The sequence below is a fragment of the Microbacterium psychrotolerans genome, assembly GCF_031085295.1.
In the GTDB taxonomy this organism is placed as follows: Bacteria; Actinomycetota; Actinomycetes; order Actinomycetales; family Microbacteriaceae; genus Microbacterium; species Microbacterium psychrotolerans.
In genome coordinates, this window is sequence record NZ_JAVFWO010000001.1 from 454071 (window position 1) to 568061 (window position 113991).

The window sequence follows — 113991 nt, forward strand, 5'->3', positions numbered from 1 at the left end:
ACCTCGTCGACCTCGAACTCGAAGGCGGTGACGACGCCGACATTCGCGCCGGCGCCCCGGATTGCCCAGAACAGGTCGGGGTGGGTCGAGGCGTCGGTCCGCACGATCGATCCGTCGGCGAGCACCACCTCGACTGCGCGCAGGTGGTCGATGGTGAGACCGTGCTCGCGTGCGAGCAGGCCGATGCCGCCCGCGGTGGCCAGGCCGCCGACGCCCACGCCGCCGTAGTCGCCGGAGGTCAGCGCCCAGCCGTGCTCGCCCAGGACGGCGGCGACCTGCGCCCATCGCGCGCCGGGTCCGATGCGCACCAGACGCCGCTCGGCGTCGAGCACCTCGATCTCGTCGAGCCGCCGCAGGTCGATGACGATGCCGCCGTCGTTGGTGCTGCGGCCGCTGATGCCGTGGCCGCCGCTGCGCACCGAGAGTGGCAGCTCGGGATGCCGCCGTGCGAACGCGATCGCCTGCCCGACCTGCTGCGCCGAGTCCGGCTGCAGCACGAGGCCCGGCGCGCCGCCGCGCATGTAGGTCGCGCGCACGTCGCCGTAGTCGAAGTCGCCGGGCTCGATCGCTCGCAGGCCCGCCGGAACCTCGTCGTACGCGATGCCGTCGCGGCGGGCGGCGAGCGCCGCCGTCGACCTCATCGGCGCCGCCGCGACACCGCGGGTGCCGCGTTCGGCCGCGACGAGCGCGCGGACCGCGGGGGCCACGTCCTCTCCGAAGCGCTGCAGCAGGTTCGGGTCGTCGCCGGCGAGGATGAAGGTGCCGACGCCGTCCTCGATCGCGAGGCGCGCAAGGCGCTCGGCGAACTCCCGGGGGTCGGCGGCGAGCTGGCCGACGTTCAGCAGCCGCCGGATCTCGCGCGGATCGCGGCCGACGGACTCCGCCGCTTCGTCGATGGCAGCGTTGCCCTTCGCCAGGTCGCCGGGCTGCATGTAGCCGAGCGACGGCAGCCAGCCGTCGCCCTTGCGGCCGGTGAGCGACAGCATGCGCGGCTTGTACGCCCCGATGTGGATCGGGATGTCGTGCGCGGGTCGCGGGCCGCGCTTCGCGCCGTGCACCCGGTGGTACCGGCCGTCGGTGAAGACGCCGCCTCTCTCGTCGGTGCGCCAGAGCGCCCGGATGACGTCGATCGCCTCTTCGAGGGCCGTCACGGCCTGGCCGGGGGTGAGGCGCGTGCCGCCCATGGCCTCGATGGCGTCCCAGAACCCGCCGGCACCGAGCGCCAGGTCGAAGCGCCCGCCGGAGAGGAGATCGATGCTCGCCGCCGACCGGGCGACGACCGCCGGCGGGCGCAGCGGCACGTTGAGCACGTTCGGCGCGATCCGGATGGAGTCGGTGCGCGCCGCCACGAACGACATGAGCGTCCACGTGTCGAGGAACGCCGGCTGGTACGGGTGATCCTGGAAGGTGACGAGGTCGAGCCCGGATGCCTCGGCCACCTGCGACAGCAGCACCGGAGCCTCGGGGGTCGCAGCCGCGGGCGTGATGAACGCGCCGAATTCGAGCGAGTGTCCGTAGTCCATGGGGTCCTTTCAGCCGATGGCCGCGCTGCGGCGCATCGGCGCGGGCGTTGTCGCGGCCGGTGAGTCGGGGGTTCCCGGGCGCATACCCGAGACCAGGATGTCGAGCAGCAGGTCGCGATCGGCAGGAGCGCCCAGACGCACGGCGTGCTCGACCCCGCAGATCAGGCGCTGCAGCTGGGCGACCGAGAGGTCGTCGCGCACCACACCGTCCCGCTGCGCGCGGGAGAGCACCGCGTCGTAACCGGCGAAGACCTTTCCTCGTGCGACGGAGCACTCGTCGTGCAGGTCGGGATCGGTGAGGGCGAGGTCCGTGAGCACGGTCTCGAGGCCACCGTCCTGGAGTTGCAGGACGACCGCGTCTTCGAGGAATCCCCGGAACGCGGCGTGCGCATCGGGCTCGGCGATCGCGCGGTCGGCGGCGGCGCCCAGCCGCACGAGGGTTTCGACGCTGAGGGCCTCGATCAGCGCCCGGACTGTCGGGAAGTGGCGGTAGACGGTGCCGATGCCGACGCCGGCATCGCGGGCGATGTCGTTGAGGCGCAGGGAGCGCGCGTCGTGGCGGCGCGCGACCTCGATGATGCGCTCACGGCTGCGAACGGCATCGGCTCGGGGGCTCATGCCTCCAGCGTACACCCGAAACGGATAGAGTATCCGCTTCTAGGTCAACACCCGCCAGCAGCCATGGACGTGGTCGTCGACCATGCCCGCCGACTGCATCAGCGCGTACATCGTCGTCGGGCCGACGAAGCGGAATCCGCGCTTGCGCAGGGCCTTGCTCAGAGCGTCCGACGCGGGGGTGGTGGCGGGCACCTCGGCGAACGTCGCCGGGCGACGGTGGGATGCCGGCGCGAACGACCACATGAACGCGTCGAGCTCACCCGGTTCGAGGTCGAGCACGAGCCGTGCGTTGGAGATCGTCGCCTCGATCTTGGCGCGATTGCGGATGATGCCGGCATCCGTCATCAGTCGCGCGACGTCGTCGTCGCCGAACGCCGCCACGACCTCGGGTTCGAAGCCGGCGAACACCTCGCGGAACCGCGGACGCTTGCGCAGGATCGTGATCCACGAGAGGCCGGCCTGGAAGCCCTCGAGGCTCATCTTCTCGAACAGCGCCCGGTCGCCGTGCAGCGGCACGCCCCACTCCTCGTCGTGGTAGCGGGCGTACTCGAGGTCGTCACCGACCCACGCGCAGCGCGCGCGGCCGTCGGCTCCGAGGCGGACGTCGATGCTCACCCGGTCAGACTATGCGCGGGCACCGACGCTCGGCCGGCGGCGGTGCGGGCGCGCGACGGCATCCCTCAACCTTCATGTGGAGGTCGCACCTTCGGTCGCCGGATGCCTCCCCCGTCGCTTACCGTGGAATGTCGGGCCTCTGGCGGCCCGCGCTGGGAGGAAAACGCCATGAAGATCGTCGCTTCGTCGGACTGGCGGGACGCCATCCCCTTCGACACTCTGGTGCTGGTCGCCGACATCGTCCCCGGTGAGCCGACGCGCTGCTTCACGTGCGGTGCGGACTCCGAGCCGCGGGAGCGCACCGAGCTCTGGGCATACAAGCACCGGCACCCGAAGAACCACGACGGCTACGTGCGGTTCTACTGCGCCGAGCACCGCCCGGCGATCCAGCGGCCGCCAGCTGCGGCATCGGTCGCCCCGGCGCGAGGCACCGGGCGGCCCGCGTCGCGCCCTGCGGCCGAGCGCCGCGTCTCGAAGCCGACGATCCCCGACCGCGTGCGTGCGATGTGCCCGAACTGCTTCGTCGAGGTGTCGGCGACCGGCGAGTGCGGCATGTGCGGCTGGGCCGCCTGACCCGGCGACCGCACCGCCCGCACAGACGCACCGACTTCACGCCGGCGACCCCTCGGCGAAAAGAAGGAGGGGACCGCGTACCCGATTCGCGGTCCCCTGTGAAAACGTTCCTCCGCCGCGCGCGAAGCCCGATGCGCGGACGACTCGGAAGCTGCCTTCACAAGGGATATGTCCGGAGCCCCCCGATTCCGGACACCCTTCCGAGCATCGTTACCGTTCCGTGACCTTCGGGCACGGCGATACTTCCGTCACTTCTTCTTGAGCGACTTCTCCGACACCGGCGCGTTGCCCGACGCCGCGAGCGCGCGGTAGTACTCGCGAGCCTCGTCCTGACGCTCGCGCTCGGCACCGGACGCGATGGGCGCCCGCACGTGCTCGGGCGCGAAGCCGTAGGCGTCGACCAGATCCTGCGCGTGGGGACGGAGCCGGGCGCAGAGGCGGTCGATGTACCGGGAGACGGATGCCGCACGCTGCGCGGACAGCCGCCCGCTGACGAGGTACCACGCCAGGTGCTTCTCGATCAGGTGCATCCCGAACAGATCGCGCAGCCAGGTCAGCACGTGCGTGGTGCCTTCGTCGGAGACGCGGTTGATCCCGTCGGTGAACGCCTCCCACTGCAGCAGCTCGGCGTGGGCGCGAGCCGCCTCGATGAGCTCGGCCTGATGGCTGTTGAACAGCGCCGCGGCCTCTGGCGGCGACAGCTTGGACGCCGGGCGCAATGCCGCAGCGACATCTGCGACCATCCGCTGCACGCGACCGGCGAGCAGCTCGTGCTGCTGGTCCTCGCGCAGGCCCAGCTCCACCGAACGCGCCGTGGAGCCCAAGTCGGCGACAGCCTGGCCGAGCTGGCGCAGGCCCGCGCCGTGGAACAGCTTGCCGGCGGTCTGACCGACGGCGAAGCGGGCCAGCTTCGCGGCATCCGCCCCCTTGAACTGCTTGGCGTAGTCCGACAGGAGGCGCTTGCCGACCAACTGGAGCAGGACGTTGTTGTCACCCTCGAAGGTGACGTAGACGTCGAGGTCCTGATGCAGGCCGACCAGGCGGTTCTCGGCCAGGAATCCGGAGCCGCCGCACGCCTCGCGGGCCTCCTGGATCGTGCTGAGCGCGTTCCAGGTGCTGAGCGGCTTCAGCGCCGCAGCGAGCGTCTCGAGATCCTCGCGCTCCTCCGAGGTGTCGGTGCGCCCCGAGAAGACGCCGTCGAACTTCTTCAGCAGCTCGTCGTGGCTGAAGAACTGCGCGTAGTTCTGCGCGAGGAGCGGAAGCAGGCGCCGCTGGTGCTTGCCGTAGTCGAGCAGCACGACCTCTTCGGTGCCGGCGCCCGAGTCGAACTGGCGGCGCTGGTTCGCGTACGTCAGCGCGATGTGCAGGGCGAGGGCGGTGCCGGTGGTCGCGGCGCCGTCGAGCGACACGCGACCCTGCACCAGCGCACCGAGCATCGTGAAGAAGCGGCGACCGGGGCTCGGGATGTCGGACGTGTACGAGCCGTCCGCGGCGACCTGCCCGTAGCGGTCGAGCAGGTTGAAGCGCGGCACTCGCACCTGATCGAACGCGAGCCGGCCGTTGTCGATGCCGTTGAGGCCCCCCTTGACGCCGTCGTCCTCGCTGATGATGCCGGGGAGCATGTCGCCCTCGTCATCGCGGATCGGCACGAAGAAGCAGTGCACGCCGTAGTTCACGCCGCCGGTGATGAGCTGTGCGAACACGGTCGCGGCCTTGCCGTGCAGCGCGGCGTTGCCGAGGTAGTCCTTGTAGGCGCCGCGGAACGGCGTGTGGATCACGAACTCCTCGGTGTCGGCGTCGTAGGTCGCGGTCGTGCCGATGGCCGCGACATCCGATCCGTGCCCGGTCTCGGTCATCGCGAACGCGCCCGGCAGGCTCACGTCGATGACGCCCGGCAGCCACGCCTCGTGGTGCTTCTGGGTGCCGAGCTGGAAGATCGCGGATCCGAAGAGCCCCCACTGCACGCCCGATTTGATCTGCAGGCTGGGGTCGGCGAGCACGAGCTCCTGGAAGCCCGCGAGGTTCGCGCCGTTGTCGTTCAGGCCGCCGTACTGCTCGGGGAAGGCGCGGCGCGACCCGCCGTGCTCGACCAGCAGGTGCAGCTGCGTCAGGACGCGCTCGCGGTGCTCGGGCATCGGCTGCCCGTCGATGCGCCAGAAGGCGGGGTCCTTGATCATCTCGCGGGCCTCGCGACGGGTGTCACTCCATGTGCCGAGCAGGAGGTCGGTGACCGCGGCGATATCGATGCGGGGCTCGGATGCCTCGGCCGCCGTGTGCGGCGCGGTCGGGGCGCCACCGGCGGGGGTGCGCTTGCTGGTGGCGGGCTTCTTGGTGCGGACGGCGGCGTCGGCCATGTGCATCACCTCTCGGTGCGATGGACAGAAGGAAGGTCACCTCGACGGTAGGACTCCCACAAGGCAGGCTCAAAGCGGCTGGCGAATGTCTACAACGTGGATGCGAGACGGGTCGTCCGGGCGTTGTGCGAGACGCACAGGTGGGCGCGATCGCTCTGCTGTGCCAGTCGGTGGACCGCCGTAGGCTCATCGCCATGACGCCTCCGCCGACTGCCATCACGACCGCGTTCATCCCCGTCCGCGACGCGCGCGCCGGGGCGCACTGGTATGCGGACGCTTTCGGCCTCGGCATCGCCGAGGAGACCGACTTCTCGAGCGTGCTCGCCGGGTCCCACGGCCAGGTGACGCTGATGGGCCCGAAGAGCGGCATCCGCGTCGAGCCCGGCCTGCCCTGGGCGACGTGCAACTTCCGTGTCGACGATCTCGCGTCGGTGCACGAGCGGCTCGCCCGGCTCGGCGCGCACCCCGGCGACATGCTGGGCGACCCCGACCGCTGCCTGTTCTTCACCGCGACGGATCCCGACGGCAACACACTCCTCGTGACCGACCGCTGAGCCGAGGATGCCGGCCGACCGGTGCCGCGGACACGCACGGGTGGTGCGGTGTCGGGGAGACGGCGCACAATGGGCGCGATGAACGCAGCCGTGACGCTCGCACCGTGGGGTCCCGCCGACCTGCCGCTGCTGGAGCGCGCCAACACGCCCGAGATGACGGCCCATCTGGGCGGCCCCGAGACGCCTGCGCAGCTCGACGAGCGACAGGAGCGCTACCTGCGTCTCGGCGCCGCGGGCGAAGCCGCGATGTACCGGATCGAGGTGGGCGGCACGCCCGTCGGCGGCATCGGGTACTGGCAGGTCGAGCACGAGGGCACGCCGGCGTGGGAGACCGGATGGAACGTCTTCCCTGAGTGGCAGGGGCGCGGCATCGCCCGTGAGGCGCTGCGGCTCGTCATCCGGCTGGTCGTCGCCCGGGGCGAGCGCGATCTGCTGGTCGCCTACCCGGGCGTCGACAACCCCTCGTCGAACGCGCTGTGCCGCACCGCCGGATTCGCGCATCGCGGATCGGGGAGCATGCCGTGGCGCGGCGGCGAGCTCTCCTTCAACACCTGGGTGCTCGACATGGCGCCGCTCGATCTCGACAGGCGCGAACCGGACCTCGACGAGCGGTTCGACGAAGGCGTGCTCGATGAGAAGGTGTGGTGGCCGTACTACCTCGCGCACTGGTCGACGCGCGAGCGCGCGGCGGCGAGGTACTCGGTCGCTCCGGACGGGCTCGAACTGCGCATCGACGCCGACACTCCCGCGTGGTCACCGGAGTTCGACGGCGGCAACCGCGTGTCGCACCTGCAGACCGGTCAGTTCTCGGGGCCGCTGGGCGGTTCGATCGGGCAGCATCGCTTCCGCGACGGACTCGTCGTGCGCGAGGCGCAGCCCGAGCGCCGCCTGCATCTCCCGCGCCACGGCGTGATCGAGGTGCGGCTGGCCGCCGTGCGTCATCCCGACGCGATGGTGGCCTTCTGGCCGATCGGCTTCGAGGAGCGGCCCGACGACTGCGGCGAGATCTGCATCGCCGAGATCTTCGGATCCGAGATCGATGACGACGGTGGCTGGGTCGGCGTCGGCGTGAAGTCTCAGAACGACCCGCGTCTGCGCACGGACTTCGAGAAGATCCGCGTCGACGGCGACCTCACCGGCTTCCACGACTACGCGGTGGAGTGGACGCCGGACGGGCTGCGCTTCTTCATCGACCACCGGTGGGTGAAGACCGTGAACCAGGCGATCGACTACCCGATGCAGCTCATGCTCGACATCTACGAGTTCCCTCGCGCGGACGGCACGCGTGACCTCGCCGCACTCCCCCACGTACTGCGGGTCGACCGCGTGCGGACGTTCCCGCCGGCGTGACACCCACCGCGGGGCCGTACGGGCGCTCGGCGTCGGCGTCAGAAGAGCCCGACGACGCGCCCGTCGTCGTCGACGTCGATCGTGTTCGCGGCCGGAACCGCGGGCAGGCCGGGCATCGTCATGATGTCGCCGCAGACCATCACCACGAAGCGCGCGCCGGCGGCGAGGCGCACCTCGCGGATGTCGACGGCATGCCCCGTCGGTGCACCGCGCAGCTTCGGGTCGGTCGAGAAGGAGTACTGGGTCTTCGCGACGCACACCGGGTAGCGGCCGTAGCCCTCGTCCTGCAGGCGCTTGATCTGCGCGCGTACCGCCGTCGAGGCCGTCACCTCCGAGGCGCCGTAGATGCGCGTCGCGATCGCGCTCATCTTGTGCCACAGCGTCGCGTCGTCGGGGTAGGTGAACCGGAGTCCGCCGGGCTCCTGGCCGGCATCGGGGGCGTGGGCCGCATCCTCGCGCCGAGCCGCATCCGCGCCCCGAGTCGCATCCGTTCCCTGAGCGGCACCCGCGCCGCGCGCCGCAACCGGCGCCTCGCAGAGGCGCACGACCTCTCTCGCGAGGCTCTCCGCGCCTGCGCCGCCCTCGGCGAAGTGCTTCGCGACCACGGCCGTGACCCCGACCGCCTCCGACGCGGCGACGAGCGCCGCGATCTCGGCATCCGTGTCTTCTGCGCGATGGTTGATCGCGACGACCGCCGGTATCCCCCACGTCTCGCGGATCGTCGTCAGGTGACGCACCAGGTTGGCCGTGCCGTGCTCGAGCGCCGGGACGTTCTCGTGCGTCAGGTCGGCGACCTCCACACCGCCGTGGTACTTCATCGCGCGCACGGTCGCGACGACGACGGCCACGTCGGGCCGGAGCCCTGTCGTACGGCACAGGATGTCGACGAACTTCTCCGCGCCGAGGTCGGCGCCGAACCCGGCCTCGGTGACGACGTAGTCGGCCATGCGCAGCGCCGAGTCGGTCGCGAGGTACGAGTTGCAGCCGTGTGCGATGTTCGCGAACGGACCCCCGTGCACGAAGGCCGGCGTGTGCTCGAGGGTCTGCACGAGGTTCGGGGCGAGCGCGTCGCGCAGCACCGCCGCCATCGCGCCGTGGGCGTGCAGGTCGCGGGCGCGCACCGGGCTCCGATCGCGCGTGTACGCGACGACGATCTCGCCGAGACGCTCTTTGAGGTCGGCGAGGTCGGTGGCGAGGCAGAAGATGGCCATCACCTCGCTGGCCACGACGATGTCGAAGCCGCCCTCGCGCGGGTACCCGTTTCCGGGCCCGCCGAGGCCGATGACGGTGTCGCGCAGCGCGCGGTCGTTGACGTCGAGTACGCGCCGCCACGTCACGCGCCGCACATCGATGCCGAGCGCGTTGCCATGATGCACGTGGTTGTCGATCAGCGCGGCGAGCAGATTCGTGGCGATCGCGATCGCCGAGAAGTCCCCGGTGAAGTGGAGGTTGATGTCTTCCATGGGCACGACCTGCGCGTACCCGCCGCCGGCGGCGCCGCCCTTCATGCCGAACACAGGTCCGAGCGCGGGCTCGCGCAGGCAGATCATGGCCCGTTCGCCGATGCGCCGGAGCGCGTCGCCGAGCCCGACGGTCGTGGTGGTCTTGCCCTCGCCCGCGGGCGTGGGCGAGACCGCCGTCATCAGCACGAGCCGCCCGCGCGGCCTGTCGCGAAGAGTCCGCAGGTGCCGCAACGACACCTTCGCCTTGTAGCGGCCGTACGGCTCCAGCTCGTCATCGGGGATGCCGAGATCCTTGGCGATCCGCCCGATCGGCCAGAGGTCGGCCTGCTGTGCGATCTCGATGTTGCTCGTGGCCACGCGGCACTCCCTCGACGCACCGTCCCGGCACCGCCACCGGGCACCGTCGCGGGCGCCGTCGCCCGCACGCGCCAGCCTATGTGCGGGCGCCCCGGATCCCCGGGCGCTCGCGGGGCCCGTCACCATCCCGTGTTCTCACCGGATGCCCCTGACGTCCCGGGGATCGATGTGGGCGTTCGGTCTGAGCACGAGCTCTGAACGGGTGCGGGGCGGTGAGCATGCGGCGGAAGGCTGGCGCGCCTGCGGGCCGCTCCCTACCGTGGAGCAATGGCGACGGCGGAGGTGCGCAGGGCAACCGTGGACGACGCCGAGCGCGTGGCCCGGCTGCTGCATGACTTCAACACGGAGTTCGACACCGACTCGCCGGGGCCGGTCGTGCTGGCCGAGCGCCTGCGCCGCCTGCTCGCCGGCACGCAGACGTTCGCGCTGCTCGGCGGCGAGCCCGCGGTCGGCATCGCGCTCGTGACGCTGCGTCCCAACATCTGGTACCCGGGCCCCGTGGCTCTGCTCGACGAGATGTACGTCGCACCGCGGGCGCGCGGAGCCGGCATCGGCGGAGCGATCGTGGAGCGCCTCGTCACGGACTGCCGCCGCGACGGGGTGTCGGCCATCGAGATCAACGTCGACGAGGGTGACGTGGATGCTCAGCGCTTCTACGAACGCCACGGCTTCCATGGATCCGATCCTGAGACCGACGAGCGGGCGTACTACTTCTTCCAAGAGCTGTGAGCCCCGGCGAACCCCGTCCACGCAATGTGCTCTCGCCGAACGCACACGATGTCGACACGCGTGACGTGGGACTCGGCGAGAGCACCCTAAGCGCACAGCAGGAGGGACGGATGCCGCGCCGCGGGTCGCGGCGCGGCATCCGTCTCAGCGGCTCAGAGCGCGTCTCGGCGGCTCAGAGCGACAGCCCGTGCCCGAAGCGGAACAGCGGCTCGGCGGTGTCGAACGGCACGTCGGGGCGCGAGGCCTCGACCGCCGCCATCGACGAGGGGATGTCGAACGGCAGCCTGCCCTGTGCGGGTGCAGCACCGCTCAGAACGTCGAGCAGCGCCGTGGCGCCGGCACCCCAGTTGCCGACGACCGCGTGCGCGGCCTCCACGACGGGGCCGAGGATCGCGGGGCGATCGAGGAACACGTCGACCACGGTCGGCACCGCCGCGGCGACCTCCGTGATGTGCGCGAGCACGTCGGCGGGGAACTCGAGCGAGCCGGCGTGGAAGAAGTTCTCGAACATCGTCTCGCGCTGCTCGAACGGCGCCTGCAGGCGGAGGATGGCGACGTCCGCCTCCGCCGGTGACGCGACGACCTCGCCGTACGCCACCGCGATCTCGGGAGCGATGCCCTCGACGTACAGCTTCGCCCCCGGTGCGAACGGCAGCGTCGCGTCGCGGTTGGCCAGCACGGTGATCGATGCGCGCTGCGCGGCGTCGCCCTCGGCACGGAACGGCGCCGAGCCCACGATCGCGTCGGCGGCTTCGGCGTCGACATACGGGTTCTCGAACAGGCCGAGGAGGAACTTCTCGCGCAGCAGGCGGCGCGCCGACACGTCGAGGCGGTCCTCGGCGAGGCGGCCCTCGCCCACGAGCTCGACCACGAGCTCGGGGCACGCCTCGCCGCCGAACTGGTCGGCGCCGGCATCCAGGATCTTGAGCACCCGCTCGGCCGGCGTCAGGTGCTCGACGCCCCACGCGCGAGCCGGGAACGGCTGGCCGAAGATCGCGGCGTCGTTGACGAGACCCCAGTCGGTGCACACGATTCCGTCGAAGCCGTAGCGGTCGCGCAGCAGGCCGGTGAGCACCGACTTGTTGAAGCCGAAGCCGACCTCCTCGTACTCGGTGCCGACCGGCATGCCGTAGTAGGGCATGACCTGGCGGACGCCCGCTTCAAAGGCCGCCTCGAACGGCTTCAGGTGCAGCTCGAACTGCCCGCCCGGGTACACCTGCTCCCGCCCGTACGCGAAGTGCGGGTCTTCGCCGTCCTTCTGCGGGCCACCGCCGGGAAAGTGCTTGACCATCGCCGAGACCGCGCCGGGGCCGAACGACTCACCGTTCTGGAACCCGCGGATATACGCGGCGCCCAGCTCGCCCGAGAGCTTCGCGTCCTCACCGAAGGTCTGGAGCGCGCGCGCCCAGCGGGGCTCGGTCGCGAGGTCGACCTGCGGGTGCAGTGCGACGCGGATGCCGACCGCCGTGTACTCCTGACGCGCGATGTCACCGAACCGCTCGACGAGCGCCGCGTCGCGCGTCGCGGCGAGGCCCAGCGCGTCGGGCCACTGCGAGAAGGGGCCCGCGAGCATCGCCGTACCGGGGTTCTCGGTGAACGAGTGGCGCGGATCGGTCGAGATCGTCACGGGGATGCCGAGTCGAGTGGATGCCGCGAGCTCCTGCAGCCTGTTGTGCCAGCGGGCGATCGCGCCCGCGGTGGGGGCGACGCCGAGCAGGTTGAAATGCGTCATGCCCTTCTCGAGCACGTATTCGCGGTTCGACGGCAGCCCGAACACCGGGTCGGCCTCGGCGAGCTCGCCGTCCTCACCCATCGTGATCATGGTCTGGAAGAGGAGGCCCGCCTTCTCCTCCAGCGTCATCTCGGCCAGCAGCAGCTCGACGCGCTCCGCGACCGGCAGGCTCGCGTCGAGCCAGGGACGCTCCTCGGCGGCTGCGGCTCCCGCCGGGCTGTTCGTCGACGTGGTGTCGGTCATCACTTCACTCCCTCGATGCGGTAGACGAGCACGGCGCCGGCAAGGGCGACGAGCGCGCCGAAGAGGCAATACGTGGTGTAGCCGCGATCGGATTCCTTCCTCGGGTGCGGCGCGTGTCGGCTCCGACGCGCGTCACTGCACGACGATACATGAATCCCGATCGATTGGTAACTGAAAGTAGACCGATTGGTAAGACCACGGCGATATGATGGAGCGATAGCGGGGAGCCGCGGAGAAGGGGGTGCCAGGACGTGACCACTGCGGCGCCGGGCTCCATCCGCACCGCGCGCACCGAGCGGACGCGAGCCGCCATCGTCGCCGCGGCGCACGATGCGTTCGTGACGCGGGGCTACCGCGCCACTTCGCTCCGCGACGTGGCCGCTGCCGCCGGCATCAGCCACCCAGGACTCCTCCGCCATTTCGCGACCAAGGACGAGGTGCTCGCGGCGGTCGTGGATCTCTTCGAGCGCGACACCGAGCTGGAGCTGCTCGAGCGGATGGCCGCCCAGGATCCGGGGACCCTCGCGTACAGCGACGTCGCGCGGCGCAACGAGACCGTGCCCGGCTACCTCGCGCTGTTCGCGGCGCTCACAGGGGAGGGATCCACTCCCCGCCATCCCGCGCACCAGATCATGCGCGACCGCTACGCGCGCCTGCGCGACCAGTCGACCGACGTGATCGGTGAAGCCATCGCGCAGGACACGGTCGCCGCCGACCGCGACCCCGCGGGCGAGGCGGTGCGCGTCGCGGCCGCCTGGGACGGCCTCCAGCTGCTGGCGCAGTACCTGCCCGATCGCGTCGACATCGTCGAGGCGCTGGAGACCCACGAGGCATCGCTGGCCCTGCCCGTCGGCTGGCGCGAGCACGACGAACCTGAGCCGACCGCCACCCCGGCGCCGGTGCCGTCGATGCCGTCGTTCATGCCGGCCGACACGGAATCGCCGCTGGGCTACCGGGTCGGCCGCGAGCGCCGCGCGCACATCCTCGACGGCGCGACCGTACTCTTCGCCGAAGAGGGGTACGGAGACACCAGCCTCCGCGACATCGCGGAGCGGGTCGGCGTCTCGAAGTCGACGCTGCTGCACTATTACGGCTCGAAGGAGGAGCTGCTCAGCGCCGTGCTCACCCACCGCGATCGCCTTATCGAGTCGCGCGACTCGTACTCGCCCGCCGACCGCGCGGCCGAGGAACTGCGAGCCCTCTCTCGCGGAGCGACCGAGAACGCTGCGAAGGCACCCGGGCTCATCGAGGTGTACGCCGTACTCTCGTGCGAGGCCGTGCCCGCCGACCACCCGGCGCATGCGTACTTCCAGGAGCGCTTCCGCGGGGTCGTCGACCACTTCGCAGCGCTCTTCCGTGCGGCTCAGGAGGACGGCGATCTGCCCGCACACCGCGATCCCGAGTTCGAGGCGGTCTGGCTCACCGCGCTGTGGGACGGGCTGCAGTACCAGTGGCTCTACGACCGCGACGCGGTGGATGTCGCCGCCCACCTCGACGCCCACCTCGACGACGTGCTGCCGCGCCGCTGAGACGCCTCAGTCCGTCGCCGCAGGCTGCGGCGGCGAGAACCCACCGCTTCTCGCCGCCGGGGCCTACTCGGACGGAATCCCTTGCGGGTACACGACGGCCTTGAGCGAGTCGGGCACGCGGGACGCGAGCGTGAGGGCGTCCTGGGTCTGCTCGAGCGGGAAGCGGTGCGTCACGAGCGCCGACACGTCGACGCGCCCCGAGGAGACGAGCGAGATCGCCGTCGGCCACGTGTGCGCGTACCGGTTGACGAGCGCGATCGAGATCTCCTTCACGTTCAGCCGCGACAGCGGGAGCGACACGTCCTGCTTCGGCATCCCGACCATCGCCGCCCGTCCGCCGTTGCGCAGCCGCCACAGGCCCTGCGCCAGCACGCCCGGCGCACCCGAGCACTCGAGGAGGACGTCGGCGTCCTCGTGCCCGGGGCCTTCGCCGATCGCTCCGCTGTGCTCCACCTCGAAGCCCAGCTCCCGTGCCTTGTCGAGGCGGAACTCGGCGACGTCGCTGATCACGACCGACGATGCCCCGAGTGCGCGGGCGACCTGCGCCGCGAGGATGCCGACCGGCCCCGCTCCCGACACCCGCACGCGCTCGCCGGCGCGCAGGTCGGCGCGGCGACAGGCCCAGATGCCGACGGAGAGCGGCTCGCAGAGAGCGGCCTCTTCGTAGGACATGCCGTCCGGCACCACGAAGAGATTGCGCTCGTCGAGCGCGACACGCTGCACCAGCGCGCCGTCGTACGGCGGTGTCGCCAGGAACTTCAGCCGCGGGCAGAGGTGGTAGCGCCCCGCGAGACAGTCCTCGCAGTCGCGGCACGGCGTGCCCGGCTCGATGGCGACGCGGTCGCCCACGGCGACCTGCGTCACGCCCTCGCCGATCGCCACCACCCGGCCCGATACCTCGTGGCCGAGGATGAGCGGCCCATCGACCACCCAGTCGCCGATCCGGCCGTAGGTGAAGTACGCGGTGTCGGACCCGCAGACTCCGACCGCCTCGATCGCGACGATCGCGTCGCGCGGCCCGGGCTGCGGCTCGGGGAGGTCGCGGATCTCGATGCGGCCCAGTTCCGGCATGACGGCTGCGAGATTGCTCATCGCGTTCCTTCCTGCGGGACGAGCGTCCCGCTCACGATCTTCTCGTCCACCGGCGCGATGCGCACCGGGCAAGACAGTCCGAGCGCGATCTTTCCGGATATGACCGCGGTTGTCACCGCTTCGGCCGGGACCGTCCGAGCCGGCGGCTCGGCGATGAGCGCGTGTGGGAACGTGTCAGCGCGCGAGCGCCGCGATGACCGCGGCGGCGACGGCTTCAGACTGGTCTCCACTCACGAGCAGACGGTTCGGCCCGACGACAGCCAGGGTCTGGACGCTTCGACCCCCGCCCGAGTACTCCTCAACGAAGCGGTATGCCGCATCTGCGCCCGGGATGGCCGTCGGCTCGGCGTGCGCGACCCTCAGCTGTTCATCGGACGGAGCGCCCACCCCCGACTGCAGGTGGAGCACCGTGATGAGGCTGGAGCGATCCACGTTCTCGTACCACGGGCACCACCGCACGACCCCTGACGGCTCGAGAACCTCCCACGTCGGTCCCTCAGGGACGTTGTCTCCGGGAAAGCCCGGCTCGAGAGCCGTCATCCCTGCCGCTTCTGAGGCAGCACTCTGGAGCGTCTCGCACGGCGGCAGGCTCCACCAGTCTTCGGTGGGGGTGGTCGGGAAGCCCGCGAAGTCGGCTTGAGGCTGGGCGAAGACGGAGCTGATCGATCGATCCACCGCGGACTTCAGGAGGCGCATCTCTGCTTCCGATGGCGCCTCATCCGTCTGCTGAAATTGCGGCGTTTCTGCCAGCACCCACATCCCCGATCTCACTTCACCTCGACCGCAGATGCTCCAGCCATAGCAGCCGAAGGAGGTGCGGGCGGCAAGGACGTCGGCCGGCACGGCTTCCACCGGTACGACGGCGATCCCGAGATACCGGATCTGCGATGCCTCCGATACCCAATTGCAGGCCAACCCACCGAGTTGAGCGATTGAGCCCGACACATCGGGCATCACGCCACGCAGGTAGTTCCTCGCGCTGATCGTCGGGCTCTCGCCGTCGAAGATGTCGGCGACGACATCGGCGGAAAGCACGGTCGAACAGTCACCGCCGAACGGCACCTTGGGCGACGCCTCAGGCGTGAGCGTGGGTGTTGCAGTGGGGGTCGGTGTGCGAGTCGCGATCGTCTCAGCAGGAGCCGGCGTTGCAGCACATCCAGCGAGGAGGAACGACACCGCGATCATTGCGATGGCGAGGGGACGGTGCGTCATGTGGCCAACGTACTCAACCGCGGGAGACGACTCGGTCCCATCGCATAACGGATCGAGAACAGATGCATGCCCCGGAAGGAATAGGCCGACCGGATCGTCGGCGATGCACCTGTCAGAGGTGGTCGCAACTGGTCACTCGATGCGACCAATGCAATCGCTCCGGCGGCGACGACCCGGCGATCCGTCGCTACGCGGCGCGGCCGATGACCTCGAGCACCGCCTCGCCGTAGGCCTCGCGCTTCTTCGCACCGATGCCCGAGACGCCGTCGAGGTCGGCGAGGCTGCCGGGGCGGCGCTCGGCGAGCGCGCGCAGCGTGGCGTCGCCGAAGACGATGTAGGCGGGCACGCCGAGCTCTTTCGCGACACCCGCGCGCCAGGCGCGCAGCGCCTCGAACACGCCGAGGTTCGCCGGGTCGAGGCTGTCGGGCGCCGCGGTCTTGCGCACGCGGGCGACACCGCCGGAGCGACCCATGACGTCGCGGCGCAGCGGCACCGGCGTCTCACCGCGCAGCACCCCGGCGGCCGGCTCACCCAGGGCGAGCGTGCCGTACTCGCCGCGGGCGACCAGGATGCCGCGGGCGAGCAGTTGGCGGATGACACTGCGCCAGTCCTGCTCGCTGAGGTCGGCACCGAGGCCGTACGTCGAGAGCTTGTCGTGACCCTGCTGGCGGACGCGGTCGGTGGATCCACCGCGCAGGATGTCGATGAGGTGGCCGGCTCCGAACGCCTGGCCGCGCTCGCGCTGCAGCCGCACGATCGTCGACAGCAGCTTCTGAGCGGGAACGAGCCCGTCCCACGTCTCAGGCGCTTCGAGGCAGGTGTCGCAGTTGCCGCAGGGCGCGGAGGCCTCGCCGAAGTAGTCGAGCAGGTTCTGGCGGCGGCATCCGATCGTCTCGCAGAGAGCCAGCATCGCGTCGAGGTGCTGCCCGAGACGGGTCTTGAAGGCGCGGTCTCCGGGCGACTGATCGATCATGCGTCGCTGCTGCACCACGTCGCCGAGTCCGTAGGCCATCCACACGACGGACGGCTCCCCGTCGCGGCCGGCCCGGCCGGTCTCCTGGTAGTAGCCCTCGACGGACTTCGGGAGGTCGATGTGCGCGACGAACCGGACGTCGGGCTTGTCGATGCCCATGCCGAAGGCGATCGTCGCGACCATGACGACGCCGTCCTCACGAAGGAACCGGGACTGGTTGGCGGCGCGCGTCTCGGCGGGCAGCCCCGCGTGATAGGGCAGCGCGTCGACGCCCTGCGCGGACAGGAACTCGGCGGTCTGCTCGACCGACTTGCGGCTCAACGCGTACACGATGCCGGCCGATCCGCCGCCCTGGGAACGGATGAAGGCGACGAGCTGACGCCGTGGGTCGGACTTCGCCTCGATGCGGTACTGGATGTTCGGCCGGTCGAAGCTCGACACGAAGTGCCGCGCCCGCGGCAGCTGAAGCCGCTCCGTCATCTCGCGGTGCGTGGCAGGCGTCGCCGTCGCGGTCAGCGCGAGGCGCGGCACGCCGGGGAATCGCTCGGCCAGGGCCCCCAGCGCCAGGTAGTCCGGCCGGAAGTCGTGGCCCCACTGCGACACGCAGTGCGCCTCGTCGATCGCGATGACACTGAGCTTTCCGCGGCCGAGGAACCGCAGGGTGGTCTCGGTGTTGAGCCGCTCGGGAGCGACGTACAGCAGGTCGAGCTCGCCGGCCAGGTACGCGCGCTCGACGGCGGCGCGCTCGGGCGGCGCCTGCGTCGAGTTGAGGTAGGCCGCGCGCACGCCGTTGGCGACGAGCGCGTCGACCTGGTCGTGCATGAGGGCGATGAGCGGACTCACCACGAGCCCGGTGCCCGGACGCACCAGCGCCGGCACCTGGTAGCAGACGCTCTTACCGCCGCCGGTGGGCATGAGCACGACGGCGTCGCCGCCCGAGACCACCTGGTCGACGATCGCGGCCTGCTCGCCCCGGAACGCGTCGTACCCGTAGACCTCGCGCAGCACGGTGCGCGGGTCGGCCCCCGTGAAGTCGCGCCGCGGACCCGCGCCGGCGAACGGGTCGAGGTCGGCTGAGCCGCCGGCTGCGTAGTCGGGCGGCGGCTGCCAGCCGTCCTCCGGGGGCGCCCACGCGGCGTCCGGCGGGGGCGCATCGCCGAACTCGGGAGGCAGGAGGTCGGGCTCCCACGCGAGGTCGGCGTACGGGTCGCCCTGCGGGATGGTCACCCGTCCCAGCGTAGCCGCGGCATCCGACGCGGTCCCCCTGCAAGCGAGCCGGCGGAGAACGCCGGCGGCATCCGCCGGAGGGCCCGGGTTGGGGAGGAGAGGCGCACCGCTGCGCTCCTCAGCACCGCCTCGCGCTCAGCACCACTTGGCGGCGATGGCGGTGATGACGTTGACGTTGCGGTTGGTCGCCACGCCGAGCAGCTTCGCCGCACCGAGCGGATCGACCGTGCCCGCCTGGTATCCGGGCCCGAGCAGCGCGTGCGCGACGCGGCCTCGCACGACCATGCCGCCGGCATCCGTTGCGAGCTCTTCCACTCGTGCCACGACGCCGGGTGGCAGCTCCTCCTTGAGCAGATAGACGTAGTGCCGCTCCAGTCCGGGGCGCTCGGCACTGAGAGCCGCCGCCTCGCCCGCGATGTCGGCGACCTCCGCCGTGGTGAACACCATCGTCGGGACGTCGAACCCGCGGTCGGCGGCGAAGGCATCCTCGAGCGCCTTCTCGATCTTCGCCCTCGAGCGCATCGGAGTGGTGAACCGCACGTTGCCGGTGTTGATGTGCGTCTCGACATCGGTGAATCCGATGCTCTCGACGACCCGTCGGATGTCGTCCTTCGCGAACTTCCGGTTGGCTCCGAGGTTGATCGCGCGAAGGAACGCCACGTAGGTCGGCATACCGCCATCATCCCGGACGCGTCCGGCCCCTGCCTCAACCCGCGCCGCCCGCGTGCAGGCGGCACGGGCATCCGTTATCGTCGTGGCCATGCAATGCCTGTGACCCCGCCCCCGTCACCCACTCGCATGCAGCGACCCGCGCGTCGCTGATTCCGGGCCGTCTCGCGACTCTCGTCGCTCCCATCGGGCGCTCAACCGGGTGGACCTCGCCGACCCGGACGTCCTCGAAAGGCATCGCATGTTCTCCTCCACGTCCCTGCCGCTGCGCGGCAAGACCGCCCTCGTCACCGGCGTCTCGCGCCGGCGCGGCATCGGCTACGCCGTCGCGACCCAGTTCGCGCGGCTCGGCGCCGACGTCTTCCTCCACCACTACCGCCCGCACGACACGCGCCTGCCGTGGGGTGGCGACGACCTCGACGCCGTGCGCGACAGCCTGCGAACCGAGCTCACCACAGGCGCGCAGCTCGGCGACGTGAGCGCCGACCTGCGGGACGCGGCATCCGTCCCGCTCGTCATCGACGCGGCGCGGGCGCTCACCGGGCGACTCGACATCCTGGTGTGCAACCACGCACAGTCGGGCGACGACGGATCGATCCTCGACATGACGGCCGACCGGCTCGACGCGTTCTGGCAGACCAACGCCCGCTCGACGATCCTGCTCACCCGCGAGTTCGCCGCGCTGCACGCCGGCGACGGCATCGCCGCACGGCCGGGCGAGCGCGTCGAACGTCGCCGCCCCTTCGCCGAGCCGGTCGGGCGGGTGTTCTGGATGACGTCGGGGCAGATCCACGGTCCGATGCGCGGCGAGGTCGCGTACGCCGCCAGCAAGGCGGCGCTCGCCGGCGTCACGAAGACCGTGGCGGCGGAGCTGCTCGATCTCGGGATCATCCTCAACACGATCGACCCCGGCCCCGTCAACACCGGCTACCTCGACCCCGAGACGACCGACCGGCCGCTGGAGCAGATCGAAGAGTGGATGCGGTCGACCCCGTTCGGCCGCTACGGCGAGCCCGCCGATCCCGCGCGGCTCATCGGCTGGCTCGCGACACCCGAGGGCGCCTGGGTGGTCGGCCAGGTGCTCTCCACCGACGGCGGCGTCGGCCTCGGCTGACCGCCGCGCCCACCATTCCGGCGACCGCGCGGCTCAGAGCCGGACGACCTCGGTCACGCGCACCACGGCCGCGCCGGTCTCTTCGGATGCCGCCAGCTCGACGACGCCGCGGATGCGCCAGTCGTGATCGCCGGCCGGGTCGTCGATCGTCTGCTCGACACGCCAGACACCGGATGCCGCGGCATCCGTCTCGTCCACCGTCACGAGTCGCGGCGACCGTGCGGGCCCGCCGGTGAGGATCTCGTCGTGCTCGTCGAAGTACGCGTCCAGCGCGGCCGGCCAGTCGACGTCGGGGTCGAGCTCGGTGAGCTCGTCGTCGCGCTGCAGGGCGGCCAGCTGCACGCGGCGGAACAGCTCGTTGCGCACCAGCACGCCGAACGCACGACGGTTGGTGAGCACCGACGGCGGGGCCGGAGGCACGACCGGTGCCGTGGGGTCTTCGACGGGATTGACGAGCGCCTCCCACTCGTCGACGAGGCTCGAGTCGACCTGCCGCACCACCTCGCCCAACCAGGCGACGATGTCGTGGAGCTCGTCTGTCTGCGCCTCGGTCGGCACGGTCTGCCGGATCGCGCGGTACGCGTCCGACAGGTACCGCAGCACCAGCCCCTCGCTGCGCGACAGCTGGTACAGCGAGATGAGCTCCGAGAACGACAGCGCCCGCTCGAACATGTCGCGGACCACCGACTTCGGCGACAGCTCGAAGTCGCGGATCCACGGCTGGCTCGACGCGAACACCTCGAAGGCCTGGCTCAGCAGCTCCTCGAGCGGCTTCGGATACGTGACCTCCTCGAGCGCCGCCATGCGCTCGTCGTAGTCGAGCCCGTCCTGCTTCATCGCCGCGACGGCCTCGCCGCGCGCCCGGTACTCCTGCTGCGAGAGGATCTGACGCGGATCGTCGAGCGTCGCCTCGATGACGCTCACCACGTCGAGCGCGTAGTGGCCGGTCCCTGCCGCGCCCGGCGCGTCCTCGGGGTCCAGCAGGCCGATCGCGGCGAGCGCGAACGGCGACAGCGGCTGGTTGAGGGCGAAGTTCGGCTGCAGGTCGACGGTGAGGCGGATCCGATTCCGGATGCTCCCCACGCCCCCTCCAGACGCCGCTGGCGCGTCGCCCGCAGCATCCGCGCCGCCGCGGTCGATCTCGACCACGCCGGCCGTGAGCAGCGTGCGGAAGATCGCGATCGCCCGGCGCGCGAGCTCATAGCGCCTGGCGCGCGGTTCGTGGTTGTCGAAGACGAGCGACCGGACGTTCTCGAACACGTCGCCGCCGCGGGCGATGACGTTGATCAGCATCGCGGCGGTCAGCGAGAGCTGCGGCACGAGCGGCTCGGGTTCGGCCTCCACAAGGCGCTCGAAGGATCCGAGCCCCCAGTTGACGACGCCGGTCGGCGCCTTCTTGCGCACGATCTTCTTGCGCTTCGCGGCGTCGTCGCCCGCCTTGCGCAGCGCGGCCTCGTTCTCGATCTCCCACTCGGGCGCCATCACGACGACGGTGCCCGAGGTGTCGTAGCCGGCCCGGCCGGCGCGGCCCGAGATCTGGTGGAACTCGCGGGCCGACAGCTGGCGCATCTTCGTGCCGTCGTACTTCGACAGCGCCGTGATCATCACCGTGCGGATGGGCACGTTGATGCCCACGCCGAGCGTGTCGGTGCCGCAGATCACCCGCAGAAGGCCCCGCTGCGCGAGCGTCTCGACGAGCCGGCGGTACCGCGGCAGCATTCCGGCGTGGTGCACCCCGATGCCGGCCCGCACGTACCGCGATAGGATCCGGCCGAACGCCGTCGTGAAACGGAAACCGCCGATGGCCTCGGCGATGGCGTCCCGCTGCTCGCGGGAGACGATCCGGATGCTGGACAGTGCCTGCGCCCGCTCCATCGCGGCGGCCTGCGAGAAGTGCACGATGTACACCGGCGCCTCACCGGTCTGTAGCAGCTCCTCGACGGTCTCGTGCACGGGGGTGCGGGCGTAGGAGAAGTGAAGCGGTACGGGGCGGTCGACGCCGGTGATCCGCGAGACGACGCGGTCGGTCCGGCGCTCCAGGTCCTCCGCGATCGCGGCGACGTCGCCCAGGGTCGCCGACATCAGCACGAACTGGGCTCGCGGCAGCAGTAACAGCGGCACCTGCCAGGCCCAGCCGCGGTCGGGGTCGCCGTAGTAGTGGAACTCGTCCATCACGACCTGGTCCACGGCGGCATCCGCACCCTGGCGGAGGGCGAGGTTCGCGAGGATCTCGGCCGTGCAGCAGACGATCGGGGCGTCGGGGTTCACCGACGAATCCCCCGTGACCATGCCCACATTCGCGGCGCCGAAGATGTCGACGAGCGTGAAGAACTTCTCGCTCACGAGCGCCTTGATCGGCGCCGTGTAGTACGTGCGGCCGCCGCGAGCCAGGCACGCGGCGTGTGCCGCCACGGCCACCAGCGACTTGCCCGTGCCCGTCGGCGTCGACAGGATCACGTGCGAGCCCGACACGATCTCGATGACCGCTTCGTCCTGTGCCGGGTACAGTGCGAAGCCCTCGTCGGCCGCCCACTCGACGAACGCGTCGTAGAGCGCGTCGGCGTCGGGCCCACCTGCGCGCGCGCCGGACGCCTCCGCTGCGGTCGCGATGGTCTCGAGAAGCGTCACCGTCCGAGTCTGCCAGGTCGCAGCATCCGCGCCCGTGTCACGGAGCGCGCCGATGGCAGGCCGGCTCGGCAACGCCGAGACGGGGACGCCGCCACCGAGGAAGCGGTGGCGGCGCCCGACGACTCAGACGAACCGGATGCTGCGGGGGTCGTTCAGCGCCCCACCTGCGCGAGGATGACGTCGGTGTAGGCGGCGTACCCCTCGTACGTCGGGTGGAGGTACCCCGCCGGATCGCCCACCGGGTCGACTCCGAACCACGGATCGCTGGGCACACCCGGCACGAGCTGCACTCCGTGCCCCGCGAAGGCGTCGACCACGTCCGCATAACGGACGTCGACACCACCCGCGGCAGCGGTGGCGACGGCGGCCTGGATGGCGGCGTTGAGCGCGTCGGTCGCACCGTTCACGGCGGCGACGAGCGCGGCGAGCTGCGCGAACTGCGGAAGATCCGGCGGCGACTCGAGCAGATACGGGTACCCGGTGACGACGATCGTCGCATCCGGCGCGCGCTCGGCGATCGCGCCGATCAGCGACGTGAGGGGAGCGACGATCCCCGGTGCCGAGCTGACGGCGCCCTGGATCGCGGCGAGGCAGGGTGCGGCGTCCCCGCCGGCGGCGGCGATCGAGCAGGCCGCGTAGACCTGATCCAGACCGAGGTCGTTCGCGCCGACAGTGAGCGTCACAACGGTCGTCCCGCGGTTCAGCTGCGACAGCTGTGACAGGGTGTCCGCGATCGTGGCGCCGCTGCACGCCGCATTGCGCAGCAGGTTGAACTTCGGCTCCTCATCGAGCTGCGCCGCGTAACCACCGTCGGTCCGGGCGCAGGCGTCCAGCGGGGCGCCACCCCCTTGGCCTGCGGCGATCGAGTCGCCGAGAGCGACGTGCTTGGCGACCATCAGCGGTGAGGCCGTGGCGGGCGCGGCCGCGCCGGCGACGAGCATGCCGGCTCCGAGCGCGACGGCCGCGAGCGCGGCCAGTAGACGTCGTTTCATGATTCCCCTTCGAATCCCTGACAGGATCGATTCCCCCGAATCGAACCGCGCACACCGCGGATGATGCCGACCATAGACCTGCGGCACCCGTCCCGCCAGGGGGGCGCGTGCGTCTCCCCGCTGGCGGAATCACGCGGCGGAGACGTACGTTGAGAAGCACGACGGAAGGATTCCTGTGACCGACACCGATGCGCAGACCATCGTGACCCGCAACGACGAAGACCGCCGATACGAGGTGCACGTCGACGGCGTGCTCGCGGGGTTCACCGTGTTCCGCGCCGACGCCCGCGGACGCCTGCACTTCCCGCACACCGAGGTCGACCCCGCCCTCCGCGGGCGCGGCCTCGCGCAGACGGTCGTACGCGAGGCGATGGCTGATGCCGCGCGCCGCGGCGAGACCGTCGTGCCGCATTGCCCCGTGGTGGCGAAGTACCTGCGCGAGCACGAGGTGCCCGGGCTCACCGTCGAGTGGCCCGACCAGCCGCACCCCGAGTGACCGGTGGCCTCGACGTGACCCGGTTGGACGCCGACGCGGCCATCGCCACCGAATCCGCGGTGGAATGCGCCGGCCCGCGCACACTGCTGCTCGAGACGCGCGAGGTGCCCCTCGGCGGCGTGCGCGCCATGTCGGTGCACCGCTCCCTTCCACAGCGCGACCTGCCGCTCGTCGGAGCCTGGTGCTTCCTGGACCGCTTCGGCCCGCAGCAGACGCGCATGCGCGTCGAACCGCACCCGCACATCGGCCTGCAGACCGTGACCTGGCCGTACCTCGGCGAGGTGCGGCATCGCGACTCCGTGGGCAGCGACGTCGTGGTGCGTCGCGGCGCGCTCAACCTCATGACGAGCGGCGCGGGGATCTCGCACTCCGAGTACTCCGTGGGAACGGATGCCGCACCACTGGACGCCCTGCAGCTCTGGGTCGCGCTGCCCGAGGCACGGCGGCACGGGGCTCCCGCCTTCGAGCAGCACGCGGTGCTTCCCGAGCTGGAGCTGACCGCCACGGCAGGGACGCCGGGGACCGCGACCGTGGTGCTCGGCGAACTCGGCGGTGTGGCCTCCCCTGCGACCGTCTACACGCCGATCGTCGGCGCCGAGCTGCGGATTCCCGCCGGCTCGGCGGTCCGCGTGCCGTTGAACCGCGACTGGGAGCACGCCCTCGTCGTCGTGTCCGGCGACGCCCAGGTGGCCGGTGAGGAAGGCGCCGAGGACACGGTCGCCGTCGACACGGCCCACCTGCTGTACCTCGGCATCCACCGCGACGAGGTCGTGATCTCGAGCCCTGCCGGAGCGATCCTGTTCCTGCTCGGCGGCGAGCCGTTCGAGGACGACGTCGTCATGTGGTGGAACTTCGTCGGTCGCACGCACGAAGAGATCGTCGAGGCGCGCGAGGCGTGGGAGTCGGGAACGGAGCGCTTCGGCCACGTGATCGACCACGGCGATGAACGGATCCCCGCCCCGCCGATGCCCGCCGTCCGGCTCACCCGCCGCCGCCGCCGGCTCTAGGAGCTGTCACCGATACGAAGAGGCGCCCGGGCCGAAGCCCGGGCGCCTCTCGTGTGCGGGAACGGTTACGGGACGTCGACCGAGACGACGGTGCGCACCTGCGAGTCGCCGTAGCGCACGACGCCCAGGTAGCTGCCCGCCTCGAGGCCCGACCACGACAGGTTGTACGTCGTGGGCGTGGCCTGCTGCGCGTCGATCACCGCGGGCTCCGCAGTGAACGACCCGACGCCGTCGGCGCCGACGAGGGCGCTCGTCGCGGTCCACGTGAACGGCGCGGTGAACGCGTACACGTCCGCAGTGATCAGGTACCAGCCGGCGGTCGGCTGCGCGATCTGGACGGCCTCGTCGGCCGAGCCGGTCGCGGACTGCCACGCCTGGTAGTACCGGTGATCCGTCTCGCTGACCACGCGGTAGACCGCGAGGTCGAGGTCGCTGCCCGTGTCGTCCGACGAGTCGAGCTCGAACCGCGCGAGCTCGGTGCCGGCGGCCACTTGCACGAGCACCTCGGTCGTGCCGTCCGTGGCAGCGCCGGTGGTCTCGTCACCGTCGATGAGCACGTTCTCCTTCGCGAGGCCGAACAGGTTCAGCGGCAGCTCTCCGGTGTAGCCCGGCGTGATCGTGACGTCGACGTCGCCGTCGGCACCCTCACCCGAGATCGCGGTCGGCGCGTCCGCCGTCACGGGGAACACCGCGATCGGCGAGCGCACCTCCGTGTCGGCGCCGGTCCACGTGAGGAAGCCGGTCGCCCACTCCTCGACGGGGGCCGTCGCGTTCGTGAACTCGATCGTGAACGTCTGCGTCTTTCCCGCCTCGATCGTGAACGAGGAGGGCGTGACGACCGCGTCGACACCGGGCACATCGACCGATGCGGTGTACGTGCCGGCCGCGGCAGCCGTCACCGTGCGGGTGATCGTCTGGTTTCCGGCCAGCGCGCCCACGCCGATCGAGGCGATGTTGAGGTCGCTCGGGTCGGTCGGGTCGACATCCTCCCAGTAGTCGGCGCCGAGGGCGCCCTCGATGTACGACTGCCAGTCCGCCGCACCGTTGAGGTACAGCAGGCCGGGGTTGAAGTACTTGGTCGGGTCGACGTGGCCCGCGCCCTGGACGAACGGGTCGGTGACCGGCTCGTTCTCGGCGTCGACGAGGTCGTACGCGGTCGTCATGAGCGCGGACTTGACCTCGGCCGGCGTCGCCTTCGGGTACTTCCCGAGGTACAGCGCACCGAGACCGGCGACGTGGGGCGACGACATCGACGTGCCCGACATGAAGCCGAACGTCGGCGCCGAGCCCTTGGCGTTGTTCGTCGCGGCGAGGATCGCCACACCCGGGGCCGAGACGTCGGGCTTGATGACGTCGCTGCCGTCGGCGAGCATCGGTCCGCGGCTCGAGAAGCCCGCGATCTGCGGCGTCGGCGTCGCGACGCCGGTGACGTTGTCGCCGACGAGGGTCACGGTCGCCGCCGGGTTGCCCTTGACGTACGCCAGCAGGGCGTCGCGGTACTGCGCGTCGATGTGAACGGTGGGCACCGAGTGGAAGTCGTTGTCGAGCGAGCCCGGCGTGACGTTCACCAGCACCATGCCGATGCCACCCGCCTCGCCCACGGCCTGCGACTTCTCGACACGGGCGTTGGTACCGCGATCGCAGACGACGATCTTTCCGGCGACCTTGGCCGGGTCGAGCGTGCCCAGGAAGCAGAGCGCGGCCTCGTTCGGAGCCGCGCCCGCGAGCGCGGCCTCACCCGCGTAGACGACGTTGCCCGAGACCTTGCCCTCGGGCTGCGAGAACACCGTGACGGAGGCGCCGACGGCCTGCTGGCCGTTCCACTGCACCGTTCCCTCGTAGGTGGGGATGGTGGATGCGGCGACCGTCGTGTACCACGGCGATGCGTGGTCGGCCGTGGCGGCGTCGGGGCCGTCGTTTCCGGCGCTCACCGAGACGAACACGCCCGCGGCGGCGGCGTTGAGGAACGCGATGTCGTCGGCCTGCAGCACGCTCGTGGCGGAGCCGCCACCGATCGAGTAGTTGATGACGTCGACGCCGTCGGCGACGGCGGCGTTGATCGCGGCGAGGAGGTCGCTGCCGGCGCAGATGTCGTCGTCGGTCGAGAGCGGGTCGGGTCCGCCATAGCAGGCCTTGTACGCGGCGACCTTGGCGGCCGGAGCGACACCCGAGATCTTGCCGAAGTCGATGCCCTCGACGGAGGCCGAGACGCCGAAGTTGCCGGCGGCGGTGCTCGCGGTGTGCGAGCCGTGGCCCTCGAGGTCACGCGGCGACGCGTAATCGGTCTTGAACGAGAAGCCTGCGGCGGCCGCACCGGTGTTGAAGTAGCGCGCGCCGATCAGCTTGGTGCTGTAGTCCTGCTTGCTCCACTGCTCGCCGGCCACACGCTGCGAGACGAATGTGCCCCCGTCGGACTTCTTGTAGACGATGTTCTCGCCGACCAGGTAGGGCTCGCTGCCCGCCTTGGTGCTGAGCTTGCTGCCCGCGAAGGCCGGGTTCTCGGGCGAGATGCCGGTGTCGACGACGCCGACGACGATGCCCTTGCCGGCACCCGCCGTGCCGCCGAGGCTGTCCCAGACCCCGCCGGTGCCGTCGGCGACGGAGCCCAGGCCGAGGAACTCGGTCGAGGGGACCGCGGCGGTCGGGTGGTAGATCTCATCGGGGAAGACCCCGAGCACGTTCTTGTCGCCCTGCAGCTTGCCGACCTGGTCGGCGCTGAGGTCGGCGCTGAAGCCGTTCAGCACCACCTGGTACGTGGTGGCCGGCGTCACGCCGTTCTCAGCGGCGAAGTCGGCCTGCTCCTTCTTGAGGTGCGCGACGTACTTCTGCGAGTTCGCCGAGCTGGCGTCGAGCTGGTTGCCCTTGCCCGGCTTGGTGGGGGCGATGCCGCTGACACCGCCGTCGTACGTGGCGAGAGGCGCATCCTTCAGGAGGACGATGTAGTGGCCGCCGGCTGCTTCCACCGGAACGGGTGCTGTCACCTCCCCGGGTACGGCGCCGAAACTTGCTGTGGCAGTGCCCGTGAACAGTGCGGCGAGTGTGACGACCGCGGCTGCTCTCACGGAGGATCGACCCATGTGTGGCCTCCAGTTTGTTGTGGGGAGTGCTGCGCCACATCGTCGGGGCGCAGCGATCTCCAACGTAACTGTCAGGAGAATCCCAGTAAATGAGAGGTCAGTGAGAAACGCGACGCCGCGTCCCAGTACCCTGGGCAGGTGGCTGACCGGACCCGGATTTCAACGAGCGTTCTGCTCACCTGCGCCGCCATCGGCGTCGCGACCGGTGTTCTGCAGGCGGGTGCGGGCGCGATCAGCGGCTTCGTCTCGGCGGGTGCTCCGATCCTCTACGGACTGGTGCTCGGTGTGCACGTCCTGCCCGGCGTCGTCGCGCAGGAGCTGCTGAGGCGCCCGTGGGTCGCTCTCATCACGCATCTCGTGGCGGCGCTCGTGGCCAGCGCCGTGGTGCCGTTGTGGATCGGCCGCTACATCGGCACCGCCCTCCTGATCGGCGGACTGCAGGAGATCATCGCGGCGACCTCCCGCTACAAGCGGTGGGAACCCTGGCGCTTCTTCCTGTCGGCGGTGATCGTCGGCGCCGTCATCGCCGTGGCCATCTGGTTCGCCGCCGATGTGGCTCGCTTTCCGCTGTGGGGTCAGATCGTCTACGTCGCGCTGTTCATCGTCGGTCCGGTGGCGTGGACGGCCGTGGGTCTCGCGATCGGCAATGCGCTCCGCCGCGCAGGTGTCGCCCGTCGCAGCCGCGGCTGAGGCATCCGTCTCGCTCCCCGCGGTTGTTTCGCGGAAGAGTAAGGCACGGGTAAGTTAGGGAAGGCTAAGTTTCCCTCGACGATCGGATGCCCGTGTCCTCTGCCGTGCCGCTGCTGCGGGTGCGCGAGCTCGGCATCACCCATGAGGGAGAGACCACACCGGCTCCGTCATCCGTCTCCTTCGACATCGCCCCCGGCGAGGTGGTGCTGCTGCTCGGCCCGAGCGGATCCGGCAAGTCGACCCTGACGCTCGCGCTCAACGGCCTGCTGCCGCAGGCGGTGCCCGCCGACGTCACCGGTTCGATCGAGGTCGACGGCCTCGATACCCGGAGCACGCCCGTCGCCGAGCTCAGCACGCGGGTCGGGATGGTCTTCCAGGATCCCGACGCGCAGCTGGTGACCGGCACCGTCTTCGACGAGGTGGCCTTCGGCCCCGAGAATCTGCGGATGCCGGTCGCCGAGGTGCTCGCCCGCGCGGAGGACGCGCTGCGGCGCGTCGGACTCTGGGAACGGCGTTCGGAGAACCCCGACCGCCTGTCGGGCGGCGGGCGCCAGCGCCTCGCGATCGCCTGCGCCCTCGCGATGGGATCGCCGCTCCTCGTCTTGGACGAGCCCACGGCGAACCTCGACCCGGCGGGGATCGAGGAGGTCTACGCGGCACTGGCTGAGCTGGTCTCGGCGGGCGACCGCGCCATCCTGCTGGTGGAGCACAACCTCGACGCGGCGATCGGCTTCGTCGATCGCGTCGTCGTGCTCGACCACGACGGTCGCCTGGCCGCCGACGGCACGGTCGACGAGGTGCTGCGGGGGCGCGCAGAGGACCTGCACGACATGGGCGTGTGGCTGCCGGTGTCGACGCTCGCCGCGCTGCGGCTGCGCCGCGCGGGCTTCGCCCTCGACCCGCTCCCACTGACCCCCGACGAGCTCCGGTCGGCCCTCGACGCCGAGGACGCGCCGGTCAGCGACGCGACGCGTCCACAAGCCAGGCTGAATGCCCCTGCGCCGGCCCGGCACGCCCTCACGCCCGGTGTCGCGGCGGAATCGCGAACGGTGCCGACGGCGGATGCCGCCCCGGCGGCCGCTCCGCTCATCACGGTTCGGGGCCTCAGGCTCCGCCGCGGCCGCAGCGAGGTGCTGCACGACATCGACCTCGATGTGCCACGCGGCGCGTTCGTCGCGGTGGTGGGGGCCAACGGCGCGGGCAAGACGAGCCTCATCCAGGCACTCGCCGGCGTCATCTCCCCACCGAAGAGCACGGTGGACGTCGACGGACTCGACATCGGCCGCGCAGACGCGCGCACGCTGAGCACGCGCATCGGTTTCGTGTTCCAGAACCCCGAGCACCAGTTCATCGCGCACACGGTGTTCGACGAGATCGCCCATGGCCTCCGCCGTCAGCACCTTCCGGACGACGAGGTGCGCCGGCGCACTCTCGAGCTGCTCGAGCGGTTCGGGCTCTCCGCCAAGGCCGACAGCCACCCGTTCCTGCTGTCGGGCGGGCAGAAGCGACGACTGTCGGTCGGCACCGCGCTGGTGGCGGGCGCGCCGGTCCTCGTGCTCGACGAGCCGACGTTCGGCCAGGACCGCGCCCGCGCCGACGAGCTGCTGTCGCTGCTGTCGGAGCTCAACGCCGAGGGCACCACGGTCGTCGTGGTGACCCACGACATGCAGCTCGTGACGGACTACGCCGACCGCACCGTCGTGCTGGCCGACGGCCGAGTGCTGGCGCACGGGGCGACCGCCGAGATCTTCGCGAACGACGCCCTCGTCGCGCGGGCGGGGCTTCGCCCGCCGCCGCTTCGCCGTGCGCTGCGGGGTCTGCAGCGGCATCCTGAACTGTCCCGGCTCAGCCGCCTCGCAGACCTTCCCGGCGCGGACCTCGCCCCCACCGCCGTCCCCGGTGCACCCCTGGCGGCGACCTGGCCGGCCGGCGCATCCGACGCGCCGAGCGCGCCCCTCGACGCCGCGCCGGCGACGCCACCGGCGCCCGCACCCGCCGGGACCGCCCCGCGCGCCTCGGGAGGTGCGGCATGACCGACACCGGCCCGCTCACGGCCGCGACGGCCACGCACTCCTCTGTGGACGCGTACGCGCCGCGCGTCCAGGCATCAGCCGTCCGCTTCCTGTACGGGCTCAACCCGCTGGCGAAGCTGGCCGCGCCGCTTCCGGCCATGGCGCTGCTGGTGTTCGTCCGCGATGCCGCCACCCCCGCCGCCTTCCTTCTGCTGGCGTATGCGGTGCTGCTGATCGGCGTCGCCTTCACGAGGCGGCTCGCCGCGGTGCTCTTCGTGCTGCTGCCCGTCAGCGCTCTCGTGATCGGCTTCGGGTTCGCGCTGTGGACCGACCCCTCGCGCGTGGACCAGTCCGTGGTGGTCTGGCAGCTCGGCGGCTGGACGATGTACGGCGGTGCGTTCGCGGTGGGCGCCGCCACCGGGTTGCGCCTGTCTGCCATCGTCGCGCTGACCCTCATCGCCGGGCTGTCGACGACGGGTCCCGACCTCGTGCGGGCGACGGTGCAGCAGCTGCGCGTTCCCTACCGCATCGGGTACACGGCGCTGGCTGCGTTCCGCTTCGTGCCCAGATTCGGCCACGAGCTGGACGTCATCCGCCAGGCGCACCGCGTGCGCGGCGCCCACGGCGGCCGTGGCCCCTTCGCGGCTGCCGCGCGGTGGTTCGGGTACGTCGTCCCGCTCATGGCCGGCGCCATCCGTCATGCCGAACGCGTCGCCCTCGCGATGGACGCCCGCGCGTTCGGCGCGCACCCCGACCGCACCGAGCGACACATCGTGCCGTGGCGCGGGCGCGACACCGTCTTCGTCATCGCCTTCTGGGCGGTGTCGGCCATGCTCTTCGTCGCCTTCTTCCCCTGGGGCCTGTCGTGACGCCCGCCGTCCTCGACACCCCTGCCGTCCTCGACACCCCTGCCGTCCTCGACACCCCTGCCGTCCTCACCAAGGAGCACTGACATGGCACCGGTCCCCCGACTCGTCAAGCCCGACACCCAGGGCCTCGTGCACCTGCAGGTGCTGCGCACCGAGCGCCTCGCGCCGCACTGGCTGCGCGTCACGCTCGGCGGAGCAGAGATCGACAGGTTCCGCCCGATGGGCTACGACCAGTGGTTCCGGCTCTTCCTGCCCCTCGGCGGCGACGAGGGGCTGGAGCGCCTCCCCGCGAAGGCGAACAAGATGTTCGGGTACCTCAAGTACCTCCGCATCCCCGACGGCGTGCGACCGGTCATGCGCAACTACACGGTGCGGGCATACCGCCCCGCGACGGCCGACACGGGCGCCGAGATCGATGTCGACTTCGTGCTCCACGGCTCCGCCGCCGAGGGCACGGCCGGGCCGGCGTCGCGCTGGGCGGAGTCCTGCCATGCGGGCGAGAGCGTCGTGATCATCGACGAGGGCCTCACCTTCAACCCCGATCGCGGCACCGACAGGGTCGTGCTCGTCGCCGATGAGACCGGACTGCCCGCCGTCGCCGGCATCTGCGCCTCACTGCCCGCGCACGCGACGGGGCTCGCGATCGTCGAGGTGCCCTCGGCCGAGGACGCGCTGGAGTTTCCCCACCCCGTCGGGATCACGGTGCGCTGGATCGTGCGCGATCGCGATGCCACGCCGGGCACGCTCGCGTTGCAGGTGCTCCGCGACGCCGCCCTTCCGGACGCCGCCTTCCACGCGTACGTCGTGGGCGAGCAGGCCCTCGCGACCGAGGGCCGCCGTCACCTCGTCGGCGAGCGCGGCGTCTCGAAGGATCACGTGAGCTTCTGCGGCTACTGGCGCGTCGGCGTCGCATCACCCGCTCCGAAGTCTCAGCGCGTCACGGCGGAGGCCCACTCGTGAGCGGCACGGGCGGAACGACCGACGCCCGCACGACGCCCGCAGCTACGCCGACCCGGTCGAATCGGGGTCGCGTGACGACCGCCTACCTGCTGACCTGTGCGGCGATCGGCGTCGCCGGCGGCGTCATGCTCTGGGGCGCCGGCTGGATCTCGACGGTGCTGTTCGCCACCGTCCCGTTCATCTCGGTCGCGATCGCGGGGCTGTGGCTGCTGCCGGCGACCGTCGCACTGCGCCTGCTCGAACGTCCTTTGGCCGGCATCCTCGTCGGCGTCATCTCGGGGCTCGTGGTCTTCCCGTTCCTCGGTGCGGCCGTCTGGTGGGCGTTCTTCGCCGAGCTCGCGTTCCTCGTCGGCCTCTACCGCTCCTGGCGGACGTGGCAGTACTACGCCGGCGCCGTCTTCGTCGGCGTGGTCTATCCGATCTTCGCCGCGGCGTCGTTCAATCTGGCGGCCATGCACCCGTGGGCGCTGGTGACGTTCTTCGCGCTCACGATCGCCAGCTGCGTGGCGGGCGTCGCGCTGGGCATCCTCGTCGCCGACCGCCTGCGCAACGCCGGCGTCGCGAAGCTGGCGCGCCGCCGCCCGACGCTCGTCTGAGAAACCCGCCGCGACGACGGATGCCGCGACCCGCGCCCTCGCGAGAGGGCCGGGCCGCGGCATCCGTCGTTCAGGAGCGGTTCAGCGCCTGCCGACGATCTGGCGGCTCACGATGTCGCGCATGATCTCGTTCGTGCCACCGTAGATGCGGTGCACACGCGCGTCGAGGTAGGCGCGGGCGATCGGGTACTCGGTGATGTAGCCGTAGCCGCCGTGCAGCTGCACGCCGATGTCGAGCAGCTCCGCCTCGCGGTCGGTGGTCCAGAACTTGACCTTCGCGGCCTCTTCGGCGGTGAGCTTCTGGTCCTTGTAGAGCATCATCGCGCGGTCGACGTACGCCCACATCACGTCGACGGTGGTCGCCATGTCGGCGAGCTTGAAGCGGGAGTTCTGGAAGTCGGCGATGCGCTCGCCGAACGCCTCGCGGCTGAGCGTGTAGTCGCGGGTCCACACGAACGCGGCCTCGCCGGCGGCGGCCGCCGCGACGCCGATCGAGAGGCGCTCGAGAGGCAGGTTCATCATGAGCTGGATGAAGCCGAGGCCCTCCTTGCCGCCGATGAGGTTCGCTTCGGGCACGAACACGTCGGTGAACGACAGCTCGGCGGTGTCCCAGCCGTGGAAGCCCATCTTCTCGAGCTTCTTGCCGTGGTCGAAGCCCTCCATGCCGTCCTCGAGGATCAGCAGGCTGAATGCATCGGGGCGGTTGCCCTCGCCCGTCTTGACGAAGGTTACGACGATGTCGGCCGTCTTGCCCGACGAGATGAACGTCTTGGCGCCGTTGACGATGTAGCCGCCGTCGACCTTCTTGGCCGTGGTCTTGATGCCTCGGAGATCGGAGCCGGCACCCGGCTCGGTCATCGCGAGGGCGCCGAGGATCTCGCCGGTGGCCATGCCCGGCAGCCACTTCTCCTTCTGCTCCTGCGTGCCCATGTGCACGATGTACGGCACCGCGAGGTCGTCCTGGATCCCCAGGGCGCCTGCGAGCGAGCCCTGGCCGACGCCGATGGTCTCCTCGAGCACGATCGAGCGGAAGCGGTAGTCCTGCAGCATGCCGGCGCCGCCGAACTCCTCGGGCACCGACAGTCCGATGACGCCGGCCTCGCCGGCGGCGAGCATGGTGGCGCGGTCGATCTCGCCGTCGGCCTCCCACTGCTTGCGCTTCTCCTCGGACGCGTAGCGCTTGACGAACTCCTTGACGACGTCGCGGAACGCCTCGTGGTCCTCGTCGTAGATGTCGCGCTCCATGGTGCGCCTTCCTCTCGTCTGTGTTCTCGTCGCTGAGGTCGAGTCTTCGGAGATGGTTCCCCGGTTGGAATTGCATCTCACCGCATATGGTACTCAGTTTCAGTGGAGCGGATGCCGCAGCCGCGCGCCGCACCCCGTCGGGCGGGCGTGGGCGTCCGCGGCGCCGCGGCTGCGGCTTGCGGTGCGGGTGGCGGTCAGCCGAGATACGCCGGCGCCGGGTCGAGCGCGAAGAACTCCTCCAGCGACGTCCATCCGCCGGCGTGGTACGCCTTCGCGAGCTCCGGCCCGATGTAGCGAAGGTGCCAGGGCTCAGCGAGGTAGCCGGTCACCGGTGTGGCGCCCTCGACGTAGCGGACGATCCAGCCGTGCTCCCACGCGTGGTCGGCGATCCACTGTCCCTGGAGCGTCGCCGCGAGCTCGTCGAGCGTGCCGCAGGCGCCGGCACACGCGACGACGTCGGCGCCGAGGCCCAGCTGGTGCTCGCTGTAGCCGGGGCGAGCGCTCACCTGGTCGGCCCGCTCGCCTCGCTCTGCGAAGTGGCGCCCGTAGGTCTCCTGCTGGGTCTGGTACGACCGGAACCCGCTCTCGAGCGCGATCTCGCCGACCCCCGCCGAGCGCGCACCCGTGACCAGTGACGCGAGTGCGGCTGCCGCGTCCGAGCGCAGGGCGCCGCCCTCGACGTTGCGCACCCCGTCGGGCAGCACCAGTCCGCTCGGGCGGTAGTCGATCGGGCTCGTGGGCCGGATCTTGTCGACCACGGTCCAGATGCGCGCCGAGTCGCCCAGGTTCACGCAGGGCGCTCGGCCCTCGACAACCGCGGCACGGAAGGCCTCACCCCCGCCTGCAGCGAGGATCGCGGCCTCGTCGTCGCCCGCCTGCACCGCCGCCGCCACGTCGGGCAGCGCGCAGATGTCGGCGGCGGGCGGCGACTGCTCGACCTGCGGCACGGGAAGCTGGTCGACGTGCTGGGGCTCCACCGTCATCGACAGGGCGGCGTCGGAGCCGCTCGGAGAGACCGACGGCAGCATCATCGCGGTCATCGCGGCCGATCCGAGCAGCAGCGCGGCGCCTGTGGCGAGGCCGGCGACGACGACCAGCCTCCGGGTGAAGCGGCGGGGACGGGCGTGCTGCACCGGCAGTGCGTCTTCATGGACGGCGAGCAGCTCGGCGGCACGGGCCGCCCGGCGTTCGCTCGAGACCGGACGACGCTGCCGGGCGAGGCGGGTTCGCGAGCGCGGCGGCAGCGGCAAGACCTCGCGCGCTGCCGAGGCGCCTCGCGGCGACGTGTCCGCCGCCGCCGCGGTCGCGGCTGGGGGCGGGCGCAGGTCCGGCGGCAGGGCAGACGGCACCGCATCCGAGACCGACGTCGGCACGAACTCCTCGCTGGGCAGCTCGAAGGCCACGAACGCGTCGGCGGCCGGAGGGGTTTCAGCCGCCCGGGCACGCCGTTCGACCTCCTCGCGCATCGCTCGGGCGGCACGACGAGTCTCGGGGGCGGCTCGGGGGGTAGCGAGCCGGCCAGGCTCCGTCACGCCTGCCATTCTGGTCGCGGCGGCGCGATTTGGCCAGCGAGGCGGCGTCCCGGCCCTCGATGTTCTACTGGCGCCCAGCGTTGCCTTGACTTAAGTTCGAACCTTTGTTCTCATGGATTCATGCGATGGCAGGGGCAGGAACTCGGTGTGGCGGATGCCGCGGCCCTGCCCGGCCTCGAGCAGCTGAACGGTCTGGTGCGCTCTGTGTCCACTCCCGAGTTCGCCGGAGTCACGTTCCACGAGGTGCTCTGCAAGTCGGCGCTCAATCACGTGCCGAGCGCTTCGGCCATGCCTTTCGACTGGACCGTGAATCCCTACCGCGGCTGCAGTCATGCCTGCGTCTACTGCTTCGCCCGGGGGACCCACGAGTTCCTCGAACTCGACGCCGGGCGGGACTTCGACACCCAGGTCGTGGTCAAGGTGAACGTCGCGGAGGTGCTGCAGAAGGAGCTGCGGCGGGGCAGCTGGCAGCACGATCCCGTGATGCTCGGCACCAACACCGATCCGTACCAGCGCGCCGAGGGGCGGTACAAGCTGATGCCCGGGATCGTCTCGGCCCTCACCGAGTCGGGAACGCCGTTCTCGATCCTCACGAAGGGCACGCTGCTGCGGCGCGACCTGCCCATGCTGAAGGATGCCGCCGCCGACGTGCACGTCACACTCGCGATGTCGATCGCGGTGTTCGACGATGAGCTGCAGCACCTCATCGAACCCGGCACACCGAACGCCACCGCCCGGCTGGAGACCGTGCGGGCGGCGACCGAGGCGGGCTTCCGCGTCACCGTCTTCCTGATGCCGATCATCCCGCACCTCACCGATTCCATCGCCGCCATCGACCACGCGCTCACCCGCATCAAGGAGGCGGGCGCCGTCCGTGTCGTCTACGGCGCGCTGCACCTGCGCCCGGGCGCCAAGCAATGGTTCCTGCAGTGGCTCGCGGAGCGGCATCCCGAACTCATGTCGTCCTACCGAGGGCTGTACCCTGGCGCGACGACCACCGCGCCGAAGGCCTATCGCGCCTGGCTCGCCAAGCGCGTGCGCCCACTGCTTCGTGTGCACGGTCTCGACGGGAGCGCCGAAGACGAGAGTCCGCGCGGTGCACCGGTCTCCGGCCTGGCCGATCGCGCCGACACCCGCAGCGCCCCGCCGATCGTCACGACGTCGCGAGGACGCGCGGCGGCCGCCTTGCTGCGCGCAGCACCGACCCGCGCCACCTCGGGCGAAGTGGCGTCCGCTCGCCTGTTCTGATCCGACACCCCGGGCTTCGACGCGCTACTCCGCGACGGATGCCGAGATCAGTTCGTCGACTGCGGCTGCCGGCATGACCGCTGCCCTACGGGCACCATCGGGAGCGGACGACGTGCGGGCGGCGGACGGCACTTCCAGGTGCGTCAGCACGGCGTCGAGAACGTCATCCGCTGCGAGGATGCGATTGTGTCCGAGCCCGATCGTCGGGAGCAGACGGGCGCCGTGGTTCGCGGCCACGATGCGACCGGCCTCGGCGTACGGCACCATGCGGTCGCCTTCGTCGTGGATGACGAGGAGGGGCACCTCAGCAGGGAGGGGGCGCCGAACGCTCGACAGCCACGCGAAGGGATCGGGCTGTCCGGGGAAGTAGCGGCTCGCGAAGCGTTCGCGCATGCGTGCCGAAACCGCGTCCGAGTAGCGGAGCATGCCCTGGAACTGGCTCAGCAGCAGGTCGGCGTCGGCCGGGGCGGCGATGGTGACGACGCGTGCGGCATCCGTCCCTCCGGCGACTCCCACGAGTGTCGCGAGGCCGCCGAACGAGTGTCCGACCATCGCATCGAAGGCGCCGTACCGCTGCTGCAGTGCGGCGAAGACGTCGAGCCAATCGACCAGGTATGTGCGGCGGCCCGCGGACGAACCGTGGGCCGGAGCGTCGAACGCGACCACTCGGTAGCCCTCGGCGACGAGCTCGCGGACGAGCGGCGCGAACTGGCTCGCGCGGGCGTTCCAGCCGTGCGACAGCAGCACGGTGCGCGCGCCGCCGCCCCACTCGTAGGCGTCGACGTCGACGCCGCGCCGATCGACGCCGGCGATCCGCACGGTGCGGTGGCGGGCGCGCCACATCGTCGCCTCGTCGTCTGGGCGGACGGGCCGCGGCTTCGCCACGGAGCCGAACAGCGGCATCGCGAAGGCGGCTCCCCACCGCGGCGAGACGGCGCCGACGCCGCGGACGGTCGCTCCTGCGGCGGACAATGCGAGATTCATGATGCTCCGATCCGATGAATACGAACGATCGTACTTATGAATACGAACGATCGTACGGTAATCTGGTGTCATGGCACAAGCACCAGTTGATCGCCGTCGGCTCCGGGGCGATGAATCACGGCGCTCGGTGCTCGCCCACGCGGTCGACACCGCTACCGTCGACGGGCTCGACGGCCTGACGATCGGGCGACTCGCTGATGCCAGCGGGCACAGCAAGAGCGGCATCGCGACGCTTTTCGGCTCGAAGGAGCAGCTGCAGCTCGCCGTCGTCGCCGCCGCGCGAGAGGTGTTCATCGATCGGGTCGTCGCCCCGGCCCGCGCTCGCACGCCCCGCGGGCTCGTGCGCGTGTGTGCGCTGCTCTCCGACTGGCTGGCGTACTCGCGCGACCGCGTCTTCAGCGGCGGATGCTTCTTCGCCGCGACATCCGTCGAATTCGATGCCAGACCGGGCATCGTCCGCGATGCGATCGTCGCCGCGTCGGGCGACTGGGAGGACTACCTCACCGTGAGCATCGAGCACGCGATGGCGGCCGGCGAGCTCCCCCTGCTCGACGACGCGCGGCAGCTCACGTTCGAGATGGTGTCGTTCCTCGAGGCGGCGAACACCCGCTCGCTGCTCTACGCGAGCGCCGAGCCGTACCGCCGCGCCGAGGTCGCGCTGCGCGCGCGCCTCACCTCGCTCGGCGCCGATCCCGAACTCATCGCGTCCATCGGCGCCTGAGCCCGCCGTCCTCGGCGACAGCGTGTGCTCTCGCCGAAGCCACTCGATGCGAACCGCAGCAAGGTGTGCTCTCGGTGACTGCGTGCTCGCGATGACGCGGTGCGCCCGCCGAGCGAGCGAGACGAAGCGCCGGGCGCACGAGAGTCAGCGACCGGCGAGCTCCTCCAGCAGCTCGTCGCCGGGGCGCACGTCGTCGAACGGCGCCTCGATGTCGGCGCGCTCCAGCAGATCGGCGAGGCGGTCGCGACGGGCGCGCGTCACGAGCGTGACGACCGTGCCGGCGCGGCCGGCGCGGCCGGTGCGTCCCGAGCGGTGCAGGTACGTCTTGTACTCGTCGGGCGCGTCGGCCTGCACCACGAGATCGATGTCGTCGACGTGGATGCCGCGGGCAGCGACATCCGTCGCCACGAGCACGTCGATGCGGCCCGACGTGAGCTTCTCGAGGTTGCGGGTGCGGCGGGCCTGGTCGAGATCGCCGTGCAGCGCGAGCGCCCGGATGCCGGCCTCGTCGAACTGCTCGGCGAGCATCTCGGCGAACGCGCGCGTGCGTGTGAACACGAGCGTCTTGCCGTCGCGGTCCACGAGGGACCGCAGGATCTCCCGCTTGTCGCGGTGATCGACCACCAGCACCCGGTGGTCGATGGTGCCCGATCGCTGGGTCTCACCGGCCACCTCGTACACCGCAGGGTCGGTCAGGAACTCGCCGACCAGGGCCGACACCTCGCCGTCGAGCGTCGCCGAGAAGAGCAGCCGCTGGGCGTCCCGGGGCGTGCGGCGCATGATGCGCTGCACCGGCTCGAGGAACCCGAGCTCGCACATGTGGTCGGCCTCGTCGAGCGCCGCCACCCGCACCTGCGACAGATCAAGCGCGCGCGACTCCACGAGGTCCTCGATGCGGCCGGGTGTGCCGATGACGATATCGATCCCCTTCTTGAGCGCACCGAGCTGCCGCGCTTTGGGCACGCCGCCGTAGATCTGCGTCGTGAAGAGGCCGACGCTGCGCGCGATCGGCTGGATCGTCGCGTCGATCTGCAGCGCGAGCTCCCGCGTGGGCGCGAGGATCAGCGCGCGCGGGGGCCGGCCGAACTCGCGCCGCTGTCCTGCTTGCGACCGCAGGACGCTCTCCACGAGGGGCGCGCCGAAGGCGATGGTCTTGCCGGAGCCGGTGCGCCCGCGCGCGAGCACATCGCGTCCGTCGAGGATCGCGGGGATCGTCGCGGCCTGGATGGGGAACGGATGCTGCGCCCCGAGGTCGGCGATCGCCTTGACGATGTTCTGGCCGAGCCCGAGATCGCCGAACGTGGCGCCTCCCCCCTCGGTCGGCGCGATGGCATCGGCGTCGAGCTTCTCGTGCACGACGTCGCGACGCGCGGGCGCTTCGCCACCATGGGGAACTGTGTCCCGCCGCGGCGCCGGATCCCGGCGCGGACCGGAGTCACGCGCGGCCGCATCCCGGCGCGGCGCGGAGTCCCGCCGCGGGGCGGGCTCGCGTCCCGCCTCACGACGCGGAGCGCCGGAGTCCCGGCGCCCTGCGGAATCGGCGCGTGAAGCCGCGTCGTGCCCGGAGTCGCGGCGGCCGTCGCCGGCGCGATCGCGTCCCGGTGCCGAAGACCGCCCGCTCGTCGCCGGCCGCCCGCGGTCGCCATCCGATCGAGCCGGGCGGCCGCGGTCGTCGCGTGCGTGCGTGCGGATGGCCCGCGCTTCGTCTCGGCCCGCACGTTCCTGGGCGGTCCAGCGCCCCTTGGGGCGACCGCTGCCGGCGTCGGTCGAGGGCGCTTCGCCGCGGAAACCCCGGTGTCCGGCACTGCGGCTGCCGGGCTTGCCCGACGATGAGTCGCCCGGGCGGCGCTTCGCGTCCTGCCCGTCCCGCCCCTGGCTCGCGGCCCGATTCTTTGGGTTGTAGCGCGGGTCGTAGTTCTTCGCCGCGCGTCCGCCGCCGGGCTTCTTGTTCTTGGGCATCCGGCTCCTCCTGGGTGCGGACCGGTGGCTCCCACCCGCCCGCTGCAGCGCGGTGCGCGGGGACCGGCGTGTCCAGCGTACCCGCGGCCCGCCGACGATCCGGGGTCGAAACAAGACCTCGGCCAGCGCTTTCTCGGCTGATCGGGCTACTGTTTGACTCAGCGGTTCGCCGCTGAACTGGGGATTTGTCGTCAAAGCCGGCGGGCCTCGGTGTCGGGGTCTATTGGGGGATGTCCGGCATGGGGGCGCGTCGAACAGAACCGATCGTGAGTCGAATGTCTTCCGCGACCCTTTCCGACGTGACCAGCGGACCAGCCGCGCCGCCGCGTGCGACGGTGTCCACCGCCTCCACGGCGCGCCCGCGCGCCGTGACCCACCGCCCGGCAGCCACGGCGCCGCGACCCTCGCCCGGAGTGGTCACGGATGACGCCGACCCGCCGGGACCCGACGCCCCGCCTCTCGCGGCGACCCTCGTCGATCACACTCTCCTCGCGCACCGCATCGGTCGACTCGCGGTGCTCTCGCTCCCGGTGGGCGTCCTCCTCTCGGTGCTCACCAGCCACGATCCGACGTGGTGGCACCACCACTTCTCGCAGCTCGGCACCCACACCGACTTCTCCGGCCGAACGTTCAACACGGTCGCGATCTTCTCCGGCTTCTTCCTCGCTGCCTACGGCGTGTTCGTCGTCGTCGCGCTGCCCACCGGCATCCGTCGTCGCTCGGCGCGGGGCTTCCGCGGGTCGATCGTGTCAGCCGGCCTGCACCTCACCGGCGTCGGTCTCGTGCCCATCCCGGTGAGCCCGGTGATGCACGACCTCATCGCGACGGGACTGGGCATGTCGTTCCTCGCCACCGTCGCCACCGGCCTCACCATCCCCGGCCGCAGCCGCCGGTTCCGCCGCGCCACCGCGTTCTGCGTCGCGCTGCTCGCCGCCGGCATGGTCGTGCTGACCGCCGGATTCATCACGCTCGCTCTGTTCGAGCTCGTGGCGTTCGTCACGATGGGCGCCTGGCTGCTGACGCTCCCACGCACTCTGGCCCAGGCACCCGCAGCCGCTCGCCGGCGCGCCGCCGCGCGGGCCCCCCGAGAATGGATGCCATGGCAGAACCCGTGGCCCACCCCATCACCGTCGCGATCGAACGACGCATCGACCCGTCCCGCACCGCAGAAGCCACGAGCTGGATGCAAGCCGGCACTGATCTCGCCGCAGGCTTCGCCGGCTTCCTCGGCTCCGGCTGGGTACGCGCCGGCGAGGGCAGCGACCTCTGGTACATGCTCTATCGCTTCCGCGACATCCCGACCCTCGAAGCCTGGGAGGATTCGCCGCAGCGTTCGTGGTGGCTCGATTCCGGCCGGGCCTTCGCGAACGAGGTCAGGGTCGAGCGACGCACCGGCATCGAGGGCTGGTTCGATGCTCCGTTCGCGACCCACGTCGAGTCGCGGCATCCGGGTGTCGCCACGTCACCGGCCACCGGACCGGTCCAGCAGCCCATCCCGGCCGCCCCGCCTCGCTGGAAGCAGGCCGTCACGATCTGGCTCGGCTTCTTCCCCACGAATCTCCTCGCCTCGTGGCTCCTCGGGTTCGTTCCGGGATTCGCGGAGTGGCCGCTGATCGCGCGCGTGCTGCTCTCGACGGTGTTGCTCACCCCGGTGATGACGTACGCGGTCCTGCCGTGGGTGACACGGATGCTGCGGCCCTGGCTGCAGCGCGGCGCCTGAGCGGGCGTGGAGGCCGTCACCAGATCGTGTCGCGCCGAACGCCCCGCATGCCCGGCCGCGGTCGTACTCTGACCTCGTGAGCACCAGGAACACCCCGCCGCTGCTGCCCGACACGGCAGCGCCGACACCCGGCCGGCGCGCGGAGTCGCAGGCGGTCTACGCCGGTCTCGCGGCGGGCGCGATCGGCGCTGTCTACGGACTCCTCGTGGGCCTGTTCGCGCCGGATCTGCAGCTCGCCGGCCGAGCCGACTCGTTCGCAGTGTGGGCGGCGTGCGGGGCCGCGGTGGCCGCCGCCGCCGCATCGACGACCGAGTACTGGCGAGCGCGCAACCGTCCCGGACAGGAGTGGCGGCAGACCCTCCCATCGTGGAAGTTCATCGTCAACACCATCTCTGTGGTCATCGTCCATACGGCGCTCGCGTTCGTGGCGGTGTACGCGCTGTACCGCGTGCTAGCGATGGGCTTCATCGGCCTGCCGATCGTGACGTTCTGGGCGGTCGTGCTGATGGCGGTCACCCTCGGCATGACCACGTGGATCGTGTTCCTGTCGGTGTCGGCGATGACGACGCAGCGCATGTCGTCGCTGCTGCTCGCGTTCATCGCCATCGGCACGCTGACGGCCATGGTCACGACGCCCGACCCGAAGTGGTGGACGGTCCACTTCAGCCATCTCGGAACCTTCGAGGACGACCTGTCGAGCTGGGTGTTCAACGGCACCCTGATCGCGGCGGGCCTGCTCGTGACGACCTTCGCCGTCTACATCGCCAACGACATGCGCGCCCTCGCCGCTGCGGGCGTGCTCGAGAACCCGCGCGGACCGCGGATCGTCCCCGTGCTCTTCGCCATCATGGGGATCATGCTCGCGTGCGTCGGCGTGTTCCCCGTCGACGTGAACCTCGCGCTGCACAACCTCTCGGCATCCGGCATGGCGGCGATGTTCCTCGTCCTCCTCATCGGCGGACCGAACTTCCTCCGCGGGATGCCGCGCACCTACTTCGTTGCTTCGTGGGCGTTCCTCGCGGCCATGGTGGCGTCGGTGATCCTCTTCATCCCCGCGGTCGGCTACTTCTCGCTCACCGCGTTCGAGATCATCGTGTTCGCGCTGATCTTCGGGTGGATCGCGGTCTTCATCCGCTTCCTCGGCGTCGCCGGCCGGCGGGACTGACCCCGGGAACCGACCGCGCGAACTGCGGCGCGCAAACCTCCGCACTTCCCTGACGCGGTCGCGGGTGCGAGCGCGGCGCCCTGCCGCGACGCTCCGCCGTTTGTCAACCGGGATCCGTGCGCCCGCGGGTCGACGTACCTTGCCCCTGACGAGGAAGGGAGCATCCGATGAACCGCAACGCAGAAGAGCCGCAGACGGACGACGAGGGCACCCCCAAGCCGGGCGGCCTCGGACGCGACGGGACGATCCCCGACGCGCCCGACGGGGTCGCGGCGGGGCACACGGGCGTGCCGTCGACGTTCGAGCCCGAAGAGGACGAGAAGGCTGACGGCTGAACGAGCTCAGCCGCGAAGGAGAGTGTGATGACCGACAGCTTCGTTCCGCGCCTGTCGCCGGAAGACGGCAATCCCGCGAGCGATCTCAAGACCGATGTGATCAAGGATGTCGAACGCGAGCACACCATCACCGGCGACTTCGTCGGGCCGCGCAGCGACGAGATCCCCGACGAGGAGTCGGACGAGGGCGAGCCGTGATCCGCTGACCGCGGGCTGTGCATCTTCTGACTGAACGATCACGATTCCGTCTCGACGGGCCGTCCGACGTGCTGCGCGCGCACACTGAGGTGCATGTGGTGGAGGTTTCTCAGAGCGGTCAAGCGTCGCGAACACCGTGTCGCGCCGACGACATGGGTCGTTGCGATCGCCGCCGTCGTGTACACGTTCGCGCCGATCGACCTGATCCCCGAGCTGCTGCTGGGCCCCCTGGGTTTCGCCGACGACCTCGGCATCTGGGGCATCTTCGCCGTGCTCTTCGCCCGCGAGCAGCACCGGTGGCAGTCCGCTCTCCCGTCGCACTAGTCTGCGGCGGGCCGCAGAACCACTGAACGCGGCGCGAGCGCGAAAGGTACGGCTCTCACCGCAGTGCCGCGGCCATCGGCCGGTGTACACGGTGCTGAGTAGCATGCAACGCATGGCCATCAGACTCGAAAATGTCGGCATCGCCGTGCGCGACCTCGATGCGACCATCGCCTTCTTCACCGACCTCGGTCTCACGGTCGTCGGCCGCGACACGGTCAGCGGCGAATGGGCCGACACCGCCGTCGGCCTCGACGGGAACCACGCCAGGATCGCGGTGCTCCAGACGCCCGACGGCCACGGGCAGCTCGAGCTCTTCGAGTACATCCACCCCGATGCCATCGAGACGGAGCCCACGCTCCCCAACGAGATCGGCATGCACCGGGTGGCCTTCTCCGTCGACGACATCGACGAGGCGCTGGCGATCGCCGCGCGACACGGCTGCCATCCGCTGCGCGGCGTAGCCACCTACCAGGACGTCTACAAGCTCACCTATCTCCGCGGCCCGAGCGGCATCCTGGTGATGTTCGCCCAGGAGCTGAAGAAGGACTGACGTCGTCGGGTATCCGATCGTCAGGCGGCGCTGAGTCGGCTGCGGCCCGACCACAGCGACCGAACGGGACCGGATGCCGCTCCTCGCGGCCGGCCCGCGCTCCCAGACCCTCCCGGTGCCGCCTGAGCGGCGCCGGGAGGGGACGCAGGACCGTCCTCGTCAGAGTCGTGCGAGGCCCGCGTCAGGCGTCGTGGCGGCGGTCGCCGTCCTCGCCATCGCGGTCGGAAGCGGGCTCCTCGTTCGTCTCGGAGCCCTCGATGTGTCCCGGGTGGACCTCGGCGTCGGCGTCGGCCTCGGCGTCGGCGTCGGCTTCGGCGTCGGCGTCGGCTTCGAACGAGGCGTCGGGGCGAGCCTCGCCGTCGTCGGAGATGTCACCCGGCACGGGTCCCGGCTCCTCGGACGGACCGGTCTCGTCCGCGACGGGCACCGATTCGGGCTCGTGCGTGTCGGCCGCGCTCTCGGCCCGGTCGAGGGACCCCGGCTCGGACTCGACCTCCGAACCGGTCGAGACGTCGGCCTGCGGCGCGTCCGTCACGGTCTCGGGCTGCTCGGCGGACTCGGTGTCGAACTCGCTGCCGCCGAGGCTCGCGCCTTCATCGTCAGCCTCTGCGAGCCCAGCCGGCGCGGCGACGGCCGCTGCCGCATCGGCGTCGGTCTCGGTCGTGTCATCGCTCGGCACCTCAGGCTCACCCGGCTGAGCGGCGTCGGGCTCGACAGCATGCTCCGAGGACGCTGCTGCGAGCGCCTCCGGCTCGGTGACGGGTGCGTCCTCGGCGGCATCCGGCCCGCCGGCTTCCGCGGCCTCGTGCGCCTCGGCGACGACCCCGTCATCGAAGGGCTGGTCCGTCGGCACGGCATCGATGACGGTCACGTCCGAGTCGGCCGGCGAGTCGGCATCGGCGGACGCCGGAGCGTGCTCCTCGGAGTCCGCGGGCACGGCGTCGACGACCGCGGGTGCGGGCGCAGAGTCCGAGACCTCGACGTCGGGCCCCTCCTCGATCACCGGCACGGCGACCTCCGTCACTGCACCGCGCTCGCGCTGGCGACGCTGGCGGCGGGTCTCGAGGGCGGCGGCGCCGGCCGCGACACCCGCCGCACCGACGACACCGGCACTAGCCGCACCGGCACCTGCGGCACCGGCCCCTGCCTCGCCTGCTCCCGCCGCGCCGAGTCCGGCACCGGCACCCGCGCCGACGCCGACGAGCTCGCGCTCGGCCTCGGCATCCGCCCCGCCGTTCGGACCCTCGCCCTCGGGAGCCGTCCCGCCGTCACCACCGCCGTCGCCGTCGGTGCCGCGGCGACGCGCTGCGCGCCGCTCCTTCGCACCCTCGACGAGGTTGTACAGCGTCGGGAGCACGAGCAGCGTCAGCACGGTCGACGACACCAGGCCGCCGATCACGACGATCGCGAGCGGCTGCGAGATGAAGCCGCCCTGTCCGGTGATGCCGAGTGCCATCGGCGTGAGGGCGAAGATCGTGGCGAGCGCCGTCATGAGGATCGGGCGCAGACGTCGCGAGCCACCGGCCACGGTCGCGTCATGCGCCGTGAGGCCCTTCTCGCGGTACTGGTTCACGAGGTCCACGAGCACGATGGCGTTCGTCACCACGATGCCGATGAGCATCAGCACGCCGATGAGCGAGGCGACGCCGAGCGGCACACCCGTGATGATCTGCAGCAGGATGGCACCCGTCGCCGCGAACGGCACCGAGACGAGCAGCAGCAGCGGCTGCCGCAGCGACTTGAACGTCGCGACCATCACGATGTACACGATGAGGATCGCGGCGAGCAGAGCGAGGCCGAGCTGCGAGAACGCATCCTGCTGCTGCGTCACGACGCCGCCGAGTGTCGCGTCGGCCGACGCGGGCAGGTCGGCGTCGGCCAGAGCGGTCGTCACCGAGGCGGATGCGGTCGCGAGGTCGTCGGTCGAAGGGGTCACCGTGACGGTCGACGTGCGCTTGCCCGCCTCGGTCGTGATCGACGTCGGGCCCTCACTGTCCTCGACCGTCGCGACCTCTTCGAGCGCGATGGGGCCGGTGGCACTCGGCACCTGCAGCTGACGCAGCTCGTCGAGTGACGCCGGCGTCTCGGATGCCGCGAGGAAGACCGTCAGCGACGTGTCGTCGATCTCGACCGTGCCGATCGACTGCGGCTGCATCGTGTTCGACACCAGCGCGCCGACCGCGACCTCCGAAAGGCCGAGCTGGGCGGCCTTGTCGCGGTCGACCGTCACGGCGATGTAGGGCAGCGACGCCGCGAGGTTGCTCGTGACCTGGCCGACGCCCTCCTGGCCGTCGACGGCCGCGATGACGGCATCCGTCGCGGTCTGGAGCGTGTCGGAGTCGGGAGCCGTGACGTCGATCGCGATGTCGGTCGAGCCGAAGCCGCCGCCGCCGGCGGCGACCGCGATCTCACCGGCGTCGTCGAGGTCGGCGACTGCGGCCTGGACCTCTTCGCGGAGCGCCACCTGGTCGACATCCGGGTCGGTGGTGATCGAGTAGGTGATGCCGCTGCCGCCGCCCGAGAACGCGTCGCGCAGGGCGGAGCCGCTCGAGCCGATCGACACCTGCACCGTCTCGATGCCGTCGATGCCGAGCAGCACCTCCTCCACCTGCTCTGCGGCGGCGCTCTCCGCCTCGAGCGATGGCGCGGCGCCGATGTCCTGCGTCATGGTGAAGGTGTTCTGACCCGAGTCGCCCAGGAAGTTCGTCTTCATGAAGGGAGCGGCGGCGATCGTGCCGACCAGCACCAGCACGGCGAGCGCGAGCGTCACCCACGAGTGCTTGAGCGTCCAGCGCAGGATCGGCAGATACGCCTTCTGCAGGCGGCTCGGAGGTGCGGACGGGTCCTCGGGGTCGATCGCAGCGCCCTCGGCGTCCAGGATCTGCTTCCCCGGCTTCAGGAACCAGTAGGCGAGCACCGGCACGATCGTCAGTGCGACGAACAGCGACGCGGTCATGGCGATCGTGACCGTCATCGCGAACGGACGGAAGAGCTCGCCCGTGACGTCTCCGACGAACGCGATCGGCAGGAACACCGCGACGGTGACGATCGTCGACGCCGTGATGGCCGAGGCCACCTCGCGCACGCCGCGCAGGATGGCGGTCGTCTTGCCGGCGTCGCCGACGTAGTGCCTCTTGATGTTCTCGATCACGACGATGGAGTCGTCGACCACGCGCCCGATCGCGATCGTGATCGCACCGAGCGTCAGGATGTTCAGCGAGTACCCGAAGGCCTGGAGGCCGATGAAGGTGATGAGCAGGCTCGTCGGGATCGAGATCGCGGCGACGAGGGTCGAGCGCACCGAGAGCAGGAAGACGAAGATCACCAAGACCGCGAAGACGAGGCCGAGCAGACCCTCTTTCGCAAGCGTGTCGATCGACTCCTGGATGTAGGGGGCCTGGTCGAAGACGACCGTGAACTCGGCGCCGTCGAGCGATTCCTCGAGGTCGGGAAGGATCGCGAGCACGCCGCGCGACACGTCGACGGTGTTGGCCGAGGGGAGCTTCGTGACCGCGATCGTCAGGGCCGGCTCGCCGTTCACGCGCGAGACCGTGGTGACGGGGTCGGCCTCCTCGACGACGGTCGCGACATCCGCGATGGTCTTCTGGCCGCTCTGGAACTGGTCGGCCGTCGAGGGCACGAGGGGCAGCGCCGCGATCTCGTCGACCGACGCGATCTTCGAGCCGGTCTGCACCGTGAGCGTCTCGTCGTTCTCGGTGATCTCGCCGCCGGGGAACAGCACGCCGTTCTGCTCCAGCGCATCGGTGATCGCCTGCTGCGTGTAACCGGACGCGGAGAGCTCCGCCTGGTCGGGCGTGATCGTGACGCGCTGGCCGACGCCGCCGACGATCTGGGCCGCGTTGACGCCCCCCACATCCTCCAGATCGGGCACGACGGATGCCTCGAGCTGGGCCTGGACCGTCGCCTCGTCGTCGTAGCCGGTCACCGCCAGCTGGATCACCGGGAAGTCGTCGATGCTCGCCGAGATGACGTTCGGATCGACCCCTTCGGGCAGCTGGCTCTTGATGCGGTTGATCGCCTGCGTCATCTTCTGCTCGGCGGTCGCGAGGTCGGTGCCGTAGGTGAAGGACGCCTGCACGATCGAGGCGTTGGTCGTGCTCGTCGCGCTCGACGACTCGAGCCCGGGGACGCCCTGGATGGCGGTCTCGATGGGCACCGATACGTCGTTGCTCACGACCTCGGGCGACGCACCGGGGTAGGTGGAGACGACGACGAGTGCGGGGAACTCGATCGAGGGGATGAGCTCTTGCTTGAGGTTCGTGAGCGCGAGTCCGCCGAAGATGGCGGCGACGATCGTGATCAGAGCGATCAGAGCGCGGTTCTTGAGACTCAGGACGGCGAGGTTCGACACACGGAGGCCTTCGCTGGTGTGGTGGTGCAAGGGATGCGGGAGCCCGCACGATACGGAGATGTATCGGTTGTCAGTATTTCATGCGGTTCTCATATGAAATTCCTGAACCGGCCTGCGCTCAGGCCGCCGCGATGCCCCCGCCGAGCAGGAGTCCGAAGCCCGCGGCGAGCAGGGCGAGCACGAGCGTGCCGAACAGGTTGAGGGCAGCATCCCGTCGGCGCTTCCGCTGGGCGAGCAGCACCGTCTCGACCGACACCGTGCTGAAGGTCGTGTACCCGCCGAGCAGGCCGAGCCCGAGCACCAGCGAAAGCTCGGGGGCGATGGCGGCGCCGAGCCCGGTGAGCACCCCGAGGGCGAACGACCCCGAGACGTTCACCACGAGGATGCCCCACGGGAACCGCATGCCGCCCGCCGGCGTGAGCAGCCGGTCGACGAGGTAGCGGAGTCCGGCGCCCACGCCGCCGGCGAGCGCGGCGACCAGCAGCCAGGGGCTCACTCGGCGTCCTCGGGGAGCTCGATCCGGCCCGGCCGGTCCGCGATCCGGCGTCCGAGGAAGAGTCCGGCGAGGGCTCCCCCGACACCTGCGACGACGGATGCCGCGGCCAGCCCCGCTGCGAGCAACGGCGTCGTGATCCACAGCGCCGTGGCGACCGCGAACGCGCTGTAGGTCGTGAAGCCGCCCATGATCCCCGTGCCGAGGAAAGCGCGGGTGAGGGGACGGCGGTCGTCGAGCCAGCCGACGACGATCCCCAGGATCAGGGATCCGGCGACGTTGATGCCGAGCGTCACCCACGGCACCGCCGCGGGATCGTCGACGGGCGCGACGACGAGCGCACGCGCGAAGACGCCGATCACCCCACCGGCCACGGTGACCCCGAGCACGCGCGGGTCGACGGGCTGCGGCATCCCCTCACGCTACTCCGGCGCCCAAGGTCGCTGAGCGTGTCGAACGGCGCCTCGACAGGCTCAGCGGCCGGGGCGCAGCAGGCCGCGGATGGCGGACTCGGGGGTGATCGACAGGTCGAGCAGGTGCCCGTCGCGATACCGGGCGAACACGCGGGGGTCGATGTACGAGCCCCGCGCGACCGCCGGTGTGTTGCCGAGCGCCTCGGCCGTCGCCCGCACAGCGAGCGTCTCGGCCCGCTTGAGGTCGGTCTTCGTGTCGACGGTGCCGATGCGCGCCAGCGCGTCGGCCGCGAGGATGGTGCCGCGCAGGGTGCGGAAGTCCTTGGCCGTGAACCGTCCTCCGGTCAGCGAGCGCACGTACGCGTTGACCTCGGCCGGCGTGAGCGGCACCCGGCGTCCGCCGCGCTGCCACGCGAGCAACGGCGAGCGGGAGCGCCCCGCGGCCAGCAGCTCGATGGCGGGGGCGAGGTCGGCGTCGTCGATCTCGAGCAGCTGCCGCTTGCCGCTCTTGCCGGGGAACGACAGCGACACGACGGATGCCTCCACCGAGGCGTCGCGCCGCTGCAGCGTCGTGAGACCGCGGCTGCCGTGGGCAGCGAGGTAGCGCTCGGATCCGATGCGGGGTGCCGCGTCGTCCAGGAGCCGGAAGGCGACCGCCAGCACTCGCTCGCGATCGAGCGCGTCGCGCCGCAGCGAGGTGGTGACCCGCGCTCGCGCGCGCGGCAGCGCCTCGGCGAGGGCCAGTGCCCGGGCGAACTTGCCGCGGTCGCGGCCCGCCGTCCAGTTCGGGTGGTAGACGTACTGCCGGCGGCCGGCGTCATCGACGCCGACCGCTTGGATGTGCCCGTCGGGCTGGGCGCTGATCCAGACGTCCTGCCACGCGGGCGGAATCACCAGGGCCTGGATGCGGGCGAGATGCCGAGGTGCCGGAGCGCGGCCCTTCGCGTCGACGTAGCGGAAACCGGATCCCGCGCGCAGCCGGCGAAAGCCCGGATCCTCGTAGGGCCGCGAGCGGACGAGTTTCGCCATCAGATCACGCTACCCGGGTCGCCGGTCCCGCCGGAGGGTCCTCCGACCCGCTCGGCGACGGGACCGGCGACCACGTCAGTGGTTGCGGATCATCGAGATGAGCTCGGACTTCTTCTTCCCCGAGTAGCCCTTGAGACCCAGCTCCTTGGCGCGCTTGCGCAGCTCGGGCACGGTGCGCTCGTCGTAGTCCTTCGCGTTCGCACCGCGCCGACCGACCGTCTTGCGGCCCTGGCTGGCCGCCGCGTTCGAGATGCGGGCGGCCTTCTCCTTCGAGGCGCCCTGGTCGCGGAGCTCCTCGTACATGTCGCGGTCCTTGAGATTCGACCCGCGTCCTCCTGGCATGGTTTCCTCCTTCGGTCACCGCCCCGTGGGCGGATGTCACAGGCCCTTGCCCCCGGTGACAGGCAGGATCGCGCCCGACGTGTACGTCGCGTCGTCGCTCGCCAGGTACACGTAGGCACCGGCGAGCTCGGCGGGCTGTCCCGCCCTGCCCAGGGGCGTGTCTTGACCGAACGACTCGAGGCGCTCGGCATCCCAGCCCGTGGCCGGGATGAGGGGTGTCCAGATGGGTCCCGGGGCGACGCCGTTCACACGGATGCCCTTCGGGCCCAGCTCCTGGGCGAGCGCCTTGATTAAGGCGACCTGCGCGGCCTTGGTCATCGCGTAGTCGATCAGCCCCGGCGAGGGGTTGAACGCCTGGATCGAGGTCGTCACGATGATCGACGAGCCGGGCTCGAGGTGCGGCACCGCCGCGCGCACGGTGAACATCTGCGCATACAGGTTCGTGCGGAACACCCGGTCCCACTCGGCGGTCTCCATCTTCTCGATGCCCTCGCGGTCCTTCTGGTACGCGGCGTTGAGCACGAGCACGTCGAGGCCCCCGAACTCGCCGACGGCACGATCGACGATGTCGGCGCAGAAGTCCTCTTCGCGCAGGTCGCCCGAGATCGGCAACGCGCGAGAACCGGCCTCGGTGACCCAGCGGGCGGTCTCGTCGGCGTCTTCCTGCTCCTCGGGGAGGTAGGTCAGCGCCACGTCGGCACCCTCACGCGCGAACGCGATGGCCACCGCCCGCCCGATCCCGGAATCGCCCCCCGTGATGAGGGCCCGGCGCTCGGCGAGGCGCTGCGAGCCCCGGTACGAGCGTTCGCCGTGGTCCGGTTCGGGGTTCGTCTCGTTCGTCAGCCCGGGCTGCTCCTGCTCCTGCGGAGGAAAGGAGCCGTCGTGATGGGCGGTCGTCGGATCAGTGGGCGGGGATGTGCTCATAACGGCGAAAATACGGGCGTGCGCGGATGCTCTCACGGGGCTTGACATCCTCGCCGCCCCGCCTTACCCGGCGTGGCGGCTCCCCACGTATCACCGGAAAAGCAACGCCGTCAACCCCCTGGGGGCCGCGACGCTGTGATGCCACTGTCGGTTCATGCCCACGAGGCATGCGATGCATCCCGTGCATCGACAGAGCAGAAGGAGAACGTCCCATGAACCTCGCCCTGATCATCATCATCGTCGTCGCGATCATCCTTGCGATCGTCGGCGGCCTCAACTCCGCACTGAGCTGGCTGCTGTGGGTGGCCATCATCGTCGGAGTCATCGCGCTGATCGCATTCCTGTTCAGAGTGATCAGCGGGAACCGCAACACCTGATCTGCACCCCAGATGTGAAGACAGCGGATGCCGCGGCCGGAGTGGGCCGCGGCATCCGTCTGTCTTCTGGGGCCCTCCGCCGACCTAGAGCTGAGCCTCCGCGTACACGCGGAGCGCGTCGCGGACGAACTCGGCGCCGCGGGTGCCACCCTCGCTCGTGGCGTAGTTGGCGCCGAAGCGCGGGTCCGCCACGTACATCTCGCCGAGACCGAGCACGTACCCCTTGACGTCTCCCCCGCCGGAGCCGGCCGCAGCGGCCGGCGTTCCCGGGATCCCGGTCAGCCATTCGACGTGGCGCTTCGCCAGCGCCTGAGCCGCGTCGCTGTCGGGAGCGATCCCGGCCTCCGCGGCCGCGATCCAATCCCGGCCGAGGTCGGCCGCGCGCTGCTGCCACGCGGCCTTCTCGTCGGCGCTCATCGAGCGCCACCAGCGGTCGCTGTCGGCGTAGGCCTTCTTTCCCCAGCGCTGCTCGACCTCGTCCTTGTACTGCGTGTGGTCGAAGCCATCGAACATGTCCTCTGCCATCAGTCCTTCACCTCCTTTCAGTGCATCGATGGTGTTCTGCACCGACGCGATCTGTCGCGCCAGCCGATCCTGCTCCTGCCGGAGCCATGCCAGATGAGCCTCGAGAGCCGACTCCTCACCGCTTTCCCGCTCGAGCACGTCGGCGATCTGGGGCAGACCGAGCCCCAATTCGCGCAGCAGCAGGATCCGCTGCAGCCGTACGAGCGCCGTGCGGTCGTAATACCGGTAGCCGTTGTGGCCCATGCTCGACGGTGGCAGCAGCCCGATGTCGTCGTAGTGGCGGAGCGTCCGGCTGGTGGTACCCGCCAGCTTTGCGATCTGCTGGATCGACCATTCCTGCTCGTCCATGTCACCCTCCTCTCGTGGTTCGCTCACCACGCTAAAGGTTGACGTAGCGGCAAGGTCAAACCTGAAAATTCACTCAATGCTTGACGTAGTCGCGATATATCGTGTTAGTCTCCAGATACGCGATATATCGCGACATGGATCACCCCCAGAGATACGCAGGAGAAACAGTCATGACCCTGGAGAAGTGGATCATCCACCCGGGCGAGACGCGCGTCATCGACATCTTGACCGTGCGCACGCTCAAGATCGGACTCGTCGGCGGACAGATCGACGTGATCGCCCACGACGAGCCCGGCATCCGCATCGAAGTGCACGACGTCACCGTCAAGGACCTCCGCATCGAGGTCGCCGAGGATCACGTCGAGATCGACCACCCGCAGCTGCGCTGGGACAACTTCCTCGAGGTGTTCCGCAACTTCGGAGCCGGCGGACCCAAGGCAGAGATCAGCGTCGCCGTTCCCCGCGATGTCGCTCTGACCCTCGGAGTCGTCAGCGCCAGCGCGCTCGTCTCGGGCCTGCGCGGCGACGCGTCACTGAACACCGTCTCGGGCGACATCATCGTCGACGGCCTCACCGGCGACCTGTCGGTCAACGCGGTGTCGGGCGACGTGCAGGTGCGAGAGCTCGTCGGCGCGCTGAACGCCAACAGCGTCTCGGGCGACGTCGCCGCGACGGGCACCTTGCGCAAGGCCACCATCGACACCGTGTCGGGCGCCGTGCTGGTCGACTCGACCGGCGACATCCTCTCGGTCGGCGTCAACACCGTGAGCGGCAGCGCGACCGTGCGGCTGGATGAGGGATACCCGGCCAACTACGTCATGCGCAGCGTGAGCGGCCGCGTCCAGGTCGACGGCGTCGTGCGCCGCGGCAACGGCACGGGCCCGACCACGAACTACGCCGGCTCGGTCGGCGAGCTGAGCGGCAGCTTCGCCGACGTCCGCGCACACAGCGTGTCGGGCGACATCACGGTGCTGCGTCGCGCTGCCACCCCCGCACCGGATGCCGCGCCGGCAGCTCCCGAGCAGGCGACCACGTCGTCGCCGACCGCCGCCTCCGGCGAGGCCGCCGGCGACGAGTCGACGGCGCGTGAAGCGGCGGCCGGCTTCGACCGAGGAGAAGTGTGATGACTCCGGTCTTCTCGCACGGCGACCTGCGCCTGTACCTGCTGAACCTGCTCGATGAAGGGCCGCGCCACGGCTACGACATCATGCAGGCCCTGTCGGACCGCACCGGGGGCACCTACACCCCCAGCGCCGGCACCATCTATCCGCGTCTGGCGAAGCTCGAAGAGGAGGGGCTCGTGACCAAGTCCGTCGAAGGCCGCAAGACCGTGTACGCCATCACCGAGGCGGGTCACGCCGAGGTGCAGTCGCGCGCGGGCGACCTCGAGGGCATCGAGGCCGGGCTGGCCGACTCGGTGCGCCTCATCGCCGACGAGGTGCGCGGAAGCGTCCGCGAGGCGATGAAGAGCCTGCGCGCCGACCTGGCTGCGGCCTCTCGCGAGGAGCGCAAGACGACGCCGCAGCCGTCCCGCGAGGACGACCCGCGCGTGCGCAGCCGCGAGCAGATGCAGCGGCTCGACGCCGTGGTGAACGAGTTCCGCGCGAACGTCCGCGGCGACGTCCGCGTGCACGTCGCTCGGGGCGGCGAGCTCGCCGCCTCTCTCGTCGACCAGGTCGCGAGCGAACTCGACCGCGTCGCCCGCGACATCACGCGCACGCTGCGGGGCTGACCCGCGGCGCCCTGCTTCCGCAGTCTCCTCTCGGAAGCACGAAGGGTGGTCTCGCCGTCGGCGGGACCACCCTTCTGCGTCGTCCGGCTGCCTGCTCAGGCGGGCCAGATCTCCTCGTCGTCGGGCACGGGCTCCCCGAGCGGCACGATCAGGATCGAGCGGTGCTGCCGGTGCGCCAGGCGCACCCCGACCGAGCCGGTGAAGAACTCGCGGACCGACTCTCCGAACCCGCGTTTGCGCGTGCCGACGACGATCAGCCGGGCGTCGATCTGGTCGGCGAAGTGCTTGATCGCCATCGCGGGGTCGCCGACCAGCTGGCGGACGGTCCACTGCGGCCCGGCATCGCCGAGGACGGATGCCGCGGCATCCTGCACCTTCGCCAGCTCGCCCTCGCCCGCTGCGATGTTGATGTCGATGGGCGCGGAGTGGACGTACCCGTCGGGGTCTTCGTACGTGACGAAGCGCGTCACGTCGACGTGGACCACCACGAGCGGCGCCTGGAACAGCTTCGCGTAGCGAGCCCCCTCCTTCAGGACGCGGGGCGATTGGTCGGGGATCACACCGACGATCACAGCGCCGCGGAGGCTCTCATCAGTCGTCGCGTCGCCTTCGGGCTCGGATGCCTCATCGGTCATATGTCCGCACTCCTCCTACGCCGGTGGGGCCGCAGCCGCCGGGTTACCGGGGCTCCGTGTTATCCTGAATGCTACTCTTACCGGTTCGAAGCCGGATTCGTGAATGCCCGGGTTTGCGCGGCCCAGAGCCCGCAGAATAGCCCGCGACCTTAAATGAGGGGGTCTCGCATGGGGCGTGGCCGTCAGAAGGCGAAGCACACCAAGATCGCCCGTGAGCTGAAGTACGACACGTACAACGTGAACTACTCGGCACTCGAGCGCGAGCTCGGCCACCATGAGGACGAGTTCGTCGACAAGTGGGCCGACCAGTACAACGACGAGGACGAGGACGAGACCTCGCCCGTCTCGTCCTCGCAGGCGTAACGGCTCGCGCGGCGGTCACCGCTCCGGTGGCCTGACCGCTCGAGGTATTTGCTGCGCGCTCACCGTCGCGGTTCGTGCGTGTGCGGTTCTTGCCGTGCACTCAGTGCACACGGCGCCCTGCACCATCCGCGACCTCGCACGGCGAGCCGTCGTTCTCCGTGATCGCGCGGCGAGCCCGTGCGGGGCGCGTGCGGCTCAGGACGATCGCACCGCCACGGGATGCCTCACCAGGCGCCGTGTCGGCGCTCCCAGTCATCCTCGACGGTGTGCGGCTGCGCCGCGACGACGCCGGCGGGGATCGCTGCGGCGACCACGGCGGCGAGCACGATGAGCGGCGCCGTCCACGAGTCGGTCGCATCGTGGAGGAGCCCGATGCCGACGGGAAAGAGCGCCGCGATCGCGTAGCCGCCGCTCTGCACGAAGCCGCTGAGCGCCACCGCGCCCTCATGCGTGCGGGTGCGCAGGCCCAGGAGCACCAGGATCATCGGGAACAGCAGCGGCGCGAGGCCGAAGAGCGCGACCCACAGCCACGGGGCGACGGTCGGGACGAAGAGCAGGCCCGCGATGCCGGCGAGGCCCGTCCCGACGGCGACGCCGAACAGCACGCGCGTGGCGTGGGCCCGGGTCACCAGCAGGGGCACGGCCAGCGACGCGGGCAGGCCCATGAACCCGAACAGCGCCAGCAGCACGCCCGCCACGGCCGGTGTGACACCCGCGATTTCGACGAGGATGGTCGGCAGCCACGCGAACGCCGTGTAGGCGAGGGTGCTCGACACGGCGAAGCCCACGAGCAGCGCCCACGCGATCGGCAGCCGCCACATGCGTCCGAAGGCGCGCGGACTCGGCTGCTCGATGTCGTCGTCCGAGGCCGCTGCCGCACGGGTCCTCTCGGCGGCGGCGTGCCGTATGGCCAGGCCGATCCAGGGCACCGTGGCTACGAGCGCGAAGACGGCCCAGAGCCCCAGCGAGACGTGCCAGTCCGCGGCATCCGCGACCGGCACCGCCACGAGGGGCGGCAGGAAGGTCGCGAGCGCCATCGTCGTCGAGAAGACGGTCGTCATCAGACCGACGCGGTCGGGGAAGTACCGCTTCACGAGCGGCGGCAGCAGGATGTTGCCCACGCCGACGGCGGCGAAGATCAGCGCCGTGCCGGCGAGCAGCAGTCCGGCGCCCGGTGCGAGGCTGCGGACGATCAGTCCGATCGCCACGACGACCATCGCCGCGACCGCCAGCCGTTCGAGCCCGAACCGCCGTTCCAGAGCCGGGGTGAGGAGGCCGAACACGGCGTAGCAGACCGGCGGAGCGGTGCCGATGAGGCCGATCACCGCGGCCGGAACGTCGAAGTCGACCGCGATGTGGTCGTACAGGGGCGACAGCGACGCCACCGCCGAGCGCAATGAGAAGGCGAACAGCACGATGCCCACGAGGGCGAGCGCTCGCCCCTGCCAGAGGGGTCGGGACGAGGGAGAGCTCACCCATCAACCCTAGGCGGCCCGGGAAGAGGGGAGCTCGTGAGCCCGCAGCCGGCAGCCTGGCCGTCGGCGCGTTCCGGCTCTCCATTGACATTATTACTGAGTGCACTCATACTTGAGTGACCTCGATGTGAGATCCGACGCCGACAACCCGACTTCGCAGGCCCCTGGAGGGAACCAGCATGAGCACCACGAGCAACGACCCGGTCATCACGTCGTATGCGCAAGCCCCGACCCGCACCCTCTCCGCGGGAGGAGTCACGTTCGCCTATCGCGAGCTGGGGCCCAAGGGCGGCGTGCCGGTCGTCTTCTTCGTCCACTTGGCCGCGACCCTCGACAACTGGGATCCGCGCATCGTGGATCCCATCGCGAAAGAACACCACGTCATCACGTTCGACAACCGGGGCGTCGGCGCCTCCACCGGCGAGGTGCCGGACAGCGTCGAAGCGATGGCCGACGACGCCTACGCGTTCATCCGCGGGCTGGGTTTCGAGACGATCGACATCTTCGCCTTCTCGCTCGGCGGCATGATCGCGCAGGCACTCGTCGTCGAACACCCCGAGCTCGTGCGCAAGCTCGTCCTCACGGGCACCGGCCCCGCCGGCGGCAAGGACATCGACAAGGTGGCCGGGACCACGTACTACGACATCCTGCGCGCCACGCTGACGCGGTCCGACCCGAAGGAATTCCTCTTCTTCAACCGCAACGCCACCGGGAAACTCGCCGCCAGAGCCTTCGTGAAGCGTCTCCAGGAGCGCACCGTCGACTGCGACGCCCCCATCACCGCGAAGGCGTTCCGGACGCAGCTCAAGGCGATCAAGAAGTGGGGGCGCTCGGCGCCGGCCGACCTCTCGAAGATCACCCAGCCCACCCTCATCGCCAACGGCGACAACGACCGCATGGTGCCGTCCGTGCTCTCGGAAGACCTGCACCGCCGCATCCAGGGATCCGAGCTGGTCATCTACCGCGACTCCGGACACGGCGGCATCTTCCAGTTCCACCAGCAGTTCGCGCCCGTCGCCGCCGGCTTCCTCGCCCGCTGACCGGCATCCCGAGTCACCGAGAGGACTGAGCACATGAGCGCCGCCCCCCACAAGAGGAAGCCCCTCGCGTCATCGATCCTGCTGTGGGTCCGCGCTGACCAGCCGCGCCAGACCGGCATGGACTACTGGAGGGACCCGCACTCGGGGATCATCTCGGCGACCCCCGGGCTCGAAGAATACCGGCAGATCCATCTCGCCGAGCGCAATCCGGGTCTCTGGCCCGACACCCGAGGCCTGGAGACCGCGATCCCCGCCGACCGGAGGATCGACGGCGTGGCCGAGGTCACGTTCGGATCGCTCCTGTCGCCGCTGCGCGGTCGCGCGCAGACGCGGCTGGCGTTCAAGGACGAGATCAACGTGTTCCGCCGCACCCTCCTGTATGCGGGGCCGCCATACTCCGCCCGCTGGTACGACGTGGCGGAGCCCGGCCGCAGACCGGGAGCGCGCGCCCTCGTCTACCTGCGGAGGCGGCCCGAGGTCGGCGGACGCGCCTTCCGGAAGCTCGTCACCGGAGAACTCGCTCCCGCGCTCGCCGGGACCGGGGTGCTCCGGGAGCTGCGGACCCAGACATTCCTGCCCTGGAACGAGAAGCTCTGGGACACGCCGGACGTCGCGCACGACAACCCCTCCGGTCAGCGCTTCCACGCTTCCGTCATGCTCGGCTTCGACGACCTGGCGGCCCGCGCGGCGTTCTTCGCGAGCCGCGAGGTCGAGAGGCTCTCGAGCGCGCTCGCACCGCACGTCTCGGCCATCCACGCCTATGACGTGTCGGCAGCGCTGACGTTCGTCAGCCGCGGCGTCATCCTTCCGCATTACCGGCAATAGGCGACCCAGGCGCTCGGACACCGTCCACGCGATCGAGGGCCGCAGCACCCGCTGCGGCCCTCGATTTCGCGTGCTCGATGCGACGACGATCAGCTCGGCATCCGGCTTCCGCCGATCGCGGAGGCCCGGATGTCGGTCATCAGCGGGTTCCGGCCTTGGGGGCCTGCAGCTCCGGATAGAGCGCCTCGACGGGCCCGCTCAATGCCGCCTTCGCGTGCGCGGAGATACCGTCGGCGACGATCTCGTATGCTCCCGCCTCCACACCGTCGTAGACCTGGGCGACGAGCTCCTCCGGGAGCATCTTCGGCCCGTCGACGTGTGCCGCCATGCCGGTGTCGACGTAGCCCATGTGCACGCCGATCACGTGCACGTCCGCCGCGGCGAGCTCGACGCGCAGCGAGTTGGTGGCCGACCAGAGTGCGGCCTTGGAGGCACTGTAGACCCCGCCCATGGCGTACCAGCTGGCGACGGAGTGCACGTCAACGAGGACGGATCCCTGTCCTGCGGCGAGGACGGGTGCGAACGCGCGGGCGACGAAGACGGGTCCGAAGAAGTTCGTCTCCATCGTCGCGCGGATGTCGGCGGCGGTGGCGGTCAGCAGGCTCGCCGTCGCCGGGAGCGCGCCGGCGTTGTTGATCAGCACGGTGACATCGCCGGCCGCCTGCGCGACCGCCTGGATGGAATCCGCGTCGGTGACGTCGAGGGCGAGCGGCACGACGCGGTCGTCGTCCCACGACCTCGGATTGCGGGCGGTGGCGTACACCTTGCTTGCGCCGCGAGCGAGGGCGTCATGGACGAAGTGGGTCCCGAGGCCGCCGTTGGCGCCTGTCACGAGCACGACGGCTCCGTTGAGTGAGGGCATGTTCACATTCCTTCTCTGCCGAGCGAGATCGACACCGGGGTGGCGCGGATCGTCCGTGGGACAATGAACCGAGGCGCATCCGAGCCCACACATTTCTGACTAAAATCAGAACTGAAGTCAGTCAGAATCTATTCCCGGAGGATCACGTGGCCATCGACACTCAGCCGGTCGGTCGACGCGAGCGCAACAAGCAGGACAAGCTCCAGCGGATCACCGCCGCCGCCCGCGAGCTGTTCACCGAGCACGGCGTCGACGACGTCACGACCCAGCAGATCGCCGACAAGGCCGACATCGGCACCGGGACGCTGTTCCTGTACGCCAAGAACAAGGGCGAGCTGCTGCTGCTCGTGCAGAACTCCAGTTACGTCGACGCACTGGCCGACGGGCGAGCCGCCGCCGAGGGCGTCGCGGATCCGCTCGAGGCGGTGGTCGCGATCATCCGGCCGGTCGTGAAATGCAACCGCGTGCAGATCGACAACGGACGCACCTACCTGCGCGAGATCGTCTTCGGCGACCCCGAAGAGCCCCACCACCGCGAAGCCCTCGCCCTCACGGTGCAGACCGAAGAGGCGGTCGCGTCCGTTCTGCAGCGCGACCAGCGCACCGGCCCGGAAGACGCGGCCACGCTCGCGCACGTGATCTCCGCCGTCATGTTCGTGAGCATGGCGGCGACCGTGAACATCGCCCTCACGGTCGACGAGATCGTGGACGACATCCGCCGTCAGGTGCAGGCCCTCCTCGCGCGCTGACGCCGCCACGCACGCCGGCGATCAGCGTGCGCGGTGCAGCGTCAGCTCTCCTGCGAACCCTCGACCCAGGCGAGGTACTCGTCGGTGACGGTGCCGGTGATGTAGCGCCCGTCGAAGCAGCTCATGTCGAGGTCCTCGACGTCCGAGCCCTCGAGGATCGCCGCCTTGAGGTCCTCGACCTCCTGGTAGACGACGAAGTCGGCGCCGAGCTCCTCGGCGATCTCCGGGATCGTGCGGCCGTGCGCGACGAGCTCGTGCCGCGAGGGCATGTTGATGCCGTACACGTGCGGGTAGCGCACGGGCGGCGCCGCCGAGGCGAACGTGACGCTCTTGGCCCCGGCATCCCGAGCCATCTGGATGATCTCCTTCGACGTCGTTCCGCGCACGATCGAGTCGTCGATGAGGAGCACGTTCTTGCCCTTGAACTCGCTCGACATGGCGTTGAGCTTCTGACGCACGCTCTTCTTGCGCACCGCCTGGCCCGGCATGATGAAGGTCCGGCCGACGTAGCGGTTCTTGTAGAAGCCCTCGCGGTACTCGACGCCGAGCTTGCGCGCCACCTGCATGGCCGCGGGGCGGGACGAGTCGGGGATGGGCATGACCACGTCGATCGCCTCGCGCGGGGTGTACTTCGCGATCGTGTCGGCGAGCCGGTCGCCCATGCGCAGGCGCGCCTCGTACACCGAGATGCCGTTCATGACCGAGTCGGGACGCGCGAGGTACACGTACTCGAACGAGCACGGCACGAGCTGGGGGTCGGCGGCGCACTGCTGCGTGTGCAGGTTGCCCTCGAGGTCGATGAAGACGGCTTCGCCCGGATCGACGTCGCGCACGATCTCGAACTCGCCGTTCTCGAGCACCAGCGACTCGCTCGTGACGACCCACTCGTAGTGGCCGTCGGCGTGCTTGCGCGTGCCGAGGATGAGCGGACGGATGCCGAACGGGTCGCGGAACGCGAGCAGGCCGTAGCCCGCGATCAGGGCGATGGCCGCGTACGAGCCCTCGACGCGCTCATGCACGCGACTCACGGCCTGGAACACCTGCGTCGGGTCGAGCTCGAGGCCCGAGATCGACGCCTGCAGCTCGTTCGCCAGCACGTTGACGAGCAGCTCGGTGTCGGACGACGTGTTGAGGTGGCGGCGGTCCTTGTGGAACAGCTCCTCGGTGAGCTCACGCGTGTTGGTGAGGTTGCCGTTGTGCACGAGCACGATGCCGTAGGGCGCGTTCACGTAGAAGGGCTGCGCCTCTTCCTCGTTGGACGCCGTGCCCTTGGTGGCGTAGCGCACGTGGCCGAGGCCGATCTCGCCGAGCAGCGCCCGCATGTCGCGGGTGCGGAACGACTCGCGCACCTGGCCGCGGGTCTTGTGCTGGTGCACGACCCCGCTGCGCTCGGCGGTCGCGATGCCGGTGGAATCCTGTCCCCGGTGCTGCAGGAGCAGAAGGGCGTCGTAGATCTCCTGGTTGGCAGACCCACGGCCCACCACTCCGACGATTCCGCACATGGGTGTCGCTTGCTCCGTTGTGTCGTTCTGCCGGCTCAGTGAGCCGAGTGGTCTGCGTACGCGCCGACGAGGCGCACGGCGCCGCCGTCGACGCCCTTGGCGCCCTGCTCCCAGTGGCCATCGGCGCGCACGCCGCTCTGCACGACGCCCACCTGCCAGGTCGCGATGCCCTCGCCGGAGAGAGCGGATGCCGCTGCCGCCGCCTTGTCGGCGGACACGACCGCGAGGAACCCGACGCCCAGGTTCCAGGTGCCTTCGGTGGCCTCGAGCTCGAGGCGTCCGAGATCGGCGAGCACGCGGAACACCGGCGAGGGGGACCAGGTCGAGCGGTCGACCTCGACCCAGGTGCCCTGCGGCAGCACGCGTGCGAGGTTGGCGGCGATGCCGCCGCCGGTGACGTGACTGAGGGAGTGCACCGCGTCGCCGGTCTCGGTGATGAGGCGCAGCAGTGGCAGCGTGTACAGCCGTGTGGGTTCGAGCAGTGCCTCGCCCCACGTCGTGCCGAACTCGGCGGCGTTGTCGCCGTACTGGATGCCGGAGCCGGCGACGATGTGCCGCACGAGCGAGTAGCCGTTGGAGTGCAGACCCGAGCTCGCGAGCGCGAGCACGACGTCGCCCTCGCGCACCCTCTCGGCGCCCAGCACGCGCGAGGCCTCGACGACGCCGGTCGCGGCGCCCGCCACGTCGTAGTCGGCGGGTCCGAGCAGGCCGGGGTGCTCGGCGGTCTCGCCGCCGACGAGGGCGGTGCCGGTCGCCGAGCAGCCGGCGGCGATGCCGCGGACGATGTCGGCGATGCGTTCCGGGAAGACCTTGCCGCACGCGATGTAGTCGGTCATGAACAGCGGCTTCGCGCCCACCACGACGATGTCGTCGACGACCATGCCGACGAGGTCCTGGCCGATCGTGTCGTGCTTGTCGATGGCCTGGGCGATCGCGACCTTCGTCCCGACGCCGTCGGTGCTGGTGGCCAGCAGGGGCTTGTCGTACGCCTTGAAGGCGGTCGCATCGAAGAGTCCGGCGAACCCGCCGACTCCCCCGAGAACCTCGGGGCCGTGGGTGCGACGCACCGCGGACTTCATCAGCTCGACGGCGAGGTCGCCGGCCGCCGTGTCGACGCCGGCAGCCGTGTACGGGTTCACGGGCTGTGCGGGACGGGAGGGGGCATCGCGTTCGGATGAGGCCACGGTCACCAGCCTACCGGCGGCGCGGCTGAGCGGACGCCGGGTGACGACGCCGCGGGATCCCCCGCGACCCCGCTCGACGCCTCCTTGCCGCATCCGTCCGCCGTCCATGCATCGCCCGCCTGCCCGCGGCAACGACCCCGCGCCCTGGGCCGTGGCCGTGGCCGCGTCCGTATCCGCATCGCCCTGCACCCGCACCGCCTCCGCACCGGCATCCGCCGCACCGGCATCCGCCCAGCACCGGGATCCTCGATGAACGGAGGAGATGTGAGGACCGGAGGAGGATTCCGTCCGCGTTCCTCCTCCCCCCGTCACATCTCCTCCGCTCGTCGCACCCCGGCCCTCTGCGACCGCTTCTCCGTGAGGTGGAGCCCCTGGGCGACGGCCTGCATGATCAGCGCCTGCACGCCTGGCCAGTCCTCGACGACCTGTATGTAGCCGACGCGGATCACGTGGTAGCCCATGTGGCGGAGCGTCGCGTCGTGGGCGTTGTCACGCGCACGCTGCTTTCCCACGTGGTGCCCACCGTCGATCTGCAGCACGAGTCGCGTGCCGATCAGGAAGTCGACCCGATGCCCGGCGATCCACGCCTGCGGCACGATCCGCAGCTTCATCCACGCGAGACGCGGCACGACATACGTCTCGAGTCCGGAGTCGGAGTAGGGGCTCGCCGCCTCGATGATCTGCCGCACCGCGGGTGCGAAGGGCAGACGGAGGAGTGCCGGCTTGCTCACCAGCGACTTGTTGAGCGCCGACTCGACGCTTGCGAGTGCCGCCTCGAAGGGCTGGCATGCGCACAGGATCGCGAGCGCGTTCTCGATCGAATCCTCGAGCGCCGCGGGGTCGCGGGCCATCAGCGGCACAGCTCGGTGGACGCGCGTGTCCCTCGCCACCGTGATGCGCCCCGCGTGCGGGTGAGCGGCGACGTGAGTCGCCACCGCGTCTGCCTCGACCCACAGCCCGAGGCGACGTGCGCGGGTCACGCACGAGATCACGACCCCGGCTCGCGCCGCCGCCACCAGGTACGGGTCGGCCGTCGGCACGGCGATCCAGACTCGGCGGACCACTCGGAGCAGTCCCGCGACCACGGCCGCATCGATCGTCCGCTGCGAGTGCCCACGCTTCACGATCGTCGCACGGCGCGCGATGCCGCCGGCATCCGTCACCGCCGCAACAAGCGCGCGTGCTCGGACCTCTGCCCCGCCGTGAACCATCCACTCATCGTGAGGCCGGCCAGTCCCCGCCGACGCCTCGGGAACGCTGCCTGTGGAGGCGTCGTCGGGCCACATGGCTGGGGAGGAGCCGACCGGGTTCCGGCATCCACCCGCGCGCCGCTCTCCTCCCACCCGCGTCACGGGCGGAGGAGTTGGGATGAGCGGAGGACGGATTCCGGCCAGATCGTCCTTCCGTCCTCACATCTCCTCCGCTCGTGACGTGCACGTGGGTGAACGCCGTGGGCCGAAGGGGGAACGGATGCCGCGAGCCGCCGCCGCCTACTGCGGCGCGCTCCGACGGGGAGGCAGCGTGGCGCAGGGCCGTCCCCGCGAGTCGTGATGCTGCGGACCCGCGGACGGACGCCCGGAATCCGGGGATCGGGATGCGGCGCGCACGGGTCCGAGCGCGAAGCCCGGACCTAGAATGGACGTCATGGGCGGCGCCGGTGCACCGGAGTGGCTGATCCGCGAAGACGCCGGTCAGCCGGTGCTTCTTGCGCTCTATCTGCGGCAGGTGCTCGGCATCCGCTCTCCCGAGGAGCTGCCGCATCTGCGTGGGATCCCGCCGCGGGCGAACGACCGGTCGGAAGAGGCTCAGGCGACGCTCGAACGGCAGTGGCGACAGTACTGGGCGATGACCGTCGAGCCGCAGGCGCATCCGTCGGCAGTCCCGCTGGACCTGGTGGACGGATTCGACACGGTGCTCGCGCTGCCGATCGAAGGCTGCGACGAGCTGCGCGCCGCCTTCATTCCGCACGCCGCCGAGGCGCTGGCGTTCGCACGCGCGGCGCACGAGCGGTACCGCAAGGAGGCTTCGCACAGCACGGGCACGGCGTACCGCGCGTATGCGGGCGCGATCGCCGAGCACGAACGGCAGGTCGGGCGTCGTGCGCATTCGTTCGAGCTGAACGTGCAGGTGCTGCCGCTGAGTCAGCGCGGCGTGTGGTGGATCGGATCCCTCACCGTGGCGGTCACGGACGGGCTGCGGGGGGATGTCGCAGCCTTCGACACCGCCATCCACCCGATCATCGCCGAGCTGGCGTAGCGCGCGGCGTCAGTGCGCGGAGCCGTGGCCGTTGGTGCCGGGCTCCGGGTCGACGTGCACCGACGAGTGGCCGACGGCGACCTCGTGGGTGTGACGGCGCGAGCGGCGGTCGAAGATCAGCGCCACGATGCCGCCCAGCGCGAGTCCGATGGGAGCGCAGATCAGCACGAGGAACCCGAACACCTGACCCTGCGTGTACTCGACGCCGGTGTTGGGGCTGGCCTCGGCCGTGCCGTTGAAGGCGAAGGTGAGGATCATCGCGACCAGTACGCCGAGCGCTGCGCCGAGGACGAGGAACACCGAGATCTTCGGCGCACGACGTACGCGCACGGTCTCGATGTGGTCCTGGCTGTGCTCGGGCATGCGTACATTGTCCCACTCGGCGCCCCGGTTCGCGCCGGGGGCGAGAAAGCCGGCACGCAGCCGATCGGGTGCTGAGCGCTCGTGGAGGACGACGGGGCATGCCGTCTCCCCGCCACCGGTGCCGACTGACCTCGTCGAACGGGACGTGCTCGCTCAAGGACGCACGGGCAGCAGGTCCGAGATGTCGGCGCGCGTGCCCGAGGCGCTGATGCGGCCGGCGGTTGCGGCATCCGTCCACCGCTCGGCGCCCGTGGCGAGGGCGATCCAGGTGGCGGGGTCGGTCTCGACGACGTTCGGCGGTGTGCCACGCGTATGGCGCGGCCCCTCGATCACCTGGACCGCGCCGAACGGCGGCACCCGCACCTCGACCGAGTTGCCCGGCGCCTTCTCGGCGAGCAGCTGCAGCAGGTAGCGCACGGCGGTCGCGTTGTCGGTGCGGGCGGGCGGGACGGATGCCGCGTCCGCCGCCGCGACCGCGCTCAGGGCGGCGCGGCCTTCGTCGGTCGAGATCTTGCGGGCCACGCCTCCACCGTACGCCGAGCGCCCGAAACCCGGCGGGACGCGTCGGTAGGCTGGAGCGCGTGAAGATCCTGGTTCTCGGCTCGGGCGCGCGGGAGCACGCCATCATCCTGGCGCTGCGGTCGGAGGAGACCGAGCACGAGATCTTCGCGGCTCCCGGCAACGCCGGCATCGGGCAGGACGCGCAGCTCGTCGCCCTCGACGTGAACGATCCCGCGGCCGTCACCGTCTTCGCCAACGAGAACAACATCGACCTCGTCGTGATCGGCCCCGAGGCGCCGCTGGTCGCGGGCGTCGCCGATGCGGTGCGCGAGCATGGCATCCCGGTCTTCGGGCCCGGCAGGGCGGCCGCGCAGCTGGAGGGGTCGAAGGCGTTCGCCAAGCGCGTCATGGACGCCGCGGGTGTGCCGACCGGGCGCGCGAAGCGGGCAGCGAGCCGCGCCGAGGTCGAGGCGGCGTTCGACGAGCTCGGCGCCCCGCACGTCGTCAAGGCCGACGGGCTCGCCGCAGGCAAGGGCGTCATCGTCACATCCGACCGGGCAGCGGCCCTGGCGCATGCCGACGAGTACCTGCCGTCCGGTCCTGTCCTCATCGAGGAGTTCCTGGCCGGCCCCGAGGTCTCGCTCTTCTTCCTCAGCGACGGCGACCACGTGCTGCCGCTCAGCCCCGCCCAGGACTACAAGCGCCTGCTCGACGGCGACGAAGGCCCCAACACCGGGGGCATGGGCGCGTACTCGCCGCTGCCGTGGCTCGACGGCCGATTCGGCAGCGAGCGCGAGTTCGTCGAGCTCGTCACGCGCGACGTCGCCGAGCCCGTCATCCGTCAGCTGGATGCCGAGGGCACGCCGTTCATCGGCCTGCTCTACGCCGGCCTCATCCTGACCGACGACGGGGTGAAGGTCATCGAGTTCAACGCCCGCTTCGGCGACCCCGAGACGCAGGTCGTGCTGCCCCGGCTCGTGGACCCGCTGTCGGAGCTGCTGCTGGCCGCGGCATCCGGGCATCTGGAGGACCTTCCGCTGCCCGCGTTCGCCAACGATGTCGCCGTGACCGTGGTGCTCGCGAGTGAGGGCTACCCCGCCGCGCCGGTGACCGGCCGGGCCTTGTCGGGCCTGCGTGAGGCGGAAGCGGTGGCGGGAGTCCACCTCGCTCACGCGGCCACCGCCGAGACCGACGGCGGACTCGTCGCCACCGGCGGCCGCGTGCTCAACGTCGTGGGTGTCGGAACGACTTTCGCTGAAGCCCGCGAGCGCGTCTACCGCGCGCTCGGCGAGATCCGGCTCGACGGCGGCCAGCACCGCACCGACATCGCAGCCCGGGTCGCCGAAGGGCTCTGACGCCAGACGAGACCCCGGACCCGGGTCAGCGATCCGATCCGGATCGGCAGGGCGGCCGTCTCCGCAGGCGCGAGCAGTCCCGGCCCCGTGAAGCCGACCCGTCGTCCGCGATCCGACTCCACAGCGGGTCGCGGCTGACGCCCGAGCTCACCCGCCCGGGGCCGGTCAGACCGCCTGCCGTTGCTGCAGCAGGGGGCATTCGAACGGGTCGCGCTCGCCGAGCCCGACGCGATTGATGTAGCGCGTGACGATCCGGTAGGACTCCCATAGGCCCGTCTCGGTGTAACGCACGTCGTGGGCGGCGCAGTAGTCCCTGATCGTCCGGGACGCCTTCCTCAGGTGCGGGCGCGGCATCGACGGGAACAGGTGATGCTCGATCTGGTAGTTCAGCCCGCCCATCACGACGTCGAGGAACCTGCTCCCGCGGACGTTCCGGCTCATCAGCACCTGCCGGCGCAGGAAGTCGACCTTCACCTCGGCCGGGACCAGCGGCATCCCCTTGTGGTTGGGGGCGAACGACATGCCCATGTAGACGCCGAACAGTCCGAGCTGCACGGCGAGGAAGGCGGCCGCGATCCCCGGTGAGAGCACGAGGAACACCAGCGCGAGGTACCCGCCGATCCGCACGGTGAGGAAGACGATCTCGACGCTGCGCCGACGCAGCGGCTCTCGGGACACCACCCTGCGCACGCTCGACGCGTGCAGCGACAGCCCCTCCAGCAGGAGGATCGGGAAGAAGAACATCCCCTGGTGCGCCATGACCCACGCCAGCATGGGGCCGTACTGCTTTGCGCGCTGCTCCACCTGATCGGGGGTGAACGACACGACCGGCAGCTCGATGTCGGGGTCTGAGCCGATCTTGTTGGGATTGGCATGGTGGCGGGTGTGCTTGTGCTGCCACCAGCCGTAGCTCATCCCGACCAGCAGGTTGCCGAGCACCATCGACGTCCAGTCGTTCCACCGGCCAGAGACGAAGATCTGCCGATGCGCGGCATCATGCCCGAGCATGGCGATCTGCGTGAACAGGATCGCCAGCCCCGCAGCCATGAACAGCTGCCACCAGGTGTCGCCGATCATGACGAAGGCGGCCAGGGCCGCACCGAGCACGACGACCGCTCCGACGAGCTTGGTCCAGTAGTACCCGTATCGGCGGCGCATGAGGCCGCTCGAGCCGACGATCTTCGCGAGGTCGGTGAAGTCGTTGCCCGGACGATTTCGGGCGACGGTGGCGCGAACGCCCCCGGAGGTCTGGTCGGTCATTTCCTCGTCCCCGCTCCTTCGCTCGCGCACGTGCGCGATGCGTGGATGTCGGGGTCCGGGACGTCCCTTTTGTTCAGGCTACGCCGATGTCATGCGCTGCGGCAGTACTTGGGCGAGTTCACAGGCAGGGTCAGGTCTGGCGGCGGATGAAGCGCATCAGCCAGGCGATCACCGCGATGATGATGATCACGAGGCCGATCCACAGCAGGAACTTCGCCGCCTCGATGAACACGCCCAGCAGCAGCAGGACGATTCCGACGATGAGCAGGATCACTGCGAGTCCGGTCATGCTCTGATCCTGGCCCACCACCGTGCGCTCACCAATGGGTTGACAAAGGCGGCGCAACCGCGCAAAGGCGCCGTGACGCGTCTCCCGGCGTCGCGATCCGCGCCGATCGCGTCCGGCACGTGGTTGGCTGGGACGGCGGAACTCGCCCGCGAGCGTGAGGAGACAGACATGACGGATGCCCCGATACCGACGCCTGGGGCGGCGAGCGCGCCCGGCGCCGCGCCGGCCTCCCCGTTCTTCCGCGCCGGCGGCCGCAACCGCTTCACAGCTCGCCGCGCCCGGGTCGTCTCGGTCGAGCAGGTCGCACCGGTGCTGCTGCGGGTGCGCGTGACCGGTCCAGAGTTCGCCGACTTCGCCAGCGGCGGACCCGCCGACCATGTGCGGGTGTTCTTCCCGGATCCCGAGACCGGCGAGCTGATCGCGCCGACGGCCGCAGGCCCGGGCGAGGACGGCATCGTGCGGCCGGACGCGCCCATGCACGCGCGCGACTTCACTCCGCTCCGCGTCACCGCAGCGGGCGACGAGGTGACGGTGGACCTGGACTTCTACCTGCACCCCTCGCCGGGCCCCGCGTCCCGCTGGGCCGGCGAGGCGGGGGCCGGTGACGAGCTCGTGATCGTCGGCCCGCGCGGTTCGCGGGGCGCACCGCAGGGCGCGGCGCGCCTGGTGCTCGTGTGCGACGAGACGGCGCTGCCCTCGGCCACGCGGTGGGCGGCGGAGGTGCCCGCCGCCACGTCCGTCGATCTCGTCGCCGTCACCGCGGACGACGGGTCGTGGGTGGGCCCGTACATCGCCGAGACCTCCGGGCGCGACGACGTGACCGTGCACCGCCTCGCCGCCGGCGACCCCGAGGCACTGGTCGCGGCGATCGATGCGGTGGGCGTGGACGCCTCGACCTTCGTGTTCGCGGCGGGTGAGGCATCCGCTCTCATTCCCCTCCGCCGCCACCTGCGCCGCACGCTCGCGCTGCCGGCCGAGCAGGTTGCGCTCAGCGGTTATTGGAAGCGCGGCACATCGGGCTTCGATCACCACGCGCCGATCGATCCGTCCGACCCGGACTGAGCGCGGATGCCGCGTCTCACGGAGCAGCGATCACGGCCGCTCCGCGAGACGTCGACTGCTACTCGGCCGCGTCTGCGGCGTGCGCGGCCTGCCAGTTCTCGGTGGAAGTGGTCCGGGGGCGGCGCAGGAACATCACGACCACCACGCCGACCAGCATGACCGCGGCGGGGAGCAGGATCGCCTGCGCCATCGCCTGCGAGAAGCCGTCGACGACGAAGGGCGGCAGGGTTCCTCCGCCGAAGCCGCCGGTGGCCTCGGACGCTCCCGGCAGGTTCGCCTCGAGCCGAGCCTGCATGAACGCCGCGATGGAGGCGGAGCCGATCACCGAGCCGACCGTGCGCGTCGTGTTGTAGATGCCTGCGCCGGCTCCGGCCTGTCGGGGCGGCAGGTTGCGCGTCGCCGTCGTGGCGAGCGGACCCCACATGCCGGCGTTGCCGATGCCCATGAGCGCCGACGGCAGCAGGAACATCCAGATGGGGGTGTCGGTGTTCATCAGCGACGAGTACCAGAAGAGCGACCCGGCGACGAGGAGCAGCCCGGGGACCAGCAGGAATCGCGGATCGGTCCGGTCGAGCAGACGACCGGCGAACGGCGCCAGCACGCCCGACAGCACCGCCATCGGGATGAGCAGCAGGGCCGACTCGGTGGGCGTGAGACCGCGGGCGAGCTGGATGAAGAACATCAGCGGGAGCGACATGCTCGTCACCGTGAACCCCACCAGCGAGATGGCGAGGTTCGAGACCGAGAAGTTGCGCTCGCGGAAGAGGGGCAGCGGCACGAGCGGTTCGCTCTTCGTGCGTGACTGCGTCCAGATGAAGAGCGCCATGACCGCGACACCGCCGGCGATCATCGCCCACACCCACGGCGCCCAGTCGTACTTCTCGCCCTCCTGCAGGCCGAACACGATGAGGAACAGGCCCACCGCGCTCAGCACGACGCCGACGATGTCGAAGCGGTGCGGGTGCGTCTCGAGCTTGGGCACGAGGATCCAGGCGAGCACGAACGCGATGATCCCGACCGGGATGTTGATGAAGAAGATCCACTCCCACCCGAGCCCGTCGACCAGCAGGCCGCCGGCGAGCGGCCCGACGAGGGTCGCGACTCCCGCGGTCGCACCCCACAGGCCCATCGCGGCGCCGCGCCGGTTCGGCGGGAAGGTGCGGGTGATGACGGCCATCGTCTGCGGGGTCATGAGCGCGGCACCGAGCCCCTGCACCGCGCGGGCGATGATGAGCATCTCGAGCGTCCCCGAGAGCCCGCACCACAGTGACGCGAGCGTGAAGACCGAGAGGCCGATGAGGTAGATGTTCTTCGGGCCGAACCGGTCGCCGAGGCGCCCCGTGATGAGCAGCGGCACCGCGTAGGCGAGCAGGTACGCGGAGGTGACCCACACGACGTTGTCGAGGTTGTTGGTGTCGGGGTCGAGCGCCGCCTTGATGGCCGGGTTCGCGACCGACACGATCGTGGTGTCGACGAGGATCATGAAGAACCCGATGACGAGCGCCCAGAGGGCGGGCCACGGGCTGCGCGGCTTGTGTCCGGCGGCGTACGCGCCGGTCGGCGGGTGAGCCGCCGATCCGGGTGCGGGGGCCGCACCCGTCGTGCGGGTGGCGTCGGGGGTGTTCGGGGTGGTCACTGGCGTGCTGCCTTTCGTTGGGCGAGATAGCGTTCCGACGGGGTTGCGTCGGGGCCCCAGGCGAAATCGGGATTCGCGATCCGCGGGATGGTTTCGTCCATCCAGGCGAGTTCCGCCCGCAGGAGCGCCAGTTCGCGCGAGATCTCGAGGAGGTACTGCTCCGGCACGCCCTTGTCGAGCGCGTGCCGGTGGCCGGCGGTGAGGGACTCGAGAGCCTCCGCGAGCGCCGTACGGCGATCACCCAACAGCGTGATCGCCTCGTCGCGCTCGAGGCCGTGGACCTCGGCGAGCGCCACGCGGAACTCGGCCGGCCGGTCGACGCGTGGCAGCTCGCGCCGCACCCATTCGAGGACCGCGGCGGCTCCGGCATCCGTCTGCGTATAGGTGGTGCGCTCGGGACGATTGCCGTCGCGGTCGACGCCGACCTCGGCGATCAGTCCCGCCCGCTCGAGGCGGCCGACCGTGTGGTAGACCGTGCCGTTCGTGATGGTGACCAGGCGGTCGTCGCGGCGGAGGTGCATGAGCCGGATCATCTCGTACGGGTGCATGTCGCCCTCGCTGAGGAGCGCCAGCACGGCCACTCCGAGCGGGGTCAGCCGGGCGACGGCATTCGTCACGATGATTCCTCCATGTCGATTAGTCCACATGGACTATACGCCTCATCGAGCGCACTCGCATCCGCGTGAGGAGAAGAGGAGCACCACGCGGATGCCGCTTCCCTGGTGCGGTGTCGGGGGCGGGTCGTACGGTGAGGGCATGGCAGACAAGGCCGCCGCGCGACGTGAGAAGTTCCCCGAGGCCTACGCGATCTTCGACCCGATCGTGGCGGAGTGGACAGCGCGCCCCGACGTCCAGCTCGGCGCGATGTTCGGTTCAGAGGGCTTGAACGTCCGCGGCAAGGTGTTCGCCTTCGTGACGTTCGCGGGCGAGCTGATGGTCAAGCTGCCCGAGAGCCGGGTCGGCGAGCTGGCGGAGGCGAACGAGGCGCGGCCCGCGGTCATGCGTGGTCGGCCCATGCGCGAGTGGGCGACGGTGGGGACGGATGCCGCGGAGCGCTGGGCTCCGCTCGTCGGCGAGGCGTTCGCGCACGTCGACACGATCACCCGCTGACCCTCTTGCCTGCGTTCACGACGCCGGCCGGAGATCCGCGGGACCGACCGGGATAATGGACGGGTGACGGCTTCCCCCACTCCCACGACCGAGCTCCCCGGCTGGCGCCACGCCTACTCCGGCAAGGTCCGCGACCTCTACATGCCGGAGGACACTCCGGACGCGGCGCAGCCCGAGCGCCTGCTGGTCGTGGCCAGCGACCGCGTCAGCGCGTTCGACCACGTGCTGTCGCCCGGCATCCCAGGCAAGGGGGAACTGCTCACCACCCTCAGCCTGTGGTGGTTCGACCAGCTCGCCGGCGCCGACGGCGGGCGCGGCATCCCGAACCACCTCGCTGCGTCGCACACCCTCACGCGCGGCGCCGACGGTGAGGCCAACACCGCCGACGACCTCAAGAGCCTGATCCCGGATGCCGTCACCGGGCGTGCGATGGTCGTGAAGAGCCTCGACATGCAGCCGATCGAGTGCGTCGTGCGCGGCTACCTCACCGGCTCGGGCTGGGCGGAGTATCGCGAGAGCGGCACCGTGTGCGGCATCGAGCTGCCCGACGGGCTGTCGAACGGCGACCGCCTGCCTGCGCCCATCTACACCCCGGCGTTCAAGGCGCCGATGGGCGAGCACGACGAGAACATCTCGTTCGAGCGCACGATCGAGCTCGTCGGCGCCGAGCGCGCGGCCGAGCTGCGCGACCTGTCGCTCGAGATCTACTCCCGCGCTGCGGCGACGGCAGAGGCGCACGGTGTGATCCTCGCCGACACCAAGTTCGAGTTCGGGCTCGACGAGAACGGCGTGATGACCCTCGCCGACGAGGTGCTCACCAGCGACTCGTCACGGTACTGGGATGCCGCGGCCTGGGCGTCGGGCACCACACCGGAGGAGCGCATGGCGAGCTTCGACAAGCAGATCGTGCGCAATTGGCTGGCCGCGAACTGGCCCGCGCCCCGCGAGGGCGAGCCGCCGGCGCTTCCCGCCGACATCGTCGCGCGCACCACCGCGCGCTACCGCGAACTGCTCGAGCGCCTCACCGCCGCCTGACGCCGCGGCGCGGCATCCGTCCCCTCGTCATCGGCGCGCCCGCGTCGACTCGGCGCGGGCTCGGCATCCGTCGCAAGGCACCGGCTCGCACGCACCGACCCGCCCCGGCGGCGCGGCATCCGCCCCGAAGTCACGTCGCCCGACGGACGGCGTCACGCGTTTTTCATCGCCTTCAGCCGCGCGAGCAGGGCGGGCGCGGTGCGGTCGAGGAGGGAGCCGCCGAGGAGGATCCCACCGACGAGGAGGCCTGATCCGACCACGATCCCCAGCGCGCACGCGATCAGGCTCAGCGTCACGTTCTGGGTGAAGAAGCCGATCGTCCCGACGATCACGGCGGGTGCCGAGAGCACCAGCGCCACCAGCCAGATGCCGAAGAACGCCATCCCCTGCAGGAACGTGGTGCCCGGCACGCGCTTGAAGGGGTTGTCGCCCGCGGCCGCGACGGGGACGACGAGCTGCGCCGACGTCACCGCGCACACGCCGTAGCAGGTGAAGAGGACGCCGACCGACATGCCGAGGATGCCGGGGAACTGCTCCCATTCGCCCGAGAAGGCGATCGGCAGCACCACGGCGAGCACTACGAGGGGCAGTGCGACCGCCGCGGCGCCCAGCGTGCGGCCGAGCCGGTCGGCGCGTCCGGTCGCCCCCGTGATGAACTCGGTTCCGAACGCCGTGCCGTCGTACGAGATGTCGGCCCACACCACGATGCCGATCACGATCGCGATGATGGGTCCCGAGAACGACAGCGCCACCAGCGGGTCGCCGTCGCGGGCGTAGAACCACAGCAGCACGGGGACGAGAGGCGCGCCGACGAGCTGGCGGAGGTACCGGGGATCGCGCACCCAGTAGGTGAGGGAGCGCGCGAAGATCGCTCCGGCCGCGCCGGTCGGCACGCGGCCGAACCAGCCGATCGACCCCACGGGCACCGGGGCCGCCGATGTCTGCCGCGGGCGGACGAGCGAACGGGCGAGCGACGCCCGCCACAGCAGCCAGAGCGCCGCCAGCGTCGCGAGTGCGATGAGCAGCTTCGCGCCGGCACCGACGAGGTCGCCCGCCGCCGCTGCCGCCGGCACCGCCCACGCCGCGCCGAGCGGCGTCCAGCCGAGCACCGTCACAGCCTCGGCGATCGTGTCGGCGTTCACCGCGAAGCCGGTCGCGACACCGACGATGATCGGGCCCGCGAGGATCAGCGGGATGAAGACGAGGGTGCCCGACGCCTCGCGGAAGCGCCGGCCGCTGCCGAGTCCCGCCGCGGCGGACGCGACGGCGCGCGACGCGACGACGGCGGTCACGACGGCGACCGGGATGCTGACGGCCCAGGCCACGATCGCGGCCGGCCAGTGAGCCCACGTCGCGATGGTCGCGAGCGCTGCGGCGGACGTGATGATCCCGGGGATGCCGCACACGCCCGCGAGGGCCAGCGCGACCATCATGCGCGACAGCGTCATTGGGAAGACGACGAGGCGGTCGGGATCCAGGGTCGTGTCGACGCCGAAGGCGATGAGCGGAACGAGGGCCCATCCCAGCGTCACGAGCGACCCGGCGCCGACGATGACGCCGCTCGCGAGCTGCAGATCGCCGAACCCGAGCAGCACCAGCCCCGCGACGATCCCTGCGAGGACGGCGGCCCCGTACGCCGCGCCGAAGATGAAGCCGACGAGCTGCCAGGGGCTCCGCGCGAGCTGGTTGCCGAGGACGCGGAACCGCAGCCTCAGGAGCGTCGCAACCATTCCGGCCCCTCCGTGTGGCGGCGACCGCCGACGAGCTCGACGAAGCGATCCTGCAGCGACTGGCCGGCTCGCACGTCGTCGACCGTTCCTGCGACGAGGAGGCGACCGGCGACCACGATCGCGACGTGATCGCACATCCGCTGCACGAGGTCCATCGAGTGGCTCGAGACGATCACCGTCCCGCCGCTCGCCACGTAACCCGTGAGGATGTCCTGGATGTTGGCGGCTGACACCGGGTCGACCGACTCGAACGGCTCGTCGAGCACGAGCAGTCGCGGGGCGTGGACGAGCGCGCACGCGAGCGCGATCTTCTTGGTCATGCCCGCCGAGTAGTCGACGACCATCGTGCCGGCGGCATCCGCCATGTCCATCAGCGCGAGGAGGTCGGCGGTGCGCCGCGCGATCTCATCGTGCGGGATGCCGAACAGCAGGCCGTTGTAGGTGACGAGCTGCTCGCCGGTGAGCCGGTCGAAGAGCTTCACCCCGTCGGCGAGGTTGCCGAGCATGCCCTTGGCCCTGACCGGATCGCGCCACACGTCCACGCCGTGCACGAGCGCCTGCCCGGCGTCCGGCGCGAGCAGCCCGGTCGCCATCGACAGCGTGGTCGTCTTGCCGGCGCCGTTGGGGCCGACCAGTCCGTAGAACGAGCCCGTCGGCACCCTCAGGCTGAGATCGACGACCGCGAGCTTGTCGCCGAACCGCTTGTGCAGGCCCCGCAGCTCGAGGGCGGCGGTGCCGGCCTGCGCAGTGAGACCCGGCGCTGCCGCCGGGCCGGCGGCAGGCGTGTCGGCGGGCGTCGGGGGAAGCATCGAATCCGTCACGTCTCTCCGTCACATCGGCATCGAAGGCCCGGGCACGCACCCGGCGAGGCTCCAGCCTCTCGGATGCCTCGTCCCCGGGCAACTCGCAGCCGGACGGGCGTGTCCGGTGCACGGTCGCTCCCCTGCGCAGGACGAGGTGGCGCCGCCGCTAGGGTGATGCTCGCACCATCCCCCGAGCGCAAGGAGCGCACATGCCAACGTGGACCCTTCACGGCAACGGCCGGACCGTCGAACCGGGCAAGGTGGTGAAGCCCGACGAGCGCCTGAACTGGCCCGCCACCGTCGCGATCGGCGCTCAGCACGTCATCGCGATGTTCGGTGCGACGTTCCTGGTGCCCGCGATCACCGGCTTCCCCGTCTCCACGACGCTCCTCTTCTCGGGCATCGGGACGCTGCTGTTCCTGCTCATCACGAAGAACCGGCTCCCCAGCTACCTCGGCTCGTCGTTCGCGTTCATCGCGCCGGTGACCGCCGCCACCGCATCGCAGGGCATGGGATCGGCGCTGGCGGGGATCGTCGCGGTCGGCGTGCTGCTGGCAGCCGTGGGCTTCATCGTCCAGTTCGCGGGCCTCGGCTGGATCGAGAAGCTCATGCCCCCGGTCGTCGCGGGCGCCATCGTGGCGCTCATCGGCTTCAACCTCGCGCCGGTCGCCTGGACCAACTTCCAGCAGGCGCCGATCACGGCGACCATCACGCTCGTCGCGGTCATCCTGTTCAGCGTGCTGTTCCGCGGCTTCCTCGGCCGCATCTCGATCTTCCTCGGCGTGATCGTCGGCTACGTCGTCGCGCTGCTGCGCGGCGAAGTGGATTTCAGCGCGGTCGACGAGCTCGTCGCGAACGGGCAGTGGGTCGGCCTGCCGACCTTCGCGTTCCCGACGTTCGGCGACCCCGGCACCTGGAGCGTCATCGCGATGTTCCTCCCGGTCGTGCTCGTGCTCATCGCCGAGAACGTCGGCCACGTGCGCGGCGTCGCGACGATGACCGAGTCGTCGGTCAACCAGTACACCGGTCGCGCGCTGATCGCCGACGGCGCCGCCACCGTGCTGGCCGGCACCTTCGGCGGCTCGGGCACGACGACGTACGGCGAGAACATCGGCGTCATGGCCGCGACCCGCGTCTACTCGACCGCCGCCTACTGGGTCGCCGGCCTGTTCGCCATCCTGCTGTCGCTGTCGCCGGTGGTGGGCGAGGTGTTCAACTCGATCCCCGCCGGGGTGCTCGGCGGCGTGACGACCGCGCTGTACGGCCTGATCGGCATCATCGGCATCAAGATCTGGGTCGACAACCGCGTGGACTTCTCGCGCCCGGTGAACCAGTACACCGGCGCCGTCGCGCTCGTCATCGCGATCGCCGGGTTCACGGTGCAGTGGGGCGACTTCCAGCTCGGCGCGATCGTGATCGGTGCGGCGGCCGCCCTGCTGATCTACCACCTCGGCAACGCGATCGCGCGCTGGCGCAAGACGGGCGCGGACGACGGCGGTCCGATCCCTGCCGTCGGCCAGCTCGGCGGCGATCCGCAGGACATCGAGGCCCGCTGAGGGAAGACAAGCGGATGCCGCGGCGTTGTGTATTCGTATGCATGAAGTAGCCGCGGTGCCCGACCGTCTCGCCGCCGACACCTCGATGGGAGCCGTCACGCTTCTCGTCGGCGACCTCGACGGGATGACGGCGTTCTACCGCGACGTCATCACCCTCCAGGTGCTCTCCGCTGCCGGCGACGAGGTCGTACTGGGACGAGCCGGCCGGGCCGTCGTCGTGCTGCGGCATGAGCCGGCGCTGCGGCACGCGACGCCCGGTGCGGCGGGACTCTTCCACACGGCGATCCTCTTCGAGACCCAGGAGGCGCTCGCCGCCGCACTGTACAGCGTCGCGCAGCACGCTCCACAGACGTTCACCGGATCTGCCGATCACCTGGTCAGCCAGGCGTTCTACCTGACCGACCCGGAGGGCAACGGCATCGAGCTCTACTGGGACCGCGCCCGCACCGAGTGGTCGTGGACCCACGGCAGCATCGAGATGGCGACGCTCTACCTCGACCCCAACACCTTTCTGCGCGAGCACCTCACCGAGCGGGCGGCGAGCGGCGCGACCGGGCAGGACGCGGCATCCGTGGGTCATGTGCACCTCTCGGTGGGCGACGTCGCGAGCGCCCGGGCGTTCTACGTCGACGCGCTGGGGTTCGACCAGACCGCCGCGATGGGCGACCAGGCGCTGTTCGTGAGCGCCGGCGGATACCACCACCACATGGCGATGAACGTGTGGAACTCCCGAGGGGCCGGACCACGGATGCCGGCGCTCGGCCTCGGGCGCGTCGACCTCGCCCTGCCCGATGCCGACGCCCTCGGCGCACTCGCCGAGCGCCTGCGGCACCACGGCCTCGAGGTGCGCGACGACGGCCGCACCGTGTCGTTCGACGACCCCTGGCGCAACCTGCTGCAGGCCACCGTCCCCGGCCGCGGCTGACACGGGCCTTCGGGAATCGCGGTCAGGCCCGGCCGGTCAGACGGAATCGCGGACGACGAGCTCGGTCTCGAGGATCGTGACGTGCCGGGGATGCCGCCCCGCGAGGAGGTCGAGCAGCACGCTCGCCATGCGCTCCCCCTGGGCGAACGAGGGCTGGCGCACCGTCGTGAGCTGCGGGATGACGGAGGTCGCCACCGGCGAGTCGTCGAAGCCGATGATCGCGATGTCTTCGGGGACGCGGAGGCCTTCCGCGGCGAGCACGGTCAGCACGCCACGGGCCATGAGGTCGCTCGCGACGAAGACCGCGTCGGGCTTGGCGCCGGTGGCGAGCACGCGGCGCATCGCATCCGCACCGCCGTCAGCGGTGAAGTTGCCGTCCTCGACGGCGATCTCGTCGAGGTCCCACGCGGCCAGCGCGTCGCGGTAGCCCTGCAGGCGGTCGACGCCGGCGGGCATGTCGCGCGGACCGGTGATCGTCGCGATGCGCTTGCGGCCGCTCTCGATCAGGTAGACGGTGGCGTCGTAGGCGCCGCGCACGTTGTCGACGTCGACGTAGTAGTCGCGCTCACGCTCGCGTACCGGGCGGCCGCCGTAGACCACAGGGACGACGCTCGCGATGCGGTCGATGAAGGTGTCGCTGGTGTGGTGCGAGACGACGATCGCGCCGTCGACCGCCCCGCTGCGCACGTAGCTCGTCGTCTTGTCGCCCGGGTCGTCGCTCGCGATGAAGAGGTTGAGCACGTAGTCCGAGCGGCTCAGGCGTGAGTTGATCCCCGAGACGATGGCCGCGAAGAAGGGGTCGCCGAAGAACCGGGTGGTGTCCTCGGGAACGATCAGCGCGACCGCATGGGTCTTCTGGCTCGCGAGCGAGCGCGCGGCACGGTTCGGGACGTAGTTGAGCTCGGCGATCGCTCGCGTCACCGACTGCAGAGCCTCGGGGCTCACCGCCGTCGAGCCGTTCACCACGCGCGACACCGTGGACCGCGAGACCCCCGCCGCTGCGGCGACCTCTTCGATCGTGACTGCCGAACGCATCGCCTCGACGCTCATCCTCTTCCTCCTCCCGGATGCTACTTCCGGGACGCTACGACGTGACGGCCGCCGCGCGCGCGGGCTCCAGGTCGAGGGCGCGAGCGCCGATGATCCGGCGGTACTCGAGAGCGCTGTCCTTCGGCGTGCGCTCCTGCGTCTCGTAGTCGACCCGCACGATGCCGAACCGCTTCTCGTACCCCCACGCCCACTCGAAGTTGTCGAGCAGCGACCAATAGAAGTATCCCCGCACATCGACGCCCGCGTCCGCGGCATCGAGGATCGCACCGAGGTGGCCGCGCAGGAACTCCACGCGGTCGGCGTCGTGCACCCGCTTCTCGTCGCCCTCGACGACGAGCTCGTCGTCGTACGCCGCGCCGTTCTCGGTGACGTAGAGGACCGTGCCGGCCGGCTGCGCGTACTCGTCCCACACCCGGTGCAGCAGCGTGGTGAGGCCCTCGGGCTGCACCTCCCACTGCATGGGGGTGCGGGGAAGCCCGCGCTCGTGCCAGAAGATGCCCTCGTGCGACGGGTACGGCGAGCGGCCGGGGCGGTCCGTCGGCGCATCGCCGCCGATCGGCGGGTTCACCGGCTCATGACCGCCCACGTACTCGCCGTGGTAGTAGTTCACGCCGAGCGTGTCGATCGGCGTCGCGATCGTCTCGAGGTCACCCGGATGCACGGCGGACTCCCACGCGGCGACGGCCGCGGCATCCACCTTCCGGATGTCCTCGACGACGTCGGCCGGGTACTCGGCGCGGAAGATGGGGTCGAGGAACCACCGGTTGAACTGGCCGTCGATGCGGCGCGCGGCGTCGGCGTCGGCCGGGTCGTCCGCGTCGACGGGCTCGGCGACCGTGAGGTTGAGCGTGATGCCGAGCTTGAGCGACGCGTCGCGTGCCCGCAGCTCGCGCACCGCCTGCCCGTGGCCGAGCAGCAGGTGGTGCGCGGCGAGCACGCCCTCCTCGACGCTGTAGTGACCCGGTGCGTGCAGGCCGGCGGTGTAGCTCAGGAACGACGAGCACCACGGCTCGTTGAGCGTCGTCCACACGTTCACCCGGTCGCCCAGCGCGTCGTGCATGGTCAGCGCGTACTCGGTGAACAGGTCGGCGGTGTCGCGGTTGGCCCAGCCGCCCTTCTCCTGCAGGGCCTGCGGCAGGTCCCAGTGGTAGAGCGTCAGCCACGGCAGGATGCCGGCTTCCAGCAGCTCGTCGGTCAGCCTCTTGTAGAAGTCGATGCCCTGCGGGTTGACCGCCCCGCCGTCGGGTCGCACGCGCGACCACGACGTCGAGAAGCGGTACGTCTGCAGTCCCAGATGCTTCATGAGTGCGACGTCATCGCCGTAGCGGTGATAGTGGTCGCACGCCACGTCGCCGTTGTCGCCGTTGATGACTGCGCCCGGCACCCGGCAGAAGGCGTCCCAGATGGAGTCGCGGCGGCCGTCCTCGTGGGCGGCGCCTTCGATCTGGAAGGCGGCGGTCGCGGCGCCGAACAGGAAGTCCGACGGGAAGGCGCGCGGGATCGCGGTCGTCATGAGGGGAAGGTCCTCTCTGGATGCATTGAGATCAGGATGACTGAGGCCGAGGCGGAAGGCCTAGCCCTTGACGGCACCGGCCATGATTCCACTGACCAGCTGCTTGCCCGCGAAGGCGAACAGGATGAGCAGCGGGATCGTGGCGAGGAGCACGCCGGCCAGCACGACCGAGTAGTCGACGAAGTAGTTGGACTGCAGCAGCGAGAGCGCGACCGGCAGGGTGGGGCTCTGCCGATCGAGCACGATGAACGGCCAGAAGAACTGGTTCCACGCGCCGACGAAGGTGAACAGGAACAGCATCGCGGCGGCAGGCCGGGCCGCGGTGACGCCGACCGTCCAGAACGTGCGGATCATGGACGCCCCGTCCACACGCGCCGCCTCGATGAGCTCGTCCGGCACCGTCTGCGACAGGTACTGCGTCATCCAGAACACCCCGAACGCGCTGGTGAGCGCGGGGATGATGATGGCGCCGATCTGGCCGGTCCAGCCGAGGTCCGAGAACAGGAGGTACAGCGGCACCACACCGAGCTGCATCGGCACGGCCATCGTGGCGACCACGAAGGCCAGCAGCCACTTGCCGCCCGGGAAGCGCAGCTTCGCGAACGCCCAGCCGGCGAGCGTCGAGAAGATGACGACGGATGCCGCGATCACGGTCGAGCTGAAGATCGAGTTCCACAGCGCCAGCCAGAAGTTGACGGCCGGGTCGTTGACGACCGACAGCGCGTTGGCGATGAAATTGCCGCCCGGCAGCCACGACATGTTCGGGTCGTTGATCGTGGTGGCGTCGCCCGAGCCGATCAGGAACGACCAGTAGTAGGGGAAGATCGCCGAGACGATGACGACTCCGAGGCCGAGGTACACCCAGAACCCGGCGCGGACGCCGCGGATCTTGGTGGTGCGCCGGCTGTTGCGCGCGTTCGGGAGGTTCTCCTCGACGACGGCGAGAGGCGGGGTGCTGATGGCGCTCACTGCTGGGCTCCCTTCCGGCGACGGCGGCGCTGGATGACGCCGCGACCGCCCTCGTCGCGCACGAGGCGACGGGTGATGCCGAGGTTGATCAGGCCGATGGCGAGGATGATGATGAACAGGATCCACGCCAGGGCTGCGGCGCGGCCGAAGTTGAACTCGCCCCAGCCGATGTTGTAGAGGTACAACGTGATCGTCAGCCACTGGTTGGCGGCGCCGCCGCGGCCGAACGTGTCGAACATGCGCGGCTCGTCGAAGATCTGCAGGCCGCCGATCGTCGAGGTGATGATCACGAAGATGAGCGTCGGCTTCAGCGACGGGAGAGTGATGCTGAAGAACTGGCGGAAGGCGTTGGCGCCGTCGACGGTGGCGGCCTCGTAGTACTCACGGGGCACGGCCTGCATCGCGGCCAGCAGGATCAGGGCGTTGTAGCCCGTCCAGCGGAAGTTGACCATCGTCGCGATGGCGATGTGGCTCCAGAACGGGTCCTTGTGCCAGGCGATCGGGTCCAGCCCGATGCTGGTGAGGATGTTGTTCACCAGACCGTGGTTGTCGCCGAACATGTTGCTGAAGATCAGCGCGACGGCGACCGGGGCCATGACGTACGGGAGCAGGACGCTCATCCGCCAGAAGGTCTTGGCCCGGATGTTGCGGTCGAGCATCGCCGCGATGAACAGCGCGAGCACGATCTGCGGCACCGACGACAGCACGAAGATGCTGAACGTGTTGCGCAGGGCGATCCAGAAGTCAGCCTGCGACAGGATCCAGATGTACTGGTCGAAGCCGACGAACGTGCCGGAGTTGCGGACGAGGTCCCACTCCTGGAAAGAGATGACCGCCGTGTAGACGATCGGGAAGAGTCCCACGATCGCGAACAGGATGAAGAACGGCGAGATGTAGAGATAGGGCGAGACCTTCAGGTCCCAGCGGCTCATGCGATGGGAGAAGGACAGCACGCGCGGCGCGCGTTCGGGCTTGGGCCGATCGTCCGGCCCCGATGCCGTGGGGCGGGTTGCGGTCGAGGTCACCGGGGGGCTCCGATCCGGATGGAGAGTGGGCGCTGGAGGCGGAGTGCGTGCGGGCCGCGGGGACCCGCACGCACTCCGGTGGTGATGTCAGATCACGTCCGGCGAGCGGACATGGTCGTCAGTGTCGACCGATCAGAACGCTTCGACTTCGGCGACGTAGGTGTCCCACGAGGTCTGCGCGTCCTCGACACCGTCGAAGACTCGCGTGATGGCGTCCTGCAGCGCGGTGTTGTACTTGAAGTAGTCCGCGCTCTTGTACGGCGTGACCGTGATCGCCTCAGAGCGGTCGGCGAAGATCGAGCCGGTCGGGGCGTCGGCGAAGTACTCGTTGGTCGAGTCCGTGATCGACGGAGCGGCCTGCGCGTCGACCGCGCTCGGGAACGCACCGACGTTGACGAAGGTCTTCTCCTGCTGCTCCGGAGCGGTCAGCCAGTCGGCGAGGGCGAGAGCCGCCTCGACGTTCTTGCCGTTCGCGGGGACGGTCAGGTACGAGCCGCCCCAGTTGCCGCCGCCGTTGGGGAACGCGTTCGCGATCTCCCAGCCGGTGACCTCGGGAGCGTTGCCCGAGATGATGCCGAGCATCCACGGCGGGCACAGCATCGCGGCGAACTCACCGTTGGCCATCGAGGCGTTCCAGTCGTCCGACCACTGGCCGGAGTAGGCCGAGTTCGGGATGCCGCGCTCGACGACGAGGTTGTAGGCGTCCTCGAGCTCCGGGTTGGAGGTCGCGACCACGGTGCCGTCGGGCTCGTCGTACGGGAACTCGATCTGGTTGACGATGCCCTGGAACGCCGAGTTGGCGGAGTCGAGCATCGGCTTGCCGGTCGCAGCCTTGTACTGGTCGGCCAGGTCGAAGAAGGTGTCCCAGTCGCCGTCGATCGCCGAGGCGACCTCGTCGGGCGTCGAGGGCAGGCCGGCGGCCGCGAACAGGTCGGCGCGGTAGCACACCGCCTGCGGTCCGATGTCGGTGCCGAAGCCCACGAGACGCCCGTCGGCGTCGGTCGCGGCCTCTTCCTTCCAGTCGACCCAGCGACCCTTGGCGCTGTCGGGCACCTCGGCGAGCAGGTCGGAGTACTGCATGGCCTCGGCGAACCAGTCGACCTCGACGGCCTCGATGTCGGCGAGGCCCTCCTTGCCGAGCTTCGCGAAGAAGTTCGAGCGGGCGTCGTCGGTGATGGCCGCCTTGTTGTGGACGATCTTCACGTTCGGGTTCTCGTCCATGTACTCCTGGAGGAGTTCATCGTCGTAGCCGAAGTCATTGAAGGTCGCCAGGGTCAGCGTGATCTCGCCGTCTTCGCTGCCGGCGTCGTCGTTGCCGCTGCCGCTGGCGCAGCCGGCGAGGACGATGGCGGAAGCCGAGAATGCGGCGATTGCCACAGCGCTTCTGCGGAAGGCGCGTGCGTTCACTGTCACTCCTTTGTGTTGTCAGGGTCGTGTGTGTTGCAGGATCGGCTCGGAGGGATCCTCGCCGGCTGGTGTGTCGTGGGAGCGTTCCCAACGATCGAGACGCCACGCTACGGGAGCGCTCCCACGAAGTCAAGGGAGCGCTCCCACGGTTTGATCACGGTTGCGTCACGAGCCCTCCGACGGGCGGTCGATACGACGGATGCCGGGGCCCGTAGACTGGAGGCGACCCCTGCCCGCGACATCCGGAGCTGTCACATGCCCACCATCGTCGTCGACGTCATGCCCAAGGCCGAGCTTCTGGACCCGCAGGGGAAGGCCGTCTCCGGCGCATTCGCCCGACTCGGGGTCTCCGACTTCAGCGCGGTGCGCATCGGCAAGCGGTTCGAGCTCACCGTCGAAGGCGAGGTCACCGAAGAGGTGCTCGCCGAGGCCCAGCGCATCGCCGACGAGATCCTGTCGAACGCGGTGATCGAGGACGTCGTCGGCATCGAGGTCGTGGAATGACCGCCCGCATCGGGGTCATCACCTTCCCCGGCTCGCTCGATGACCGCGACGCCCAGCGGGCGATCGAGATCGCCGGCGGCGAGCCCGTTGCGCTGTGGCACGGCTCGCACGACCTCGACGGCGTCGATGGCCTCGTGCTGCCGGGCGGCTTCAGCTACGGTGACTACCTGCGCGCGGGCGCGATCGCGGCGCTCGCTCCGATCATGTCGGAGGTGAAGGATGCCGCAGCGCAGGGCATGCCCATCCTCGGCATCTGCAACGGCTTCCAGATGCTCGTCGAGGCGCACCTGCTCCCGGGGGGCCTGATCCGCAACGCGCACCAGCAGTTCATCCGCCGCGACCAGCGCCTCCGCGTCGAGAACAACGACACGGCATGGACGCATGAATTCACCTCCGGCCAGGAGATCGTGATCCCGCTGAAGAACGCCGACGGCGGCTACATCGCCTCCGAGAGCGAGCTCGATCGCCTCGAGGGCGAGGGTCTCGTGGTGTTCCGGTACGTCGGCGTGAACCCCAACGGATCGCTCCGCGACATCGCCGGCATCTCCAACGAGCGCGGCAACGTGGTCGGCCTCATGCCGCACCCGGAGCACGCGGTCGAGGCGGGCTTCGGTCCCGACACCGCGGTCGCCATGCGGTCGGGCGTCGACGGCCTGTCGTTCTTCACCTCGGCCATCGCGGCCGTGGTCGCTCAGGCCGCCTGAGCACCGGACATCACCACCGGTCGCCGGGCCCGTCGAAGCGCCCCCCGGTCGCCAGGCTCCGTCGAGGGTCGGCGGGCTCGTCCAAGCGCCCTTCGACGAGCGCAGCGACCGAACCTCTCAGACGGTGCCCGCCGGCGGCCACACGCCGATGATGAGCGCCATCACGACGATCGTCACGAGCTCGTGCGCGATGTTCAGCACCGTCAGGGACGACGGCCGCCCCTCGAAGGCATCGTGCGTGATGAACCGCGCGGCCGTGAAGCCGGCCCACAGGATGACGCCCGTCGCCAGTGCCGACCAGAGGTAACTGCCGCCATAGAAGTGCCACGCGATCGACGAGGCGCCGGCGAGCACCCACGCCGTCACGAAGCTGACGATGACGGTCACGGCGATCGGCACGACGGCGGTCGCTCCCGGGCGGTCCATGTCAACCTTCGCCAGTTTCGCCCAGCGCGTGCCAAACACCTTCGGGGTGTACCAGATGCTGCCGACGACCATGCTCGACGCCGTCGCGATGAGCACCGCCCAGTAGTTGATCTCGGGAACCACGTCCGCCTCCTCGTTCCGGGGCGCCGCTCGGGCCGCGGTGTCCGCTGGGCCAGAGCGTAGCGCCGCCCGGCGACGTCGGCCCGTCGCCTCGCCGGGTAGCGTGGACAGGGTGAGCAGTCGCAACCGAAACCTCGTCGTCAGCGTTCCGACCGAAGAACTCGCCGCAGACCTGGGCGCGCTTCCCGACGGGGTCGAGCTGGTGGTGTGGCCGATGGATGCCGCCGCCCCGCGCGACCGGTTCGACATCGTCGTGCCGCCCTACATGTCGATGGCGCGCGTTCTCGAACGCCTCGAGGGCATCGAGGTCGGGCTCGTGCAGGGCCAGTCGATCGGCTACGACGGCGTCGCCGACATCCTGCCGTCGGGGCTCGTGTTCGCCAACGCGGCGTCGGTGCACGAGACATCGACCGCCGAGCTGGCCGTGGGTCTGGCGATCACGGCGCAGCGGCACCTCGACGCGTTCGCGGTCGACACCTCAGCGGGACGCTGGGCGCCGGTCTTCGCGCAGAGCCTCGCCGACCGGCGCGTGCTGCTGCTCGGGTACGGAGGGGTGGGCCAGGCCGTGGCCGCACGGCTGTCCGGTTTCGAGGTCGAGCTCACCGCGGTCGCGTCGCGGGCTCGCGAGGAGGACGGCGCGCACGGCGTGGACCATGTGCACGGGGTGGACGAGCTCCCCGACCTCCTCCCCCGCGCCGAGATCGTGATCCTCACGCTGCCCGGCGGCGACGCCACCCGGCACATCGTGGACGATGCGTTCCTGGCTGCGCTTCCGGACGGCGCGCTCGTCGTCAACGTCGGGCGGGGCTCGCTCATCGACACCGAGGCGCTCGTCGACCACGTACGCCGCGGCCGGATCCGCGCAGGTCTCGACGTGACCGACCCGGAGCCCCTGCCCGAGGGTCACGCGCTCTGGGGACTGCCGGGGGTGCTGGTCTCGCCGCACGTGGGGGGCGCCTCGAGCGCGATGCGCCCGCGCGTGGCCCGCCTCGTCCGCACGCAGATCGAGCGCCTCGCCGCCGGAGAGCCGCCGATCAACGTCGTCCTCGGCGGCTGAGGCATGCCCTTCTCATCGACCTCGCCGTGAGGTAGGAACGAGGGGAGGACGGTGAGCAAGCGGTGGACGATTCGCGGGCGGCAGACCGGAGGGCGACGGTGGAGCGCCTTCCCGCCTCGACGTGCTGGGAGTACGTGCAGGACGCGAAGCTCGGCCGCCTCGCCGTGATCAACGCCGACGGCGCTCCCGACATCTTCCCCGTGAACCACCTCGCGCACGAGGGCTCGCTCTTCATCCGCACAGCCCGCGACCCGAAGCTGCTCCACATCGCTCAGCATCCGCTCGTCGCCTTCGAAGTGGACGGCGAGACGGACGACTTCTACTGGAGCGTCGTCATCAGGGGCCGCGCGGAGCGCGTCACGCGCGACGACGAGATCCGCGACAGCGGCGTGCGGCGCCTGACGTCGTGGAGCCCGACCGTCAAGCTCTTCGTGATCAAGGTCGTTGCGAGCACCGTCACGGGCCGGCGGTTCCCGACCCGCGCGGGCAGGGCGGACTCCCCCCTTGCGTTCGGAGGCGATGCCGCTGCTCCATCGGCACCGGAGGCGCCTGCTCCGGTGCGCGGCGATCGGCCCGAGCCCATCCCGCACTTCGGGCCCCGCACCGGGTCCCACGTCGTTCAACCCGACGCGGAGGCCGACAGCTGACGGCCCACCGGCCGCGGTGGCGCGTCGCCAGTCAGGCCGTGAACACGGTGTGCACGTCGCCGACGATCTCGCGGCCGCCGAGCGCGGTCAGCTCCATGAGCACCGCAGTGCCGACGACCACGCCGCCCAGCTCTGCGACGAGCTGGTGCGCGGCGACCAGGGTGCCCCCCGTGGCGAGCACGTCGTCGACCAGCAGCACGCGGCTGCCGCCGGCGACGTCGTCGTGGGCCTCGATCGTCGCCGTCCCGTACTCGAGCGCGTACGTGACGGATGCCGCGGGCAGCGGCAGTTTGCCGGCCTTGCGGATCGGCACCAGCCCCGCGCCGGCCTCCATCGCGGCCGCGCCGGCAAGCAGGAACCCACGGGCCTCGACCCCCGCGACGACGTCGAAGGACCCCTCGAAGGGCGCGATCATCGCGTGGATGACGGTGCGGAGGGCCCGGGCATCCGCCAGCAGGGGCGTGATGTCGCGGAACAGCACCCCCGGCTCGGGATAATCGGGGATCGTGCGGATCAGGGATTCGGCGCGGGTGAGGGCTTCGGACAGCACCCGCCCACCCTACGCCCGGGGTCTGGATGCGGCTCGACGTCACGATGTAAGCGCTTGCAGTACACTGGCCGGATGACTTCCGCAGAGACCGCTGAGCGCACGGACGCGTTCCTCGCCCCCATCGGCGGCGAGTGGTGGCGCACCGCCGTCATCTACCAGATCTACCCCCGCTCCTTCGCAGACGCCTCGGGCGACGGCATCGGCGACCTGCCGGGCATCACCTCGCATCTCGACGACCTCGCCGATCTCGGCATCGACGCGATCTGGCTGAGCCCGTTCCAGCGGTCGCCGCAGAAGGACGCCGGTTACGACGTCAGCGACTACTGCGACGTCGACCCGCTGTTCGGCACGCTGTCCGACTTCGACGCGATGCTCGCCGGAGCGCACGACCGCGGCATCCGTGTCATCGTCGATCTCGTCCCCAACCATTCGTCCGACCAGCACGAGTGGTTCCAGCAGGCGCTGGCCGCCGCACCCGGCAGCCCCGAGCGCGGGCGCTACATGTTCCGCGACGGCAAGGGCGCGCACGGCGAAGTGCCCCCGAACAACTGGGAGTCGGTCTTCGGCGGCCCGGCCTGGACGCGCGTCGTCGAGGCCGACGGCCGGCCCGGCCAGTGGTACCTGCACCTCTTCGACTCGTCGCAGCCCGACTTCGACTGGTCGAACGAGGAGGTGCGCGAGGAGTTCCGCCGCATCCTGCGCTTCTGGCTCGACCGCGGCGTCGACGGCTTCCGCGTCGACGTGGCGCATGGCCTCGTCAAGGCCGAGGGCCTGCCCGACTACATCCCCGACCCCGAGGCCGGGTCGATGGGCGGCGAAGAGGAGAACGTGCCCTACTGGGGTCAGGATGCCGTGCACGAGGTGTACCGCGACTGGCGCAAGATCCTCCAGGAGTACCAGGGCGACCGCGCCCTCGCCGCCGAGGCGTGGCTGCCGACCGCGGAGCGCACGGCCGAGTGGGTGCGCTCCGACGAGATGCACCAGGCCTTCAACTTCCCGTACCTGCAGACCGAGTGGAACGCCGCGGATCTCCGCGAGGTCATCGATGTGTCGCTGCGGGCGTTCCCGGGCGTCGGTGCGCCGAGCACGTGGGTGCTGTCGAACCACGACGTCGTGCGCCACGCCTCGCGCCTCGCGCTGACCGCCGAGAATCCCCAGGGCCACGGCATCGGCCCGGAGTCACCGGGTCAGCCGATCCCCGAGGTGGGCCTGGCTCGCGCCCGCGCCGCCACGACGCTCATGCTCGCGCTCCCGGGCTCGGCCTACCTCTACCAGGGCGAGGAGCTCGGCCTTCCCGAGGTCATCGACATCCCCGGCGAGGCGCGTCAGGACCCGACCTGGTTCCGCACGAACGGCGAGCGCTACGGCCGCGACGGCTGCCGCGTGCCGATCCCGTGGAACGCGGATGCGCCGGCCTACGGCTTCAACGCGAGCGGTGCGTCCTGGCTGCCGCAGCCGGCGGAGTGGGCGCGGCTCGCGCGCGACGTGCAGTCCGGCGTCGAGGGGTCCACCCTCGAGCTGTACCGCACCCTGCTCGCGGAGCGTCGCGCGCGGTCGCTCGGCGCGGGCTCCCTCGAGTGGATCGACGGCTACGGTACGGATGCCGTCGCATTCCGCAACGGGAATGTCACGGTCGTCGCAAACACCGGTTCCACGCCGATCGCGCTGCCGGACGGTATCGTGATCGCGTCGAGCGGTCCGGTCGCTGACGGCGAGCTTCCCGCCGACACGACCGTCTGGGTGACGAACGACTGAGCCGGAGCCTCCGGGTACGGCGGCCTCCGGGCACGAGCACCCCTCGTTGACCTGCCCACCTGTACGCGACACGCCGCGCGTGCTGTACACATAGGGCAGGTCGACCGGGGCGAAGAGAGGTGACGACGTGGTCAGCATCGACGAGGTCGCCCGCCAGGCGGGCGTCTCGACGGCGACCGTATCGCGCGCGCTGAGCGGGCGCGGTCACGTCTCGGCCGGCGCCAAGGCCAAGGTCGAGGCGGCCGCGAAGAGCCTCGGCTACGTGGTGTCGGCCTCCGCCTCCAGCCTCGCCTCGGGACGCACGCGCAACATCGGCGTGCTGGTGCCCTTCCTCGACCGCTGGTTCTTCTCGACGGTGCTGAGCGGCATCGCGTCGGCGCTCATGCGCCGCGGCTACGACATCACGCTGTACAGCCTCACCGCCGATCGCGCGGAGCGCCACGACATCTTCGACACGTTCCTCCGGCGTCAGCGCGTGGACGGCGTCATCGCGATCTCGCTGGAACTCGGCGAGGAGGAGACCGAGCGGCTGGTCGCGCTCGACCTGCCGGTCATCGCCATCGGCGGACCCAACCCGCGGCTGACCACCCTGACGGTCGATGACGTCGCGGTCGCCCGCCTGGCCACCGAGCACCTGCTCGCGCTCGGACACCGCGCGATCGCGCACATCGGCGCGAGCCCGGAGTTCGACATCGACTTCCACATCCCCACCCAGCGGCGGCAGGGCTTCGAGCAGGCGCTGGCCGATGCCGGCATCACCGTCAGCCCGTCGCTGTTCGAGCCCGCCGACTTCACGATCGAAGGCGGCTTCCGTGCCGCCAAGCAGCTGCTCGGCAAGCCCGGCGGCCGGCCCACCGCGATCTTCGCGGCCTCGGACGAGATGGCGATCGGCGCGCTCCTGGCCGCGCGGGAACTCGGCTATCGCGTGCCCGAGGACCTGTCGGTGATCGGCATCGACGGCCACGAGCTCGGCGAGTTCTTCCGCCTCACGACGGTCGATCAGTTCCCCCTCGGGCAGGGCGAGCGCGCTGCCGATGCGATCCTCGAGGCGCTCGAGTCGACGGATGCCGAGACCCCGACGCACCGCCCTGGCGAGCTGCCGTTCGAGCTCATCGTGCGCGGCTCGACCGCCCGCCTCCCCGCCTGACCTCCCCAGGCGCGCCTTCGCCGCGGCGCCGCGAGTTCGGCGGACGCGACACGCCGCAACACCCGCCTCGAGACCACGTTTCGTGACACCTGAGCCGGGCGACGGCGCCGCGACGCCGCGGATAGGCTCGACCCCATGACCCTCGACCTCGAAGCGCTCTACATCGATCTGCACCGGCATCCGGAGCTGTCCTTCCAGGAGACCCGCACGGCGGGGGTGATCACGCAGCACCTGACGGAGCTCGGCATCGAGTTCGAGGAGGGCATCGGCAAGACCGGCGTCGCCTCGGTCATCCGCAACGGCGAGGGCCCCGTCGTGTGGCTGCGCGCCGACATGGACGCCCTGCCCGTGCCCGAGCAGACCGGACTCGAGTACGCCAGCACCGCGCGCGGCACCGACCCGTCGGGCACCGACGTGCCGGTGATGCACGCGTGCGGCCACGACATGCACGTCACGGCCCTGCTCGGCGCCCTGGAGCGCCTGGTCGCCACGAAGGACGAGTGGTCGGGCACGATCGTCGCCGTCTTCCAGCCCGCCGAGGAGTACGGCGCCGGCTCGCAGGCGATGATCGCCGACGGCGTGCTCGACCGGTTCCCGAAGCCCGACATCGTCCTCGGCCAGCACGTCACGCCGCTACCCGCGGGCACCATCGGCGTGCGCAGCGGCACGCAGATGGCGGCATCCGACGGGCTCACCGTGACGCTGCTGGGTCGGGGCGGGCACGGCTCGCGTCCACAGGCGACCATCGACCCCGTCGTGATGGCGGCGGCCACCGTCATGCGGCTGCAGACGATCGTCTCGCGCGAGGTCGACCCGCGCGACGTCGCCGTCGTCACCGTCGGCTCGATCCACGCCGGCCTGAAGAACAACATCATCCCGGCCGAGGCGAAGCTCGAGCTGAGCCTGCGCTACCCCGACGACGAGGCCCGCTCCCGCGTGCTCGAGAAGGTCGAGCGCATCGTGCACGCCGAGGCGCAGGCGTCCGGCGCCGAGGAGCCTCCGGTCATCACCACCGACCACACCCTCCCGCCCACCATCAACGACGTCCACGCCACCGCGCGCCTCGTGCTCGCGTTCGACGCCGCGTTCGGCGAGGGAACCGTCATCGACCCCGGCATGTTCACCGGCAGCGAGGACGTGTCGTGGTTCGCCCGCGAGGCCGGCGTGCCGCTGGTGTTCTGGTTCTGGGGCGGGGTCGACCCGACGGCGTTCGCCGAGGCGTTCGCCGCCGGAACCGTCGAGCGCGACATCCCCACCAACCACTCGCCGTTCTTCGCGCCGGTGCTGCAGCCGACGCTGAGCCGCGGCGTCGAGGCGCTCGTGGTCGCCGCGCGCGAATTCCTGGACACGCCCGCGGACTGATCTCCGGTCGCCGTTCGTCAGACACCGGGTGCGGATGCCGCACCCGGCGGTGCGGCATCCGGTTCCTCCGGCTCGCGGGCATCGATGACCCGCTGACCCGAGACGAGGCCGGGCAGCCCGCGACCGCCGGTCGTGACGACGAGCACCACCGAGACGCCCGCGAACACCGCGGCGACGAACGTCCACGCGCCCGGCAGGGCGGTGAGCAGGAGCCAGCCGCCGATGCCGCCGAGAAAGCGGAGGACGCGGGCGAGCCCGACCGGCAGCGGCCCGCCGGCGAAGCGCAGCTGCACCGCGTGGTCGCCCACGGTGGCCCCCGTCGCCAGCGTGACGACGAGCCACACCGCGATCGGCGCGGCGCTCCCCACGAGACTCGCGGCCGACCCGTCCTGCACCGCTGCCTCCGCGCCGAGCAGATACAGCGTCAACTGCACCACCACGACCACAGACAGGCTGAGCAGCCACGCGGCGAGCCCGTCGCACACCATGCCGAGCAGGCGCCGGCCGCGCGTGACCGGCTGCGGTTCGTCGGCATCTGGCAGGCGCGGCGATCCCCGCAGGCGGCGCGGCACCGCGAGCGCGAGCAGCGACCCGAGCACGGCGCCGAGGGTGTTCGTGAGCAGATCGTCGACGTCGAACACCCGGTAGGCGCACGGGTAGAGACCCCAGACGCCCGTGAGCTGCGTGACCTCGACGAAGGCAGACAGCGCGAAGCCCACGACGAGCGCGGTGATGACGCCGCGATCGCCGAGCACGCGGATGAAGAATCCCAGGGGCACGAACAGCAGCACGTTGAGCAGCAGCTGTGCGACCGCGGGATCCGTGGCCGCCTCGCCGCCTCGGCGGGCGAGGGCGCCGCGCACGTCGGCCGCGAGCGCCGTCACATCGACGTTGACGCCTGCGCAGCGGATCGCGTCGGGATCGGGCAGCGGCAGCAGCGTGTAGGTCCAGATCGCCATCACGGCGACCAGTGCCGCTCCCCACAGCAGGAACCTTCCGACGCCGAAGCCGCCGCGCCGGCGGAAGCTGAGCGCGACGAAGGGCACGAACACCAGCACCCCGACGACCACCCCGAGGGTGATCGCGAGCACGGCGAGGATGATCCGGTCCTCCACCCCTCGAGTGTCCCAGAGAGGCCCCTGCATGGATTTCGTGAGGATGCCCGTCCTGATGCGTCCTCCCGAATTCCTCACGAGTAATCTGGCCCGCCGTGACGAACGAAAGCCGCGAGCAGTCGGTAGACGAGGCGCCGAAAGCCAAGCGCCTCATCCTGGGCGACCCCTTGGCGTCCACCGACACCGACGAGCACCTGCTCCCGAAGAAGATGGCGCTGCCGATCTTCGCCTCCGACGCGCTGTCGTCTGTCGCGTACGCCCCGCAGGAGCTGCTCCTCATCCTGCTGACCGGAGGGCTCGCGTTCCTCGCGTTCGCCCCCTGGATCGCGGCCGCGGTGGTGGTGCTCCTCACCGTCGTGGTGATCAGCTACCGGCAGCTCATCAAGGCCTATCCGTCCGGAGGCGGCGACTACGAGGTCGCCCGCAAGAACCTCGGTGAGATCCCCGGCGTGGTCGTGGCCTCCGCCCTCGCCGTCGACTACGCCCTCACCGTGGCGGTGTCGGTCGCGTCGGGCGTCGACAACATCATCTCGGCACTGCCGGGCCTCAATCCGTTCCGCGTCGAGCTGGCCGTGGGCTTCGTCATCCTCATCGTCGTCATGAACCTCCGGGGCGTCCGCGAGGCCTCCCGTGCGTTCGCGATCCCGACGTACGTCTTCATCGGCTCGGTCGGCGTGATGATCGTCGTCGGGCTGTTCCAGGTCGTGATGGGCAACCCGCCGGTCGCTTCGAGCGCACAATATGCGGTCGAGACCCAGGACCTCACCCAGGCGGCGGTCATCCTGCTGGTGCTGCGGGCGTTCTCGAGCGGCTGCTCCGCCCTGACGGGTGTCGAGGCCGTCTCGAACGGCGTGCCGGCGTTCCGCACGCCGAAGGTGCGCAACGCGCAGACCACCCTCGCGCTCATGGGCGGGATCGCGATCCTGCTCTTCTCCGGCCTCACCGCGATCGCCCTGGTGGCGGGCGTGCACTATGCCGAGAACCCCTGCGATCTCATCGGCTTCGACTGCGCCAACCCGCAGCCCAGCCTCATGGCGCAGGTCTCGTCGGCGGTGTTCGGCATGAACTCGGTCCCGTTCTTCGTCATCCAGGGCGCAACCGCCGTCGTGCTCCTGCTCGCGGCGAACACGGCGTTCAACGGCTTCCCGCTGCTGGGCTCGGTGCTCGCCCGCGACGGCTACGCGCCGAAGGCCCTCAACACCCGCGGCGACCGGCTGGTGTACTCCAACGGCATGATCATCCTGGGTCTGGTCGCGATCGGCGTGCTCATCGTCTACCAGGCGAACCTGACGAACCTGATCCAGCTGTACATCATCGGCGTCTTCGTCTCGTTCACGCTCGGTCAGATCGGTATGATCCGGCACTGGCGACGGGGTCTGAGCGCGATTCGCGACCTTCCCGCCGACGAGCGCAGCAGCAAGGCGGTCCGCACCGAGCTGTTCGGCCTGCGCAAGGGCCTCTTCATCAACTCGCTCGGCGCGACGATGACGGCATCCGTCCTGATCATCGTGACCGTCACGAAGTTCACGCACGGCGCGTGGCTGATCTTCCTCGCCATCCCGGTGCTGTCGTTCCTCATGATCGGCGTGCACCGCTACTACCGCGACGTCGACCACGAGATCGCGATGGACGACCAGACGCACTTCGGCTCGACCGGGGATGTCGCCCTGATCCTCGTCAACAAGCTGCAGAAGCCGGTCGTGAAGGCCGTCGACTACGCCCTGGCCGCCAAGCACGACAAGACGTTCGCGGTGCACATCTCGGTGACGAAGGAGGAGGCGGCGGCCCTCGAGGCGGAATGGAGCGCGCACCGCATGCCCATCCCGCTGAAGATCATCGAGTCGCCCTACCGCACGTACGCGAGCCCGATCGCCGAATTCGTCAAGAAGTACCGCGAGCAGCACGGCTCTGCGGTGGTCACCGTCTACCTGCCGCAGTACATCGTCGGCCACTGGTGGGAGTCGCTCCTGCACAACCGGCGTGCGCGCCGCATCGCGCAGCAGCTCATGCTCGTGCACGGCGTCTCGATCACGCTGGTGCCCTGGCTGCTGGACTCGTCCGAGCTCATCTACGGCCGCCGCTCCCGTGCGCTTCCCGGTGACGATCGGGCCGGACGGCCGGCGGCGCCCGAGGTGCACCGTGTCGGCCGGCGGGCGATCCGCCCGGCAGGGCCGCCCGAGAGGTCGGACGCCGCCGAGCCGTCGGTGCCCGCTACCAAGCCCTGACCGCCGGGAGGCCGCCGCGCGACCCCGGCGCCGGGAGGCGGCATCCCGCGTAGCCTTGAAGGGTGACCACTCCCGCACCTGCCCCCTCGCCGGCCGTGCTCCCGGACGCCTCGGCGCTCCGCGAGGACTTCCCGCTGCTCGGCGAGCGCGTCAACGGCGAACGCCTGGTCTACCTCGACTCGGGCGCGACGAGCCAGAAGCCGCGGGCGGTCATCGACGCGGAGGTCGACTTCCTCACGCGCTCGAACTCCGCGGTCCATCGCGGCGCGCACACCCTGGCCGCCGAGGCGACGGAGCTCTTCGAAGACGCCCGCACCACCGTCGCCGGCTTCGTCGGCACGCGGCCCGAGCAGCTGGTCTGGACCAGCGGAGCCACGGCGGGACTCAACCTCGCCGCCTATGCGATCGGCAACGCCTCGATCGGACGCGGGGCACCGGCATCCGCCCGTTTCGCGCTGCATGCCGGCGACGAGATCGTGGTGACCGAGGCCGAGCACCACGCGAACCTCATCCCGTGGCAGGAGCTCGCCGCCCGCACGGGCGCCGTCCTGCGCCACATCCCCGTTCACGAGGACGGGACGCTGGACATGGATGCCGCGGCCGCCGTCATCGGGGAGCGCACGCGCGTCGTCGCCTTCACGCACGTCTCGAACGTGCTGGGCATCGTGAACCCCGTGGACGAGCTCGTCGCCCTCGCGCGCGCGGTCGGTGCGGTGACCGTGCTCGACGCCTGCCAGTCGGCGCCGCACCTGCCGCTCGACCTCCCGGCGCTCGATGTCGACCTCGCGGTCTTCTCGGGCCACAAGATGCTCGGCCCGTACGGCATCGGCGGCCTCTACGGCCGCGCCGAGGTGCTCGAGGGACTGCCCCCGTTCCTCACCGGCGGCTCGATGATCACGACGGTGACGCTCGACGAGGCCGCGTACCTGCCGCCGCCCCAGCGGTTCGAGGCCGGTACGCAGCCGGTGTCGCAGGCCATCGGCCTGGCCGCCGCCGTGCGCTACCTCGACGGCGTCGGGATGGATGCCGTGCACGCGCACGAGAAGCAGCTCGAGGCCCGCATGGGCGAGGGGCTGCGGTCGATTCCGGGCATCCGCCTGCTGGGTGACGCGCCCCGGGCGGAGCGGGTCGGACTGTGGGCGTTCGACGTCGACGGCGTGCACGCGCACGACGTCGGGCAGTTCCTCGACGCGCGCGGCGTCGCGGTGCGCGTCGGGCACCACTGCGCGCAGCCGCTGCACCGCCGGTTCGGCCTCACCGCCTCGGTCCGCGCATCGACGGCGCTGTACAACACCGCCGATGACGTCGATGTGTTCCTCGACGCCCTGTCGGGTGTGCGCTCGTTCTTCGGGGCGGGCGCATGAACAGCCTGGAGTCGCTGTACCAGGAGCTGATCCTCGACCACTCCAAGCGTCCGCACGGCAAGGGACTCGCCGACGAGGACGCAGCCGACGGCGCCGGTCACGGCAGCCGCATCGCGACCTCGTATCAGCGCAACCCGATCTGCGGCGACGAGATCACGCTCCGCGTCCGCCTGTCGGACGACGGCACGACCGTCGACGAGGTGACCTGGGACGGCGCCGGGTGCTCCATCTCGCAGGCGTCGGCGTCGATGCTGGCCGCGCTGGTCGAGGAGGAGGAGCGGATGCCGCGGGCCGAGGCATCCGAGCTTGTCGACGGGTTCCGCGAGGCGCTGCGTTCTCGCGGCGAGATCGCGCTCGACGAAGAGGTCTTCGGCGACGCTGCCGCGCTCTCGGGCGTCTCGAAGTTCACGGCGCGCGTGAAGTGCGCGATGCTCGCGTGGGTGGCCTTCGAGGACGCCGTCTCCCGCGCCTGACACGGCCATGTCGTCGCCCCGACCCTGGGGCTGAGCCTGTCGAAGCGCCCGGGCCCTCAGTCCCCGCCGGCGACCGGGTGCGTGCGGTGCACGGTGATGTCGCCGTAGCCGGTGCGCGCGTACAGCTCCAGCGAGGCCTCGCCTTCGACAGGACCCGTGGCGACGGCCAGCTCGTTGCGCACCGACGCGTGCTGGCTCGACGCGTCGAGCCAGACGGCGGTGCCCGAGCGGATGCCGAGGGTCACGGCTCCGTACGAGGCCTCGACCCGCGCGGTCCCGCCGTTGAGGTCGGTGATCCGCACCGGCCCATAGGCCGAGCGGACGGTCAGCGCCGGCCCGGGATCGCCGAGGTGGACGACGCCGCTCGACGTCGCGATGTCGGCGACCCCCGAGACGGAGCCGACGTCGATGCCGGCATCCGACCCTTTCAGCCGCAGTGCGCCGTCGACGATGCCGATGCGCGCGCGGCCCGAGCTGATGCTGACGTCGGCATCTCCGCGCACGTGCTCGACGCGCAGCTCGCCGTGTCCGAGACCGAGGTCGGCGCGGCCGGTGCGCTCGAGTGTGGCATCGCCGTAGTCGAGGGCGATGCGCGCGGTGCCGACCGCCCCCGCGACGCGGATGGAACCGTACTTGAGCGCCAGCGACACGTCGGAGCCGGTGGGCACACGTACGGAGACGTCGACGGAGTCGCCGGAGCCGAAGAGGGAGAACCGCACCGGACCGACGATGCGCAGGTCGGAGCCGGAATGGATCACGCGCACGGCGTCAGCGGCGCTGCGGTCGCCGCCCCGGTGCGGGTTGGCGGGGCCGATCTCGACCGCGAGGTCGCGGCGGGACTCCGCGATCACGTCGATGCGCCCCATCTGCAGGTCGATGCGCAGGGCGGCCGGACCCGACGCCGGGAACGTCGTCATCAGCGCACCCAGCCGGTGTACGACGAGCTCGCTCCCGCCGCGGCTGCGGGTGCGGGATCCAGCGACGCCGTCACAGCGCGCACGAGCCAGGCGTTGAGCGACAAGCCCTCGGCGCCGGCCGCCGCCTCGGCGCGGACCTTGAGCGAGTCGGGCAGGCGCAGCGTCGTGCGCGCCGTGGCGTCATCGCCCTCGTCTGCGGATGCCGCGACCGGAACGCCGGCGAGGGCGACGGGGCCGCTCGAGTTCGATGCCGGCTGGGCGACAGCGGCGCCGGGGCGCGACACGATGAAGTCGACGTCCCGGCCGCGCAGGCGCACATCGACCGAGCCTGGTGCCAGCTCGCGTGTGATCTCGCCCGCCGCCTCCGACAGCGCCTCGAGGATCGCCAGGCGCGCGGCGGGTTCGAGCGCGGTGGCGAGACGCGCGGCGACCTCGGCGGTGTCGCTCCCGCCGGCTGCCGCGGCCGCGGCGAGCTGTCGCTGGAGCTCTTCGACGTGACTGGCGATCTGCATGACGTCAGAGTGACATCACAGTGGCGTCACGTCAACGGGCTCGTCGGATCGGCGTCAGGGGACCGTGAGCGTCGGCTCCGAGGCCGTTCGGATTCCGTGAGGACGGCGGAAGCGGCATCAGTTCGCGGGTTGCATCGGACCCACGCCCGCCGCACCGCGGGCGGCCACGCGGCCCGCCGCGCGGAACGCAGCCACCGGGAGTCCATGTGCTCGATGTCATCTACCTCGCCGCGACGATCGCGTTGTTCGCGCTCGTCGGCCTGATCGCCAGGGGGGTCGAGCAGCTGGCCCCACGCACCCGGACCTCGACGCCGCGCGAACCGATGAGCGGAGAGGCGCGCAGATGATCCTCTTCTCTCTCGTCGCCGGCGTCCTCGGCCTCGCCGCGATCGTCTACCTCCTGGTCGCCCTCGTGAATCCGGAGAGATTCTGATGGATGCCGCGACCGTGGTCACCGGCATCCTGCAACTCGCGACTCTGCTGCTCACCCTCGCGGTGCTGTACCGGCCGCTCGGGGACTGGATCGCCCGCGTCTACACGAGCGGTCGGGACGCGCGCGTCGAGCGCGGCTTCTACCGGCTCGTGGGGGTGGATCCCCGCTCCGAGCAGACCTGGCAGGCGTACACGCGCGGGGTTCTCTCGTTCTCGGCCGTCGGCGTGCTCTTCGTCTACGCCTTGCAGCGATTCCAGGGTCTGCTGCCGTACTCGCTGGGCCTGCCCGCCGTGCCCGAGGGCCTCGCCTTCAACACCGCGGTGTCGTTCGTCACGAACACGAACTGGCAGTCCTACTCCCCCGAGCTCACCATGGGCTACACCGTGCAGCTCGCAGGTCTGGCGGTGCAGAACTTCGTGTCGGCGGCCGTCGGCATCGCCGTCGCCGTTGCGCTCGTCCGCGGGTTCGCCCGCCGCGGATCGGCCACCATCGGCAACTTCTGGGTGGATCTCACCCGAGGTCTGACACGCCTGCTCCTGCCCCTGGCAGCCGTGTCAGCCATCGCGCTCGTGATCGCCGGCGTCGTGCAGAACGCGAACGGACTCGCCGAGGTCGCGACGGTGACCGGCGTAACGCAGCCGATACCGGGCGGGCCGGTCGCGTCGCAGGAGGCCATCAAGCTCCTCGGTACGAACGGCGGCGGTTTCTTCAACGCCAACTCCGCGCATCCGTTCGAGAACCCCACGCCCTGGTCGAACATGCTGGAGATCCTGCTGCTGATCGCGATCCCGGTCGCGATGCCGCGCGCCTTCGGCCGCATCATCGGCGACGATCGACAGGGCTACGCCATCCTCGCGGTGATGGGGTCGATCGCCGTCGTGTCCATCGTCGCGGTGACCTGGCTCGAGTCGCTGGGGCTCGGCACCGCCCCGCAGCTCGCGGGCGCCGCGATGGAGGGCAAGGAGACGCGCTTCGGCATCTTCGGCTCGACGCTGTTCGCCGGCGCCACCACGCTCACCTCGACAGGCGCGGTCAACTCGATGCACGACTCGTACACCGCGCTCGGCGGCATGATCCCGATGATCAACATGATGCTCGGCGAGGTGGCGCCCGGCGGGGTGGGATCGGGCCTGTACGGCATGCTCGTGCTCGCCGTGATCGCCGTCTTCGTCGGCGGCCTTCTCGTCGGCCGCACGCCCGAGTACGTCGGCAAGAAGATCGGCCCCACGCAGATCAAGCTGGCGAGCCTGTACATCCTCGTGACGCCGGTCCTCGTGCTGGCGGGCACCGCGCTCAGCTTCGGCATCCCGGTCATCAACGCCGACGTCGAGTCCACCTCGATCTGGAATCCCGGTGTGCACGGCCTCGGCGAGGTGCTCTATGCCTTCACCTCGGCGGCCAATAACAACGGCTCCGCCTTCGCCGGCCTCACCGCCAACACTCCATGGCTCAACATCGCGCTCGGTGTGACCATGCTCCTGGGGAGGTTCGTGCCGATCGTGTTCGTGCTGGCGCTGGCCGGCTCGCTCGCCGCACAGCAGTCGACGCCGTCGAGCGCCGGCACGCTCCCCACCCATCGCCCGCAGTTCGTCGGCCTTCTCGCCGTCGTCGCGGTCGTGATCACCGCACTCACCTACTTCCCCGTTCTCACGCTGGGTCCCCTGGCGGAAGGGCTCGTCTGACTCATGACCACCCCCACCCTCGTCTCTCTGCCCGAGCCCCTTCAGGGCCCCGTCTCCGGCTCGATTCCTCCCCGGCCGGACCAACGCTCGCGCGGGTTCAGCGCGGCGCAACTGGGCGCGGCTCTGCCGGGGGCGCTCTGCAAGCTGAACCCCGCCGCCCTGTGGCGTAGCCCCGTCATGTTCCTCGTGTGGGTCGGCGCGGCTCTGACCACCGCCATCGCCATCGCCGAGCCGTTCCTCGGCGGCGCGGAGGAGTCGGGCGGCACGCGGGTCCCGTTCGGCTTCACATGGGGGATCGCGGTGTGGCTCTGGCTCACGGTGCTGTTCGCCAACCTCGCCGAGTCGGTCGCCGAGGGGCGCGGGAAGGCCCAGGCGGCGACGCTGCGCAAGACGCGCACCTCGACGATGGCGCACCGTGCCATCGGCTACGACCCGGTCGCCGATCCTTCCGCGCAGCGCACCGAGAGCGTCGAGGTCGCCTCCGGTGAGCTGAACCTGGGCGACGTGGTGATCGTGTCGGCAGGTGAGCTCATCCCCGGCGACGGCGACATCATCGCGGGGATCGCGACCGTGGACGAATCGGCGATCACCGGCGAGTCCGCGCCGGTGATCCGCGAATCGGGCGGCGACCGCTCGGCCGTCACCGGCGGAACCCGGGTGCTCTCGGATCGCATCGTCGTGCGCATCACATCCGAGCCCGGCCAGACGTTCGTCGATCGTATGATCGCGCTCGTCGAGGGTGCGAGCCGCCAGAAGACGCCGAACGAGATCGCCCTCGGCATCCTGCTGGCGAGCCTGTCGATCGTGTTCGTGATCGTCGTGCTCACGTTGAATCCGATCGCGTCATACGCCGGGGCACCCGTCAGCATCCCGGTGCTCGTCGCACTGCTCGTGTGCCTCATCCCGACGACGATCGGCGCGCTGCTGTCCGCCATCGGCATCGCCGGGATGGACCGGCTCGTGCAGCGCAACGTGCTCGCGATGTCGGGCCGAGCTGTCGAGGCGGCGGGCGACGTCACGACGCTCCTCCTCGACAAGACCGGCACGATCACCTATGGCAACCGCCGAGCCGCGGACTTCGTCACGATGCCGGGCGTCCGCGATGCTGAACTCGCTGCCGCAGCGGCGCTCGCGTCGCTGGCCGATCCGACCCCGGAGGGGGTGTCGGTGGTCGAACTGGCGCGACTGCGCGGACAGGAGGTGGGCGAGCCCGCCGGGTCCGCCGTCGTGCCGTTCACCGCGCAGAACCGCATGAGCGGTGTCGACCTCGAGGACGGCACCCAGGTTCGCAAGGGCGCCGGCTCAGCGGTCCTGGCATGGCTGGCGGCATCCGGATCCCCCGTCACCGCCACGACGCGCGCGCTGCTGACCACCGAGACCGACGCCATCGCCCAGTCCGGCGGCACGCCGCTCGTCGTGGCGGTCCGAGGTGCCGTGCAGCCGGACGCAGCAGAGGCCGCGCGGGTCCTCGGCGTCGTGCACCTGAAGGACGTGGTCAAGGAAGGCCTCCGTGTGCGCTTCGACGAACTGCGCGCCATGGGCATCCGCACGGTCATGATCACTGGCGACAACCCGCTGACCGCCGCCGCGATCGCGAAGGAGGCAGGGGTCGACGACTTCCTGGCCGAGGCCACCCCGGAGGACAAGCTGGCCCTCATCCGCCGCGAGCAGGAGGGCGGCAGCCTCGTCGCTATGACGGGCGACGGCACGAACGATGCCCCCGCACTCGCGCAGGCCGACGTCGGCGTCGCGATGAACACCGGCACGTCGGCAGCCAAGGAGGCCGGCAACATGGTCGACCTCGACAGCGACCCGACGAAACTCATCGACATCGTGCGCATCGGCAAGCAGCTGCTGATCACGCGCGGCGCGCTCACGACGTTCTCCCTCGCCAACGACATCGCGAAGTACTTCGCCATCATCCCGGCGATGTTCATGGGGGTCTTCCCGGGCCTCGCGGCGCTCAACATCATGCAGCTCAGCTCTCCGGCATCCGCCGTCACGAGCGCCATCATCTTCAACGCGCTCATCATCGTGATCCTCATTCCGCTCGCGCTGCGCGGCGTGAAGTACCGCCCGGCGAGCGCCTCGGAGATCCTCAGCCGCAACCTGCTCGTGTACGGGCTCGGCGGCGTGATCGCCCCCTTCATCGGCATCAAGCTCATCGACGTCCTCGTGAGCCTCATCCCGGGCTTCTGACCCACGAGCCCGACAGGAGACACCATGTCCATGTCCGCCCGCACCACTGTCCGCACCGCCGGCGTCGCGTTCCGCGCGATGCTCATATTCACCCTCGTGCTCGGCGTCGGCTACACGCTCCTCATCACCGGTGTCGCGCAGCTCGCCCTGCCGTGGCAGGCGAACGGTTCGCCGGTGCACGATGCCGCCGGCGCCACCGTCGGGTCGGCGCTCGTCGGCCAGTCCTTCACGGATGCCGACGGGGATGCGCTGCCGCAGTACTTCCAGTCGCGGCCCTCGACCGCCGGCGACGGCTACGACGGCGGCGCCTCGAGCGGATCGAACTACGGCCCCGAGAACGAGGACCTCATCTCGGCGATCGAGAGCAGGCAGAGGACGATCGCGGAGCGGGAAGGCGTCGCGATCGCGGACATCCCCGCCGACGCGGTGACCGCCTCGGGGTCGGGCCTCGACCCGCACATCAGCCCGGCGTACGCCCTGCTGCAGGTGCCTCGCATCGCCGCCGCGCGCGGGCTGGACGAGTCCACGGTGCGGTCGCTGGTCGAGGCGCACATCCAGCAGCGCGACCTCGGCTTCCTCGGCGAGCCCCGTGTGAACGTCGTCGAGCTCAACCTCGCCCTCGATGCGCCGGCGCAATGACTGCTCACCTGTCGCATATGGCGGGTCGCGGACACAGATCGCGACAGGCGAGCGGGCATCGGGGGGACGGCGGACATAGGGTGACCACATGAAGCGCGGCAAGCTGCGGGTGCTGCTCGGGGCGGCGCCCGGCGTCGGCAAGACGTACGAGATGCTCGAGGAGGGCCGCCGCCTCGCGGAGGACGGCCGCGACGTCGTGATCGCCGTCGTGGAGACGCACGATCGCGCCGCCACCGCCGCGCTCGTGGAGGGCCTGCCCGTGATCCCCCGCGCCACCGTCTCGCACCGCGGGATGGAACTGACCGACATGGATCTCGAGGGCGTCCTGGAGCGGCATCCCGAGATCGCACTCGTCGACGAGCTCGCCCACACCAACGCGCCCGGGCTGCCCCACCACAAGCGATGGCAGGACGTCGACGCGCTCCTCGACGCCGGCATCGACGTCATCACGACCGTCAACGTGCAGCACATCGAGTCGCTCGGCGGCGTGGTCGAGAAGATCACGGGAGTCGCCCAGCAGGAGACGGTTCCGGACGCCGTCGTCAGGGCCGCCGACCAGGTCGAGGTGGTCGACCTCTCGCCGCAGTCGCTGCGCGATCGCCTGTCGGCAGGACTCGTCTACCCGGCGGAGCGGATCGACGCCGCGCTGTCGAACTACTTCCGGCTCGGCAATCTGACCGCGTTGCGCGAACTGGCGCTCCTGTGGCTCGCCGACGAGGTCGACAGCGCCCTGAAGTCGTACCGCGCCGAGCACGGCATCGAGGGCGCGTGGCAGGCGAGGGAGCGGGTGGTCGTCGCCCTCACCGGCGGCGCGGAGGGCGAGACGCTGCTGCGGCGCGGCGCCCGCATCGCGGCGCGGTCGGCGGGCGGCGAGCTCCTCGCGGTGCACGTCTCGAGCCAGGACGGCCTGCGTTCGGGCGACCCGGGGGCGCTCGCCGCGCAGCGGGCGCTGGTGGAATCCCTCGGCGGCACCTACCACCAGGTCGTCGGCGACGACGTGCCCCGTGCGCTCGTCGAGTTCGCGCGCTCGGTGAACGCGACGCAACTCGTCATCGGCGTGAGCCGCCGCGGCCGGCTGATGGCGGCGCTGACCGGTCCGGGCATCGGGGCGACGGTTGTCCGCGAGTCCGGCGACATCGACGTGCACATCGTGACGCACGATGCGGCCGGCGACCGCTTCCCGCTGCCGCGCGTGACCGGCGGCGCCCTGAGCGTCAAGCGCCGCGTGCTCGGCTTCGCGCTCGCCCTCGTCGGCGGACCGCTCCTGACCTGGCTGCTGGTCTCGCTCCGCAACGAGGACACCATCACCAGCGACGTGCTCGCCTACCAACTGCTCGTCGTTCTCGTGTCGCTCGTGGGAGGCATCTGGCCGGCGGTCTTCGCGGCCGTGATGTCGGCGTTCACCCTCAACTACTTCTTCGTCCAGCCGTATTACACCGTCTCGATCGCGGATCCGCGGAACGTGTGGGCGCTGATCCTCTACGTCGTGATCGCCGTGCTCGTGAGCTTCATCGTCGACCGTGCCGCGCGCGCCGCACGGGCGGCACGTCGTGCGGAGGCCGAAGCGGAGCTGCTCGCGAACGTCGCGGGCAGCGTGCTCCGCGGCGAGTCGGCCGTGCCGGCTCTCATCAGCCGCACCCGCGAATCGCTCGGCCTCGCCGGTGTGCGACTCGTCGACGCCGATGACACGGTCGTCGCCACCGACGGCGAACCCGTCCGCGACGGACGCTACGAAGCGGTGACGGTGGCGCGACGCAACGGCGGCCCGCCGGCGATGCTCGAGCTGCACGGCCACACGCTCGACGCCTCCGAGCGCCGCCTCATCGATGCCGTGGCCGCACAGCTCTCGGCCGCCCTCGAGCACAGCGACCTCACCGCAACCGCGCGCGCAGCCGGCGTCCTGGCCGAGACCGACCAGGTGCGCAGCGCCCTCCTCTCCGCCGTGAGCCACGACCTCCGCCGCCCGCTCGCCGCTGCGGTGGCCGCCGTGGGAGGGCTGCGCGCCGCGGAGCCGAACCTCTCGCCCGACGACCGTGCCGAGCTGATCGCGACGGCCGACGAGTCGCTCGCGACCCTGTCGGCGCTCGTCACCGACCTTCTCGACGTCAGCCGCGTGCAGGCGGGGGTGCTCGCCGTGTCGCTTCAGCCCGTCGACAGCGCCGGCGTCGTGCTCGCCGCGCTCGACGAGCTGGGTGCGGGACCCGACCGGTTCGAGCTCGCCCTCGATCCCGACCTTCCCCCGTTGACCGCCGACCCCGTGCTGCTGCAGCGCGTGCTCGTGAACGTGCTGTCGAACGCCGCGCGGCACACGCCCGGGGGTACCCGTGTCCGCGTGGCGACGAGCCGACTCGGACGCACGGCTGAGATCCGCATCGTCGACCACGGCAGCGGCGTCTCGCCCGAGCGCCGCGACGACATGTTCGCCCCGTTCCAGAGACTCGGCGACACGGACAACACCGCGGGCCTCGGTCTCGGACTCGCCCTCTCCAAGGGCTTCACCGAGGGCATGGGCGGTACGCTCACCCCCGAGGACACGCCCGGAGGAGGCCTGACGATGGTCATCGCACTCCCCGTCGCCGATCCGGTGCCCGCCGAAGAGAGGCCACTTCGATGAAGGTCGTGTCGTGAAGGTCCTCATCGCCGACGACGATCCGCAGCTCGTCCGGGCCCTTCGCATCACCCTCGCCGCCCACGGCTACGAGGTGGTGGCGGCGCCCGACGGTGCCGCGGCCGTCGCGCTGGCGGCCAAGGAGCACCCCGAGATCGTCATGGTGGACCTCGGGATGCCGCGGCTCGACGGCGTCCAGGTCATCGAGGCGCTGCGCGGCTGGACCACCGCGCCCATCATCGTGGTGTCGGGGCGCACCGGTTCCGCCGACAAGGTGGAGGCGCTGGATGCCGGCGCCGACGACTACGTGACCAAGCCGTTCCAGATCGATGAGCTGCTCGCGCGTCTGCGCGCGCTGTCGCGACGCCTGGGAGCGGCATCCGGAACCCCCGTCGTGACCTTCGGCGACGTCGTCGTCGACCTCTCGACCAAGACCGTCACCCGCGGCGGCGAGCGCGTGCACCTGACGCCCACGGAATGGCGCATCCTCGAGTTCCTCGCCCGCAATCCCGGTTCGCTGGTGACGCGGCAGGCGCTCCTGAAAGACATCTGGGGCACCGAGCAGGTCGCCGACACCGGGTACCTGCGGCTGTACATCTCCCAGCTGCGCAAGAAGCTCGAGGTCGACCCCGGCCGCCCCGCGCACCTCCTGACGGAGTCCGGCATGGGCTACCGGCTGCTCATCGACACCCCCGACGCCGCCGCCTGACGCCGGGACCGGCGGAGTGCAGACCCGACACGCGGCTCCTCACGCCTGAGCCGCGCTCCGCCGCTCGCGCCGCGCCGCGAGTCGTCGCCCTATCCGGCGTCCGACCTTCAGCTGCACCCACAGCGTCGCGATGCCGGCCACGAAGAGCCCGGCGAGGTTGACGAGCAGCTGCAGAAGAGCGCTGAAAGCCTCGTCCCACGCACCGACCGCGAGCGTGAGCCCGATCGTGCCGACCGCCGGCACCGTGGTGATCGAGATGAACACGCCTACCAGGGCCGACGACTTCGAAGTGGTGAGCGAGAGCACGCCGGCGATGCCCGCGAGCAGGGCGATGACGAACGACCACACGTCGGGAGCGATGATGAACTCGGTGAGGGGCCCCGTCGTGGCCTGCTCGTACGTGATGAGACCGAAGGCGTACACGATCGCCCAGACGCCCCACGCGATCGCGGCGCTCAACGCGAATCCGCCGAACAGAGTGACCGACGCCATGCCCACGATGCCGCGCTTGCGCCGCACGACGGCGTAGCAGATCGCCGCGATCGGTGCGAACTCCGGACCGACCACCATGGCGCCGATGATGAGGATGGGCTGGTCGAGCAGACGCCCGATGCCTGCGATCAGGGTGGCGAGCAGCAGGAACGCGAAGAAGCTCCATGACGGGCGCGCGTCCTCGCGGGAGCGGTCGGCCAGCTGCGCCCACAGCACGCCGTCTGCGGGATGACCGGGAGCGGCTCTCTCAGCAGCCGTGGCGGCGTCGGAGGCTACTGCGATCGGCTCACTCACCACGATGGAGCCGTTCGCGGGCACACCGGCGTGCCGGAGCATCCGCATCACATTGTTGGCGTTCTCCCGCGCCAGCGCGAAGTGCAGGAGGTCGCCGTCGCCATCGAGCGCGGCCGACGGCACGTAGACGATGTCGCTGACGGTCGGCTCCTCACGGAGCCGGTCGCGCAGCCGGCGGGCGAGCTCGTGCGGAGCGGTGACACGGACGGTGAGCATGCACACATCCTCCCGTGCCGGCAGGCTCCCGCCCTAGGCGGCTGCCGGATCAGCCGAGACCCTGGCGCTCCTCGCCGGCGGCGGGCGCGGCATCGCCGGCCACGGGCTTCGCCGAGAGGCCCACCGAACCGGCGTGCGGGCCCTTGGACAGCGCGGCGGCCACGGCGACCGACTCGTCGGCGTCGGGGTACTGCGGTCGCAGCTGCACGGCGGACTGGCGCTTGTGCTCACGCTTGGCCTTGCGGGCCGCGTAGGTGAGGTTGAGCGCCTCGACGAGGATCGCGAACGCCATCGGCGCGTAGATGAAGGCCTTGTCGATGTGCACGCCGAAGCCCTCGGCGACCAGGAACACGCCGATGAGGAGGAGGAACGACAGGGCCAGCATCTTCACCGTGGGGTGCTTGTTGACGAACGAGAAGATGAAGCGGGCGGCGAACAGCATGATGCCGAACGAGAGCACGACGACCGTGATGATCACGACGAGGTTCTCGGTCATGCCCACGGCGGTGATCACCGAGTCGAGCGAGAAGACGATGTCGAGCGCGAGGATCTGCGCGAGCACCGCTCCGAAGGTCACGTCCTTGCGTCCTGCGCCGCCGTGCTCCTCTTCGGCGCCTTCGAGCTTGTGGTGGATCTCGGTCACGGCCTTGTAGACGAGGAAGAGGCCACCCGCTATGAGGATGAGGTCCTTCCACGAGAACCCGAGCCCCCACAGCACGAAGATCTCCTCCTTGAGCGTGATGATCCATCCGGCGAAGAGCACCAGGATCACGCGGATCACCATCGCCAGCGTCAGGCCGAGGTTGCGGGCCTTGGCCTGCTGCTCCTTCGGCAGCTTCGACGCGAGGATCGAGATGAAGATGACGTTGTCGACGCCGAGCACCACCTCGAGGACGAACAGCGTCAGGAACACGGCGATCAGATCGGGCGTGAAAGCGAAGGAGAAGTCCACGCGGCTATCGTATGCGGCGCCCCGTCTCCGGCCCTGTCAAGAGGCCGCGCCTGGGCATGGACCCGGAACATGCTGGGGATCCACAGCCCATTCCCCCGCGGTCATATGCACCTGCGTAGTGTGGGCCCTAGCGATCGGCATCCGCCTGTGGCTCCGCGTCGACCAGGCGGTCGGCATCCGACCAGAGCAGGTGCGATCATCGCCACCATCACCGCTGTCGCACCTGAGGCTGCCCGTCTGGGCCCCGTCCGACAGACCTATGCCGGCACCGAGACATTCCCGCCCGTCGCACGGGCCTACACCGAGGTCTCCCAGGTCGTTCGCGAGACCGGTCTGCTGCAGCGTGCGCGCTGGTTCTACGCGATCGTCGGCGGGGCACTGGTGCTCGCACTCGGCGGCGCGATCACGGGCTTCATCCTGCTCGGCGACACGTGGTACCAGCTGCTGATCGCCGCCGCGCTCGGCGTCATCTTCACCCAGGTGGCCTTCCTCGCCCACGAGGCGGCGCACCGCCAGATCCTGGTGTCGGGACCGTCGAACGACCGTCTCGGGCGCTTCCTCGCCGCGGGGGTCGTGGGCATCAGCCTCTCCTGGTGGAACAACAAGCACAATCGCCACCACGCCAACCCCAACCGCGTGGGCAAGGACCCCGACATCGAGGTCGACACCATCCGCTTCCTCGAGGAGGATGCCGCGAAGGTGGGTCGTCTCGGCGCGCTGATCACCCGCAAGCAGGGCTGGCTCTTCTTCCCGCTGCTGACGCTCGAGGGACTGAACCTTCACGCGCTGGGCCTCAAGCACCTCTTCTCGCGCGGCGAGGTCAAGGGCCGCTGGGTCGAGCTCTCGCTGATCGCGCTGCGCTTCTCGCTGTACCTCACCCCGCTGTTCCTCTTCCTGCCGATCGGCATGGCGTTCGCCTTCCTCGGTGTGCAACTGGCCGTCTTCGGCGTCTACATGGGCGCTTCGTTCGCGCCGAACCACAAGGGGATGCCGATCATCGCGGCCGACGCGAAGCTCGACTTCTTCTCGAAGCAGGTCCGCACGTCGCGCAACATCCGCGGCGGCTGGTGGGCGACGGCGCTCATGGGCGGCCTCAACTACCAGGTCGAGCACCACCTCTTCCCGAGCATGGCGCGGCCGTACCTCTCCAAGACCCGCGAGATCGTCATGGAGCAGTGCCGCACCCGCGGTGTGCCCTACACCGAGACCAGCCTGATCCAGTCGTACGGCATCGTGATCGCGTATCTCAATCGCGTCGGCCTCTCGGCCCGCGACCCGTTCGACTGCCCGATGGTGAACCGGTTCCGCACCGTCTGAGCAGACACGCATGAAAGCGGGGGACGGATGCCGCGGCATCCGTCCCCCCTCCTTATTCAGCGCGGGGATTCCACCAGGCGCTGCATCTTGTCGAGGCACTGAACCAGGCCGCCGCGCGACATGTCCCGCGCCTCGGCGGTCAGGTAGCCGTGCTCGACCATGTCGAGGCGGGTGCGCCCGTCGCCGAGGTCCGTCAACGTCACCTCGTGGCGGCCGTCTTCGGTCGTCGCCGCGGGGACTCCGGCCTCAGCCGGCGTGATCGGCGTCCCGTCCTCGTCGCAGAACCGCATGATGTAGCGCAGGGTCGTCGGCGCCTCGAGCGCGGTGATGTCCCAGCGGTTGTGGTAGTCCGCGCCACCCCATTCCGCCGGCGCCCGCATCGTCACGATGATCGCGCCGCCGACGCGGATGTCGGCTTCGGCGCGGGGGCACGTGAACCCCTCGGGTCCCCACCACGTCCGCAGGTCGGCGGGCGTGGTCCACGCCGCCCAAACGCGCTCGATCGGCGCATCGAAATCGCGACTCACATCCACGTCGAACGTCTCGGCCACCGTCGTCTCCCTATCTCTCGGTCACACCTCGGCGAGCACGCGCTCCGGGACGCAGGTGGCAGGGTCTTCCCGTCGACCCCGTGGCGCCGCCACGCCCACGGACTCAACTGTCAGCCGAGGACCTCCTGAAGGCGGGCGGCGAAGCCCGCCGGATCACCGGGGTATCCCGGCTGATCGGTGAAGCCGGCATGGTGGCTGGGGAAGTCCGTCACCCTCCTGCCGATCGCGGCCGCGGCCGAGCGGCCGCCGCGTGCGGCCAATGCGTCCCCGGACTCCACACCGACCGCGACGACGACGCGTTCACCCAGCTCTCGCAGCGCCTCGACATCGATGCGGTACGCGATGGTCCCCGGCATGTTCCGCATCAACGGATTCGTGCGGGTGCCGTCGTCCTCGGACGACAAGCCGAACATCGCGGGATCAGGCGCGGGGCCGTCGAGGTAGCCGTCAGGCACCGGTCCGTCGAGCATCACGAAGGCGATGAACTTCGCCATCGCGGCGCCATCGCCCTGTTCGCCGTAGGTGCGCTTCATGTCGGCGACCACGGCGAGCACCGCTTCGCGGTCGGGGAGATGCTCGGCGAGCGGTGGCTCGTGCACGACGGCGAGGCGCACATCGTCCGGGTGGGCGGCGGCGAGCGCGAGCAGGTGCACCGCCCCGCCACTCGTGCCGAAGGCATCGACGGGGCCGACGCCGAGCGCCGCGATGACGCGATGCAGATCGGACGCGTGCTGCTCGACCGTGATGTCAG

104 protein-coding genes and 2 pseudogenes (2 of these 106 running past the window's edge) are annotated in these 113991 nt (G+C 70.6%); 54 read left to right on the forward strand and 52 right to left on the reverse strand.

The window, feature by feature from the left end; all coding sequences use genetic code 11:
• The 3 genes in view from Q9R08_RS01865 to Q9R08_RS01875 are tightly spaced (at most 39 nt apart) and all read right to left on the reverse strand, a layout consistent with a single transcriptional unit that may run on beyond the window.
• Positions 1 to 1523, reverse strand: the 5' portion of a protein-coding gene (locus Q9R08_RS01865) for an LLM class flavin-dependent oxidoreductase (protein WP_308866115.1). It extends 718 nt beyond the left edge of the window; the window shows 1523 of its 2241 coding nt (coding positions 1–1523); the start codon lies at positions 1521 to 1523; its stop codon lies off the left edge, out of view.
• Positions 1524 to 1532: 9 nt separating this feature from the next.
• Positions 1533 to 2141 (reverse strand): TetR/AcrR family transcriptional regulator, encoded by a 609-nt coding sequence (locus tag Q9R08_RS01870; protein ID WP_308866116.1) that lies wholly within the window; start codon positions 2139 to 2141, stop codon positions 1533 to 1535.
• Between the two features lie 39 nt (positions 2142 to 2180).
• Positions 2181 to 2750, reverse strand: a complete 570-nt coding sequence (locus Q9R08_RS01875; RefSeq protein ID WP_308866644.1) for a DNA-3-methyladenine glycosylase I — start codon at positions 2748 to 2750, stop codon at positions 2181 to 2183.
• A 174-nt stretch (positions 2751 to 2924) separates the two neighbouring features.
• Here Q9R08_RS01875 and Q9R08_RS01880 point away from each other — a divergent pair, with 174 nt between their 5' ends.
• Positions 2925 to 3329: a glucose-6-phosphate dehydrogenase gene (locus tag Q9R08_RS01880; protein WP_308866117.1), complete on the forward strand. Its 405-nt coding sequence runs from the start codon at positions 2925 to 2927 to the stop codon at positions 3327 to 3329.
• 248 nt (positions 3330 to 3577) lie between these two features.
• Here Q9R08_RS01880 and Q9R08_RS01885 read toward each other — a convergent pair whose 3' ends face one another.
• Positions 3578 to 5683 carry an acyl-CoA dehydrogenase family protein gene (locus Q9R08_RS01885; protein WP_308866118.1) on the reverse strand — a complete coding sequence of 702 codons (2106 nt, stop codon included), beginning with the start codon at positions 5681 to 5683 and terminating at the stop codon, positions 3578 to 3580.
• Positions 5684 to 5877: 194 nt separating this feature from the next.
• On the opposite strand from Q9R08_RS01885, the gene Q9R08_RS01890 reads away from it, so the two are divergent.
• Complete coding sequence (locus Q9R08_RS01890; protein ID WP_308866119.1) at positions 5878 to 6237, forward strand: VOC family protein; 360 nt, start codon at positions 5878 to 5880, stop codon at positions 6235 to 6237.
• A gap of 78 nt (positions 6238 to 6315) precedes the next feature.
• The gene (locus Q9R08_RS01895; protein ID WP_308866120.1) at positions 6316 to 7587 is read left to right on the forward strand and encodes a GNAT family N-acetyltransferase; all 1272 of its coding nucleotides are present in this window, start codon (positions 6316 to 6318) and stop codon (positions 7585 to 7587) included.
• A 38-nt stretch (positions 7588 to 7625) separates the two neighbouring features.
• Here Q9R08_RS01895 and Q9R08_RS01900 read toward each other — a convergent pair whose 3' ends face one another.
• Positions 7626 to 9407, reverse strand: a complete 1782-nt coding sequence (locus Q9R08_RS01900) for a formate--tetrahydrofolate ligase (RefSeq protein ID WP_308866121.1) — start codon at positions 9405 to 9407, stop codon at positions 7626 to 7628.
• A 267-nt stretch (positions 9408 to 9674) separates the two neighbouring features.
• Between Q9R08_RS01900 and Q9R08_RS01905 the strand changes: the two genes are divergently transcribed.
• Positions 9675 to 10136: a GNAT family N-acetyltransferase gene (locus tag Q9R08_RS01905; protein ID WP_308866122.1), complete on the forward strand. Its 462-nt coding sequence runs from the start codon at positions 9675 to 9677 to the stop codon at positions 10134 to 10136.
• 172 nt (positions 10137 to 10308) lie between these two features.
• Here Q9R08_RS01905 and Q9R08_RS01910 read toward each other — a convergent pair whose 3' ends face one another.
• On the reverse strand, positions 10309 to 12111 hold the full coding sequence (locus Q9R08_RS01910; RefSeq protein WP_308866123.1) for a glycoside hydrolase family 3 protein: 1803 nt from the start codon (positions 12109 to 12111) through the stop codon (positions 10309 to 10311).
• A gap of 251 nt (positions 12112 to 12362) precedes the next feature.
• Between Q9R08_RS01910 and Q9R08_RS01915 the strand changes: the two genes are divergently transcribed.
• Positions 12363 to 13640, forward strand: a complete 1278-nt coding sequence (locus Q9R08_RS01915; protein ID WP_308866124.1) for a TetR/AcrR family transcriptional regulator — start codon at positions 12363 to 12365, stop codon at positions 13638 to 13640.
• A 63-nt stretch (positions 13641 to 13703) separates the two neighbouring features.
• On the opposite strand, the gene Q9R08_RS01920 is transcribed toward Q9R08_RS01915, so the two are convergent.
• The 4 genes from Q9R08_RS01920 to Q9R08_RS01935 all read right to left on the reverse strand — a co-directional run bounded on the left by Q9R08_RS01920 (position 13704) and on the right by Q9R08_RS01935 (position 18816).
• Positions 13704 to 14732, reverse strand: coding sequence for an NAD(P)-dependent alcohol dehydrogenase (locus Q9R08_RS01920; protein ID WP_308866125.1), 1029 nt, complete (start codon positions 14730 to 14732; stop codon positions 13704 to 13706).
• Between the two features lie 174 nt (positions 14733 to 14906).
• Positions 14907 to 15794: a hypothetical protein gene (locus tag Q9R08_RS01925; protein WP_308866126.1), complete on the reverse strand. Its 888-nt coding sequence runs from the start codon at positions 15792 to 15794 to the stop codon at positions 14907 to 14909.
• A 337-nt stretch (positions 15795 to 16131) separates the two neighbouring features.
• Positions 16132 to 18144, reverse strand: coding sequence for a DNA helicase RecQ (gene recQ / locus Q9R08_RS01930; protein WP_308866127.1), 2013 nt, complete (start codon positions 18142 to 18144; stop codon positions 16132 to 16134).
• Positions 18145 to 18279: 135 nt separating this feature from the next.
• Entirely contained in the window at positions 18280 to 18816 is a 537-nt protein-coding gene (locus Q9R08_RS01935; protein WP_308866128.1) for a DUF1697 domain-containing protein, read from the reverse strand.
• A gap of 238 nt (positions 18817 to 19054) precedes the next feature.
• On the opposite strand from Q9R08_RS01935, the gene Q9R08_RS01940 reads away from it, so the two are divergent.
• The gene (locus Q9R08_RS01940) at positions 19055 to 19927 is read left to right on the forward strand and encodes an SDR family oxidoreductase (RefSeq protein ID WP_308866129.1); all 873 of its coding nucleotides are present in this window, start codon (positions 19055 to 19057) and stop codon (positions 19925 to 19927) included.
• Positions 19928 to 19960: 33 nt separating this feature from the next.
• On the opposite strand, the gene Q9R08_RS01945 is transcribed toward Q9R08_RS01940, so the two are convergent.
• Both Q9R08_RS01945 and Q9R08_RS01950 read right to left on the reverse strand, forming a co-directional pair.
• Positions 19961 to 22555 carry a DEAD/DEAH box helicase gene (locus tag Q9R08_RS01945; RefSeq protein WP_418001301.1) on the reverse strand — a complete coding sequence of 865 codons (2595 nt, stop codon included), beginning with the start codon at positions 22553 to 22555 and terminating at the stop codon, positions 19961 to 19963.
• 152 nt (positions 22556 to 22707) lie between these two features.
• Entirely contained in the window at positions 22708 to 23547 is an 840-nt protein-coding gene (locus Q9R08_RS01950; RefSeq protein WP_308866130.1) for an SGNH/GDSL hydrolase family protein, read from the reverse strand.
• Positions 23548 to 23722: 175 nt separating this feature from the next.
• On the opposite strand from Q9R08_RS01950, the gene Q9R08_RS01955 reads away from it, so the two are divergent.
• Together Q9R08_RS01955 and Q9R08_RS01960 are read left to right on the forward strand one after the other, a co-directional pair.
• Positions 23723 to 24043: a GNAT family N-acetyltransferase gene (locus Q9R08_RS01955; RefSeq protein ID WP_308866131.1), complete on the forward strand. Its 321-nt coding sequence runs from the start codon at positions 23723 to 23725 to the stop codon at positions 24041 to 24043.
• A gap of 14 nt (positions 24044 to 24057) precedes the next feature.
• On the forward strand, positions 24058 to 25050 hold the full coding sequence (locus tag Q9R08_RS01960; protein WP_308866132.1) for a pirin family protein: 993 nt from the start codon (positions 24058 to 24060) through the stop codon (positions 25048 to 25050).
• 65 nt (positions 25051 to 25115) lie between these two features.
• On the opposite strand, the gene Q9R08_RS01965 is transcribed toward Q9R08_RS01960, so the two are convergent.
• Positions 25116 to 28127, reverse strand: a complete 3012-nt coding sequence (locus Q9R08_RS01965) for a S8 family serine peptidase (protein ID WP_308866133.1) — start codon at positions 28125 to 28127, stop codon at positions 25116 to 25118.
• A 138-nt stretch (positions 28128 to 28265) separates the two neighbouring features.
• On the opposite strand from Q9R08_RS01965, the gene Q9R08_RS01970 reads away from it, so the two are divergent.
• From Q9R08_RS01970 to Q9R08_RS01990, 5 genes are all read left to right on the forward strand, one after another.
• Positions 28266 to 28817, forward strand: a complete 552-nt coding sequence (locus Q9R08_RS01970) for an ECF transporter S component (protein ID WP_308866134.1) — start codon at positions 28266 to 28268, stop codon at positions 28815 to 28817.
• Between the two features lie 86 nt (positions 28818 to 28903).
• Positions 28904 to 30850 (forward strand): ABC transporter ATP-binding protein, encoded by a 1947-nt coding sequence (locus tag Q9R08_RS01975; RefSeq protein ID WP_308866135.1) that lies wholly within the window; start codon positions 28904 to 28906, stop codon positions 30848 to 30850.
• Complete coding sequence (locus tag Q9R08_RS01980; protein ID WP_308866137.1) at positions 30847 to 31698, forward strand: energy-coupling factor transporter transmembrane component T; 852 nt, start codon at positions 30847 to 30849, stop codon at positions 31696 to 31698. The genes Q9R08_RS01975 and Q9R08_RS01980 overlap by 4 nt, the downstream gene beginning before the upstream one ends.
• Positions 31699 to 31782: 84 nt before the next feature.
• The gene (locus Q9R08_RS01985) at positions 31783 to 32658 is read left to right on the forward strand and encodes a siderophore-interacting protein (RefSeq protein WP_308866138.1); all 876 of its coding nucleotides are present in this window, start codon (positions 31783 to 31785) and stop codon (positions 32656 to 32658) included.
• A gap of 71 nt (positions 32659 to 32729) precedes the next feature.
• Positions 32730 to 33254, forward strand: coding sequence for an ECF transporter S component (locus tag Q9R08_RS01990; protein WP_308866139.1), 525 nt, complete (start codon positions 32730 to 32732; stop codon positions 33252 to 33254).
• A gap of 81 nt (positions 33255 to 33335) precedes the next feature.
• Here the strand turns inward: Q9R08_RS01990 and Q9R08_RS01995 are convergent, their stop codons facing one another.
• Entirely contained in the window at positions 33336 to 34499 is a 1164-nt protein-coding gene (locus tag Q9R08_RS01995; RefSeq protein WP_308866140.1) for an acyl-CoA dehydrogenase family protein, read from the reverse strand.
• Between the two features lie 194 nt (positions 34500 to 34693).
• Positions 34694 to 36031: a M15 family metallopeptidase gene (locus Q9R08_RS02000; RefSeq protein WP_308866141.1), complete on the reverse strand. Its 1338-nt coding sequence runs from the start codon at positions 36029 to 36031 to the stop codon at positions 34694 to 34696.
• Between the two features lie 120 nt (positions 36032 to 36151).
• Between Q9R08_RS02000 and Q9R08_RS02005 the strand changes: the two genes are divergently transcribed.
• Positions 36152 to 37279: an Rv2578c family radical SAM protein gene (locus Q9R08_RS02005; RefSeq protein ID WP_308866142.1), complete on the forward strand. Its 1128-nt coding sequence runs from the start codon at positions 36152 to 36154 to the stop codon at positions 37277 to 37279.
• A gap of 24 nt (positions 37280 to 37303) precedes the next feature.
• Here Q9R08_RS02005 and Q9R08_RS02010 read toward each other — a convergent pair whose 3' ends face one another.
• The gene (locus tag Q9R08_RS02010; protein ID WP_308866143.1) at positions 37304 to 38263 is read right to left on the reverse strand and encodes an alpha/beta hydrolase; all 960 of its coding nucleotides are present in this window, start codon (positions 38261 to 38263) and stop codon (positions 37304 to 37306) included.
• A gap of 70 nt (positions 38264 to 38333) precedes the next feature.
• On the opposite strand from Q9R08_RS02010, the gene Q9R08_RS02015 reads away from it, so the two are divergent.
• Entirely contained in the window at positions 38334 to 38984 is a 651-nt protein-coding gene (locus tag Q9R08_RS02015; protein ID WP_308866144.1) for a TetR/AcrR family transcriptional regulator, read from the forward strand.
• Positions 38985 to 39128: 144 nt separating this feature from the next.
• Here Q9R08_RS02015 and Q9R08_RS02020 read toward each other — a convergent pair whose 3' ends face one another.
• On the reverse strand, positions 39129 to 40943 hold the full coding sequence (locus Q9R08_RS02020) for a DEAD/DEAH box helicase (protein ID WP_308866145.1): 1815 nt from the start codon (positions 40941 to 40943) through the stop codon (positions 39129 to 39131).
• A 275-nt stretch (positions 40944 to 41218) separates the two neighbouring features.
• Between Q9R08_RS02020 and Q9R08_RS20825 the strand changes: the two are divergent.
• The 7 genes and pseudogenes from Q9R08_RS20825 to Q9R08_RS02050 form a co-directional block, all read left to right on the forward strand.
• Positions 41219 to 41908, forward strand: a pseudogene (locus Q9R08_RS20825) (DUF998 domain-containing protein); the annotation flags it as partial.
• 125 nt (positions 41909 to 42033) lie between these two features.
• Complete coding sequence (locus tag Q9R08_RS02025; RefSeq protein WP_308866146.1) at positions 42034 to 42663, forward strand: antibiotic biosynthesis monooxygenase; 630 nt, start codon at positions 42034 to 42036, stop codon at positions 42661 to 42663.
• 76 nt (positions 42664 to 42739) lie between these two features.
• Positions 42740 to 43828, forward strand: a complete 1089-nt coding sequence (locus tag Q9R08_RS02030; protein ID WP_308866147.1) for a DUF998 domain-containing protein — start codon at positions 42740 to 42742, stop codon at positions 43826 to 43828.
• A 167-nt stretch (positions 43829 to 43995) separates the two neighbouring features.
• Entirely contained in the window at positions 43996 to 44163 is a 168-nt protein-coding gene (locus Q9R08_RS02035; protein WP_308866148.1) for a hypothetical protein, read from the forward strand.
• Between the two features lie 27 nt (positions 44164 to 44190).
• Positions 44191 to 44361, forward strand: coding sequence for a hypothetical protein (locus Q9R08_RS02040; protein ID WP_308866149.1), 171 nt, complete (start codon positions 44191 to 44193; stop codon positions 44359 to 44361).
• Between the two features lie 93 nt (positions 44362 to 44454).
• The gene (locus tag Q9R08_RS02045) at positions 44455 to 44685 is read left to right on the forward strand and encodes a YkvA family protein (protein WP_308866150.1); all 231 of its coding nucleotides are present in this window, start codon (positions 44455 to 44457) and stop codon (positions 44683 to 44685) included.
• A gap of 112 nt (positions 44686 to 44797) precedes the next feature.
• The gene (locus tag Q9R08_RS02050; protein WP_308866151.1) at positions 44798 to 45235 is read left to right on the forward strand and encodes a VOC family protein; all 438 of its coding nucleotides are present in this window, start codon (positions 44798 to 44800) and stop codon (positions 45233 to 45235) included.
• 1287 nt (positions 45236 to 46522) lie between these two features.
• Here the strand turns inward: Q9R08_RS02050 and Q9R08_RS02055 are convergent.
• The 6 genes and pseudogenes from Q9R08_RS02055 to Q9R08_RS02080 all read right to left on the reverse strand — a co-directional run.
• Positions 46523 to 49607 (reverse strand): annotated as a pseudogene (locus Q9R08_RS02055) (efflux RND transporter permease subunit); the annotation flags it as partial.
• A 118-nt stretch (positions 49608 to 49725) separates the two neighbouring features.
• The gene (gene crcB, locus Q9R08_RS02060; protein WP_308866152.1) at positions 49726 to 50103 is read right to left on the reverse strand and encodes a fluoride efflux transporter CrcB; all 378 of its coding nucleotides are present in this window, start codon (positions 50101 to 50103) and stop codon (positions 49726 to 49728) included.
• A complete protein-coding gene (locus Q9R08_RS02065) occupies positions 50100 to 50513 on the reverse strand; it encodes a fluoride efflux transporter FluC (RefSeq protein WP_308866153.1) in 414 nt (137 codons plus the stop codon). The genes crcB and Q9R08_RS02065 overlap by 4 nt, the downstream gene beginning before the upstream one ends.
• Positions 50514 to 50573: 60 nt before the next feature.
• Positions 50574 to 51542: a DNA topoisomerase IB gene (locus tag Q9R08_RS02070; protein ID WP_308866154.1), complete on the reverse strand. Its 969-nt coding sequence runs from the start codon at positions 51540 to 51542 to the stop codon at positions 50574 to 50576.
• Positions 51543 to 51617: 75 nt separating this feature from the next.
• A complete protein-coding gene (locus Q9R08_RS02075) occupies positions 51618 to 51884 on the reverse strand; it encodes a DUF7218 family protein (protein ID WP_308866155.1) in 267 nt (88 codons plus the stop codon).
• A gap of 36 nt (positions 51885 to 51920) precedes the next feature.
• Positions 51921 to 52808 (reverse strand): SDR family oxidoreductase, encoded by an 888-nt coding sequence (locus Q9R08_RS02080; protein ID WP_308866156.1) that lies wholly within the window; start codon positions 52806 to 52808, stop codon positions 51921 to 51923.
• Between the two features lie 212 nt (positions 52809 to 53020).
• On the opposite strand from Q9R08_RS02080, the gene Q9R08_RS02085 reads away from it, so the two are divergent.
• On the forward strand, positions 53021 to 53185 hold the full coding sequence (locus Q9R08_RS02085; RefSeq protein ID WP_200826306.1) for a hypothetical protein: 165 nt from the start codon (positions 53021 to 53023) through the stop codon (positions 53183 to 53185).
• A gap of 84 nt (positions 53186 to 53269) precedes the next feature.
• Here the strand turns inward: Q9R08_RS02085 and Q9R08_RS02090 are convergent, their stop codons facing one another.
• Positions 53270 to 54058 carry a MerR family transcriptional regulator gene (locus Q9R08_RS02090; RefSeq protein WP_308866157.1) on the reverse strand — a complete coding sequence of 263 codons (789 nt, stop codon included), beginning with the start codon at positions 54056 to 54058 and terminating at the stop codon, positions 53270 to 53272.
• Positions 54059 to 54228: 170 nt separating this feature from the next.
• Here Q9R08_RS02090 and Q9R08_RS02095 point away from each other — a divergent pair, with 170 nt between their 5' ends.
• On the forward strand, positions 54229 to 55182 hold the full coding sequence (locus Q9R08_RS02095) for a DUF4097 family beta strand repeat-containing protein (protein ID WP_308866158.1): 954 nt from the start codon (positions 54229 to 54231) through the stop codon (positions 55180 to 55182).
• Positions 55182 to 55790 (forward strand): PadR family transcriptional regulator, encoded by a 609-nt coding sequence (locus tag Q9R08_RS02100; RefSeq protein WP_308866159.1) that lies wholly within the window; start codon positions 55182 to 55184, stop codon positions 55788 to 55790. Before Q9R08_RS02095 ends, Q9R08_RS02100 begins: the two co-directional genes overlap by 1 nt.
• 95 nt (positions 55791 to 55885) lie before the next feature.
• Here Q9R08_RS02100 and Q9R08_RS02105 read toward each other — a convergent pair whose 3' ends face one another.
• Entirely contained in the window at positions 55886 to 56425 is a 540-nt protein-coding gene (locus Q9R08_RS02105; RefSeq protein ID WP_308866160.1) for a universal stress protein, read from the reverse strand.
• A gap of 168 nt (positions 56426 to 56593) precedes the next feature.
• Between Q9R08_RS02105 and Q9R08_RS02110 the strand changes: the two genes are divergently transcribed.
• A complete protein-coding gene (locus Q9R08_RS02110; RefSeq protein WP_308866161.1) occupies positions 56594 to 56788 on the forward strand; it encodes a DUF3073 domain-containing protein in 195 nt (64 codons plus the stop codon).
• Between the two features lie 224 nt (positions 56789 to 57012).
• Here Q9R08_RS02110 and Q9R08_RS02115 read toward each other — a convergent pair whose 3' ends face one another.
• Entirely contained in the window at positions 57013 to 58263 is a 1251-nt protein-coding gene (locus Q9R08_RS02115) for an MFS transporter (protein ID WP_308866162.1), read from the reverse strand.
• Between the two features lie 179 nt (positions 58264 to 58442).
• On the opposite strand from Q9R08_RS02115, the gene Q9R08_RS02120 reads away from it, so the two are divergent.
• Together Q9R08_RS02120 and Q9R08_RS02125 are read left to right on the forward strand one after the other, a co-directional pair.
• The gene (locus tag Q9R08_RS02120) at positions 58443 to 59303 is read left to right on the forward strand and encodes an alpha/beta fold hydrolase (RefSeq protein ID WP_308866163.1); all 861 of its coding nucleotides are present in this window, start codon (positions 58443 to 58445) and stop codon (positions 59301 to 59303) included.
• Between the two features lie 33 nt (positions 59304 to 59336).
• Complete coding sequence (locus Q9R08_RS02125) at positions 59337 to 60128, forward strand: strictosidine synthase (protein ID WP_308866164.1); 792 nt, start codon at positions 59337 to 59339, stop codon at positions 60126 to 60128.
• A gap of 139 nt (positions 60129 to 60267) precedes the next feature.
• Here the strand turns inward: Q9R08_RS02125 and Q9R08_RS02130 are convergent, their stop codons facing one another.
• The gene (locus Q9R08_RS02130) at positions 60268 to 60990 is read right to left on the reverse strand and encodes an SDR family oxidoreductase (protein WP_308866165.1); all 723 of its coding nucleotides are present in this window, start codon (positions 60988 to 60990) and stop codon (positions 60268 to 60270) included.
• A gap of 146 nt (positions 60991 to 61136) precedes the next feature.
• On the opposite strand from Q9R08_RS02130, the gene Q9R08_RS02135 reads away from it, so the two are divergent.
• Positions 61137 to 61739 carry a TetR/AcrR family transcriptional regulator gene (locus Q9R08_RS02135; RefSeq protein ID WP_308866166.1) on the forward strand — a complete coding sequence of 201 codons (603 nt, stop codon included), beginning with the start codon at positions 61137 to 61139 and terminating at the stop codon, positions 61737 to 61739.
• A gap of 41 nt (positions 61740 to 61780) precedes the next feature.
• Here Q9R08_RS02135 and purF read toward each other — a convergent pair whose 3' ends face one another.
• The 3 genes from purF to Q9R08_RS02150 form a co-directional block, all read right to left on the reverse strand.
• Positions 61781 to 63241: an amidophosphoribosyltransferase gene (purF, locus tag Q9R08_RS02140; RefSeq protein ID WP_308866167.1), complete on the reverse strand. Its 1461-nt coding sequence runs from the start codon at positions 63239 to 63241 to the stop codon at positions 61781 to 61783.
• 35 nt (positions 63242 to 63276) lie between these two features.
• Entirely contained in the window at positions 63277 to 64425 is a 1149-nt protein-coding gene (gene purM / locus Q9R08_RS02145; RefSeq protein ID WP_308866168.1) for a phosphoribosylformylglycinamidine cyclo-ligase, read from the reverse strand.
• A 308-nt stretch (positions 64426 to 64733) separates the two neighbouring features.
• The gene (locus tag Q9R08_RS02150; RefSeq protein ID WP_308866169.1) at positions 64734 to 65636 is read right to left on the reverse strand and encodes an endonuclease domain-containing protein; all 903 of its coding nucleotides are present in this window, start codon (positions 65634 to 65636) and stop codon (positions 64734 to 64736) included.
• 433 nt (positions 65637 to 66069) lie between these two features.
• Between Q9R08_RS02150 and Q9R08_RS02155 the strand changes: the two genes are divergently transcribed.
• Complete coding sequence (locus Q9R08_RS02155) at positions 66070 to 66681, forward strand: zinc-binding alcohol dehydrogenase (protein ID WP_308866170.1); 612 nt, start codon at positions 66070 to 66072, stop codon at positions 66679 to 66681.
• Positions 66682 to 66690: 9 nt separating this feature from the next.
• Here the strand turns inward: Q9R08_RS02155 and Q9R08_RS02160 are convergent, their stop codons facing one another.
• Both Q9R08_RS02160 and Q9R08_RS02165 read right to left on the reverse strand, forming a co-directional pair.
• The gene (locus tag Q9R08_RS02160; RefSeq protein WP_308866171.1) at positions 66691 to 67044 is read right to left on the reverse strand and encodes a potassium transporter Trk; all 354 of its coding nucleotides are present in this window, start codon (positions 67042 to 67044) and stop codon (positions 66691 to 66693) included.
• A gap of 153 nt (positions 67045 to 67197) precedes the next feature.
• Positions 67198 to 67566, reverse strand: a complete 369-nt coding sequence (locus Q9R08_RS02165; protein WP_308866172.1) for a sterol carrier family protein — start codon at positions 67564 to 67566, stop codon at positions 67198 to 67200.
• Positions 67567 to 67625: 59 nt separating this feature from the next.
• On the opposite strand from Q9R08_RS02165, the gene purD reads away from it, so the two are divergent.
• A complete protein-coding gene (gene purD, locus Q9R08_RS02170; protein WP_308866173.1) occupies positions 67626 to 68900 on the forward strand; it encodes a phosphoribosylamine--glycine ligase in 1275 nt (424 codons plus the stop codon).
• 165 nt (positions 68901 to 69065) lie between these two features.
• Here the strand turns inward: purD and Q9R08_RS02175 are convergent, their stop codons facing one another.
• Positions 69066 to 70160: a fatty acid desaturase family protein gene (locus Q9R08_RS02175; protein WP_308866174.1), complete on the reverse strand. Its 1095-nt coding sequence runs from the start codon at positions 70158 to 70160 to the stop codon at positions 69066 to 69068.
• Between the two features lie 130 nt (positions 70161 to 70290).
• On the reverse strand, positions 70291 to 70449 hold the full coding sequence (locus Q9R08_RS02180; RefSeq protein WP_308866175.1) for a hypothetical protein: 159 nt from the start codon (positions 70447 to 70449) through the stop codon (positions 70291 to 70293).
• Between the two features lie 168 nt (positions 70450 to 70617).
• Between Q9R08_RS02180 and Q9R08_RS02185 the strand changes: the two genes are divergently transcribed.
• Entirely contained in the window at positions 70618 to 71511 is an 894-nt protein-coding gene (locus Q9R08_RS02185; protein WP_308866176.1) for a siderophore-interacting protein, read from the forward strand.
• 58 nt (positions 71512 to 71569) lie between these two features.
• On the opposite strand, the gene Q9R08_RS02190 is transcribed toward Q9R08_RS02185, so the two are convergent.
• Both Q9R08_RS02190 and Q9R08_RS02195 read right to left on the reverse strand, forming a co-directional pair.
• Complete coding sequence (locus Q9R08_RS02190; protein ID WP_308866177.1) at positions 71570 to 73147, reverse strand: DHA2 family efflux MFS transporter permease subunit; 1578 nt, start codon at positions 73145 to 73147, stop codon at positions 71570 to 71572.
• Entirely contained in the window at positions 73144 to 73764 is a 621-nt protein-coding gene (locus tag Q9R08_RS02195; RefSeq protein WP_308866178.1) for a PadR family transcriptional regulator, read from the reverse strand. Before Q9R08_RS02195 ends, Q9R08_RS02190 begins: the two co-directional genes overlap by 4 nt.
• Positions 73765 to 73903: 139 nt before the next feature.
• On the opposite strand from Q9R08_RS02195, the gene Q9R08_RS02200 reads away from it, so the two are divergent.
• Positions 73904 to 74257: a TfoX/Sxy family protein gene (locus Q9R08_RS02200; protein WP_308866179.1), complete on the forward strand. Its 354-nt coding sequence runs from the start codon at positions 73904 to 73906 to the stop codon at positions 74255 to 74257.
• A 63-nt stretch (positions 74258 to 74320) separates the two neighbouring features.
• Positions 74321 to 75292, forward strand: a complete 972-nt coding sequence (locus tag Q9R08_RS02205; protein WP_308866180.1) for a phosphoribosylaminoimidazolesuccinocarboxamide synthase — start codon at positions 74321 to 74323, stop codon at positions 75290 to 75292.
• Positions 75293 to 75444: 152 nt separating this feature from the next.
• Here the strand turns inward: Q9R08_RS02205 and Q9R08_RS02210 are convergent, their stop codons facing one another.
• Complete coding sequence (locus tag Q9R08_RS02210; RefSeq protein ID WP_308866181.1) at positions 75445 to 77022, reverse strand: hypothetical protein; 1578 nt, start codon at positions 77020 to 77022, stop codon at positions 75445 to 75447.
• Entirely contained in the window at positions 77004 to 77831 is an 828-nt protein-coding gene (locus Q9R08_RS02215; protein ID WP_418001310.1) for an ABC transporter ATP-binding protein, read from the reverse strand. Before Q9R08_RS02215 ends, Q9R08_RS02210 begins: the two co-directional genes overlap by 19 nt.
• Before the next feature lie 203 nt (positions 77832 to 78034).
• Between Q9R08_RS02215 and Q9R08_RS02220 the strand changes: the two genes are divergently transcribed.
• Together Q9R08_RS02220 and Q9R08_RS02225 are read left to right on the forward strand one after the other, a co-directional pair.
• Positions 78035 to 79381: a uracil-xanthine permease family protein gene (locus Q9R08_RS02220; protein ID WP_308866183.1), complete on the forward strand. Its 1347-nt coding sequence runs from the start codon at positions 78035 to 78037 to the stop codon at positions 79379 to 79381.
• A gap of 37 nt (positions 79382 to 79418) precedes the next feature.
• Positions 79419 to 80306 (forward strand): VOC family protein, encoded by an 888-nt coding sequence (locus Q9R08_RS02225; RefSeq protein ID WP_308866184.1) that lies wholly within the window; start codon positions 79419 to 79421, stop codon positions 80304 to 80306.
• Positions 80307 to 80342: 36 nt separating this feature from the next.
• On the opposite strand, the gene Q9R08_RS02230 is transcribed toward Q9R08_RS02225, so the two are convergent.
• The 5 genes from Q9R08_RS02230 to Q9R08_RS02250 form a co-directional block, all read right to left on the reverse strand.
• Positions 80343 to 81356: a LacI family DNA-binding transcriptional regulator gene (locus Q9R08_RS02230; RefSeq protein ID WP_308866185.1), complete on the reverse strand. Its 1014-nt coding sequence runs from the start codon at positions 81354 to 81356 to the stop codon at positions 80343 to 80345.
• 34 nt (positions 81357 to 81390) lie between these two features.
• Positions 81391 to 82869 carry a glycoside hydrolase family 1 protein gene (locus Q9R08_RS02235; RefSeq protein ID WP_308866186.1) on the reverse strand — a complete coding sequence of 493 codons (1479 nt, stop codon included), beginning with the start codon at positions 82867 to 82869 and terminating at the stop codon, positions 81391 to 81393.
• 60 nt (positions 82870 to 82929) lie between these two features.
• On the reverse strand, positions 82930 to 83838 hold the full coding sequence (locus Q9R08_RS02240; protein WP_308866187.1) for a carbohydrate ABC transporter permease: 909 nt from the start codon (positions 83836 to 83838) through the stop codon (positions 82930 to 82932).
• Complete coding sequence (locus Q9R08_RS02245) at positions 83835 to 84863, reverse strand: carbohydrate ABC transporter permease (RefSeq protein ID WP_308866188.1); 1029 nt, start codon at positions 84861 to 84863, stop codon at positions 83835 to 83837. The genes Q9R08_RS02240 and Q9R08_RS02245 overlap by 4 nt, the downstream gene beginning before the upstream one ends.
• A gap of 132 nt (positions 84864 to 84995) precedes the next feature.
• A complete protein-coding gene (locus tag Q9R08_RS02250) occupies positions 84996 to 86270 on the reverse strand; it encodes an ABC transporter substrate-binding protein (protein ID WP_418001302.1) in 1275 nt (424 codons plus the stop codon).
• A gap of 255 nt (positions 86271 to 86525) precedes the next feature.
• On the opposite strand from Q9R08_RS02250, the gene purS reads away from it, so the two are divergent.
• A complete protein-coding gene (purS, locus tag Q9R08_RS02255; protein WP_163615967.1) occupies positions 86526 to 86774 on the forward strand; it encodes a phosphoribosylformylglycinamidine synthase subunit PurS in 249 nt (82 codons plus the stop codon).
• The gene (gene purQ, locus Q9R08_RS02260) at positions 86771 to 87478 is read left to right on the forward strand and encodes a phosphoribosylformylglycinamidine synthase subunit PurQ (protein ID WP_308866190.1); all 708 of its coding nucleotides are present in this window, start codon (positions 86771 to 86773) and stop codon (positions 87476 to 87478) included. Before purS ends, purQ begins: the two co-directional genes overlap by 4 nt.
• Before the next feature lie 117 nt (positions 87479 to 87595).
• Here the strand turns inward: purQ and Q9R08_RS02265 are convergent, their stop codons facing one another.
• A complete protein-coding gene (locus Q9R08_RS02265) occupies positions 87596 to 88027 on the reverse strand; it encodes a DUF1761 domain-containing protein (RefSeq protein WP_308866191.1) in 432 nt (143 codons plus the stop codon).
• A 109-nt stretch (positions 88028 to 88136) separates the two neighbouring features.
• On the opposite strand from Q9R08_RS02265, the gene Q9R08_RS02270 reads away from it, so the two are divergent.
• Together Q9R08_RS02270 and Q9R08_RS02275 are read left to right on the forward strand one after the other, a co-directional pair.
• Entirely contained in the window at positions 88137 to 89081 is a 945-nt protein-coding gene (locus Q9R08_RS02270; RefSeq protein WP_308866192.1) for a 2-hydroxyacid dehydrogenase, read from the forward strand.
• Between the two features lie 62 nt (positions 89082 to 89143).
• Positions 89144 to 89728, forward strand: coding sequence for a pyridoxamine 5'-phosphate oxidase family protein (locus tag Q9R08_RS02275; protein ID WP_308866193.1), 585 nt, complete (start codon positions 89144 to 89146; stop codon positions 89726 to 89728).
• A 31-nt stretch (positions 89729 to 89759) separates the two neighbouring features.
• Here Q9R08_RS02275 and Q9R08_RS02280 read toward each other — a convergent pair whose 3' ends face one another.
• On the reverse strand, positions 89760 to 90278 hold the full coding sequence (locus tag Q9R08_RS02280; protein ID WP_308866194.1) for an adenine phosphoribosyltransferase: 519 nt from the start codon (positions 90276 to 90278) through the stop codon (positions 89760 to 89762).
• A 72-nt stretch (positions 90279 to 90350) separates the two neighbouring features.
• On the opposite strand from Q9R08_RS02280, the gene Q9R08_RS02285 reads away from it, so the two are divergent.
• The 3 genes from Q9R08_RS02285 (at position 90351) to Q9R08_RS02295 (ending at position 94542) form a co-directional block, all read left to right on the forward strand.
• The gene (locus Q9R08_RS02285; protein ID WP_308866195.1) at positions 90351 to 92033 is read left to right on the forward strand and encodes a glycoside hydrolase family 13 protein; all 1683 of its coding nucleotides are present in this window, start codon (positions 90351 to 90353) and stop codon (positions 92031 to 92033) included.
• A gap of 127 nt (positions 92034 to 92160) precedes the next feature.
• Entirely contained in the window at positions 92161 to 93180 is a 1020-nt protein-coding gene (locus tag Q9R08_RS02290; RefSeq protein ID WP_308866197.1) for a LacI family DNA-binding transcriptional regulator, read from the forward strand.
• A 135-nt stretch (positions 93181 to 93315) separates the two neighbouring features.
• Positions 93316 to 94542 carry an amidohydrolase gene (locus tag Q9R08_RS02295; protein ID WP_308866198.1) on the forward strand — a complete coding sequence of 409 codons (1227 nt, stop codon included), beginning with the start codon at positions 93316 to 93318 and terminating at the stop codon, positions 94540 to 94542.
• Between the two features lie 17 nt (positions 94543 to 94559).
• Here Q9R08_RS02295 and Q9R08_RS02300 read toward each other — a convergent pair whose 3' ends face one another.
• Positions 94560 to 95657 (reverse strand): VanZ family protein, encoded by a 1098-nt coding sequence (locus Q9R08_RS02300; protein ID WP_308866199.1) that lies wholly within the window; start codon positions 95655 to 95657, stop codon positions 94560 to 94562.
• An 83-nt stretch (positions 95658 to 95740) separates the two neighbouring features.
• Here Q9R08_RS02300 and Q9R08_RS02305 point away from each other — a divergent pair, with 83 nt between their 5' ends.
• From Q9R08_RS02305 to sufU, 3 genes are all read left to right on the forward strand, one after another.
• Entirely contained in the window at positions 95741 to 97882 is a 2142-nt protein-coding gene (locus tag Q9R08_RS02305) for an amino acid permease (protein ID WP_308866646.1), read from the forward strand.
• Between the two features lie 62 nt (positions 97883 to 97944).
• The gene (locus Q9R08_RS02310; protein ID WP_308866200.1) at positions 97945 to 99246 is read left to right on the forward strand and encodes a SufS family cysteine desulfurase; all 1302 of its coding nucleotides are present in this window, start codon (positions 97945 to 97947) and stop codon (positions 99244 to 99246) included.
• Positions 99243 to 99719, forward strand: a complete 477-nt coding sequence (gene sufU / locus Q9R08_RS02315) for a Fe-S cluster assembly sulfur transfer protein SufU (protein WP_308866201.1) — start codon at positions 99243 to 99245, stop codon at positions 99717 to 99719. The genes Q9R08_RS02310 and sufU overlap by 4 nt, the downstream gene beginning before the upstream one ends.
• Positions 99720 to 99775: 56 nt before the next feature.
• Here sufU and Q9R08_RS02320 read toward each other — a convergent pair whose 3' ends face one another.
• Together Q9R08_RS02320 and Q9R08_RS02325 are read right to left on the reverse strand one after the other, a co-directional pair.
• Positions 99776 to 100636 (reverse strand): DUF4097 family beta strand repeat-containing protein, encoded by an 861-nt coding sequence (locus tag Q9R08_RS02320; protein ID WP_308866202.1) that lies wholly within the window; start codon positions 100634 to 100636, stop codon positions 99776 to 99778.
• Positions 100636 to 101148 carry a toxin-antitoxin system HicB family antitoxin gene (locus Q9R08_RS02325; protein ID WP_308866203.1) on the reverse strand — a complete coding sequence of 171 codons (513 nt, stop codon included), beginning with the start codon at positions 101146 to 101148 and terminating at the stop codon, positions 100636 to 100638. The genes Q9R08_RS02320 and Q9R08_RS02325 overlap by 1 nt, the downstream gene beginning before the upstream one ends.
• Positions 101149 to 101354: 206 nt before the next feature.
• On the opposite strand from Q9R08_RS02325, the gene Q9R08_RS02330 reads away from it, so the two are divergent.
• From Q9R08_RS02330 to Q9R08_RS02360, 7 genes are all read left to right on the forward strand, one after another.
• Positions 101355 to 101495, forward strand: coding sequence for a hypothetical protein (locus Q9R08_RS02330; RefSeq protein WP_308866204.1), 141 nt, complete (start codon positions 101355 to 101357; stop codon positions 101493 to 101495).
• Positions 101492 to 101581 (forward strand): potassium-transporting ATPase subunit F, encoded by a 90-nt coding sequence (locus Q9R08_RS02335; RefSeq protein ID WP_308866205.1) that lies wholly within the window; start codon positions 101492 to 101494, stop codon positions 101579 to 101581. Before Q9R08_RS02330 ends, Q9R08_RS02335 begins: the two co-directional genes overlap by 4 nt.
• Positions 101581 to 103263 (forward strand): potassium-transporting ATPase subunit KdpA, encoded by a 1683-nt coding sequence (gene kdpA / locus Q9R08_RS02340; protein ID WP_308866206.1) that lies wholly within the window; start codon positions 101581 to 101583, stop codon positions 103261 to 103263. The genes Q9R08_RS02335 and kdpA overlap by 1 nt, the downstream gene beginning before the upstream one ends.
• Before the next feature lie 3 nt (positions 103264 to 103266).
• The gene (kdpB, locus tag Q9R08_RS02345; protein WP_308866207.1) at positions 103267 to 105462 is read left to right on the forward strand and encodes a potassium-transporting ATPase subunit KdpB; all 2196 of its coding nucleotides are present in this window, start codon (positions 103267 to 103269) and stop codon (positions 105460 to 105462) included.
• Positions 105463 to 105486: 24 nt separating this feature from the next.
• Positions 105487 to 106101: a potassium-transporting ATPase subunit KdpC gene (kdpC, locus tag Q9R08_RS02350; protein WP_308866208.1), complete on the forward strand. Its 615-nt coding sequence runs from the start codon at positions 105487 to 105489 to the stop codon at positions 106099 to 106101.
• Positions 106102 to 106189: 88 nt separating this feature from the next.
• The gene (locus Q9R08_RS02355) at positions 106190 to 108715 is read left to right on the forward strand and encodes a sensor histidine kinase (RefSeq protein WP_308866209.1); all 2526 of its coding nucleotides are present in this window, start codon (positions 106190 to 106192) and stop codon (positions 108713 to 108715) included.
• Between the two features lie 10 nt (positions 108716 to 108725).
• On the forward strand, positions 108726 to 109418 hold the full coding sequence (locus Q9R08_RS02360; RefSeq protein WP_308866210.1) for a response regulator: 693 nt from the start codon (positions 108726 to 108728) through the stop codon (positions 109416 to 109418).
• 39 nt (positions 109419 to 109457) lie between these two features.
• Here Q9R08_RS02360 and Q9R08_RS02365 read toward each other — a convergent pair whose 3' ends face one another.
• Both Q9R08_RS02365 and Q9R08_RS02370 read right to left on the reverse strand, forming a co-directional pair.
• Entirely contained in the window at positions 109458 to 110420 is a 963-nt protein-coding gene (locus Q9R08_RS02365; protein WP_308866212.1) for a DUF389 domain-containing protein, read from the reverse strand.
• Between the two features lie 49 nt (positions 110421 to 110469).
• On the reverse strand, positions 110470 to 111372 hold the full coding sequence (locus Q9R08_RS02370; RefSeq protein WP_308866213.1) for a TerC family protein: 903 nt from the start codon (positions 111370 to 111372) through the stop codon (positions 110470 to 110472).
• 147 nt (positions 111373 to 111519) lie between these two features.
• On the opposite strand from Q9R08_RS02370, the gene Q9R08_RS02375 reads away from it, so the two are divergent.
• Positions 111520 to 112689 (forward strand): fatty acid desaturase family protein, encoded by a 1170-nt coding sequence (locus tag Q9R08_RS02375; RefSeq protein WP_418001303.1) that lies wholly within the window; start codon positions 111520 to 111522, stop codon positions 112687 to 112689.
• Positions 112690 to 112745: 56 nt separating this feature from the next.
• Here the strand turns inward: Q9R08_RS02375 and Q9R08_RS02380 are convergent, their stop codons facing one another.
• Together Q9R08_RS02380 and Q9R08_RS02385 are read right to left on the reverse strand one after the other, a co-directional pair.
• Positions 112746 to 113240, reverse strand: a complete 495-nt coding sequence (locus Q9R08_RS02380; protein WP_308866214.1) for an SRPBCC family protein — start codon at positions 113238 to 113240, stop codon at positions 112746 to 112748.
• 110 nt (positions 113241 to 113350) lie between these two features.
• Positions 113351 to 113991, reverse strand: the 3' portion of a protein-coding gene (locus tag Q9R08_RS02385; protein WP_308866215.1) for an alpha/beta fold hydrolase. Its footprint extends 238 nt past the window's final position; only the last 641 of its 879 coding nucleotides appear in the window; the start codon falls outside the window, past its right edge; the stop codon is at positions 113351 to 113353.

Coding starts and splice junctions, on each gene's coding strand:
- Q9R08_RS01870 (WP_308866116.1), bottom strand. CDS start 2,141: ATGAGCCCCCGAGCCGATGCCGTTCGCAGCCGTGAGCGCATCATCGAG.
- Q9R08_RS01880 (WP_308866117.1), top strand. CDS start 2,925: ATGAAGATCGTCGCTTCGTCGGACTGGCGGGACGCCATCCCCTTCGAC.
- Q9R08_RS01885 (WP_308866118.1), bottom strand. CDS start 5,683: ATGGCCGACGCCGCCGTCCGCACCAAGAAGCCCGCCACCAGCAAGCGC.
- Q9R08_RS01890 (WP_308866119.1), top strand. CDS start 5,878: ATGACGCCTCCGCCGACTGCCATCACGACCGCGTTCATCCCCGTCCGC.
- Q9R08_RS01895 (WP_308866120.1), top strand. CDS start 6,316: ATGAACGCAGCCGTGACGCTCGCACCGTGGGGTCCCGCCGACCTGCCG.
- Q9R08_RS01905 (WP_308866122.1), top strand. CDS start 9,675: ATGGCGACGGCGGAGGTGCGCAGGGCAACCGTGGACGACGCCGAGCGC.
- Q9R08_RS01910 (WP_308866123.1), bottom strand. CDS start 12,111: ATGACCGACACCACGTCGACGAACAGCCCGGCGGGAGCCGCAGCCGCC.
- Q9R08_RS01920 (WP_308866125.1), bottom strand. CDS start 14,732: ATGAGCAATCTCGCAGCCGTCATGCCGGAACTGGGCCGCATCGAGATC.
- Q9R08_RS01935 (WP_308866128.1), bottom strand. CDS start 18,816: ATGCCGACCTACGTGGCGTTCCTTCGCGCGATCAACCTCGGAGCCAAC.
- Q9R08_RS01940 (WP_308866129.1), top strand. CDS start 19,055: ATGTTCTCCTCCACGTCCCTGCCGCTGCGCGGCAAGACCGCCCTCGTC.
- Q9R08_RS01950 (WP_308866130.1), bottom strand. CDS start 23,547: ATGAAACGACGTCTACTGGCCGCGCTCGCGGCCGTCGCGCTCGGAGCC.
- Q9R08_RS01965 (WP_308866133.1), bottom strand. CDS start 28,127: ATGGGTCGATCCTCCGTGAGAGCAGCCGCGGTCGTCACACTCGCCGCA.
- Q9R08_RS01975 (WP_308866135.1), top strand. CDS start 28,904: ATGCCCGTGTCCTCTGCCGTGCCGCTGCTGCGGGTGCGCGAGCTCGGC.
- Q9R08_RS01980 (WP_308866137.1), top strand. CDS start 30,847: ATGACCGACACCGGCCCGCTCACGGCCGCGACGGCCACGCACTCCTCT.
- Q9R08_RS01985 (WP_308866138.1), top strand. CDS start 31,783: ATGGCACCGGTCCCCCGACTCGTCAAGCCCGACACCCAGGGCCTCGTG.
- Q9R08_RS01995 (WP_308866140.1), bottom strand. CDS start 34,499: ATGGAGCGCGACATCTACGACGAGGACCACGAGGCGTTCCGCGACGTC.
- Q9R08_RS02005 (WP_308866142.1), top strand. CDS start 36,152: ATGCGATGGCAGGGGCAGGAACTCGGTGTGGCGGATGCCGCGGCCCTG.
- Q9R08_RS02010 (WP_308866143.1), bottom strand. CDS start 38,263: ATGAATCTCGCATTGTCCGCCGCAGGAGCGACCGTCCGCGGCGTCGGC.
- Q9R08_RS02015 (WP_308866144.1), top strand. CDS start 38,334: ATGGCACAAGCACCAGTTGATCGCCGTCGGCTCCGGGGCGATGAATCA.
- Q9R08_RS02020 (WP_308866145.1), bottom strand. CDS start 40,943: ATGCCCAAGAACAAGAAGCCCGGCGGCGGACGCGCGGCGAAGAACTAC.
- Q9R08_RS02025 (WP_308866146.1), top strand. CDS start 42,034: ATGGATGCCATGGCAGAACCCGTGGCCCACCCCATCACCGTCGCGATC.
- Q9R08_RS02035 (WP_308866148.1), top strand. CDS start 43,996: ATGAACCGCAACGCAGAAGAGCCGCAGACGGACGACGAGGGCACCCCC.
- Q9R08_RS02040 (WP_308866149.1), top strand. CDS start 44,191: ATGACCGACAGCTTCGTTCCGCGCCTGTCGCCGGAAGACGGCAATCCC.
- Q9R08_RS02045 (WP_308866150.1), top strand. CDS start 44,455: ATGTGGTGGAGGTTTCTCAGAGCGGTCAAGCGTCGCGAACACCGTGTC.
- Q9R08_RS02050 (WP_308866151.1), top strand. CDS start 44,798: ATGGCCATCAGACTCGAAAATGTCGGCATCGCCGTGCGCGACCTCGAT.
- Q9R08_RS02065 (WP_308866153.1), bottom strand. CDS start 50,513: ATGCCGCAGCCCGTCGACCCGCGCGTGCTCGGGGTCACCGTGGCCGGT.
- Q9R08_RS02070 (WP_308866154.1), bottom strand. CDS start 51,542: ATGGCGAAACTCGTCCGCTCGCGGCCCTACGAGGATCCGGGCTTTCGC.
- Q9R08_RS02075 (WP_308866155.1), bottom strand. CDS start 51,884: ATGCCAGGAGGACGCGGGTCGAATCTCAAGGACCGCGACATGTACGAG.
- Q9R08_RS02080 (WP_308866156.1), bottom strand. CDS start 52,808: ATGAGCACATCCCCGCCCACTGATCCGACGACCGCCCATCACGACGGC.
- Q9R08_RS02085 (WP_200826306.1), top strand. CDS start 53,021: ATGAACCTCGCCCTGATCATCATCATCGTCGTCGCGATCATCCTTGCG.
- Q9R08_RS02090 (WP_308866157.1), bottom strand. CDS start 54,058: ATGGACGAGCAGGAATGGTCGATCCAGCAGATCGCAAAGCTGGCGGGT.
- Q9R08_RS02095 (WP_308866158.1), top strand. CDS start 54,229: ATGACCCTGGAGAAGTGGATCATCCACCCGGGCGAGACGCGCGTCATC.
- Q9R08_RS02100 (WP_308866159.1), top strand. CDS start 55,182: ATGACTCCGGTCTTCTCGCACGGCGACCTGCGCCTGTACCTGCTGAAC.
- Q9R08_RS02105 (WP_308866160.1), bottom strand. CDS start 56,425: ATGACCGATGAGGCATCCGAGCCCGAAGGCGACGCGACGACTGATGAG.
- Q9R08_RS02110 (WP_308866161.1), top strand. CDS start 56,594: ATGGGGCGTGGCCGTCAGAAGGCGAAGCACACCAAGATCGCCCGTGAG.
- Q9R08_RS02120 (WP_308866163.1), top strand. CDS start 58,443: ATGAGCACCACGAGCAACGACCCGGTCATCACGTCGTATGCGCAAGCC.
- Q9R08_RS02125 (WP_308866164.1), top strand. CDS start 59,337: ATGAGCGCCGCCCCCCACAAGAGGAAGCCCCTCGCGTCATCGATCCTG.
- Q9R08_RS02130 (WP_308866165.1), bottom strand. CDS start 60,990: ATGCCCTCACTCAACGGAGCCGTCGTGCTCGTGACAGGCGCCAACGGC.
- purF (WP_308866167.1), bottom strand. CDS start 63,241: ATGTGCGGAATCGTCGGAGTGGTGGGCCGTGGGTCTGCCAACCAGGAG.
- Q9R08_RS02150 (WP_308866169.1), bottom strand. CDS start 65,636: ATGGTTCACGGCGGGGCAGAGGTCCGAGCACGCGCGCTTGTTGCGGCG.
- Q9R08_RS02155 (WP_308866170.1), top strand. CDS start 66,070: ATGGGCGGCGCCGGTGCACCGGAGTGGCTGATCCGCGAAGACGCCGGT.
- Q9R08_RS02160 (WP_308866171.1), bottom strand. CDS start 67,044: ATGCCCGAGCACAGCCAGGACCACATCGAGACCGTGCGCGTACGTCGT.
- Q9R08_RS02175 (WP_308866174.1), bottom strand. CDS start 70,160: ATGACCGACCAGACCTCCGGGGGCGTTCGCGCCACCGTCGCCCGAAAT.
- Q9R08_RS02180 (WP_308866175.1), bottom strand. CDS start 70,449: ATGACCGGACTCGCAGTGATCCTGCTCATCGTCGGAATCGTCCTGCTG.
- Q9R08_RS02185 (WP_308866176.1), top strand. CDS start 70,618: ATGACGGATGCCCCGATACCGACGCCTGGGGCGGCGAGCGCGCCCGGC.
- Q9R08_RS02200 (WP_308866179.1), top strand. CDS start 73,904: ATGGCAGACAAGGCCGCCGCGCGACGTGAGAAGTTCCCCGAGGCCTAC.
- Q9R08_RS02210 (WP_308866181.1), bottom strand. CDS start 77,022: ATGGTTGCGACGCTCCTGAGGCTGCGGTTCCGCGTCCTCGGCAACCAG.
- Q9R08_RS02215 (WP_418001310.1), bottom strand. CDS start 77,831: ATGCTTCCCCCGACGCCCGCCGACACGCCTGCCGCCGGCCCGGCGGCA.
- Q9R08_RS02220 (WP_308866183.1), top strand. CDS start 78,035: ATGCCAACGTGGACCCTTCACGGCAACGGCCGGACCGTCGAACCGGGC.
- Q9R08_RS02225 (WP_308866184.1), top strand. CDS start 79,419: ATGCATGAAGTAGCCGCGGTGCCCGACCGTCTCGCCGCCGACACCTCG.
- Q9R08_RS02230 (WP_308866185.1), bottom strand. CDS start 81,356: ATGAGCGTCGAGGCGATGCGTTCGGCAGTCACGATCGAAGAGGTCGCC.
- Q9R08_RS02235 (WP_308866186.1), bottom strand. CDS start 82,869: ATGACGACCGCGATCCCGCGCGCCTTCCCGTCGGACTTCCTGTTCGGC.
- purS (WP_163615967.1), top strand. CDS start 86,526: ATGCCCACCATCGTCGTCGACGTCATGCCCAAGGCCGAGCTTCTGGAC.
- purQ (WP_308866190.1), top strand. CDS start 86,771: ATGACCGCCCGCATCGGGGTCATCACCTTCCCCGGCTCGCTCGATGAC.
- Q9R08_RS02285 (WP_308866195.1), top strand. CDS start 90,351: ATGACTTCCGCAGAGACCGCTGAGCGCACGGACGCGTTCCTCGCCCCC.
- Q9R08_RS02295 (WP_308866198.1), top strand. CDS start 93,316: ATGACCCTCGACCTCGAAGCGCTCTACATCGATCTGCACCGGCATCCG.
- sufU (WP_308866201.1), top strand. CDS start 99,243: ATGAACAGCCTGGAGTCGCTGTACCAGGAGCTGATCCTCGACCACTCC.
- Q9R08_RS02320 (WP_308866202.1), bottom strand. CDS start 100,636: ATGACGACGTTCCCGGCGTCGGGTCCGGCCGCCCTGCGCATCGACCTG.
- Q9R08_RS02325 (WP_308866203.1), bottom strand. CDS start 101,148: ATGCAGATCGCCAGTCACGTCGAAGAGCTCCAGCGACAGCTCGCCGCG.
- Q9R08_RS02335 (WP_308866205.1), top strand. CDS start 101,492: ATGATCCTCTTCTCTCTCGTCGCCGGCGTCCTCGGCCTCGCCGCGATC.
- kdpA (WP_308866206.1), top strand. CDS start 101,581: ATGGATGCCGCGACCGTGGTCACCGGCATCCTGCAACTCGCGACTCTG.
- kdpB (WP_308866207.1), top strand. CDS start 103,267: ATGACCACCCCCACCCTCGTCTCTCTGCCCGAGCCCCTTCAGGGCCCC.
- kdpC (WP_308866208.1), top strand. CDS start 105,487: ATGTCCATGTCCGCCCGCACCACTGTCCGCACCGCCGGCGTCGCGTTC.
- Q9R08_RS02355 (WP_308866209.1), top strand. CDS start 106,190: ATGAAGCGCGGCAAGCTGCGGGTGCTGCTCGGGGCGGCGCCCGGCGTC.
- Q9R08_RS02365 (WP_308866212.1), bottom strand. CDS start 110,420: ATGCTCACCGTCCGTGTCACCGCTCCGCACGAGCTCGCCCGCCGGCTG.